Below are 91,547 nucleotides of genomic sequence, written 5' to 3'. Positions count from 1 at the left end.
GACCGTGCCCTGGTCCGCGTTCTCCCAGGTACGCCCGTTGTCGTACGACGAACGGATCATCATGGTCTTACGCAGGTCGGTGTTGGCCGGCGAGGAGAACAGCATCCGACCCTGGTTCGCCGCACCCGAAAGCCGCAGCACGGTGCCCTGCACCAGGGGCGTCACCAGGTCGGGAATCGCGGTGAACGGGGTGCTGAACGAGCGCCCGCCGTCCCGGCTGATGGCGTAGTCGCGGTTGCCGACGTCGGTACCGCTCTGCTCGCGACCCGCCGCGTAGATGACGCCACCGGGCAGTTCGACGAGGCTGAGCTCGGACGGCTTCTGGGTGAACGTGCCGTCCGCCGCGATCGGGAAGGCGTCAACGGCGCCGGTGTGCCAGCTGTTGCCGCCGTCGTCGCTGTAGGCCAGCGCACCGTAGTTGTGGTCCTCCGTGGTGCCGACGCCGCTCTCCGCGTTGATGCCGACGACGATCCGGCCCCTGTGCGGCCCCTCGGTCAACTGCAGCGCGTGCCCCGGACCGGTCACGAACCACTCGTTCCAGTCCGGCCGCTTGACCTGGCTGGTGATGTCGCGCGGCGCCGACCAGGTGGCGCCGTCGTCGTCGCTGGACTGGATGAAGGCGGTGCGGTCACACGGGATCGGGCAGGCGGAGGTGCTGGTACCGCCCGGGTTTACGTTGGTAATCAACAGGACCCGGCCGGTCCGGGTGTCCACCACCGGGGTCGGCTGGTCGTGCGTGTCGCCGTTGCCGGCGTTGATGAGCTGCAGCGGCCCCCACGTCTTGCCACCATCGGTGGAGCGCTTGAGCACCACGTCGATGTCCCCGGAGTCACCGCAGCTGGTGACCCGGCCCTCGGCGAACGCCAGCAGCGTGCCGTCGTTGGCCTTCACGATGGCAGGGATGCGGAAGCAGGCGTACCCGGCGTCCTGCCCCGCCTTGAAGATCACCTGTGAGGTGAGGCTCGGTGCGGATGGGGCGGGGTGCGGTGCGACCGCGGCGCTGGCCGGCGCGGCGGTACCGGTCAGCACCGCGACGACCGCCACGGCCAGCGCCGGCAGCAGCCCGCGACGGCGCCACGGCCGGATGCCATGGTGGGACAGCAGAGGCATATCCGTCCTTCCTGTTCCGGAAGCGGAGGACGTCCCACGTGGGATGTCTCTCCCCCGGGAACCGTAGCGATCGGCTCGCCCCGCTGACAAGAGGGCCGTCGATGAGCCGCCCGAGCGGCTGGTCAGGACCCTGGTGGGTGGGCGGCCAACGACCAGCGACAAGCCCGGCCGGGTCACCGTCCGCCGTCGTGCCAGGAGCGCCAGAGCCGGGCGTACGTGCCGCCCAAGGCGATCAGGTCCTCATGCCGGCCCAACTCCGTGATCAGGCCCGCGTCCATCACCACCACGCGATCCGCGTCGTGCGCAGTCTGCAGGCGGTGGGCGATCGCGATGACGGTCCGACCATCCAGCACCGCGGCGAGGGCGCGCTCGGTGCCCCGCGCGGTCGTCGCGTCGAGCAGGGCCGTGGCCTCATCGAGGATGACCGTATGCGGATCGGCCAGGATCACCCGGGCCAGCGCGACCTGCTGCGCCTCGGCGCCACCCAGCTGGTGCGCCCCGCCGATCACGGTGTCCAGCCCGTCGGGTAACTCGTCGGCCCAGCGGGCGCCGACCGTGGCGAGCGCCGCGCGAAGCTGGGCATCGGTGGCGCCCGGGTGGGCGAGTCGCAGATTGTCGCGCAGGCTGTCGTGGAACACGTGATGCTCCTGCGTCACCAGCACCACCTGGCGGCGCAGCCGGTCCGGCGCCAGGTGTCCGATGGGCACTCGACCGACCGTCACGGTTCCGGTGTGGGGCCCGTCGACGCCGGCCAGCAGCCGACCGAGGGTCGACTTGCCCGCGCCCGAGGGACCCACGATCGCCAGTCGCTCGCCGGCCCGCACGGAGAGGTCGATACCGCGCAGCACGTCGCCATGGCCGTACGAATAGTGCGCCCCGGTGACCTCGATCCGGTCACCGGTCGGTTCGGCGGTGCTGTGCGGCTGTTCGGTGGGGACCGTGGCGAGCCCCTCCACCCGGGCGTACGAGGCTCCCGCGATCTGTAGCTGCTCGATCCAGATCATGATGTTGTCGATCGGAGAGGCCAGCTGGCGCAGGTACAGCGCCGCCGCGATGACGGTACCCAGTGTCGTCAGGCCGTGGGCGTAGAGCACGGCACCGAGGATCAGCACGCCGACGAGCGGCAGGGTGTAGGAGATGTCCAGCGTCGGGTAGAGGACCGTGCGCAGCGACAGCGCGTGCAGCTGGGCGCCCCGGCTGGCGGCGATCGCCCGTTCGGTCGCCTCCGCGCGCAGCCGTTGCAGGCCGAGCGCCTCAATGGTGCGGGCACCCCCCGCGGTCGTCGAGAGCACCTCGGCCACAACCGAACTCGCCGCGCCGAGCGCGAGATAGGCCGGCCGCGCGCGGCGCAGGTACCAGCGCAGTACGGCCGTGATGACGGCGAGGCAGCCCAGGCCGCAGACGCCGAGCAGCGGATCGATGATCAGGACCGCGGCGATGAGCAGCAGCGCCTGGACGCCGTTGATCAGGACGGTCGGCGCGGCGCTGCTCAGCGTCCCGGCGACGCTGTTGATGTCGGTGGTGCCCCGGGCCAGCAGATCGCCCAGGTCGGACCGTTCGGCGACCCGGGCGGGCAGCGCGAGCGAGCGTTCCAGGAACCGTTCGCGCACTCGGGCCGCGGTGCGCTCGCCGAATCGCGCGCCCACGTAGAGGGCGTAGCGGGACAGGACGAGGTGAGCGATCGTGACCGCGACGATGGTGGCGCCCAGCCGGTCGACGGTACCGAGAACGGCGTGGGGCGAGGCCTTGACCGTGTCCACGATGACGCCCAGGAGCCACGGGCCCGCCAGGCCGACCCCGGCGGCCAGCACGTTGAGGAGCATCATCACCACGAAGGTGCCGCGTTCCCGCGCGATGTCGCGGCGGGCCGCGCGCCGGACCTCGGCGGGCGGCGCCACCGGCAGCGGCGCGGTCATCGGGCCTCCACCTCGACCTCCACCTCCCGCGACACCAGCGCGCGGTAGCCGGGCTCGGCGCGCATCAGGTAGCGGTGGCGGCCGGTGGCGACCTGCCGGCCATCGACCAGGTAGATCACGGCGTCCGCCTGATCGAGGATGAGGGGCGACGTGGTGGTCACCACCGTCGTGCGCCCCGCGCGGGCGGTCCTGAGCCGGGCGACCAGCAATGCCTCCGTGTGCGCGTCGACGGCCGAGGTCGGTTCGACGGCCAGCAGGATCTCGGGAGCGGCGCAGATCGCCCGCGCCAGCCGGAGGCGTTGGCGTTGCCCGCCGGAGAGGTTGCCGCCATGCGAAAGGACCACGGAGTCGAGTCCGGCCGGCAGCGCCTCGACGATGTCGTCGGCCACGGCGGCGTGGACCGCCGCCCAGACGGCCGCGTCCCGCGCGTCGACTCGACCGGCGACGGTCTCGCGGACGGTACCCGCGAACAGTTCCGCGTCGTTGTCCGCGACCAGCACCCGCTCGCGCAGCTGGCCGAGGACGATGCCGGACAGCGGGACGCCGCCCCAGGTGGCCCCGGAGTCGCAGAAACCACCGAGCCGGTCGATGAGCGCGACGCTGTCCGCGAGCCGCGATCCGGCGATCGCGGTCAGCACGCCCGGCCGGACCTCGATGCCCGACGCGGGGTCGAACAGCGCGCAGCCGGGCGGCGGTGCGTCCACGCTTCCCGGCCCGTCGGCCTGATCCGGCGTCATTCTTAGGAAGCGCGTCACCCGCCGCGCCGAGACCACCGCTCGGGCCAGGTCCGAGCCGCTCTCGATGAAGGAGGCGACCGGCACGACGAGCATGGCGACGTACCCGTACACGGCGACCAGCTCGCCGATGCTGATGGAGCCCTCGGCGGCCAATCGCGCGGCGACCCACGTCACGACGGCGAGGAACAGTGCCGGCAGGCCGGTTCCGAGCGAGTCGAGCCAGCTCGTCATGGCGCCCACCCGATAGCCGGTGGCGCGCAACGCCTGCGACTGCGTCCGGTACCGCGCGAGGTAGGTGTCCTTGCCGCCCAGCCCGCCCAGGACCCGCAGTCCGGTCACGATGTCGACCAGTCGCGCGGTCAGCGCGCCCTGCTGCTCCCGGTAGCTACCGCCGATGCGCTGGATCCGGCTCAGCAACGGGCCGATGGCGATGGCGAGCAGCGGCACCCCGACGAGGATGATGGTGGCCAGCAGCGGCGAGATGGACAGCAGCAGCATCGCCACGACGGCGTAGGCAACGACCGCGCCGACTCCCGGCCCCGTGGCGGTCAGCGACCGCGCCATCGTTTGTACGTCGGCCATTCCAATGGTCACGACCTCGCCGGCCGTCACCCGGCGGGGCAGCGTCGCGCCCAGGATCGTCGAGTGGCGTACCACCGCCCGGGTGGTGCGGAACGCGGCGTCGAGCCGAACCTTCGTCATCGTGCGGTGCCGGGAGATCGCCAGTCCGGCGTTCACCACTCCCACCGCGAACAGGGCCGCGACCCAACCGAGCAACGCGACAGTGTCGTGGGCCCGCAACCCCTCGTCGATCGCGCGGGACAGCAGGCACGGCGGAATTGTCAGGCCGACCATCCAGGAACTGCCCAGCACCGCGCCCGTGATGGTTCGACGCTTCTGGCTGACGGTGAGCCACCAGAGATAACGCAACGGGCTCTTCGTCGCCGCCGGTCCGGGTGGTTCGAACGCGTCGACCATTGCCGGACTATACCGATCGGGTCCTTCGGGTCCCCGGCCAACTCCTCGCGCACAGCCGTCCGCCGTCGCGACAATGCGGCGCGAGCACCGGGAAGTGCTTCAGCGGGCGGGGCCCGTGTGGCTTCGAGGTGGGGTTCGATCGGCCGTGCGGGCGGTGCCGGGAGCGGACTGCTCCGGCAGCGAGCCCAGCAGGGTGAGGGCGTCGGCGCTGGGCGAACCCGGAGCGGCGTGGTAGACGACGAGCAGTTGCCCGTCGGCGCCCATGACGGCGAACTTCTCGTAGCGCAGTTCGAGGTCCCCGACGATCGGGTGTCGCAGGCGGTGCGTGCCGCCGCCCGGGTGCGGCTTGGCGTCGTGGCGGGACCAGAGCCGGCGGAACAGGTCGCTCTTCACCGACAGCTCACCGACCAGGTCGGTCAGGCGCGGGTCGTCGACGTCCGGGCCGACCATCACCCGTAGGGCGGCGACCAGACTGCCGACCCGGTTCTGCCAGCCGGGCAGCAGCTCCTGCGCGGCGGGGTCGAGCAGCACCGAGCGAAGCATGTTGCTGCCGGGGCGAAGATCGGCGACAGCGCCACGGCGAGCCGGTTGGCCGCCAGGACGTCCTGGAACGGACCCTGCACGTACGCCGGAGTGTGGTGCCAGGCGTCGAGCAGGGGCTGCACGCCCGGCCGGACCCGCTCGGGGCGCCGCCGCCGGGGCGCGGCCGGGGCGCCAAGCGCGTGCAGGTGCGCGGTGGCGTCCTCGTCCAGGTCGAGCGCGCGGGCGATCGCGGCGAGCACCTGGGGCGAGGGACGCCGGTCGCGGCCCTGTTCGAGCCGCGTGTAGTACTCGGTGCTGATCCCGGCCAGCATGGCCAGTTCGTCCCGTCGCAGCCCCGGTACCCGCCGATGACCGTTGTCGCGCAGTCCGACGTCCTCGGGCCGCATCAGCTCGCGCCGGGCCCGCAGGTACTCGCCGATCAGGTTCACACTTCCGACCATATGCCGGGGCGGCTCCCCGCTGGGTAGCCCTGGCGGCACCCCTCTGGACGGGGAATGGTTGCCGGCCGGCCTCGGACGCACGCTAGTGGCATGACTTCACGAACCTGGCTGGTCACCGGCGCCAACAGCGGTTTCGGCCGGCATCTCAGCGAGCAACTCCTGTCCCGCGGCGACCGCGTCGTCGGCACCTTCCGGGCGGCCGGCAGCGTTGAAAACCTGTCCGCCCGCTGGCCGGACGCCTTCCGCGCGGCCCACCTCGACGTCACCGACCCGGCCGAGATCACCGCCGTGGTCGACGATGCCTGGGCCGCCCTGCGCCGGATCGACGTCGTGGTCAGCAACGCCGGGTACGGCCTGATGGGCGCGGCCGAGGAGCTGTCCGACGAGCAGGTGGCGCACCAGATAGCCACCAACCTGACCGGCTCGATCCGGTTGATCCGCGCCGCGCTGCCCCACCTGCGCCGGCAGGGCGGGGGCCGCATTCTCCAACTCTCCTCGGTCGGCGGCCAGGTGGCGTGGCCGGGCGGGTCCCTCTATCACGCCACAAAGTGGGGCGTGGAGGGCTTCGCTGACGCGCTCGCGGGCGAAATCGCCCCGTTCGGCATCGGCGTCACCATCGTCGAGCCGGGCGGTGCCCGCACCAACTTCCGTTACGGCGGTTCGGTGCTGGCCGACCGTATCGGGGCCTACGACGGCACGCCGGCCGCCGGAATCCGCCGCATCCTCACCGAACGCACGACCGAGGGCATCGGCGACGCGGCCCTCATGGCCGCCGCGATGATCGCAAGCGTCGACCGGGACCCGGCTCCCCGCCGCCTGGTCCTGGGCAGCGACGCCTACGGGGCCATCGAGGGCGCCCTGGCCGCGCGACTGGCCGACGTCCGCGGCCAGCGCGAATCGGCGGAGGCGACGGACGCCCCGTTGGAGGGCGCGATCACGGGCGGCCCGGCCGACCTGAACGCCTGACGGTCCACCCGCGTCGGCTCCGCCGTCCATTCCTCTACTGGCGCCGGGGTGCCAGCGGCGCGGACAGGCCGGTCCCGAACAGCCGGCTGTCCACCTCGTCCAGCGCCAGGCGCAGCGCGCCGAGGGCGACGCTCTCGTCGCCCAGGGTCGAGGCCCGGATCTCCGGCACCCGTAGGCACAGCCGCTCCAACTCCCTGCCCAGCGGGTCGAGCAGGATGTCGGCGGAGCGCGAGTAGCCGCCGCCGACCACCACGATCTGCGGGTCGAGGGTCAGCACCAGCGCGGCGGCGCCCACGGCCAGGTCGCGCACGTACCGACGCACCGCGGTCCGGGCGTGACGGTCACCCTCCCGGGCGGCGGCGAACACCCAGGCGGCGGCGTTGTCGGCGTCGACCGAATCCGGCACTCCGGGACAGTTCTGCAGGTGGGACGGCGCGTCCAGCCAGCGCACCGCGCGCAGGGCGCCGATCTCGCCGGCCGCCCCGCCGTACCCGCGGCGCAGCGTGCCGTCGATGATCAGCCCTGCGCCGGTGCGCATGCCGGCCAGCAGGTACACGATGTCGTCCGCGTCCTGGGCCACCCCCTGCCAGCGTTCGGCCGCCGCCGCGAGCTTGCAGTCGTTCTCCACCACGATCGGTGCGGCGAACCGGGCGCCGAGGTGCTTGGCCGGGTTGACGCTGGTCCAGCCCGGCAGCGGGGTGAACAGGGTGGTGCGTCCGGTGGTGTCGACCGGGCCGGTGACGCCCACGGTGACCGCCCAGATGTCGTCCGGGACCATGCCCGCGCCGCGCAGGCAGTTCGCGATCACCGCGTCCATGGCGGCCAGCCGGGTCGTCGGGTCGGCGTCCAGGGTGACCGCGCGGCGGGTGCTGTGGACCACCGTTCCGTCGAGGTCGGAGATGATAGCCAGGATCTTGTGCCCGCCGACGTCGACGCCGAGCACATGGCCGGCGTCGGCGCGGAACCGGTAGCGGCGGGCCGGCCGACCGACCGTGCTGTTGCCGCTCGGTTCGACGACGGTGGCCCAGCCGTCGGCGACCAGGCCCTGCGCCATGACGTCGGTCGACGGCCGGGACAGCCCGGTGCGGGCGGCAAGCTCGGTGACCGTCGACGGCGGGTTACCGCGCAGCGCGCGGACGACACTCAACGAGTTGAGTTCGCGCAACCGGTTGAGGTCGGTGCCGCTCGTCGTCATCTCGGTCAAATCCCGGGCCTTTCCAGCGAATGCCACCCCACGCAATAACGCTGGGCTCTTTACGAATTCTAGCCGACCCTACGAGATCGGATACAACTGCTCGGGGGCGTGCGGGTTGACCGCCGGCCCGAAGTCGACCACCCGGCCGTCGATGCCGTACCGGTACCGGTCCAGCCGGGTCACCCGCGGGCGTCGAGACAGATAGGTGATCATCGAGTCGAACTCGTCCGGGCTGAGCCATCCCGGTGGGTCGGACACCGCCCGGAACCCGCAGATGTCGGCCAGGTCCCGCAGCCAGTCCAGCTGCTGGTCGGTGAGCAGGTTGAGCCGGCGGCGGAAGTAGATGACGTCCGGATCCACCTCGGCCAGCGGCGCCTGCCACAGCCGGTGCACGGCGTTGACCACCGCGTTGCGGGCCATCGCGTCCGACGGGTCGTCGCTGGCGTAGTTCTGCCACATCGGGGCCACGTCGGGGCCGCTGCGCAGCCCGTCGAGCAGGCCGAGCGAGGGCAGCAGGATGGCGCCGCTGCCCAGCAGGTACACGTCGTCCCCGGCGACCTCGCGGACCAGGGCGAGCGCGTCGCGGTAGACCCGCTCCCGGTCGGGGTCGCCGTCCCGGGCGCCGGGCACCGCTCCGCCGTTGATGAAGTCGAGCTTCAGGTACTGGAAGCCCCACTCGTGCACCACCCGCTGGATCAGCGCGGCGACGTGCTCGCGGGCCTGCGGCTTGGCCAGGTCCAGCGCGAAGTACCCGGTGCCCCAGTTGTACCCGGCCACCACCGGCTCCCCGCGCTCGTCGCGCAGCAGCAGCTCGGGGCGCCGGCGGGCGAGATCCGAGCCGGGCAGCGCGATGAACGGGGCGAGCCACAGCCCGGGTACCAGGCCGGTGTCGGTGATGCGCCGGGCGAGCGCGGCCATGCCGGACGGGAACTTGGCGTTCGGCTCCCAGTCGCCGACGGCCAGCTCCCACCCGTCGTCGATCTGCACCACGTCGAAGGGCAGCCCGCGCAGCGCGGCGATGTCCTTGGCCAGCTGGGTCTCGGAGACTCCCTCGTAGTACGCGTACCAGCTGCACCACACGTTGCCGGCCCGCCGCTGCCGGGCGCCGAGGCGCTCGCCCAGTTGCCGGGTGTAGCTGGCGAACACCTCCTCCTCCGGCCCGTACCCGAGGAACCAGGGCGCGCCGCCGTGCTCGTACCAGCCGGCCAGCGTGTCGACGTCGGCGCCGCAGCGCGGGGTACCCAGGCCCAGCGCCCCGAGCAGCAGCACGTTGCCGTCCCCGTCGCTCAGCGCGGCCAGCGCCGAGGAGTGGTGCCGGTGCGGGTCGTCCCACCGGGTGTCGTCGGCGGTCACCCGCCGGCGCGGGTCGGCGATGCGCAGCGGTGGGTCGGACAGCCGCCGCCAACCGCACGGGCTCCACGAGTTCTGGCCGTGCCGGTAGAACAGGGCGTCGCCCATGCCGTGCAGCACGGCCGCGCGGCCGGGTGGCAGCAGGAGCCCGCCGTCGGTCGGCTCGGGCCTGCCGGGGCCGGACAGTTCCAGGGCGAGGGTGCGTCCGGCCAGCTCAACAAGCAGCGCCATGTCTCTCCTTCAGACGAATGGTGGGGATGCGGCGGCGGGGTGGGTGCGGCGGTGGGTGCGCCCCGCGGCGGAGCGCGTCGCCGCCGCGCCCCGCCGCCGGTAGGTGGTGCGAGTTCCTTACTGGAACATCGCGTTGACCGTGTTGTTGGCCTTCTTCAACCCGGACGCCGCGTCGGACTGGCCGAGCACGATGGACTGGATGGCGTCCTGCACGGTCTGGCTGATCTCGTTGCCGTGGTCGGTGACCGGCAGGAAGAACGTGCCGCCGGACGCCTTGGCCTCATCGGTGAACACCTGCACGTCCTGCCCCTTGGCCTGGTGCGCGGCCAGGGCCTTGTCGGTCGCCTCCGCGATGGCCGGGAACACCACGGCGTTCTTGGCCACCAGGTCCTGGCAGGCGGCGGAGCCGAGGAACTTCACCCAGTCCCAGGCCTGCTCCTTGTGCTTGGTACCGGCGTAGATCGCGTCGGACAGCCCGTTGATGGAGGTCTTGCGGCCGGTTGGCCCGGTGGGCAGCGGAGCGAAGGCGTACTTCTGCTTGGCGGTCGCCGACAGGTACGAGTTGATTTCCCAGGAGCCGGCGAAGGTGATGGCTCCCTGGCCGGCGTCCATCACCGCGGGGCGCCCGAGGGTGGACTGCTTGTCGAACTTGGGCGAGTAGCCCTTGGCGATCAGCTGCTTGTACCAGTTGATGGTGTCGGCGAGCTTCGGGTCGTCGTACTTGTAGTGGGTGCCCCACGGATTCTTGTCCAGGAAGGTGAAGCCGGCGCTCTCGGCGAGGTCGCCCCAGCCGTTCTGGCCCTGCGAGCCGTCGGCGAACTCGGGAAGGAAGCCGTAGACCTTGACGTGATTCTTGTCGAAGGCCGGGTCGAGTCCGTTGTGCCCGTTGGCGTCCACGGTCGCCTTGGCGATGACCTGCTGCAGGGTGCCGCCGTCGGTCGGGTTCCAGGTCAGGTCGGTCAGGTCGGCGGCGGTGACGCCCTGCGCGGACAGCAGCGTGGTGTTGTAGACCAGCGCCATGGTGTCCCAGTCCTTCGGCAGGCCGTAGCGCTTGCCGTCCTTGACGAACAGGTCGGCCAGCCCCGCCTGGAACTGGGACAGGTCGACCTTGTCCCGCTGCACGTACGGTTGGATGTCGAGGATCTGGTTGCTGGTCACGAACTGCGGATAGTACGAGACGTGGTCGGTCCACACGTCCGGTGCGTCGCCGGAGGCGATCTGGGTGGTCAGGTTCTGCCAGTACTGCGCCCACGCGGTCTGCGTGATCTTTACCGTGATGTTCGGGTTGGCGGTGTGGAACGCGTCCGCGCACTCCTGATAGGACGCGGTCTGGTTGTCGTCCCACAGCCAGTAGTTCAGCGTCACCTTGCCACCGGCGTCGCCGGAGTCGTTGCCGCACGCGGTCATGCTGCCGGCCAGCGCGACCGCGAGCAGTGCCCCGGCGGCCAGCCTCCCATGGTGTCTCATCACAGGTCCCTTTCGTGGCGAAGGTAGTGAGCCGAGCGGTTACTTGATTCCGGTGAAGTTGAGCGACTGGACCAGCCGCTTGCCCAGGAAGATCAGCAGGATCAGGACCGGCAGGACGGACAGCGTGGAACCCGCCATCAGGCCGGTCCAGTCGGGCTGGGTGTTCGGCGACTGTTGCAGGAAGATGCCCAGCGCGACGGTCAGCACCCGGGTGTTCTCGGCCCGGCCGACCAGCAGCGGCCAGAGGAAATCCTTCCACGCCCAGACCGTGGTGGTCAGCCCAATGGTGATCAGTGGGCCCCGGCTCATCGGGATGACGATGCGCCAGAACTGGCTCCACCGGTTGGCACCGTCCAGGATGGCCGCCTCCTCCACGTCGCGCGGAATCGACAGGAAGAACTGGCGCAGGAAGAACACCGCGAACGGTGTCATCAGCACGCTCGGCGCGACCAGCCCGGCGAACGTGTTGAGCAGGCTGAGATCCTTGACGAGCGCGAAGTTGGGCAGCAGCGTGAAGATCGGCGGCACCATGAGCGCGGCGACAAACACCCCGAACAGGGCGTCACGCCCGGGAAACCGCAGCCGGGCGAAGGCGTACCCGGCCATCGCGCAGAAGAACGTCTGCGCGATCGCGATCACTCCACTGTAGATAATCGAATTCAGGGTGTACCAGAGAAAGTTGATGTGCGCGCCTGACCCACCCGCCGCGCGGTCGCGCTGTGCGCTGGTCAGGCCGAGTACCCGGGCGAAGTTGATGAGCGTCGGGTGGTGCGGCCACAGTGATCCGGCGTCGGAGAACAGGTCGGCCGACGGGGTCAGCGAGGTGCGGACCATCCAGTAGAACGGGAATGCCGTCACCACCACCGCCACGACGAGCAGCACCCACGCCACGCCCCGACCGGCTTTCGCACCCGGTGTCTTGAGCATGCGCCCCTCCCTCTCAGGCCAGGTCCGAGCGCGACGCCCGCAGCAGGCGCAGCTGCACGAAGGTGAGCAGGCCCAGGACGACGACGAGCACCATGGCGATCGCGCTGGCGTAGCCCATGTGGAAGTAGCTGAACGCCTGCTGGTAGATGTAGTAGTAGATGACCCTCGTCGCCGGGATCGGCGAGTGCGGATAGATCACGGCCACCGTGTCGAAGATCTGGAACGACCCGATCAGCGAGACCACCAGCACCAGCGCCAGGATCGGCCGCAGCAGCGGCAGCGTGATGCGCCGGAACATCCGCACCTCACCGGCGCCGTCGACCGCCGCGCTCTCGTAGAGATGCTGCGGGATCTGCAGCATGCCGGCGTAGAACAGCAGCGCGGTGTAGCCGGTGTAGGCCCAGGTGTTGACCAGTGCCACCGATGGCATCGCCCAGGTCGGTGAGTAGAAGGACAGCCCGCCGAGGCCCAGCGAATGCAGCAGGTGGTTGACGAAACCGAGGTTGGCGTCCAGCAGCCAGGCCCACAGCAGGCCCACCGTCACGTTCGGCACGAGCCACGGCACCAGCAGAGTCGCGCGCAGCACCACCGAGCGGGTCAGCCGGTGCATCAGCGCGGCCAGCCCGAGCGCGATGACGGTCTGCGACACGATGTTGACGACCACGTAGTAGGCGGTCACCTTCAGCGAGTTCCAGAACTGCGGGTCGTGCGCCAGCTGCCGGTAGTTGCTGGCGCCGGTGTAGTCCGGCGCGCCGAGCAGGCTGTAGTCGGTCAGCGAGAACCACACGCCTCGCACCGTCGGGTACACGTAGAAAATCGCGAAGCCGATCAGGGCCGGCGCGATGAACAGCGGAGCCCACCGCCGGTCGTCCCGCATGCCCGCCCGCGCCTTCGCCGGTGGGTCGCCGCGACCCGTTTTCGCGGCGGAGCCCGGCGTTCGACCTATCACCGCGGTCACCGCGACCTCCCTTCAACCGATCGGAGTTCGTCTCTGAAGTGGCCCTTGCCACAACCGCCCAGCACGCTAATAATGATGTAGCTCTTCGGAATTTTGTCAACAGCTCTTCTTATTCAGAGAGGACCCACTCCCCTCCAGGCATCGCCTACGACGACGCGCGTCCGCGCCCGATCCCAGGCCCGGACCCGGAATCGCGCGTGCCCGCGCCGGCGGCATACGCGTTGGCCGCATGCGCGTTGCCCGCGTGCGCGTTGCCGCATGCGCATTGGCCGTGTGCACATTGGCCGCGTGCACATTGGCCGCGTGCACGTTGGCGACGACCGCCGAATCCCCGCCGACCTCCCCTGGAGTCTGATGACATGCGTGCGTTTCCACGACGACACGGCCCCGCGGTCGCCCTCGCCGCGCTGTGCGCCACCGCCCTGGCCGGCGTGCTGGCCCCGGCTCCCGCCAGTGCCGGTGCGGGCCACGCCCCCGACCATGGCTGGCACCGCCTGACCGCGGCCGCCGCGCCGGCCACCAACCCCCTCAAGGGATTCATCCCCTACGCGGGCAGCTACACCACGTTCCCCTACTCGATGGAGTGGTTCTATCTGCCGCTGTCCGCGGTGATGGTCGGGCCGGATCGGTTCGACTGGTCGGCGCTGGAGCATCAGCTCGACGCTATCGCCGGCCGCGGTCACCAGGCGGCGTTCCGCTTCTACCTCGACTATCCCGGCCAGCCCACCGGCATCCCCCAGTACCTGCTGGACGCCGGCCTGGTCACGCACCCCTACCTCGACTACGCCAACACCACGAGCGTCTCCCCCGACTACGACGATCCCCGGCTGGACACCGCGCTGGACCAGTTCATCGCGGCGCTCGGCGCGCGTTACGACGGCGATGCCCGCATCGGCTTCATCCAGCTCGGCCTGCTCGGCTTCTGGGGCGAGTGGCACACCTACCCGCACGACGGCACCACGCTGCCGGAGAACTGGTTCGCCTCACCCGCCGAGCAATCGCGGGTCGAGCGCGACTACGACGCCGCGTTCGACAGGACCAGGCTCCAGGTGCGCTACCCCGGCGCGGACAACGCCGGGTTGAACATCGGCTACCACGACGACTCGTTCGCGGTGGAGACGCTACCCGGCCCCGGCTGGCACTTCATGGACAAGATGATCCAGGCCGGCGCGACCGACAAGTGGCTGCGCCAACCCAACGGCGGCGAGCTGCGCCCCGAGATCCAGGGCTGCGTCTTCGACGCGACCCCGGACTGCCCGGTCATCGAGGACGGTGCGGACAACGACTTCCCGGGCAGCGTCGCCGCCACGCACGTGTCCTGGCTGCTGAACCAGTACGCGTTCGCCCCCGGGTACGGCGGCGCGAACCTCGGCCGGGCGCTGTCCGGATCGGCGTCGCTCGGGTACACGCTGCGGGTCACCGAGGTCAGCGTCGCCGGCGCGGGGCACGGCCGGTCGGTGCGCCTGGGCGTGCGGATGAGCGACACCGGCGTCGCGCCGTTCTCCTACGACTGGCCGGTGCAGGTCGCCGCGGTCGACCGGCACGGGCACGTGGCCCGGACGTGGACGACACCGTGGCGGCTGACCGGCGTGGTGCCGGGAGCCCCCCGGACCTTCGACGCCGCGCTGAACACCGCCGGGCTGCGCCCCGGCTCGTACACGCTGGTGCTGCGGGTGGCCAACCCGCTGGCGCACGGCGTGCCCCTGCGGTTCGCCAACGCCGCGCAGGACGCCACCCTGCCGGGCTGGCTGACCATCGGCCGCGCGCCGATCGCCTGACGCCCGACCGTTCGCACCAACCACCGTCCACCGCGCGCCGCCGGGCGCGTCACCGTCGCACGCCCGGCAGCGCCGGCAATCCGTCCGACTCATCGGGAGGTTGGTTCATGCACCTGCACTCACCGCGACGATGGCGCGCGGCGCTGGCCGTCCTCGGCGCCGCCGTCCTCGGCACCGCGCTGGCCACGGCGCCCGCCGGGCCGGCCGCCGCGACCGTGAAGCCCGCCGCGACCGTGAAGCCCGCCGCCTCGGCGGCGTTCTCGGCCGTGCCGCACGGCGTGCCGCCCCGGCCCGCACCACCGTCCACACCGGACCCTTCACTGACCGCCCACGCGCTGGCCGCCGCGCCAGGGCCGCTGGACAATCCGCTGAAGGGATTCGCCCGCTACTACTTCCCCGGCGACAGCGAGAACTCCGGCTACCCGCACTCACTGCAGTGGAGCTACTTCGGGCTGTCGGAGGTGATGACCGACCCCAACAACTGCGGCAGCTTCAACTGGAGCGTGCTGGACAACGCGCTCAACGAGATCGCGTCGTACGGCAACCAGGCCGCCATCCGGTTCTACCTCGAGTACCCGGGCGGCACCGGCACCCACCCCGGCAACGCGATCCCGCACTGCTTCGACGGCCACGTCACCTACCGCACCAACACCTACTGGGGCACCACCAGCCCCGACTACGACAGCCCGTACCTGCTTTCCGCGCTGGGCGGCTTCATCGCCGCGTTCGGCGCCCGCTACGACGGCGATCCGCGGATCGGCTTCATCAACCTGGGGCTGGTCGGCCTGTGGGGTGAATGGCACACCTGGCCCTTCGACACCGACACCTCCAGCGACAGCTACCCGAACTTCATGCCCACCGACGCCCACGCGGCGCAGATCATCCAGGACTACGACGCGGCATTCAGCAGAACCAAGCTGGAGGTGCGCTACCCGACCTCCGGCGGCGGGGCCGCCAACAACCTCGACGTCGGCTACCACGACGACTCGTTCTGCTACCGCGAGGGCAGCCCGCTGGCCGGGGTCACCCTGCCGGAGTCACTGGGCGGCGCGGACTACGCCCAACTGCAGCTCGACCTGAACGAGGGCACCGAGAACAAGTGGATCACCGACTCGATGGGCGGCGAGGTGCGCCCGGAGATCCAGTCGTCGGCGTTCTCGTTCTGGCCGGGCGGTTCGGGACAGGCGGACAACATGAGGGCCTGCGTCGAGCTGGAGCACACCACCTGGAAAATCAACCAGACCAGCCAGAGTTACTCCGCCACCGACCCGAACGTCGGGGCCGCGGTGCGACTGATGGGCTATGACCTCAGCGTTACCAACGCGTACTACCGGAACGCGGCCAGCGGCAGCACCACCGTTGGCGTGCAGATCGCCAACGACGGCGTGGCGCCGTTCTACTACCCCTGGACGGTCACCCTCGGGCTCAAGGACGGTGCCGGCAACGTCGTGGCGACCTGGGACACCTCCTGGGACCTGCGCACGGTGATGCCCCTGAAGATCCGGGCCTTTCCGGACTGGGGCGTCGGCTCCGACCCCACCTACCTCGACTACGGGTACCCGCAGTACTTCCAGGCGCCGATCGACCTGTCCTCCGTGGCGGGCGGGGACTACCAGCTCGTGATGCGGGTGAAGAACCCGCTGGAGGCACTGTCCGCCAACGCCAAGAAGCTCCGGTTCGCCAACGCCACCCAGAACGCCGACGGCTGGCTGGGCCTCGGGCCGATGACGGTCGGCTCCGGCGGCGGTACCGGCGGCGATCACACGGCCCCCAGCACCCCGGGCATCCTCGCCTCGACGGGCCACACCGCCAACTCCGTGGCGCTGTCGTGGGCGGCGTCGAGCGACAACGTCGGCGTCACCGGGTACCGGATCCTGCGCAACGGTGCCCAGGTCGGCACCTCGACCGGCACCGGGTACACCGACACCGGCCTGGCGGCCTCGACGGCGTACACCTACACCGTGCAGGCCTATGACGCCGCCGGCAACGTGTCCACGGCGTCGTCCCCGCTGACCGTGTCCACCTCGGCGGCACCGGCGTCGGGCAGCTACGAGGCGGAGGCCACCGGCAACACCCTGACCGGCGGCGCGGCCGTCGCCGCCTGTACCGGCTGCTCCGGCGGCGCCAAGGTCGGCTACCTCGGCAACGGCGCCACCCTCACCATCAGAGGCATCGACGGCGGCACGGGCGGCAGCAGGACCCTCACCATCGCCTACGCCAGCGCCGAAAACCGCACCGCCACCATCAGCGTCAACGGCGCACCGGCCACCACCGTGTCCTTTTCCTCGACCGGGGACTGGAACACCACGGGCACCGCCACGACCACCGTCACCCTGAACGCCGGCACCGACAACACCCTCACCATCGCCAACCCGTCCGGCTGGGCACCCGACATCGACCGGGTAGTCGTCGGCGGCACGACGACCACGCCACCGCCGGCGTCGGGCAGCTACGAGGCGGAGGCCACCGGCAACACCCTCACCGGCGGCGCGGCCATCGCCGCCTGTACCGGCTGCTCCGGCGGCGCCAAGGTCGGCTACCTCGGCAACGGCGCCACCCTCACCATCCACAACCTCGACGGCGGCACGGGCGGCAGCAGGACCCTCACCATCGCCTACGCCAGCGCCGAAACCCGCACCGCCACCATCAGCGTCAACGGCGCACCGGCCAGCACCGTGTCGTTCCCGTCCACCGGCGACTGGAACACCACCCGATCCGTACCCGTCACCGTCACCCTGGCCGCCGGCACCGGCAACACCCTCACCATCGCCAACCCCACCGGCTGGGCACCGGACCTCGACCGGATCGCCGTCGGCTGACCCGCGCGGGGCCGGGCGCGCGGGCCCGGCCCCGCGGACATCCCTCAACGAGAGGAGACCGGCATGCTCCACCGTCCCCGCGGCAAGCCGGCCAACCGATGGCGGTCGCGGTCGCTGGCCGCCGCCATCGCCGGGCTGCTCGCTGCCGCGCTAGTGGCCACCGGCGGGCCGGCCCACGCCGACCCCACCCGTACCGTGAGCTTCTCCGGCGACTTCACCACCGCCTTTCCGAACCCCGACCGGGGGTTCCACAACCGGTACGAGATCATCAACGACCCGGCCGTCAACGACTACGCGACCAACAACAGCCGCGCCGGGTTCTCCCCGGACATGCTCGACCGCACGTTCGCCCGCGCCAGGGCCGACGGCGACACGCTCATTCACAGCTACGTGCACCTGGACAAGTACCAGACCCAGCCGCTGCCGCAGGAGTTGCTGGACAACCTGGCCAGCGGGCTGGCCGCGGTGCGCGCGTCGGGCATGAAGATCGTGCTGCGGTTCGCCTACACCTGGGACAGCTACCCGAACGTGAGCGAGGCCCAGGTCGAGGCGCACATCGCGGCGCTGGCTCCGGTGCTGAACGCCAACGCCGACGTCATCGACCATTTCGAGGCGGGATTCCTCGGCATGTGGGGCGAGTGGCACGACAGCGCCTACACCGACGCGTTCAACCAGACCCAGGCCGAGGCCCGGTACCGCGTCATCGCCACCGAACTCGACGATTTCCCGGCCGGCGTACCGATCGCCATCCGGTACCCCATCTTCACCTACGAAATCCTGCAGCGCACCACGCCGCCGCCCGGCTGCACCCTGCCCAACAACTGCCTGCTGACCCAGGCGCAAAAGGACCGGCTCGGCTTCCACGACGACTGTTTCCTGTCCGACAGCGCCGACATGGGCACCTACGACCAGAACTCCTGGCTCGGCTGGTTCGACATCGACACGAAAAAGCAGTGGGTCTACGACATGGCCACCTCGACCGGCGGCAACCAGCTGGTCGGCGGGGAGACCTGCGACTCGGCCGGCGACGACGACGCGGCCGGCGTCAACGCCCAGTACGAGCTGTCCCACCAGCACTGGACGGAGATCAACGAGGACTACGCGCCGGTCAACATCAACCTCTGGAAGGCGGCGAACCTGCCCGCCAGCGGCAACGATCCGGCCGAGACCCTGTTCACCCGGGCCAAGCGCAAGCTCGGCTACCGGCTGCGCCTGGTCGACGCGACCTTCTCCGGCACCGCCACGCCCGGATCGGCCTTCAGCTTCTCCGCGCACCTGGCGAACGACGGCTATGCCTCCCCCATCCAGCAACGCCCCGTCTACCTGGTCTTCGACGACGGCACCCACCGCTACGACGTGTCACTGTCGCAAGTGGACATCCGCACCTGGCGGTCCGGCCCGGTCACCCTGCCGGCGCAGACCGTCACCCTGCCGGCGGGCATGGCGCCCGGCAGCTACACCCTCGCGCTGTGGCTGCCCGACCAGTCCGCCAGCCTGCACGGTAACCCCGCCTACGACATCCGGCTGGCGAACACTGGCACCTGGAACGCCACCACCGGGTACAACGTGCTGGCGACCGGGGTCACCGTGGGCCCCTGCCCCGGCGACTGCACGCCGCCGAGCGCACCCGTTCTGGTGAGCCCCGGCCACACCACCACCTCGGCGACCCTGTCCTGGACCGGGGCGACCGACAACGTCGGCGTCGTCGGGTACGCCGTGTACCGGGGCGGCACCCTGGTCGCCTCGCCGACCGGGACCACGTTCACCGACACCGGCCTGCCCCCCGGCGCCTACCGCTACACGGTGGTGGCCCGGGACGCGGCCGGCAACGCGTCGGCGCCGAGCAACGCGGTCACCGTCGGGGTCGGCTGCGTCGACTGCGCACCGCCATCGACCCCGGGCGGCCTGATCTCCCCCGGGCAGACCGGCTCCACCGTCGCGCTGTCGTGGTCGCCGTCCACCGACAACGTGGGCGTCACCGGCTATCGCGTGTACCGGGGCGGCACGCTGGTCGGCTCACCGACCGGCACCACGTTCACCGACACCGGCCTGACCGCGGCCACCTCGTACACCTACACGGTGGCCGCCGTCGACGCGGCCGGCAACGCCTCACCGCCCTCCGCGCCGCTGACCGTCTCGACCGCCGCACCGCCCCCGGTCGGCCTGGTGCTCGACGACTTCGACGGCACACCCGCCTACCCGTCCGCCGCGCAAAACGACCTCGGCAAGTGGACCGGCGGCAACTGCTTCACCAACGGCGGCGGCGCGGGCTCGGAGTCCGGTGGCGCGCTCGCCTTGCAGTACAACGCCTGCGGCTGGTTCGGTAGCGACGTGAACACCGACCTGTCCGGCTACACCTACCTGGTCATCCGGATCAAGGGTGCGGCCGGCGGGGAGCAGGCCCACTTCAATGTGAACCTGGGCGGCGTGACCAAGGTGTTCGCGGACTTCACCCTGGACGGGGGCGGACATCCGGCCATCGGCACGGCGTACCAGGACATCGAGGTCCCGATGGCGGCCAACGGCATCAACCGCGCGTCGCCCGGTCAGCTCGCCATGGGATTCTGGTACGGCGGCAGCGGCACCATCACCATCGACAGCATCAGTTTCCAATGACCGCCTCGCCGTGCCGGCGCCACCCAGGTGCCGGCACGGCGGTATCACCCAGGTGCCGGCACGGCGGTATCACCGGAAAGGGGCACCCACACGTGAACGACGCCTCTCGACCGGCCGATCTTCGGCTGGCCGTGATCGGGCTGGGCGCCCGTGGCCACCTCGCCGAGTTGGCCCACCGGCCCGGCCGCGGTGCCCGCGTGGTCGCCTGCGCCGATCCCCGGCCGGCCGCCCTCGCCGACGCCCGGCGGCGATTCGGCCCGGACGTCGCGGTCCACGACGACTACCGGGCGCTGGACCCGGCCGGGATCGACGCGGCGATGGTGCTCACCCCGGACCACCTGCACGAGCCGGTCGCCACGCACCTGCTGGCCGCCGGGGTCGCGACGTTCGTCGAGAAGCCGCTGGCCATCACCACCGCCGGCGCCGACCGGGTGCTCGCCGCCGCCCGTGCCGCGGGCGCGCGACTGTACGTCGGGCACAACCTGCGCCACGCGCCGTTCGTGACCGCGATGCGGGACCTGGTCGCCGAGGGCGCCATCGGCGAGGTCACGACCATCTGGTGCCGGCACTTCGTCGGGCATGGTGGCGACTACTACTTCAAGGACTGGCATGCCGACCGGCGGTACACCAACGGCCTGCTGCTCCAGAAGGGCGCGCACGACCTGGACGTCATCCACTGGCTCGCGGGCGCGCCGACGGCGGTGGCCAGCGCGTTCGGCAACCTGCGGGTGTACGGCGACCTGCCGCGCCGCGAGTTGGACACCGACCGGCTGATGCCGGACTGGTTCGACCCGACCACCTGGCCGCCCCAGGCCCAACGGGACCTGCACCCGACCGTGGACGTGGAGGACCTCAGCGTGGTCAACCTGCGGCTGGCCAACGGGGTGCTGGCCACCTACCAGCAGTGCCACTACACGCCGGACTATTGGCGCAACTACACGGTCATCGGCACCCGGGGCCGGCTGGAGAACTTCGGCGACCTCACCGGCGCCACCATCCGGGTATGGAACGCCCGCCGATCCGGGTACCGGGCCGACGCGGACCTCGAGCTACCGGTACCGGCGGCCGGGGCTGGCCGCGGCGGTAGCGGGGACCACGGCGGCGCCGACCGGGCGGTGGTGGACGAGTTCCTCGAACACGCCCGCACCGGCCGCGGCACCGTCACCTCACCGATCTCGGCGCGGGACGCGGTCGCGGCGGCCTGCGCCGCCACCGACTCGCTGCGCGCGGGCGGCGTGCCGGTGTCGACGGCCGCCCCCGCGCCCGAGGATGTCGCCTATTTCGGCCAGGGATGAGCCGCCCGTCGCCGCCACCGGCGCGTGGGTGGCGGCAACGGGCGGGCGCATCCGTCACACGTGGGTGTGGCGGGCCTGGTCGGTGAATACGTGGCCGTCCTCCGACAGCACGTAGTGCTGATCCTCGAGCAGCCGCACATCGTCGGCGACCTGCTGCTGGTAGTCGCGGTCGTTGTAGTAGAGCTGGCCGAGCTGGGCGGAGGTGAAGTCCTGGTGCGTACCGTAGAGCACGCAGAAGCTGCTCAACGGGTTGTCCAGGTTGGCGGGTGCGTTGATGCCGTCGTTGCGCCCGACCGGCACGGCAACGTCCGGCAGCCGGATGCCGCCCTGCGCGATGCCGTCGACGTCGCGCGCCAGGTTCGCCGGCGGCCCGGGATCGATGATGGCCAGCGGCGGTGCGGTCCGCGGCGCGACGCCCTGCCGTACCCACTGGTCGAGCGCGGCGTACGCGGCGTGGAACACCGTCCACGACGTCACCTGGCTCGGCCCGGGGTTGACGCAGTCAAACGGTGCGGCGTCGCCGAATTCGCGGGTCTGGATGCCGCCGAGGGTCGCCCGGAAATCCGCTGGGTCGGTGGTGACCGCGTAGGCCGGTACGTGCGAGGCTCCCGCGATCTCCCAGGTGCGCAGCGTCGAGGAGTCCGGCACGGTCTGGCTGGCCACGCCCTCGCCGCGGTAGATGTCGTTCTCCGTGAAGACCCGGATGGCCTTGGCGTTGACCCCGCTGCGCGGCGGCAGTGAGCTGTCCGACAGCGCGAACAGGAATCCGTCATAGACGTTGTACAGCGACTGGATGGTGTTGTAGTAGACGCCCAGGAAATGGCCGGACTGCGAGGCACCGCCGGCGTACACCTTCTTCAGGCGCAGGTCGGAGAGCGGGTCGTGGTGGTTCGTGCCCTTCGCGAGCTCGGCGATCTGGGTGTAGATGTCGAACGACTGCGAGTCGTCCAGCACGGTGCCGCCGTCGGTCACGTCCAGTGAGCCGTACCGCTGGGGGCTCCACTCCTTCAGCCCCTGCCCCGAGGTCGGGCCCGACGGCGCCCCGTTGACCCCGACCGCCTGCACGGAGGCGCCGATCCAGGTCCAGCCGTGCTTGACGAAGTAGTCGCCGCTGGTGCCCCACTCGGTGTCGATGTCGTGGCCCGCGGTGACGTTCTGCCAATCCACCACGGCGATGCCGGCGGACTTACGCGGGTCCACCGGCCGGCGCACGACGATCCGGGTCGTGTACGGCGTCGTGCCGATCGAGGTGGCGTTGCGCCGCTGCTGGTCGACCGTTGGGTTCGACGGGTACCGGGTCGCCGTGCCGGTGATGAAGAACTCCTGCTCCTCATAGCCGGCCTGCTTGAGGTTGTAGGGCGTGGCGTAGAAGACGTAGTTGTGGCTCGGGTCGCCGGGCTTTGCCTTCGACGGGATCGGGCCGGTGATGGACGAGGGTCCGGCACCGGGATCCGTTGTTCGCGGCGGCCCATCGGGTGTGGGCGAGGACGGCCCGGACGGCGAGCGGTGCGCCGGATCGGCGGACGCGGATCGGGCGGTGGGGACGGCGAGCGCCGCGACGAGGGCGACGACGGCTGGGACCAGCAGCGCAGCGCGGCGGCTGGTGGCTCGGATGAACACTGACTGTTCCTCCTTCGACTGCGAGCGGCCGCGGTGCTGGCCGCCGGGGAACGTTCCCTGGGTTGCGAAAGAGAGGCGGAGGACGACGGCGGCTGACTTAACGCACGCGTAAAGTCGACCTCTATGAATGGTTCAACTCCGTTCGCGGGCTGTCAAGCACAACTTCACCGCCGCCCGGCCCGAGGCGGCGCACCGGCGGCGGCGATGGCGACCACGGCGGCGGCGCACCGGTGTCGCGGGCCTGTACTGGAACGACCCTCCGGTCCCATAGGATCTGACCGTGGATCCGCCAGCTGAGCCCCGGGCACCGGCGGCCGCCGGACGCTACCGGCACGACGATGGCAAGATCCTTGACGCCGCCTGCTTCGTGTTCGCGCTCGAGGGTTTCAGCCGCGCCAACATGGACGCCATCGCGGCCCGCGCGGGGACTACCAAACCGACGCTCTACGCGCGATTCGGCCCGAAGGACAAGCTGTTCGCGGCGACCGTGCGGCGCGAGCACGAGCTGTTGAACGCCCGGGTGGTCGCCGCGTACTCCAGCGGCGCCGACGAGCCGTTCCACCACCGCCTGCACCGCTGGACGGCGGCCTACTTCGACTTCGTGAAGGAGCGCCCGGACGGCTTCAAGCTCACCTTCGAGGGTGAACGGCACGCCGCCGCGGCCGCGGTCATCGAACGGGCCACGAACGAGCGCGTCGACCACATCGCCGAGCTGGTGTCGGACGTGTCGGGTCGACCGGCCGGGCCGGGCCCCCGCGTGGTGGCCGCGATGATCGTCGGCATGCTGCGCTGGTGCGTCCGGGAAGCCGTGCAGCACCCGGGAGTCGACCTCGATGACGCGGCGGCGCTGTGCGAGTCCATGGTGTACAACGCGATGCGCGGGCTCGACCTCGAACTCATGGACGCCCTCGGTCCGGGTCCCGGGAACCCGCGCGGGGCTGGCCGCATGCCGAACGGCCGGACTCGACAGGCAACCTCTCCACCGCCTCGCCGGGAAGGCCGACGACCATGACCAGCTATGACGTCAAACGAGCACTCAAGCAGTGCTACGCGCCCAGAAACACCGACTGGGCGCTGGTCGACGCGCCGACGCAGCGGTTCATCGCCATCGACGGATGCGGCGACCCCAACACCAGCCCCGCCTACGTCCGTGCCGTCCAGGCGCTCTACACCGTCGCCTACACGATCAAGTTCAGCAGCAGAAGCATCCTCGGCCGGGACCTCGTCGTCGGGCCGCTGGAAGGGCTGTGGTGGTCCGACCACCCGGAAGTGTTCACCACCCGCGCCAAGGACGCCTGGCAGTGGCGCATGCTGATCAGTCAGCCCGACTGGATTGCCGACGACCTCGTCGAGGAGGCCAAACGCGCCGCGCTGGCGAAGAAGAAGCTCCCCACGATCTCCGAGATCCATTACGAGGTCCTGAGGGAAGGCACCAGCGCCCAGCTCCTGCACGTCGGACCCTACGACGACGAAGGGCCCGCGCTCGCCAGGCTCCATCACGAATATCTCGCCGCCAACGAGCTGCGAATGTCGGGGCACCACCACGAGGTCTACCTCAGCGACCCGCGCCGAACCGAGCCCGCGAAACTCAGGACCATCCTTCGACAACCCGTCGAGAGGGCGAGCTGACCCAACGTCCGCCGGCAGGGCACTCCCGTATCGCCGTTCGACCGGTGCCGGCACTCCGGCCACGACGGTCGGGCTTGGTACGGTGTTGCCATGGATCCGATCAGCGAGGCCGAGATCCGTGGCTCGTTCCTCAATTGCAGCAAGGGCGACGCGGCCCGCATCAAGCTGCCCACGGACTTTCTCGAGACGCCGTGGGAGCTGCTCGACTTCTTCGGCTGGACCGATCCGTCCGCGCCGCAGCGGGCGGCGATCGTCCTGCCGTCCGAGGATGGGGTGCAGGCGATCATGCTGCGCAAGGCCGACCGGGCCTTCGGCGGCAGGGTGCGGTCCGGCCTGTGCCAGGCGTGCCTGACCAGCCATCCGGGCGGCGGGGTCGCCCTGTTCACCGCGTCCTGTCCGGGGCCGTCCGGCCGCGTCGGCAACTCGGTCGGCGAGTACCTCTGCGCGGACCTCGCCTGCTCGCTGTATCTGCGCGGCACGATGCGCCCGAGGCCGGGTGCGGTGCGCGTCGAGGAGACGCTGGCGCTGGATGAGAAGGTCGAGCGGGCGATGCGGAAGCTGCGGGCCTTCGCCCGCCGGGTGGCCGACACCCCCGCCACCGTCCGCTGACCGCCACCGTCCGCTGACCGCCACCGTTCGCGGACCGCTGCGGCGGGCTTGAGCCCGGCCACACACCGAGCCCAGACGGGGCGACCTCGGATCGCGGGGCAGCATCGGATCGCGGGCATCGTCGGATCGCGGGCGTCGCTGGGGTTCAGGGGACCATTTTGGCGCCCGCGTGCTCCGCCCACTCAACGAGCATCAGCGTGGCGTCGTCCTGCGGCTGCCCGTGGCGGCGATCGAAGATGCCGTGCGCGAGCCGGCGCACCACCTCGGGAGCGAGCAACCCCTCGGCCGAGTGCCGCTCCGCCTCGGCGATCAGCCGGTCCAGGCCGAACTGCCGGCCGTCCGGGCTGCGCGCCTCGATGACGCCGTCCGTGTACAGCAGCAGCCGGTCGCCCTGCCGCAGCTGGTACTCGGACACGACCGGCCGGTCGTCCGGGACGCCCAACGGCATCCGGCGCCGCTCCTCCAGTTGGGCGACCGCCCGGCCGGCCCGGATGAGCACCGGGGCCGGATGGCCGGCGTTCACGTACTGGAGCAGGCCGGTGCGCAGGTCCAGATCGGCCAGCACGGCCGTCGTGTACCGCACGTCGCCGAACTGACCGGTCAGCGCCTCGTCCGCGGCCCTGGCCGCGCTGACCAGGTCGGCGCCGTTGCTGCGGGCCGACCGCACGGCCGCCAGCGTCAGCACCGTGGTCAGGCTGGCGGTCAGCCCGTGCCCCACCGCGTCGAAGAGGGCCAGGCGGGCGTGGTCGTTGTCGACGGCGTAGTCGAACGCGTCACCGCCGATCTCGTAGGTGGGCTCCACTATCGCCGCGATCGTGACGTCCTCGGTCGCGAACGTGAGCGGCGGCAGGTTGCGCCACAACAGCTCGCCCTCCACCGACATCGGACGTGAGCGACGCCACGCCCTCAGCGTGTCCCCGTACGCGGACTTCGCCATGATCATGTGTCCGATGAGGCCGGCCAGCGCGGACAGGCCGCGATGCAGGTCGGGATCGTCGACCGACACGGGGCCCGGGAAGACCAGCTCCGCCACGCCGAGCCGCTCGGTCCCGTCGACGATCGGTACCCACAACTGGTCCTCCCGATCGGGCGCGGCGGTCGTGCGGACGTTGATGAAGGCCTCCCCCCAGAGGCCGGCGTCGACCGGCAGCGGTTCCGGCGTCGGCCTTCCCGGCTCGGGAAGGGCCCGCAGCGTACGCTGTTCCAGGTCGACCAGGAAGATCGTGGTCCGCATCTCGAGCGGCCGGACCGACAGGTTGACCGCGGCGGCCAGGTCACTGGGCTGCACCAGGTGCATCGCCCGGAGAAGCTCGGCGACGGACCGGTAGAGTTCATATGCTGAGATCGGCACCGGATCCCCTTTCGCGCACGGCTGCCATCGGCGTCTACCAGCGTCGCGAAGCCGGCCGCCCGGCGCAGGCCGTTACGGGTTGTGGAGCCGATCGTCCTATTCCGGCGGCGGTTCGCCGTCGTCGCGGACGGACGGGCGGTCGCCGGACGGATCCCCCGCGGACATGCCGAGCAGCTCACCGACCGCCGTGATGCGCAGCACCTCGGCGACCAGGCCGCGGGCTCCGGACACGGTCAGCGAACCGCCGCTGGCCACCGCCGCCCGGTGCGCCCGCAGCAACGCCCGAATGCCGCTGGAGTCCAGGAAATCGACCCCGCTGAGATCCACCTGCACCGCGATACCGCCGGAGCCGCCCCGCACCGCCTCGACCGTGGCGAGGAACGCCTCCGCCGTGGTCACCTCCAGGGCGCCGGAGATCTTGACCACATGCCGTCCGCTGGCGTCTTCGTAGACGAAGGCCCGCATCCGGTACCACCCCGACCCAGGCTCGGCGCGCTCGCTCCGAGCCTTGACAAAACGACAACTCCGCCCAACGGCGCCCACCCTACCGCTTCCCGATCGGTGGCACCTGTGGACACGGTCGGGGTGCGAGCGCGAGGCGAGGGCGCGCACACGCCACGTCGCCACCTGCCGCGATTGAGGCCGCCACCGGCCCGGATTGAGCACCGGGATTGAGCGCGTGCGCCATCGGGTACCCCGCCCGGATGACGGATGACAGCGTGACCGCGCCGGACGTGATAGACGACGGGCAGGCCGACGTGTTGGCCGAGGACGAGGTCGTGCACGTGCCGGACGGTGTCAGAGAACTGGCCGACAGCATCGGCCATGGCGACAGCTTCCTGCCGGAGGTGGCGGACTGGGACGGGCCACCGGACGAGGCACCGGAGTTCTGACGTCGATCGACGACCGCGACGGCACGGATAGAACCGGCGGCCGGCACGGGCCGCGCCCCCACCAACGGCGGATGCGCGGCCCGCGCCGGCGGATGCCGGTCTGGTCACATGGTCAGGGTTTCAGGAGCGTGACGGTGACGTGTCCGGTCGCCGCCCCGGTCGGGTCGAGGGTCAGCCGCCAGGTGCCCGAGGCGGTCAGCGTGAAGTCGGCGTACGTGGGACTCTGCGCGAGATAGATGTACCCGCTGTACACCCCCGCCGGGCTGTACAGGTGGAAATAGGCGACACCAGGGGTCGTACCGCTCGACCACGTCGAGGACGTGATGTCGAAGGTGACGTGCTGCCCGGTGGTACCGGTGAAGTAGTAACCGGCGTTCTGGCCCGGGTGACTGATCGTTGTGTTGACCGGTACGTTCGGCGACAGCCCACGGTCTGGCACATCGGTGTACAGGCCGAAGGTGATATGCCCCGTCGCCGGGCCGGTCGGGTCGAGGACCAGCCGCCACGTGCCCGAAGCGGTCAACGTGAAGTCGGCGTACGTGGCACTCTGCGCGAGATAGATGTATCCGCTGTACACCCCCGCCGGGTTGTACAGGTGGAAATAGGCGTTACCAGGGGTCGAACCGTTTGACCATGCCGAGGACGTCACCTCGAAGATGACGTGCTGCCCGGTGGTGCCGGTGAGGTAGTAGCCGGCGTTCTGGCCCCGGTGGCTGATCGTCGTGTTGACCGGCACGCTCGGGGACAGCCCCCGATCGGCCACGTCGGTGTAGAGACCGAAGGTGACGTGTCCCGTCGCCGAGCCGGTCGGGTCGAGGACCAGCCGCCACGTGCCCGAGGTGGGCAACGTGAAGTCGCCGTAGTTGGGGCCCTGGCCGAGATAGACATACCCGCTGTAGCCCCCGGCGGGGTTGTAGAGGTGGAAGTAGGCCGTGCTCGGTGCCGTCCCGTCCGCCCAGGCCGATGCCGTGACGTCGAAGGTGACATGCCGACCCGCGACACCGGTGAACTTGTATTCGATGTGCTGGTCGGGAGCGGTGATCTGAGCCGTGACCGGTGTTCCCGGCGTCAGGGTGCCGCCGTCTGTGGTGGATGCGTGCGCCGGCGTAGCGAGGCCGGCGCTGATTCCCATCGCGAGGACCGTCGCGGCGAGAAACCGCGGAAGGACAAGGGCAAGCCGCATGTGCATCTCCTGACCGTGAGTGGGGCGGTTGCATCCGGAACAACTGCCCTGGTCAGAGGCCAGACGCGCCCGACGGCGGAACGATTCCCGACAACCGACCTAGCCGGGCGGAGGATGGCCACCACGCACTCGTTGGTGGGCGGGGCCCTTCGACCAGGTCCGGGCTCGGCCGCGCCGGGGCGTCACCCGACCGCGACGTTGGCCATCATCGCCATGTCCTCGTGCTCCAGGTTGTGGCAGTGGAACACGTACATGCCCGGGTAATCGCTGAACCTGGTCAGTATGTAGCCGTCCTCGCGCGGAGACAGGTCGAAGGTGTCCTTCCAGCCCCCGTCGGTGGGGCGCACGCCAGCCGTACGCGCGATGATTTTGAACTGGACCAGATGCAGGTGCACCGGATGGTGGGCGCTGGTGCTGATCTTCCAGATCTCGGTGGCGTCGAGCTTCGGGTCCGCGTCGACGCGGCCGAGGTCGAACGGCGCACCGTTGATTTCCCACGGGTTGCCACCGCTGAACCGCATCGCACGAGTGACGCTCGCCAGGTCCGGCGTCAGCGCATCGTATTCGCTCGGGTCCGACAGGGTGCTCGGCACCCAGCTCTGATCGATCTCCCGGCGCCCCACCCGGAACTGCATCACCACCGCCGTCGAGCCGGATCCCGCCCGGTTGACCAGCGTGACCCGGTCACCCACCTGGTAATTCCGGAAGTCGACGACCACATCGAAGCGCTCGCCCTGGGCGATCGAGATCAGGTCGTGCCCCACCGGGCGGCCCAGCAGCCCCCCATCGCTGCCGACCTGGATGAAGTGCGGGCCGTCGGCCGGCGGTGGATCCAGGGCGAGTTCCAACCGCCGGGCGTTCGCCGCGTTGAGGATCCGGAACCGGTAGCGGGTGTTCGCCACGTCGAGGAACGGCCACGGTACGCCGTTGACGAGGATCGTGTCCCCCAGCACCCCGTTGTGGTACCGGCTCGACACCCCCACCTCATGCAGGAGGCTGGGATCCGTCGCGGGGTACTTCAGCTGACCGTCGCCGTCGAACGCCCGGTCCACGATCATGAGCAGCAGATCCTTGTCGCCGCCCGGCAACGGCAGCCCGGCCTCCTCGTCGTCGGACACCAGGTGGAAGCCCGCCAGGCCGTAATAGACCTGCGGCGCGGTGAAACCCATCCGGTGGTCGTGGTACCACAACGTGGCGGCACGCTGGTTGAGCGGGTACACATAGTCCCGGTAACCGTAGTTGACCCGGAAATCGCCGGGCGACATCGTCATGCCCGCGTACTGGCGGATGTCCGGAAGGGTGCCGCCGGTTCGCACGATCGCGTCGGTCGGGTACCCGTCGCTGTCCGCCGGCGTGTGACCGCCGTGCAGGTGCGCCGCGGTCGGCACCGGCAGCTCGTTGAAGTGACGCACCACCGTCCGCCGCCCGCTGCGGGACACGATGGTCGGGCCGGGGAAAATCCCGTCGTAGCCCCAGATCGTGGTGTTCACCCCGGGCAGTATCCGCGCCGAGCCGGCGCGCGCCGTCAGTTCGTAGTAGTCGGTGGTGTCGTCGGTGGACACCGGCCGCAGCACCGGCGGCTGCGGCAGCGGCACGGCGAAGTACGGCGGGAGGGGGCCGTCGCTCGACAGCAGGGTGCCGGTAACGGAACTGGTGTCGCAGTTGCCGGCCGACGTCGCGGTTCCCGACAGCAGCAGCCCGGCACCCACCGCGCTCGCGCGTCGCATCAGTTCACGCCGGCTGTACCCCATGGTGTTCCCGCTTTCCCGCCGAACCCCGCCTGTTACACCCGGCTTCCCCCACGCCGCCGCGCCAATCCCGATTTTTGGCTCCGCTTAACGAGTTTCTGGTCGCGGGCGCCGCGACGCGCCGGCTCCGCTTACTGGTTGGCCGGCTTCTCCACCGTCCACGTCGACCGCTCATCGCGGTGGATCGCGTACCGGCTGGCGAGGAACTCCCACAGCCGGTCGCACATCGCCTCGGCAGTGGCCGCGGGGAACGCCCCCTCCAGACGGAGCAGCCCGGTCGCCTGGAACTCGTCATGCTGCTCCGCGGTCAACATGTCGGCCCTTCCCACCTGGAGCCGGGCCACCGGGTCCGGTCTCGGGTGCTGCCACGTCGATGCCCACCGGGACAGGCGACGTTGTCACGGCCACGCTAGCGCCGCGGATGGCGGCTCGCCACTCCCGCCGGTTTCTGGCGCGGCAGGCCGGCGCCGCCTCGCGATCAGCCGGTGTAGTCCGTGCTGGCGGCCAACTCCTCCCAGACCTCCAACTCCGCGCGCTGCGCGTCGAGGGCCTTGGCGGCGGCGGCCACCGCGTCGGTGCCCAGCAGCAGCAGACCGGGCGGTTCGGGTGACCGCAGGGCGGTGATGATCGCCTCCGCGGCTTTGGTCGGGTCGCCCTGCTGGGTGCCGTTCGTCGTGTCGTGTTCCTTGCGCCGCCTGCCTGCGGTGTCGGCGTAGTCGGCGATCGCCTCGTCGGACTGGGCGAGCGAGCGGCCGGCGAAATCGGTGCGGAAGGCGCCGGGCTCGACCGCCATCACCGTGATGCCCAGCGGCCGTAACTCCTCGCGCAGCGAGCCGGACACGCCCTCCAGCGCGGCCTTCGTCGCCGCATAGTAGCCCGAACCGGGCGGAGTGATCCGGGCGGCGATGGATGAGACGTTGACGATGGCGCCGCGCCGGCGGGCGCGCATGCCCGGCAGGACGGCCTTGATCAGGGCGACGGGGCCGAAGAAGTTCGTCGCGAACAGCCGCGCCACGTCGGCCTCGTCGCCCTCCTCGACCGCGGCCCGGTAGCCGTACCCGGCGTTGTTGACCAGCACGTCGACCCGGCCGAACCGCTCCTCCCCCAGGCGCACCGCCGCGGCGACCTGATCGGCGTCGGTCACGTCCAGCGCGAGCGCCAGGGCGGTGTCGGGGTACCGCTGCGCCAGCGCCTGCACACCGGCGGCGGAGCGGGCGGTGACCACCGCGCACTCGCCACGCGCCAGAACCGCCGTGGCCAACGCGCGCCCGAGGCCAGTCGAACAGCCGGTGATCAACCAGGTGGCCATGCGCATCTCCTCCGTGACCGGGCCCGTACCTGACCATGAAACCTCGGTCCGCGGCCAGCGCGTAACGGGGATGGCCGTGATCCCCGACACCGAAGAAGATCGTTTGTCGATCGCGGTGGGCTCATGGCACGATCGGACCCGCAGTTGATACCTGATCCCATGGCTGGAACAGATCCCATGACACCCGTGTCCGTTCAGGAGTACGTCGTGGCCGACGCCGCCAGCGGCCCGTACGCGATCACCACCGGCCCGGACGACGCGCTGTGGTTCACCATGGTGCACAGCGGGCGGATCGGCCGGCTGCTCCCCGGCGGCGAGCCCACCAGCTACCAACTCGATCCGGCGTGCGGGCCGACCATCATCGTCACCGGTGCGGACCGAGCTCTGTGGTTCACCGAGTACCAGGCACACCGCATAGGGCGGATCACCACCGACGGCGCGGTGAGCGAGTTCCCGTTGCCGGCACCGGGCCGCGGACCGTTCGGGATCGCCCCGGGCCCCGACGGCACCCTGTGGTTCACCGAGACCACCGCCGACCGGATCGGCCGGATCACCACCGACGGCCAGGTCACCGAGTTCCCGCTTCCGACCACCGGAGCATTCCCGTCGGCCATCACCGCCGGCGCGGACGCCGGGATGTGGTTCACCCTGAACCAGGCCAACGCCATCGGGAGAATCGGCATGGATGGCGCGATCACCGTCCACCCGATCCCGACCGAGGCCGCCGCACCGGTGGGCATCGCCTCGGGCCCGGACGGCGCCCTCTGGTTCGTCGAGATCGCCGCCGGCCAGCTCGGACGGATCACTCCGGACGGCACGATCACGGAGTATCCGCTGCCGGACCGTTCGGGCCGCCCCCACGCCATCACCACCGGCGCGGACGGCAACCTGTGGTTCACCGAGTGGGGAGGCAACCGCGTCGGCTCGATCACCCCGTCAGGCGTTGTCGAGCAGCACGACCTGCCGACCCGGCGCTCGGAGCCGCACGGCATCACCCTCGGGCCCGACGGCGCGCTGTGGACGGCATTGGAGATCGGCGCCCTCGCCCGGATCGGCGTCGCCCGGACCCGCTGACCCGAGACAGCGCGACGCCGGGACCGGTCACCCGGGGTTCGCGGCGTCGAACGGCTGACCCTCGTCGAGCGGCTGACCCTCGTCGAACGGCTGACCCTCGTCGAACGGCTGACCCGGCGCGGCCTCGACCTCCACCCGGATGTCGTGGAACGTCGGGCCGCCGCCCAGGTCGGTGTCGCGCACCGCGGTTACCGCGTTGACCGTGGCCCGGCCCGGGCTGCGCCGTGCCCAGTAGGCCTTGTAGGTGAAGGCCAGGCCCGGGCGGGTCGCGTCGTCGATGGCGACCGCCGCGATGAACGAGCCACGGTCGTTGAACACCCGGGCCACGTCTCCGTCGGCCAGTCCACGGGCGGCCGCGTCGCGCGGATGCAGATGTACCCGCGGCGGACCCATCTTGCCGGTGTGCCACGGCAGCGACGCGAAGGTGGAGTTGAGAAAGAAGCGCCCGGCCGGTGCCACGAGCATGAGCGGGAAGCGCTCGGCCAGGCGCGGATCGCTCACCTCCACCGGCGGCGTGTAGCCGATGAGCGGGTCAACCCCCTGGCGTTCGAGCCGCTGGTCGAACAGCCGAGCCCGCCCGTCCGGCGTGGGGAAGCAGCCCTTGGCGAACGGCGCCGAGCCGACCTCGACCCCGGTGGTGCGCGCGTAGGTCCGCTCGGCCAACTCCTCGAAGCCGATCGGGGCGTCACGCAACAGCTGCCGGGCCAGTTCCTCATCCGCGTCGCGCATCCGGGGGTGGTCCAGCCCCATGGCCGCCGCGATGCGCCGGAAGATCTCGGTGTTCGGCAGCGCCTGCCCGGGCGGCTCGACGGCCGGCAGGTTCAGCGTCGTGTAATGGTGGCCGTAGGACGAGTGCAGGTCCAGGTGCTCGGGTTGCATGGTGGCCGGCAGCACCACGTCGGCGTAGTCGCAGGTGTCCGTCCAGCGCTGCTCCAGCACCGTGGTGAACAGGTCCGCCCGCAGCAGGCCCTGACGCACCCGGTTCTGGTCGGGCGCGGTGGCGGCCGGGTTGGCGTTGAACACGACCAGTGAGGTGATGGCGGGGTCCGCCTCACCCGTGAGCACCGCCGCGAGCCGGCTCATGTTGATTGACCGTGCCCGTGGCGCGGGCATGCCGCTGGGCCGCGCCACGGCGTCCTCGTCGATGCGGTGGTGTCCGCTGGTCATGCAGAGCACCCCACCGCCCGGGTACCGGAAATCGCCGGTGACCAGCGGCAGCGCGCAGATCGCCCGGATGGCCTGTCCGGCACCGTGATGGCGCTGCAGGCCGAGCCCGACCCGGACCGCGGTCGGGCGGGTCGTCGCGATGCGATCGCCCAGCCGGCGCAGCACGCCGGCGTCCAGCCCGCACTCCGCCGCCGCCCGCTCGACGGGCCACTCGGCCAGGCGGTCCTCGAGCCGAGGCCAGCCCGTGGTGTGTGCGGCCAGCCACTGCCGGTCGAGGGCGCCGGCGTCGAGCACGTGCCGGATGAGCCCCAGCGCGAGAGCGGCGTCGGTGCCGGGCAGTGGCGCGAGGTGTTCGTCGCAGCGGGCGGCCGTTTCGGTACGCAGTGGATCGATGGCGACCACGTAGGCGCCGCGCGCCTGGGCCTCACGCACGAAGGGCCACTGGTGCAGGCTCGTGGACAGCAGGTTGGCGCCCCACAGCAGGATGAGCCGGGCCTCGGTGATGGTCTCCGGCTCGAAGCCGACCGCGGCGCCGAACACCGATTGCAGCGCCGCCGTGGCGGCCGCGGTGCAGATCGTGGTCCGCAGGCGTGACGCACCCAGGTGCGCGAACAGCCGGGGCCCCATGGTCCAGCCCTGCACGTGCCCCATCGTGCCGGCGAAGTAGTACGGCAGGATGGACTCGGCGCCGTCACGGTCGATCGTGGTCCGCAGCCCGGACGCCACCCGGTCGATCGCCTCCTCCCACGTGGCTGGCCGGAACGACACCGGCCCCACGCCCTTCGGCCCGACCCGCAGCAGCGGGGTGGTGAGCCGATCGGGGCCGTTCAGCGCGTCGAGGTAGCGGTTCACCTTGCCGCACAAGGCCCCACGGGTGAACGGGTGGCCCTGGTCGCCACGGATCGCCACCCCCCGGCCGTCCTCGACCGTCAGCTGCCAGGTGCACGTGTCCGGGCAGTCGAGCGGGCAGGCGCCGAGGTGGATGCTGGTGGCCATGGCACGGATGGTAGTTCGGTCGCGCCGTGCGGGGGCACGGGCCGCGAACCTTCCACCGAGCGCCTCGACCCGGTCGACCAGGCCGATGAGGCCCGAACCGCGAGCCAGCGCGGCCCCGCCGACGCCGTCGACCACCGTGACCGCGACACCCGCCGGGTCCGCGGCCACGATCGGGTGGCCGACTGCGCGGTACGGCTCGAACGCGCGACGTCCTGCCGAGCAGGCCCGGCGGTCCGCGATGGGCGCGGACCGCCGGGCCGTCGCTCGCATGAGACAGGCGTTGACCACCGATCCCCCGTACGGGTCGCCCGGTTCGGATGGATCGACGGTGCGCCGCTGGTTCAGCTGACGGCGTTCGCGGCCTCGATGATGAGGTGCTCGACGGCGGTCGGGTGCGAGATCATGATGTCGTGCGCCGAGTGGATCGACTCGAGGTGCGCTCCGGCGCGCCGCGCCATGAACAGCTGGGCGGAGGCCGGGATGGCGTGGTCGTCGAGACTGATGAGGTCCCAGCTCGGCACGTCGGCGTAGGCCGGGGCCCCGGAGAGCTGCGCGAACGCGGTGTTGGCCAGTGGCCGCTGGGTGGCGGCCTCCAGCGCGGATCTCTGGGCGGAGACGTCGCCGGCGAAGATGTCCCGGAAGTCCGCCGGCTTGATGTAGAGGTCGGCGTCCTGGCCGCCGTCGGCCGCGGCGTTGGCCACCGGAACCACGTCCAGCTTGGTGCCGTCGATGTGGCTGCCCGGATGCTCGGCGAGGATCATCTGCAGGCTCTCGTTCGCGGCCGGTACGAAGGCGGCGGCGTACACGAGCGCCTTGACGTTCGGTACGCCGCGTGCCGCGTTAGTGATCACGGCGCCGCCATAGGAGTGGCCGACCAGCACGATCGGGCCGCTGATCGTCTGTAGTCGGGCGCGCAGGTGGTCCGCGTCGCTGGTCAGCCCGCGCAGCGGGGTGGACTCGGTGAGCACCGGGTAGCCGAGGTGGGTGAGCCTGGTGATCTCGTCGTTCCAGCCGCTGGAGTCGGCCCACGCGCCGTGAACGAGCACGATCGTGGGTTTGGCGGTCCGGTCGGGCCGGGCGCCCTGGTGGCTCGGCGCGGCCGCGGCGGCGGTGATACCGGCCGCCGCCGCGCCGAGCGCCACCACGCCGGCCACCACTGCGGCCCGAGCGGTCAAAGCCGACCTGCGTGACATCCTGAACAATGGTCCTCCTGCGGTGAGGGCGCCGGTTGTCGCGACGCCGGGTGGGTCGCTGTCCCGCGTCGGCGGGCAACTCGTCCAGTACAGCAGGAGCATCGTGGGATATCGATTCCTCGAATCGGTGAGCCGTCGCCGACCTTCGGGGGCGGTCGGGCGTCGCACGCCTCACCGATTCGGGTGATGGGCTCCGCCGGGCCGGCCGGATGCGCTCGTTCAGGCCGCGATGCCGTCGAGTTCGGCCAGTGCCTGCGCCGGCAGGGTCATCTCGGCGGCCGAGAGGTTCTCGCGTAGATGCGCGACCGACGAGGTGCCGGGGATGACGAGGATGTTCGCCGCCTGGTGCAGCAGCCACGCGATGGCGACGACCTTGGGCGACGCGCCAACGCTTTCGGCGACCGCGTCGAGGACTTCGGACTGCACCGGCTTGAACCCGCCCAGCGGCCAGAACGGGGCGTAGGAGACACCCTGCTGCCCCAGGGAGGCGATGAGTGCCTCGTCGCCCCGGTGGGCCACGTTGTACCAGTTCTGCACGGTCACGATCGGGGCGATCGCCTGTGCCTCGGCCACCTGGTCGGCATCGACGACGCTGACGCCGAGGTGCTTGATCAGGCCCTCCTGGCGCATCTCGGCCAGCGCGCCGAACGGCTCGGCGAGCGACCCGGGCACCGGGGAATGCCCGTCGGGGCCACCGCCGACGCGCAGGTTGACCACGTCGAGCGCCGCCACCCCGAGCGTGCGCAGGTTCGACTCGACCTGCTCGCGCAGTTGCCTCGGCGAACGGGCGTGCGGCCAACCGCCCTGCTCGTCGCGGACCGCGCCGACCTTGGTCACGACGTGCACGCCGTCGTATGGGGCAAGGGCTTCGCGGATGATCTCGTTGGTCACGTGCGGCCCGTAGAAGTCGGCGGTGTCGATGTGGTTCACGCCCGCCTCGACGGCGGTGCGCAGCACCGCGACCGCCTCGTCGCGGTCGCTCGGGGGACCCCAGACCCCCGGTCCGGCCAACTGCATAGCGCCGTAGCCCATCCGGGCAACCGTGAGACCGTCCGCCATCGTGAACGTCCCGCCCAGGGTGTTCGCAGCCATTCCGGTGATCCTTCCGATCTATCGACATCTCGGGTCGTATGCGAGAGGTTCCTGGCGCCTTTCGGTCACACGTGCCGTCGCGGCGGCCCGGTCTCCCCGACGCCCAGGTGATGAACGATATCTTCGCGGCTCCGACGTGGCCGTGGTGGCCGATGGTGGCCGATGGTGGCCGACGGTGGCGGGCGCCCAACCGCGGGCAGGGAGTCGAGCCTCGACCCCAGATCCCGTGCCCGGCGGAGCCCGATCACCTACTCCGGAGAGATCCTCATGGCCGCGTAGGCCAATCGATCAACGCCCGCGTTTGGTCACGAGGAACCCCCCGATCGCCAGCGCGTCCAGGGGGGACGCCAGGGCGTAACGCAGCGCGTCTTTCGGGGTGAGCACCATGGGTTCCGCGGCGTCGTTGAGGGAGGTGTTGATGAGGACGGCGGGGGCGCCGCCGCCGGCGAGTCCGGAAAGGACCGCGTCGAGGAACACCTGACCACCGCTCCCGGAGGGTCCGACCGCGAGGGCTCGCGCCGTGCCATCGACATGAGTGACCGCCGGGTGCGCCGCCGCGAATTGGTCGGCGACGCTCATCGCCACGATCATGTAGCGCAGGTCCTCCGCCGAGTGCGCCCGCGGGGCCGCCAGGAACTGGGCCACGTCCGCCTCACGGACCACGGGTGCCAGCGGGCGCCAGAGGGCGCGCTGCTTCGCCGCGTTCACCCGCGCGGCCGTCGCGGTGCCATCGGCCAGCGCGAGCAGGCTGCGCTGGCCGAGCGCGCGCGGGCCGAATTCCGATCTCCCGTGGAACACCCCGACGAGCGCTCCCCGCCGGAGCAGGTCGGCCACCCGTTGGGGCAGTTCGTCCCCGGCGTCGATGAAGTCGACACCGGACTGGCGCAGCAACGGTTCGATGTGCGCGTCGGGGAAGGACAGCCCGAGGTCCAGGTGGGGATGGCGGTCGGGCCAGCGCCCGGCGAGCGAGGCCATCGCCCCGATCGCCGCACCGATCGAGGTGCCGGCGTCGCCCGCGAGCGGGCAGAAGAACATCCGGAGCCCAGGGAAGCGCCGGCGAAGAGCGCCGTTCATGGCGCAGTTCAGGAAGACGCCGCCGCCGAGCACCAGTGGGGTTTCGGGGTGGCGGGACGACACGGCGGCCAGCCACTCGCCAACGGCCGCCTCCAGGGTCCGTTGGGCCAGGCCGGCGACGGCCACCGCCCGCTGGAAGGTGGCGTCGTCGGCCAGCGTTGAGGCATCCGCGCCCAGGGTCGCCGACCAGTACGAGCGGGGCACGGGCGGGCCGAACCGGAACTCCAGATGGCGAAGCCACGCCCTGCGCGTCGGGCTGAAGATGGTGCCGGGCTCGGGTGCCAGGTTGACGCGCCAGCCCTCCGGGCCGATCGCCACGCAGTCGAAGGTGTCGGCGCCGTCGGCGTAGGCGGCCAGCGCCATCGTCCGCCCCTCGGCGTGAGTGCCGAGGCCCAGGTAGCGGGTGACGGCGGCGTACATCTCACCGAGCGAGTCGTCGACGGGTATCGAGTCGAGTCGCACCGGGACCTGTCCGCGCGCGAACGTCCAACTGGACCCGGACTCCCCGTCGCCGTACCCGTCGCAGACCAGCGCGACACCGGAGTCGTAGGGGCTCTGCCAGGCGGCCACGAGGGCGTGCGCGAGGTGGTGGCGCACCAGCACCGTTGGCTGGACCGGCGCGGGCTCGTTCAGCCGGGCGAGCATCTCATGGATGTCGTCCGGCGTGTCGGTGGCGACGATCTCGGTGCGCTCCGCCCCGGTCCGTTCGTCCGAGACCCGCATCGGCGTGCCCTGAAACCACGGGCGGGCGAACTGCAACTCGGGCGAGGCGAAGTCGACGTGATGTTCGGACGCGATGGCGGCCAGCGCGTGCATGGGTGCGCGGCCCACACTGTGCTTGTCGCGGGTGACGCGTTCCTCTTCGAGCGCGGTGACGCGGTGCTGGGCGTCATCGAACATCGCGACCGAACCGTCGTGGCTGGCCAGTGAATGGACTCCCAGGTAAAGCGTCACGGAGCCGTCCTCGCTGCGTACATTGACCTCTGGCTCTGTCGTCGAAGCGTAGCAGTCACCGGCGCGGCGAGACAGTGAAGGAATTCTTGCCGACTGACTCACCACGGCGAGTTCTCACCCTCCCCGCGCCGCTGGTCGGTCGCCGCGCGCAGGCGCGCGGTCAACTCGTCGCGCAGTCGGGCGCGGCGCGACCGGTCCAGGGCGAGGGGAACGACGATCCGGTAGATCCCGCCCCGCGATGCGGCCGCGCGTTGCCCAGGGGTCCGGTGCCGGGCGGAGCCGACCGGGACTGGTGGGCACCACGACCAGCCGAGGCGAGAGCGGTTCGCCCACGATGTCGGCCGAGGCGAGGTCGGCCCAGTCGATCGCGACCGGGACTCCGTCCACGCCGGGCACCTCGAGTCCCGCCGGCCCTACCCGTACCGGCCGCCCTCGCCTGACCCACCGGCCCCCGCCGCGCGTGACCAGGGCCACCAGCCAACCGGCGGCCACCATCGCCCACACGGCCCCCAGTCCACGGTGGCTCGGCGTCGCGAAGAAGACAACCGCGCCGCCGGTGTAGAACACCACCGACACGGCGGCGACGATCCAGGCGCCCCTGCTGACCTGGGACGTGGCGAACTCGATCACCTGGCGATCGACGTCGGCCACTTCACGGGAATGCCCGCCGACGGCATTGGGGAAACCCGCCGCCGGTACCGCCGACCGGAAACTTTCACGCCGGTGCCGCTCACCGTACCGGCGTCTCCAGGCGAAACGCCCCGGCACGGGTACGGCCGCCGGATGAGGTGTGTACGGGCCGCGCGGCCGGGGCATAGCGTCGCGCATGGGTTGGCATTCGGAGCGCATCCTCCCCGTCCCCCCGCGTTCGCGGTCACCGTCCCACCCAAGGAGTGCCATGTCACGTCGTTTCCGCGTCCTCGCGCTGGCCGGGTTGTTACTCCTCGGCTCCGGCGTCGTCGCCATCGCCACCGCGACAACCGCCCTGGCCGACACCCAGATCTGCGACCAGTACGGCACCACCACGGTCGGCGGCAGGTACGTCGTGCAGAACAACCGCTGGGGCAGCAGCGCCACCCAGTGCATCAACGTCACCAGTACCGGCTTTTCGATAGTGCGGCAGGACGGTACCGGAAATCTCAGCGGAGCACCGGTGTCGTACCCGTCGATCTACCTCGGCTGCCACTACAGCGACTGCAGTCCGGGCTCGCCGCTGCCCGCACAGATCAGCCGGATCAGCAGCGCGACCAGCAGCATCAGCGACAGCTACCCCGGCTCGGGCACGTACGACGCGTCCTACGACATCTGGCTCAACGCGACGGCGGATGTCAGCGGGGTACAGGACACCGAAATCATGATCTGGCTCAACCACACGGGTTCGATCCAACCGATCGGCTCACCGACCGGTAGCGCCAGCATCGCCGGGCGCAGTTGGACGGTGTGGACCGGCAACAACGGCCAGAACAACGTGGTCTCCTACGTGCAGGCCGGCATCTCCAGCCTGAGCTTCAGCGTGCTGGACTTCATCCGCGACACGCTCGGCCGGGGCTCCGCCTACGGCACCACCTCGTGGTATCTCACCAGCATCCAGGCCGGCTTCGAGCCTTGGATCGGTGGGGTGGGACTGTCCGTCAACAGCTTCTCGGCGACCGTCACCACCACCGGCGGTGGCGGCGGCGGTGGCGGTGGCGGTGGCGGTGGCGGCGGTGGCCCGAGCCCGACGCCTACCGCCACGCCGACCAGTACCCCCACCGGCGCTCCCGGCGGCTGCGCCGCCAGTTACTCCACCACCAGTTCGTGGTCCGGCGGGTTCCAGGGCAGCGTGACGGTCCGCAACAACGGCTCGTCGACGCTGAACGGGTGGACCGTGCGCGGCACGCTGCCCGGCGGCGCCTCGATCTCCAACCTTTGGAACGGCACGCTGACCACCAGCGGCTCCAGCATCACGGTGAAGAACGCGGCCTACAACGGCTCGCTGGCCGCGGGCGCGACGGCCGAGTTCGGCTTCACCGCGACCGGTACCACCCCCGGATCGCTGCCGCTGACCTGCACGAGCCCGTAACCAACCGGCCGCCCCGCGCGGGCGGCGGGCACGGGCGAGACCCCGGCGCGGGCGGCGGCCCCGGTCGGGGTCTCCGCCCGCGCCGGCGCGGCGGGCCGGCGCGGCAGGGCACCCGCCCCGTGGAACTTACACGGCCGGCGGATTTCTTCTGGGTAGCATCTGACCTGCGTCGAACGTCATTCGACGCACCGATGTATATCGATTAGCATCCGCGACCTTCCCTGGCACCCGGATTCGGCGATACCTTGCCGGGATGACAGCTGGGAGCGCTTCCATGACCGGTCCCGAGACGCGTCCGGTCACCGGCACCACGCTCGCCGAAGTCGCCCGGGAGGCCGGGGTGTCGATCGCGACCGCATCCCGGGTACTCAACAACTCGACCAAGGTGAGCGCCGAGGCCTACCGCAGCGTGTGCGACGCCGCCAGCCGGCTCGGGTACCGCAGACACCGCGCCGCCTGGGGAAAGGCGCATCGCAAGATGCCCGCGATCGCGGCGGTCATTCACGCCGGACACCACATGCTGTTCACCGAGCCGTTCTTCGCGCGCTTCATCGGCGCGGCCGAGTTGGAGTTGGCCCAGTTTTACATCCCGCTCCTGGTGACCAGCGTGACCGGGCCGCTCATCGAGACCGTCGGCCGGTACCTCCAGGGCGGCCGCATCGACGGCGTCATCATCGTCTCGGACCACGGACCGTTGCCGCTGTCCGGCTCGCTCGCCACGCTCGGGCTGCCCATCGTCGTGGTCGGCCGTCCGCTGCACACCAGTCCCGTGTCCTATGTGGACGCCGACAACCGCGGTGGGGCGCGTACCGCGGTCGAGCACCTCATCGCGACGGGTCGGCGGGCCATCGCGCACATCGCCGCACCACCCGACACCGGAGCCGGCGCCGACCGGCTCGCCGGGTACCGCGACGCCATGCGGGCCATCGGCGCCGCCGACACCCCGATCGCGTACGGCGACTGGACCCAGGCCTCGGGAGTGCACGCGATGCAGCGACTGCTCGACCAGCGTCCCGCGCTCGACGCCGTGTTCGTCGCCTCGGACGTGATGGCGGCGGGGGCGCTACGCTGCCTCAACCGGGCCGGTCGCCGGGTACCGGACAGCGTGGCGCTGGTCGGGTTCGACGACCACGCGCTGGCCGCGCAGGTGCGGCCGGCCCTGACCACCGTGCGCCAGCCGATCGAGGAGTTCGCCGCGGTGGCCGTGCGCCGGCTCCTCGCGATGACCCGGGGAGAGGCGGACGACCGGGGCGGTACCGTCCTGCCGACCCAACTGATCCTGCGCGCATCGGCCTGAGGTTCCGGCGCGCCCCTCAAGCTCGGCCGGACCCCGCTGACCCGGACCCCGCTGACCCGGACACCGTTGCACCGGATACCGCTACACCGGATACCGCTACACCGAACCGGACACCGAGGAATCAGCCACCCCGGCGCAGGCGCCACATCATGGAGACGCCGAGCGCGGCCAGCGCCAGCACCACGAGAGCGAGGAGCACCTTCGGCGCGGGCGAGTTCAGAAACGCACCGCCGCCCGCCTGCGCCAATCGCACCCCGCTGGCCCGTACCCTGCCCGCCGGCGCCGACCCCGCCGGGTGCGCGGACGCCGAGCTGCGCGAGGAAGCGATCTCGTCGGGCGTGACCAGGTGCCCCACGCTCGCCGTCGCCGGTAGCCCGAAGGCCCAGTTGAGCAGCATCTCGCCCTGCTTCTCCGCGCGCGCGGGAACGATCTCCGCGCCCATCACCGTGACGACCAGCCGCCGGCCGCCCCGCTGCGCCGCGCCGACGTACGTATGGCGAGCATCATCGGTGAACCCGGTCTTGCCGCCCAGCGCCCCCGGATAGTCGACCAGCAGCTTGTTCTCGTTCTGAATCTGAAAACCGTGCGGGTCACGGGGCGGCTGCGCGGGCCACTGCATGCGCAGCAGGGTGTCGTAGCGGACGAAGTCCGGCCGGGCGAAGTCAGCCCGGGCGATCAGCGCGAGGTCGTACGCGCTGGTGAGCTGGTCCGGCGCGTCCAGACCGGACGGGGTAACGGCATGGGTGTCATCGGCGCCCAGTCGCCGCGCCTCGGCATTCATCGCGGCGACCGTCGCCGGCACTCCCCCGCTCCCGCCGGCCACCCGGGCCAACGCGTTCGCGGTGTCGTTGCCAGACTCCAGCAACAGCCCGTACCACAGCGTGGACACCGGGTAATGGCCGCCGACGAGCAGACCGACCGCCGAACTGTCAGGTGGCAGCTTCAGGTCCGCGTCGGTCGCCTCGACCACCTGGTTCGGGTTCAGTTTCGGCAGCGCGGTCTCGGCGAGCAGCAGTTTCTGCACGCTTGCCGGGCGGCGCCGCAGGTGCGGATCGCACGCGCCGAGGACCGCACCGGTGTCCAGGTCGGCGACCACCCACGACATCGCCGACAGGGCCGGTGGCGCCGACGCACCGGACGGCGCGGCCAGTCCCGTCGTGCCCAGCTGCGCGCCGCCGATGACGGGCGCGGCCGGGTCGCGGGGCGGAGACGGTGGCGTGGGCGGGATGGTCGGCGGCGTGACGTGCGGGCAGGCAACCACGCTCGCCGTCAACGCCGAACTCACCGTGGACGCTGAACTCGTCGTGGACGCTGAACTCGTCGTGGACGCTGAACTCGTCGCCGGCGGCGGTACCGGCGCCGCGAGGAGCCCGGCACCGACGAACGCGACAGCGACACTCCACCCACTCACGCCCCGCACCCTATCGGGGAGGACACGGCCGAGGTCAACACTTCGCCGCTTCGAGTCGAGGCGTGCACGGCCGCGCGCGGCGCCGAGGGGCTCTGTGGCGCTGCTCGTTCGCCGCGGACATCCAACCGGTCAGGGCCGCCACATTCCGCGCGCTCCTGACCGGGCGCATGATGGCCTTCTGCGGAAGGGCGGTGGCGTACGGGCGCTACAGCCGGTCCGGCCTGACTAACTCCCAGTCGTCTATGCTCTCTCGCAAACACGAGGGAGGCGCTGCTGTGGCATCAATCGATCAGATCATCAGCCAACTCCAGTCCGCTGACCAGAAGGTCAACGAAGGGATGCAGCTCCTGAGCGCCGCCGAGAACGCGGCCGGACAGCTCCAGAGCCAGATGGCCAGCGTCGGCGTGCAAGACAAGGCGGCACAGTTCGCGCAGGTCAGAGAGTCGATCCAGCGGATACAGCAGCACCTCCAGGGCAGTGGCGAGCTCACCAACCAGTCCATCAACATGGCCAAATCGGCTGGCGGTTGAAGAGGCGCCAAGGGCGGACCCGGGTCGCTGGCCGAGAAGACGGTCGAACGCGCGCAGGGCGCGGCACCATTGCCCGAGGTGCCGCCGCGGCAGGGGAAGGATCGCCCGGCGAGAAAGGAACAAGAGAACCGCGATAGCCCTGATTACGAGCCCCGATGGCAACGGCGGGTGGACCAGGTAGCTTCCTACGTGCCGAAAGGCGTTGTCTTTAGCGGCGCGCTCGTAACTGTATGGCTCGATCACCCAAATAAGGTCGTAGCTACGGGCGTGCTAACTGCCGGTATGGCCGCCGAGTCCGGCAAGGTATGGTGGGACCGATTCAAGGAACGCGGAAAAAAACCGAGAGCGAAAGGGGCGGGACCAGATGCCGATCAATAGTCAGGTCGAAGAGCGATTGCGCAAGGCGTACAGCGGAGCGATTGCCAAGGATCCCGATGCCGTCGCCGGAGCACTCGATGGAATTTCAAAGGAGGACACGGCCAGCCTGATCACCATGGGCCTGTATGTCAGCGGATTCGTCGCCAACGACATCTACCGGGACGGACCGACCGATGAAGACTTTCGGGAACTTGCCTCCAAGATCTCCGAAAAGGAATCCGACTGGATCGACCTGGACCGAGCATCGGTGGCCGAATTTCTCAAGGTCGCGGTCACCGGCGACGTTACCCTCGGCGGGCTCGGCGGAGAAGACGTGACAGGATTGGCAGTCGTCTGTGGTGCGCACTTGCTGTCCTACTATCGCCTTGATGACCAGCGCTGGTACCAGTACCTAGACGAGATCTGGGACTCTTACGAGCAGATCACCAGCGACAAGGCCTGACGAGAAAAACACTATTTCGACCTCCGGCAGACTCATTTATGCGGCTCGATTACGATTGGGACACTGAATTCTTATTGGGACAGTGAGCCTTTGCCAACCTGACTCGAAGGCGATGCCACGCCCAGGTCAGCCGCACGGTGAAGGCAAGCCACCGACTACGTGCGGCACCGCGAATCGCGCGCTCAGACCGTCTGTCCGATGCCGACACGTTTGCACGCCAGCAGGTAGCCGTGCGGTGCGTTCGCGGAGCCCGGCTCGGGCTCATCCACCGCACGTTCCCGAACCTCAAATCCCGCCTCGCCTAGGAGCGAGCAAACCTCGTCAGGCTGCTGCCGATACCAGTCCAACGAGATCGCCACGCCGTCCACCCCGTCGAAGTGCCTGCGTTCATCACCGATCCCAAGGCTCAGCATCAGTTGCCCACCAGGTCTTAGCGCCCGGTGAAACTCGGCGAACACCTGCGGTCGGTACTTCCATGGAATGTGAATGATCGAGTTGCACGCGAGGACGCCGCCAAGCGAACCATCCGCGACGCCAAGCTCGAGCATCGACCCCACGGCGAACCGCAACGCCGGATATCTGCGACGAGCGAGCGCCACCATCCGCGGCGACAAGTCGATGCCGAACGCGTCCAGGCCGAGCCTTACCAACTCCTGGGTCAGCAGTCCCACTCCACAACCAACGTCAGCGACGGCGCCATCACCCCCAGCCTGGACGAGCTGCGAACACCTCGAGCAACGCCCGCTCCAGCGGCGGCTTGCCCATCAAGTCATCAGAAACGATCGACCAGCGCCCAACCGGTGTGCCCCGGTGCACTCTGTCGACGTAGTCGGCAACGACAGCGTCATACGACTCGCGAGTGGCATGCAAGAACTGGGCCTCGGTCACGGACCGAACCCTATCGGCTCGCATTGCGGCGGGACTCCCCAGCGTGGGCTGGGACCGGCCAGCCGCCAGGTACGGGTCCTCGATGGCTTGGAGGACTCGGATGGCGGCGATGATTGTTGAGGCGCGGCGTTTGCCGCAGCGGAGCTTGGCCAGGACGTTCCAGCTCTTCAACGTCGCCACCGCGCGTTCGCCTGGTGCCCGGTTACGCGCGTGGTTGCGGTTGGCCGCTCCCTGGTTACTGGACAGCCGGCGCGGCCGGCGGGGAAACGGCACCGCGATCGCTGGGCCGGCTCTGCGATAAGCGGCGTCGGCGTAGCAGGCCACGCCGTGCCGCGCAGGTGGGCCAGGGTCATCAGGGCCTGCTGGCCGGGGTTCAGGCGCCGCGCTGTGAAGCGCCGCTCCCCGTGACAGCAGTTCTCCGGCCAGCGCCTGCCGCAACGCGTCGGTAGGTTGCCAGGTCGGGAGCGGCAGCAATCGAGCCCCGATGCTTTCATGTCGTTCTATCCCGATAACGGGTACCACAACCCGACAGTCAATCGGATCGGACAGAACTCTACGTACCTACGTATCTATATAAAGAGGTATCCTCACCGCGTGACATCTCGCCCGAGAGGCTGGCGCGAGCTAGCCGAACAGATCACTGAACACATCCGCTTCGGGCGCCTGAGGCCGGGCGACCGATTGCCGACCGAAGAGGCCCTCCAAGACTGGACCGCCCTGAGCCGCACCACGATCCGAACCGCCATCGCCGAGCTTCGCCGCCTCGGCCTCGTCGAGACCCGCGGCAGGAAGGGAACCTTCGTGCTCGGGTTCGGCGGACCCTACCCGCTAAGGCCCGGGGAATCGGTGACCGCGTCGGCCGCGCTGATCATCAGCGGTACGAACGGAGCAACCCGCAGCCTGCCGGCGGGGACCCAGGTCGTGGTCGACTGGTACACGCGCTGAGCGGCACGGCCCGTTGCGACGTGGTCGCGTTGGGCAGCGGCGCGGTGAGTGCGCCGCTGCCGCCGGCCATGACCAGGTCGCGCCACGCCATGCCTCGGCGAGAAGGTCGTCCATGAAGCGCGATAGCTCGCGGGCATGCATCGGGTCCATTGCGGGCCAGACCAGGTCCGACGGTCCGCTATTCCGCGGCGGGACGATCACTCACAGCCTGCCAGATCTCGTTAAGGTACTCCCACCACGTCTGGTCGGGGAGCCCTCGAGTGTCCAGTAGGTAGCCGCCACAAACAAAGGTCAGCCATCCAACATCTTTGGCGCCCAGACCCCCGAGGGAAGTGTCACCTCGGGCAACAGCCGCGAGAAACGTTACGACATCGCTCTGGTCTACCAACTCTAGGAGTCTGGGGAGATCCTCCCGCATCTCGCTCGCTTCGGTGGACAGTTCGGCGATAGTCGGCTCGTCTCCGAATGCGTCCCTGAGTACGAACTCGACAACGGTCAGGCCAAGACCCAGGGCTTCCTGCGAACCCTGCTCATCGAGTCCCTCAAGAGCTGCGACTAAGTCGTCCCCGTCTTGTCCGATAGCGGCACCGAACGCCGCTCGTACGCGACTCTCTATGCGCTCGTCGATCTCCATAGTCGCAGCTAGCCCTTCCGTTTGTGCTTCCTGCGCTCTTCCTGGAATTCGTCCCACTTGTCTTTCCCTATGCCTACGCCCGTCGTGCCGACGAGGATGGCGATGGTTACCCATTTATTCGAATTGACAACGGCCTCATACGTGCCGGACGCCAACCCGACGCCGTACGGAGAGTACTTGATCGCTCGATCACGCCACTCGGTGTACCGGCGGTCTCCCGAGGGCTTCTTCTTCGTTCGACGTTCTCGCTTGCGCCCCTTGCCGGCGGCCTCGCCGGGACTCCACGAAGCTCCGCCGGATCCTCTTCAACCTCCGGCCTGCTTGGCGAGGTTGATCGCCTGGTTCGTCATCTCCTGATTGCCGAGCAAGTGTTGCCGCGCCCCCTGGATCACGTTCTCGACCTGGGCAAACTGCGCGGCCTTGTCTTGCACGCCGACAGCTGCCATCGCGGCTTGAAGCTGGCGAGCGGTATTCTCAGCGGCGTCGAGCGATTGTGCGGCTTCGTTGACCTTCTGGCTTGCGGCTTGGATCCGGCCTATGATCTCGTCGATCGACGCCAAGGTAGCCCTCCCGTCCGTCCGTTTTGGCGCCAGCCTAACGAATCTCGCGCTACGGGCGCAGTACCACATGCGACGGAACCTCGCATTGGTTGACACCGGTCTGGCGTTCACGTGCTTGCGTAGCACGCACAGTCTGCCCACCCACGGGAAGTACGCGACCGGGCTCGGTTCGCGTTCGTACGCCGGCACGGGAGCCGGTCGGCGGCGGTCGGCGGATATCGGCGCCACAAACAGGCCGGTGATTTCGCCGATGCGGTGAGCGGGTGCCGCGGTGGACGGTGGTGGTCCACGCGGTGGTCAGGCGGCCGTTCCCGCCGGCACACCGTCCACGCCGAGGCGGCCCGGTACTGAGCTTCCCTTCCCGGTCCGGCACCGCCGGCCGGGGAGCCGATCCGGCCGATCGGCCCGAGAGATTGGGAGAACGCCCGTGAACCCGTCCACCACCGTCCACCCGCGTCCGTCCGCCGACCGTCCCCGCCGGTACCTGGGACGGCTGTCGGCCCTGGCCGCCATCAGCGCCGCCGGCTGGTTCGCGTTGGCCGCGACCGCGGCGCCGGCCAGCGCCGTACCGGCGCCGGGCTCGGGCTGCGCCGCCGTGCAGATCATCACCGCCCGGGCCTCCACCGAGGCGCCGGGCGAGGGGATCAGCGGCAGCCTCGTCACCCAGATCGTGAACAGCAGCGGCCAGACCGTCGCCCGGGCCTCGGTCAGCTACCCGGCCACGCTGACCAACTACGCGGCAAGCTCCGCTCAGGGCGTCGCCGCGCTGAAGCAGCAGCTCACCTCGCAGGTGCAGCGCTGCCCGAACCAGAAGATCGTGCTGGTCGGGTACTCGCAGGGCGCGCACGTGGTTGGTGACGTGCTCGGTGGCGGTGGTGGCGGTACCCTCGGCGCCACCACCGCGCCCGTCAGCTCCACGGTCGCGAGCAAGGTGGTCGCGGTGGTGCAGTTCGGCGATCCCCGGCACGTCGTCAACCAGTCGTACGACCTGGGAACGTCGCGCCGCAACGGGCTGTTCCCCCGCACCTCGGCCCAGCTGCAGGTGCTCGCGCAGTACGCCAGCCGGATCCACTCCTACTGCGACAGCGGTGACACGTTCTGCGACAGCGGCCTGAACACCGTTGTCCACCTGACCTACCTCGACCGGTACCAGAGCGCCGCCACCCAGTTCGTGCTGGGCCGCATCGGCGGCTGACCCGCGAGTTCGCGCGTGCTCGACACCCGCACGCGTCCCGCGCCCACCGCGCCGGCCCCGGCCGCCGCGGTGGGCGTTTCGCGCGGATCGCCCGGCGGGCCGCTATACATCGATAGTCTTCACATCGATGACCGGCTGGGTAACACTCCTAAAATGGCGGTGACAGCCAGAACCCCGAAGATCGCGTTGCGCGGTCGCGGACGGGAGCAGCGGGTGCTGGCCGGCCTGCTCGCCGACGCGACCGCCGGCCACGGCGGTGCGCTGCTGCTGTCCGGTCCGGTCGGCATCGGCAAGACCGCCCTGCTGGACGAGGCCCCGGCCGCGGCCGACCGGTTCACCGTGTTGGCCGCCGACGGCGCCGGGGACGAATCCGGGCTGGCGTTCGCCGGCCTGCACCGCTTGCTGCGCCCGGCCATGAACTACGCGGCGGCACTACCTCCGGCCCAGGCCCGCCGGCTGGCCCGGGCGCTGGACGGCGACTATCCGGAGGACGACGGGCTCGCGCTTTCCGTGGCCGGGCTCGGCCTGCTGTGCGCCGCGGCTCGGGACCTGCCGGTGCTGTGCCGCATCGACGACGCGCACCGGCTGGACCGTGCCTCCCTGCGAGTACTGGCGTTCGCCGCGCGGCGGGTGGCCGCGGAGCGGGTGGCTCTGCTGTTCGCCGCCGCCAGCGACGAGGACGGTACCGGGCCGCTCGCCGACCTGCCCACGCTCCGGGTGGACGCACTGGACGCGGCGGCCAGCCGACAGGTCCTGGCCGACCGGGTGGCGCCGGACTCGCTCGCGGGAGACCTGGCCGGGCTGCTGGCCAGGACCGCCGGCGGGAACCCGCGTGCCCTCGTCGACCTTGCCGCGTCGCTGTCACCCGAACAGCGCCGCGGGGACGCACCCGTCCCGGTCACCCTGCCGCCGGAGAGCGCACTGCGCCGCGCCTACAAGGCCCGGCTGGCCCCACTGCCCCCCGGTACCCGTTGGCTGCTGCTGCTCGCCGCGGCCGACGAGGAGCTGGACGTACCCGAGCTGCGCGCGGCGGCCGCCGCGTCCGGCGTCGACATCGCCGCGCTGGAACCGGCCGAAGCCGCGGGGCTGCTCCGGGTCACCGGTACCGCGCTGGGGTTCGACCCGCCGCTGCTGCGCGGCGTCGTGTACCACGAGTCGAGCCTGGCCCGACGCCAGGACGCACATCTGTTGCTGGCCGGCGTACTCGATCCGCGCCGACACCCGGTGCGTCACGTCCTGCACCGGGCCGCCGCCGCGCCGGGGCTCGACGACGGGCTGGCCCGCGACCTGATCCGGGCCGCCCGGGGCGCCGCGCACGGACCGGCGTCGCACGCACTGGAACGCGCCGCACAGCTGAGCCCGGACGCCGGCACGGCCACCGCCGCGCTGCTCGGCGCCGCCCGGCACGCGTGGCTGTCCGGCGAGCCGCACCGGGCCCGGGTGCTGATCCGCCGGGTACGCCGGCCGGACGTGCCCGATTCGGTACGCGCCCGGGCCGTGCTGCTCACCGGCGAGCTGGAGTTGCGCGTCGGCGCGGTCACCGAGGCGCGGCACGCGCTGCTCGCCGCGGCCGGCGCGCTGACCGGCCGCAACCAGCAACTGGCGGCGGGCGCCCTGCTACTGGCCGGGGAGGCGCTGTGCCTGGGCGGTGGGCACTCCCAGTACGCCGACGTGGCGGCGCAGGCGCTGGCATTGCGGCATGCCGGCGAGCCGCAGGGTCCACGGCCACTGTTCGCCTACTTTTCTGGGATGGCCGCGATCCTGCGCGGCGACTACCGTTCGGCCTCCGGGCTGCTGGGCCCGGTACTGGCGCAGGCGCCGGCCCTCGACGACCCGGTGACACTGTCCCGGATGAGCATGGCCGGCGTGCTGCTCGGCGACGACAGCCTGGCGCTCACGCTGGCGACGCGCTCGGCCGAGTTGGGGCGAACCACCGGCAACGCGGTCGTCGTGCCCCAGGCGCTGGAGTCCGCCGCGTTCGCCCAGTTCGCTCTCGGTTGGCACGACGAGGCGTCGGCGTCGGCGCTGGAGGGATTGCGGCTGGCCCGGGCCACCGGTCAACGCAACCTGGTGGAGAATCACCTGGGGACGCTGGCCGTGCTCGCCGCGCTGAACGGCGACCGGGACAGCTGCCTGCTGTTGCTGCGTGAGGCGCGGGCCTACCAGGGCGTCGACGGGCTCAGCCAGCCGCAGGCGTTCGCGCAGTGGGCGCTGGCCCTGCTCGATCTGATGGAGGGGCAGTTCCAGTCCTCGGTCGACCGCCTGGACGGGTTACTGGCGATCGGTACCGGCCGGGGCAACCTGGTGGTGCAGGTGGCCGCGACCCCGCACCTGGTCGAGGCGGCGGCCCGCTGCGCGGACCGGACGGTACCCGCGGAGGCGGTGCGCATCTTCGACCTGTGGGCCGCCTACACCGGTAACCCGACCTGGCTGGCCCTGTCGGCGCGCTGCCACGCCCTGCTGGCCGGCGGCGCGACTGAGGCCGAGGAGTACTTCCGGGAGGCGCTGCGCCAGCACGCCCTCGGTCCGCCGGGCTTCGCCAGGGCACACACCGAGCTGCTGTACGGCCGGCAACTGCGCCGGCGCCGCCGGCCCGCCGCGGCGCGCGAACATCTGCGCAGCGCCCTGGAAACGTTCCGGGTGCTCGGCGCCGACCGGTGGACCGCACAGGCAACCACGGAACTGCGCGCCGCCGGCGATCACGTGGAGCCCCGGCGGGCAAGCGCCGACGGCCTGCTCACGGCGCAGCAGGAGCGGATCGCCAGGCTGGTCGCGGACGGCGCGACCAACCGCGAGGTGGCGGCGCGCCTGTTCCTGAGCCCCCGTACCATCGACCATCACCTGCGCAACATCTTCGCCCGGCTCGGCGTGCGCTCGCGTACCGAACTGGTGAAGCTGCTGACCTGATACCGGCGGCCGGCGGGATCATCCATGATGCACGGCCGGTTGGACGGGGCGCCAGCGAGGCAGGAGTTTGACCGGATTCGTGCCACGTGAGTCCGAGCACTCGCAGGGGCGGCGTGGGTCTCTGGCGTTGTGGCGTAGCGCTCAGGCGAGGTTGGTGACGCGCCGAACCTGGGGTACGCGCGGGGGCGGCGGCAGCGCCACCGCCCCCGCGGTATTCGTCGTCATGCCGTATTCGTCGTCATGCCGCATTCGTCGGCATGCCGTGGTAGTCGTCGGCATGTCGTGGAGGGTCCGCCGCGCTACTTCCAGTGCGGGCCCTGCAGGCGCGGACCCCAGTGCGGAAGCGGTTTGCCGGTCTCCAGGGCGCCGAGGTCCGGCGCCTTGCCGGTGTGGCCGTCGGTCACGTTGGGAATCACCACTCCGGCGTTGACCGCGGCTGAGCCGGGCCGCAGGCGGAAGTCGACGTCGGTGATGTCCACCCGCTTCGTCCGCTGGGCCGGGTCCTGCGCGTCCAGCTTTGGCACGTTGACGAAGACGTCGTAGTCGACCAGGACGCTGTGCTTGTCCTGGCCGGTTGCCGCGCTGTATTCGGCCAGGGTGGCGAAGTCCCGGGCGGTGAGGCTGGGCGTGTGGTCGGGTGCGGGCTGGTCCGACGCCACGCCGAACGGCGGGGAAGTCCAGCGGAACGATGCCGCTACGCCCGGATTGACGCGGAACCCGTTGTAATCCGATGAGGTGTAGTTCGTGTTCGTGGACACGTCGAAGATGCGGTCGGTGAAGCCCTCGCCGAGGATCAGGTTGTTTTTCCAGTGCATGTTGCTGCCGATCCCGGTCGGCGCCGTCTCCGACAGGATGGTGTTGTTGTAGAAGATGGCGCCGGTGGCCTCGCCTCGGGTCGAGCCCCGGGGCATGTGGTAGGCGACGTTGCGGATCCAGTAGATCGGGCCGCCGAGGGTCGGCTGGTTGCAGAATCCGTGCGAGGCGCAGTTGAGCATCAGGTTGCGCATGATGCGGTAGTTGTGCAGGGAGCCGTCGGCCTCGAACGGGTTGTCATGGAAGTTGTCCATGTAGTTGTTGTAGACGTCGATCGCGACCGGCCGCAGGTCCCAGTACTCCTTGGGCGGGTACTTCGGACCGTCGGTGGTGTCGGGCAGGTTCGGATCGGTCGCGAACGAGCCGTCCGGGTTGCCGTAGGTCTCGCAGTCGATGCCGTCGTGGAAGTTGCGTACCTCGTTGTAGCAGATGACGTGGCCCTGACCGTAGACCTTGATGGCCAGGTAGGAGCCGTAGCGCGGCGGTACGGTGTCCGTCGACGGCTGGCCCATCGAGGGCGGAAACGGCTGGCCGAGGTAGTCGGTGTCCGACGGATCGCTCCAGATGATCACGTGATCCGGGTCGTTGCGGCCGAGGAACACGTTGTCGGCGATGTAGAAGTTGCTCGAGCCCGAGTAGTTGGTCCAGATGCCGAACCCGACATCCTCGAAACGGCACTTCTTGACCGTCAGGCCCTTGGCGCCCGCCTCGTGCTGCGAGCCGACCCACATCGCGAGCTCGGTGTTGCGGAAGGTGATTCCCTCGAAGTAGTGGTAGTCGGCGACCTTGAGGTCGAACAGGTTGAAGCAGCCGTTGCCGTCGAAGATGACTTCACCGTCGCCGGCCGCCTTGATGGCGATGGGCTTGTCGGCCGTGCCCTTACCGCGCAGGTAGTAGGTGCCCTCGAAGTGGGTACGGTCGAGCGAGGCGGTGTTCGTGTAGAACTCGCGTGAGTACTTGTAGAGCCCGGCGTGCACCAGCAGGGTGTCGCCCGGCCGCACCCGGGGGCGGGTCGCCCACGCCATGTCAGTGCCGGAACCGGAGTTGTTGTACGCGTCGTTGAACCCCTCGAACGCGGGCTGGATTTTGACGTCGTCCGGAGTTCCGTGCGGGTACACGTGGAAGACCCGCCCGTGCGGGTACGGCACGGGCTCCGGCCTGGTGCGCACCGAGACGTTCTTGCGTCCGTTGCCGCGTACGCCATCGGGGTCGGCCATCGTCAGTTGCACCTCGTACTCGGTATCGGGTTCGAGGTCGAGGATGCTGCCGATGAACATGTTCGGGCTGATCACATCGAACCGCACGTTGGACAGCACGCGTTCACCGTTCATCCGGAACAGGTCCATTCCGCGGGTCCACGATCTGCTGCCCTTTTTGCGGTACTCCACCTTCACCGACGCGTTGCGGTTGTCGTCTCCTTCGATGCGCCACTCGAATCCCAGGCAGGTCAGCGTCGGCGGCTCAATGTAGAGGTCGCCCGGCTGCACCCGGTCGTCCGGCTGCGGCGGCTTGGGCCTGTCATCCGGCCGGTTCCCTTTGCGATCCGCGCTCGCGCCCGGGCTAGCGGCGGCGGCGGAGGTTCCGGTCAGGCCACCCACGATGGCGGCGCCACCGAGAGCGGCGCCGGTGGCCAGGAAGTCGCGTCGACGAATCTCCGTCATTCCAGGTGTCCCTTCGCGATCGGGTCAGAAATGGCTGACTGTCGTGCTGCGCGGGCGGCCGGTGCCGGCCTTAGCCGACCACCATCCAGCTGAGCACCGGGGTGCTCTGCAGGTAGACGATCACGCACATGAACAGCAGGAAGAGCAGGCTCCAGCCGATGACTCGGCGGAACAGGTCACCCTCGCGACCCTGCAGACCCACGGCCGAGGCGGCGATGGCCAGGTTCTGCGGCGAAATCATCTTGCCGAGCACACCACCGGAGGAGTTCGCCGCGGCGATGAGCCTCGGCGACAGGCCCGCCTGATTGGCCGCGGTGACCTGCAGGAGGCCGAACAGCGAGTTGGACGACGTGTCCGAGCCGGTGACGGCGACGCCGAGCCAACCGAGGATCGGTGAGAAGAACGCGAACGCCCCACCGGCGCCGGCCACCCACAGGCCTAGGGTGGTGGTCTCACCCGACTGGTTCATGATGAAGCCGAGCCCCAGCACCAGCATCACGGTCAGGATGGCGAACTTGAGCTGGTTCAGGGTTCGGCCGTAGGCGCGCACCGCGCGGCCGCCGCCGATGCGCAGGATCGGCAGGGTGAGCAGACCGGCGATGAGTAGAAGGGTGCCGGCGGCCGACAGGTAGTTGAGCTTGAAGGTCGTGGCGACGGCCTTGCCCGCGCTGTTGAAGATGTGCAGCCCCGGCCAGTTGATGATTTGGGTGACCGACTCCAGGCCGGTACCCGACTGGCCGACCTTGGTGGGGGCCGTGCCGGTGATGGCCGGTACCCGCGTGGCGAGCACGAACACAACGATGATCACCAGGTACGGCGCGTAGGCCTTGAACACCTCGATCGGAGTGTCCCGCACGCCGGTCGCCGCGCCCACCGGCGTCGCGGTACGCGCGCCGTCGCGGCCGCCCGCGGGTGCCGGGATCCGGGTACGCAGGGCGGTGCCGGGGCCGCCCGCGGGCACCGGCTCGCGCACGCCCACACCGCCGGCCGGGACGCCGGTGCCACCGCCGGCGAGATCCTCGTCGTCCTGAGGTTCGATGTACCCCTCGGCCGGCTGCCATACCCGGGTGGCCAGCAGCACGGCCAGCGCGGAGACCAGTGAGGCGATGATGTCGGCCAGCGGGACCGACCAGTAGTTGGACGCCAGGAACTGGAACACCCCGAAGACCACCCCGCATAGCAGGGCCAGCGGCCAGACCTGCCGCAGGCCGCGCCGGCCGTCCACGATCAGCACCAGGCCGAGCGGGACGATGACGGACAGGATCGGGGTCTGCCGGCCGACCATGGCGCCGAGGTCGTTGACGGGCAGCCCGGTGACCCCGCCGAGCGTCGTGATGGGTACGGCCAGCGCCCCGAACGCGACTGGCGCGGTGTTCGCCACCAGCGCGATGGACGCCGCCTTGATCGGCCGGAATCCCAGCGCTATCAGCATGACCGAGCAGATCGCCACCGGCGTACCGAAGCCGGCGAGCGCCTCGAGCAGCGCGCCGAAGCAGAAGGCGATGATGATGGCCTGCACGCGCTGGTCGTCACTGATGGAGGCGAACGAGCGGCGCAGAATGTCGAAGTGGCCGGTCTCCACGGTCAGGTTGTAGACCCAGATCGCGTTGATGACGATCCACATGATCGGGAAGAACCCGAAGGCGGCGCCCCACAGCCCGCTGTTGACCGCGTCGAACAACGGCATCGAGTAGACCGCGACGGCGAGGATCAGCGCGACGATCACGGAGATCAGCGAGGCGAGCCAGGCTCGCATCCGGACCACACCGAGCAGCACGAACAGCACCAGCAGCGGCAGGATCGCGACGAGTGAGGATAGACCGAGCGAGTGGGCGAGCGGACTGTAGTCCTGATGATGTTCAGCAATGACCTGCATGGCGAACCCCTTCTCTGTCTGCAGGCGGGGTCATGGGGTGGTGGCGGCGGCGGTGGCGGCGGTGGCGGTGGCGACGGTTCCGGGGCCGTCGAGCGCCAGGCGCCGTAGCTCGTCCGCGGGCACGCCGCGCAGCGAGGCATCCAGGATTTGGACCGTGTGGGCGACCGGCATGCGGTGACCGAGGCGGGCCAAGGTGGTGGCCACCTGCATCCAGCAGCCGGGATTGGCGGTGACCATGATTTCGGCACCGGTGGCGAGCACGGCGGCGGCCTTGCGCTCGCCCAGTTCGTGGGCGAAGTCCGCGTGCAGCAGGTTGTAGGTGCCGGCGCTGCCGCAGCAGATCTCGGCCTCGGCGATCTCCCGGACCTCGACGCCGGGGATGCCGCGCAGCAGCCGGCGGGGTGCGTCGCGCACGCCCTGGGCGTGGGCGAGGTGACAGGCGTCCTGGTAGGCGACGGTGACCGGCAGTGGGTGCCGGGGCGCCGCCGGGCCCAACTCGTCGAGCAGTTCGGCGATGTCCCTGGCCTTGGCGGACAGGGCCTCCGCGCGCGGCGACCAGCCGGGTTCGTCGCGCAGTTGGTGGGCGTAGTCCTTGAGGTTGGAGCCGCAGCCGGCCGCGTTGACCACCACCGTGTCCACCCCGGCCCGCTCGAAGGTCTCGATCACGTGCCTGGCGAATCGCAGTGCCTGCGGTTCGCGCCCGGCGTGCGAGGACAGCGCCCCGCAGCAGCCCTGCCGTCGCGGGACGATCACCTCGCAGCCCTCGGCGGCCAGTACCCGCACCGTGGCGGCGTTGACGTCGGGGAAGAAGGTGCCCTGCACGCACCCGGTCAACAGCCCGACCGTGCGCCGCCGGGTGCCCACCGCCGGTACCCGCTCGGGCAGCGGGTGCACGCGGCCGAGCCGGGGCGCCAACGACTCCATCGCCCGCAGCGGCGCCGGCAGCCGGCCGAGCACGCCGGCGCGAGCCAGCAGCCGGCCGAGCCGGGTCAACTGGTAGACGCGCAGCGGCCCGCGCAGCACCCGGAGCCGGCGCGGGTACGGGAACAGGCCGAAGATCACGGCGCGCAGCAGGCGCTGCGCGCGGGGCCGCACCACCCGGCGTTCCAGCTGGGCGCGGGTGGCCTCGATCAGCTTGTCGTACCGGACCCCGGACGGGCAGGCGCTCACGCAGGCCATGCAGCCCAGGCACTGGTCCAGGTGGCGCACGCTGCTGGCGTCGAACGCGTCCCCCACAAGCGCCCCCTTCATGATGTCGATGCGCCCGCGCGGGCTGTCCATTTCCTCGCCCCACAGCACGTACGTGGGGCAGGTGGGCAGGCAGAAACCGCAGTGCACGCAGTCGGCCAGCAGCGCGGCGTCCGGCGGGTGGTGCGTGTCGAACGCCGGTGCCGGCGGTGGACCGTAGCCGGGCATGCCCAGCCCCACGGTCGCGGCCGGCGCGCTGCGCGCCACCGGTATACCCGACTCGATGTCGAGCTGGTTGGCCATCTAGAGCCCTCCCAACAGCCGGCCGGGCGACAGCCGCCGCCGCGGGTCGAACTGGTCCTTCACCCGCTCCATCAACGCGAACGAGTCCGGCACCGGCCCCCAGTGGTCGATCCCCGGCACCGCGGTCAGGAGCACGGCCGACCCGTCGAACGGGGCGATGGTGGCCCGCAGCGCGGCCAGGTCGACGTCGCGGGGTACGGCCGCGTAGGCCACCCCGGTGGCCGCCGAGACGGTGGCGCCGGCCGTGGGCGGCAGCGCCGCCAGCACCCGGGGCAGCGCGAACGGCGCGAACGCCAGCCGCAGCACGATCTGACCCACCGGCCGCACGCCGAACCAGTCCGGCACGGCGTCCACAATGGACCCACCACCCAGCAGCGCGACCGTCGCCCGGCACTGCCCCACCACCGACGCCGGGATGCTCTCGAACAGCACCACCAACTCGCCGTCCGAGCCGCTCCAGCGCAGTTCGACCGCGGTCGGGGTGAGCGTGGACCGGCACACCAGCGCGGCGAGCCGGCCGGCCTCGGCGGCACCGGTGACCGGCACGACCACCGCGCCGGCCGCGGGCGGGCGCGGGTGCAGCCGCCACGTGGTGGAGACCACGACGCCGAGACCGCCGTGCGCGCCGGTGTACAGCTTGCCGAGGTCGTACCCGGCCACGTTCTTGACGACCTTGCCGCCGGACCTGGCGACGGTACCGTCGGCCAGCACGACGGTCACCCCGATCAGCAGGTCACGCACGGTGCCGTAGCGCAGCCGGCGCGGCCCCGACGCGTTCGCGCTGACGATCCCGCCCAGGGTCGCCTCCGGCTCCGGCGGGTCCAGCGCGAGCATCTGGCCGTGTCCGGCCAGCCGCTCCCGCAAATCCGCCAGCCGCACCCCGGCCTCGGCGACCACGACCAGGTCGCCGGGCGTGTGCTCGACGATCCGGTTCAGCCCGGTCGTACGCAGCACCAGGTCGCAGGAGGTGGGTGGCGCCGCCCATCCGGTCTTCGTACCGGCGCCCACCGGTACCACGGTGCCCGTGGTGGATCGCAGCACGTCGGCCACCTCGCCCGGGGTGGCCGGCGCGACCACCTCGACCGGTGCCACACCGGCCACCATCACGCCCTCGGGTGCGCTCGTCATCAGAACACCTCGCCGAGCGCGGGATCGGGCGCACCGACCCGGACCCCTGGCCGCTCCCCGCACAGCCGGGGCGTGGGCATCAGCTTGCCGGGGTTGGCGATCCCGGCCGGATCGAAGGCGCAGCGCAGTAACTGCATGGCGGCCAGGTCGTCGGCGCTGAACTGGTCGGCCATCTTCGCCTTCTTCTCGAGCCCCACCCCGTGCTCGCCGGTGATCGAGCCGCCGACGGCGAGGCAGGCGTCGAGGATCTCGAATCCCAGCCGCTCGGCCGTGTGGACCGCGCCGTCGACCGTGTCGTCGAACAGGATCAGTGGGTGCAGGTTGCCGTCGCCGGCGTGGAACACGTTCGCGACGCGCAACCCGGCCACCGCGGCCAGCCGGTCGATCTCCGCCAGGACCTCAGGTAACCGGGTACGCGGGATCACCCCGTCCTGCACGTAGTAGGCAGGGCTGATCCGGCCCACCGCGGCGAACGCCGACTTGCGGCCCCGCCACATCAGCGCCCGCTCGTCGCCGTCGCGGGCGATCCGGATCTCGAACGCGTTCCTGGCCCCGGCCAGCGCGTGGACCTGGCGGAAGTTCTCGTCCACCTCAATGCTCGGGCCGTCCAGCTCGATGACGAGCACCGCCACCGCGCCGTCCGGGTAGCCGCACGCCACGGCGGCCTCGGCCGCCTCGATCGCCAGGGCATCCATCATCTCGATGGCGGCGGGCAGGATTCCGGCCGCGATGATGTCGCTGACCGTGCCGGCCGCGTCCTCGACGCTGCGGAAGCCGACCAACATGGTCTGCACGGCCTCCGGCACCTGGATCAGCCGCACCGTCACCTGGGTGACGACGCCCAGCGTGCCCTCACTGCCGACGAACGCGCCCAACAGATCGAAGCCGGGGTGTTCCGGCGCGCTGCCGCCCAGGTGCACCACGGCCCCGTCGGCGAGGACCACCTCCGCGCCCATCACGTGGTTGACGGTGAATCCGTACTTCAGACAGTGCGCACCGCCGGAATTCTCCGCGACGTTGCCACCGATGCTGCACACCTGCTGCGAGGACGGGTCCGGAGCGTACGCCTGGCGGTGCGGCGCCGCCTGCTGGGTGACCCACAGATTGATCACGCCGGGCTCGGCCACGATACGGGCGTTGTCGGGATCCACCGACACTATGCGGCGCAGCCGGGACAGTACGATCAGCACTCCGTCGGCCACCGGCACCGCACCGCCGGACAGGCCCGTCCCCGAGCCCCGCGCGACGAACGGCACGTTCTGCTCGGCACACATCCGGACCGTGGCCACCACGTCGTCGCGGTGTTCGGCCAGAACGACCACGCCCGGGCGTACCCGGAAGGCGGTCAGCCCGTCGCACTCGTAGGTGCGCAACTGGCCTGGATCCGTTATCACCTTCGCCGCACCGATCAGCCGTCGCAGGCGGTCGGCGAGGCGCAGCAGTGCGGGCGAAGGCACATCCTGAGTCGGCGAACTCATCGGGCACCTCGGGGTAACTCGACCGGTCGAAACAGCGGGGCGGCGGCCGATGGGCGCCGCCGCCCCGATGCGAGGGGACGGCTAGTGGTGCTGCTGCGCCGCCATCTTTTCCAGCGGAAGCTGGTCGGCCAGGGCGCATTCGGCGGTGACGTCGAAGTAGCTCTTCACCGACGCCTTGCCGTTGACGAACGGGTTGGGGCCGAAGCCACGGCTGGCCATCATCCGCGATTTGACGTACGCGTTGTCGAACTCGCTGTGGTTGGACAGCAGTACGTCCGCACCGGAGGCCACGGCCTCGGCCTGCATCTTCCTGGCCGAGTCGATGTAGACCTGCAGGTTGTGGATGCCCGGGTTCGGCACGTCGTTCTGGAACCCGAGCGCGGTCCCACCGGAGTAGGCCACGACGTGCGGCACACCGTAGTCGTGCACCGTGAAGATGTAGGAGTTCGTGCCCGGGGTGTGGCCGGGGGTCGGCACGACGTGGATGGTCGTGTCACCGAGCCGGATGTCCATGTCCTTGGTGCCGACCCGGATGCCGGTGCTGAAGTCCGGAGTCTGGCCGAGGAACTGCTTGGGGTGCGCGGCCACCGCGTCCCAGTCGGCCGCGCCCATCACGACCCGGGCGTTGCCTCCGGTGGCCTGCTGCACCACCTGAACGCCACCGATGTGGTCGGCGTGGGCGTGCGAGATGAAGATGTACTTGATGTCGGTCGGCTTGAGACCGAACTTCTTCATGCCGTCGAGGATCAGCGTCTGCGCGCTGTACTGGTAGCCGCTGTCGAACAGGATCAGGCCGGCGCTGGTCTTGAGCAGCCAGGCACTGTGGATGCTTCCGCCCACCCAGTAGAGGTCGTCGAAGACCTGCGTCGAGTCGGCATACCAGGTCGACTTCGCGGGGGCTTTGGACGGGTCGAGAATGTAGCCGGGCGTGACGTCGCTGTCGCTCGGCGCACCGTTGACCGGGGGCAGGAAGCAGACCCGGTTGAGGGTGCCGAGGTGTTCGAGACCCGCGGCGGTCTTGGCGGCCTGTTGAGCCGCGAGGATTTCGCCGTCGTAATCACGCGATGGGGACGGCGACGGGTGCGGTGGTTTTGGATGGCCGTTGGCGCTCTGGGCGAACGCGGGTGTGGCGGCGGCACCGGCGCCGGCCAGGAGTAGGGCGGCCGTCAGCAGCATGATCCGGGTGCGTGCGCGACGTTGCATTCGGGTTCTCCTCCCGAGTCGGTCTAGCTGCGTGTTGGACTCCGTAACTCGATAGATTTCTATCGGACAACGGAAGAATGCAGCTAGGCGACTCCGGTGTCAAGACGCACATCGATCTTTTGAGGATCGCCGGCACGCCGTGAAACCGGAGCAAAGAGGAGGAATCTCAGCGGGTCAGCTCGCCTCGCAACTCCTCGCCGAGACGCACCGCGACGGCCTGCAACAGCGGGGCGATCTCCGCGACCCGGCTCAGCGTGATCCGCCCGGACGGCCCCGACACCGAGATGGCGGCCAGCATGGGCGCGCCCTTGACCGGCACCGCCACGCAACGCACCCCGATCTCCTGCTCGGCATCGTCGAGCGCCCAACCCTGCTCGCGGATCTCGCCGAGCTCGCCGAGCAGCACCTCCGGATCGGTGTGCGTGCGCGCGGTCTGAGCCGCCATCCCGGTGCGGCGCAGCAGCGCCCGCACCTGGTCGTCGCGCAGCTGGGACAGCAGCGCCTTGCCGACACCCGTACAGTGCGCGGACACCCGCCGGCCCACCTCGGTGAACATCCGCATCGAATGCGCGGAGGGCACCTGGGCCACATACACGACGGCATCTCCCTCGAGCACGGCCATGTTCGCCGTCTCCCCGATCTGGTCGACCAGTTCGGCGAGGTGCTGCCGGCCGGTCCAGGACCCGAGCGTGCGCCCCGCGGTCTCACCCAGCCGGATCAGCCGCGGTCCGAGCGCGTACCGGCGGGACGGCTCCTGGCGCACGTACCCGTTGTGCATCAAGGATCGGATCAGTCTGTGGATCGTGGGCAGCGGCAACCCGGTCGCCGTTTCGAGTTCGGCCAGCCGCATCGCGCCGCCGGCGTCGGCCAGCAACTCAAGCAGCTGGAACGCCCGGTCCAGAGACTGCACACCGCTGGGCTTGCTGTCCATGCCACCGCCTCCCACGACATTCGCGACCGGTATCCGTCGAGTCGACCAGTGCCCTCTTGTCGAACCGTGCCCTCTTGAGGACTCGACGCTCAGTCCCTAGACTTCGGATTGCGAATGAAAGATTTCGAATGATGGAAATCTCCCATTTCGCATCACGGAACTATAGCAGTGATCCCCAACTCGCCGACCACCCGAAAAGACCGATCGCCACGGCGGTTCGCCGGCAACCCACGGTGGTTCGTCGGCTGCCCATCATCCGACCCTCAGCTCATCCGACCGTCAGCCCATCCGACCCTCAGTACATCCGACCGTCGACTCATCCGACCGTCAGCGGCGACGCATTCGATCGTGTCCACAAAGGACAAGCGCGGCGGGTGAGTGGTCGCGCGACAAGCGCGGCGGGGTGAGCGGTCGCGCGACACGCCGTGGCCAAACGCGGTGTGCCTTACTCCTGCCCTGCCGCGGGTGGGGCCGCACCAGTGGAGCCGGCGCGGTTGCGCCACCAGCTTCGAACGGGTCATCCACCGACGCCAGGATCCGACGCACGAACCGGTGACCGCGCATCGTGGGCCGGCGCCGCCTGCTCCTCGCCGGGAGACCTCCGGGCGGGTACCACGATCGCACGCGCACGCCGTCGTCGCGGCGATCGCCTTGTCGCCGCTCGGCCCGCGCATCCCGGTCGCCGCTCGGCCCGCGCATCCCGGCGCTGGGCCTCGACGTCGTCATCGGGCCGGCGCTGGTGCACACCGTGATGTTCGGGCTCGTCGCAGCCAGATCCGGCCGACCGCCGGCACGCTACGGCAACCGTCGGCGGTGGTGCGCCCCCGCTCGGCCAGCGGTATCTTGACTCAGCCGGCCTTGACCCGCTCAGCCGGCCCTGACTCGCTTAGCCAGTCCTGTCCACTCAGCAGTCCTGCTCGCTCAGCCGGCCCTGTCCGCTCGCCGGCACCTTGGGCTCGCTCAGCCGGCCTTTGACTCGTACGCCTCGCTGGCGGCCTTCAGCCCGGCCGCCTCCATCCCGATGAACCGGCGGGTGCGGGCACCGGTCAGAGCGCCGACCAGCCCGGCGAGCGGCCCACGCTGCTCGACCGCGAGCCGGATCCCGGTCGTGCCGTCCGGGTTGCGGGACAGCCAGTGGTGGCCGGTGACGCGCACTCCGATCGATGTCGCCACCCAGCTGAACCCCTCGTTCTCCCGCAGATCGTCAACCTGCCAGATCATCGACGGCATGCCCGGCTGCTTGACGCGCGCCCGGCTACCCACCCGCAGGTCACCCTCGTCCAAGCGCTCGACCGAGGTCATGGACTTCGTCCAGCGCGGCCAGTCGCTCACATCGGTCAGCGCGGCCCAGGTGGCAGCGATGCTGGCGCTGCTCGTCGTCGTCGTTTCGATCGTCACGGGAACCTCCATACCGCAGATGTACCGTATGGTACATCCCACCTTGGATCCCGCCGCGACCCCGGGCGTACCTACGCCTCGGTGCGGTTGCGCGCCGGTAGCTTGCGATAGAGCACCCGGAGCAGACGGAACATCATCCGCTCCGAGTACCCGGCGGCGCGCGCCAATTCGGCCGCCGTGCCGCCGTCGGCCAACTGTCGTAATCGGCCTTTCCCCCGGCGACGCCGATCCTCGCCGCCCGCGAAGAGCCTGGACGTACTCGGGCGTGTCCGGCCAGTCGAGCGGAGCCAGCAGCGGAGTGGCCGGGCGCACCGGTGGGCAGTGGCGGCGGCCGTCTGAGACTCAGATCGACGCCGCGACGACCCGCGACCAGACGCTGGCGTGCTGCCAGCGGCGAGCCGGCGCTCGGCGGGCCCGCGTTCGCGGTGATGGATTGTTGCCGGTGGGTGTCATTGCCTGCGGTGGTAGATGTTGCGGCGGGGTTGTTGGTCGGGGTCGAGGTATCGGGGTGGGATGAACTCGGGTAGCCCGTCGGAGGCGACTCTGACCTGCCAGTCGCCTTGGTGGATTACCCGGTGGTGGTGTGCGCACAGCAGGACCCCGTTGTCGAGGCTGGTCGGCCCGTCATCCAGCCAACTGATGAGGTGGTGCCCGTCGCACCACCTGGGTGGGCGGTCGCAGCCGGGAAACGCGCAACCCCGGTCGCGTAGCACCAGGGCTCGGCGGATCGGGCCGGTGAACAGGCGCCGTTCCCGGCCGAGGTCCAGGACCTGACCCGTGCTGCCCAGCACGGCGGGCACGATCCCGGCATCACACGCCAGCCGACGCGCGGCGGCCGGGCTGAGCACGGTCCCATCGTCCAACGTGGCGGCGCCGATCTGCCGGCGCAGGGTGTCCAGGTCGACGGTGACGGTTACCTGCGGCCGGTCCCCACCGTTGTCGGGCAACTCCCCGCCGGCCAGGGCGAGTCGGCATACCTCCACCAGGGCGTCGGCGCGTCGCTGCTGCGGGCTACGCAACCCCGCCTCATCGGCCGGTCGGGGTGCGCACAACGGGTCGATCGCCGCCCGGACCACGGCGGCGGACTCCTGATCCAGCCACCCGGTCAACCGCACCCTCGCCTGGCCCGGCACGTCGGTCGGATACAGGCACCGGTCGGCGTGGGCACGGTCCTCGTCCCGGGCCAAACTGTTGCGCGGCCTGCCTCTCGGCGACCTGGGGGGCGACCACGTCCAGCAGTCGGCTGGTCAGCCGACCCAACTCCCTGGGCCCGAACACCGCACACTGCCCAACCAGAAACTCCTCCCCCTCGGCCCGAACATGCCCCGGCAAAGTCGGGACAGCGGCCGCGATCACCTGAGCCTGCTCAAGATTGACCGTGCCGGCGGCCAACGCCTCCACCGTCTTCGGCAACCCGCCGTGCAACGCCGCGGCGAGCCTCACCTGACGCGCCGCCGTACCCCCGGACAACCGATACCGGTCACGCAACCACGCGGTCGTCGTCGTAGCACCCTGCCGCCGGGCAAGGTCCCGCCCATCGACCTCCCGAATCAAACCCAGCCGCACCGCGTCCAACCGCGACGCCAACGCATACGCCCGATCCAAACAGTCAACCAACACCTGCGGGGACTGAGCCCAGACCGACGCGCGCGCGAGCGACCGCACCGCCTGCTCCAGCCCGATCAACGGATCCCCGTCCACGAACCAACACTATTGATGAGGTCTGACACTCTCGGGCCTAGCGATCCGGGTCACTGGCCAAATGCGTGAATGATGAACGAACCCGGCTGGGGCCTTGCCGGATGGAACGCGTGGCCGGCCACCCTTCTGGGCCGAGCCGCAGACTCGCCCCACCACCAACGTCCACGCACAGCAACCCGGCCCGTTATTTCTACAGCCAATGAGGCGCGTGACTAGGGGAAGATTCCAGCCGGGATCCGTACGCGGGCCAGGATGCCCCGGTCGGCGTCATCGCCAAAAAGGCCGACCCGCACCGACCTGCTCCGTCGCTCCGGCCGGCGCGACCAGGCCCACGACGCCTACCGGCGCACACTCGACCTCGCGCGGACCGAGCCCGGACAGCGTGTCCTGCATGACCGGCTGGCCGAGAGCGTACCCGCGGGTCCGGCCGAGGCCGGCCGAGCCAACGGCGCGCGCCGGCGCGCCTGAGGAGCTTGGCCCCGCTCCTGGCCGATTGACAACTGTGAAATCCGGGTTAGCCTGCCGTTTGTGTCTATGACCCGAAGGGTAGAACAACCCGGACTGTCTGAGCGTCGGACGGTCTGGTCGATAGCGCGTTGGCCACGCCGACGGCCTCGGGCTCGAGATCTCCCCAGTTCACGGTCGCTGCTGCCGAAAGGAACGTCATGTTCGCTCGCGTCAACTCCGCGCAAACGGCAGCCGACAAGCTTGCCGATCTCGTCAAGCTTTCCGAGGAGCAGCTTTCCGCCACCCGTGAGGCCCCCGGCTTCAGGGGCTTCTACCTACTCGCTGACCGTAGCAGCGGCAAGGTCGTGAGCATCACACTGTGGGACAGCGATGACGACCGGCGGCAGTTCGAGGTCCGAGGCGCCCAGCAGCGTGATGGGACGACTTCGGAGCTGGGCATTACGCCTACTCCTGTTGACGTCTATGAGGTAGTGCTACAGGCATGACCTGCCACCGTGGGTGAGCAAGGATCAATCCAATGAGCACACCGAGCAATCCGCCTCCCGGTCTCCGGGAGCGCAAGAAGATCAAGCTGCGCCGCGCCATCCAAGCCGCGGCGCTGCGCCTGTTCGAGGCCCAGGGCTACGAGCACACCACCGTCGAGCAGATCGCCGAGGCCGCCGAGACCTCGACCACCACCTTCTACCGGTACTTCCCCACGAAGGAAGATGTCGTGCTCGACAACGACGCCTCTCCCCTCTTCGAAGCCACCGTCGCCACGCGACCCGCCGACGAGCCCCTGACCGCGACCATCCGCGCTGCCATGGGCGCGGTCGTGGCCGCGGCCGAAGCCGACCGTGACCTGACCTTCGCCCGGATGCGGCTCGTCGCGACCGTCCCGGCCCTCGAAGCTCGGCACGCCGGCCAGGAGCGCAGAACCATCGACCTCCTGACCCGCCTGCTCGCCAACCGCACCGGCCGCCCCGCCGAGGACTACCAACTCGAACTCATCGCCTTCGTGCTCGCGGGCGTCCTGTTCTCCGCCTCCCGCCGATGGGTAGCCGAACAAGGCACCACGCCGTTCGCCACCCTGGTCGGCCAGGCCGTCACCACCATCGAGCCCCTCCTGGCCGCGCTCGAACGCCCCAGTTGACGCTCGCCGGGGCGGGTCAGCCGCGCAGGACGCCGACGCCGCCGTACAGGTTGGCCTCGCGGGCTTCCCGCTCGCTGACCGGCCGATCCGGGTGCCATTGTGGTAGCAGCGTGACACCGGGATCGACCAGTTCGTAGCCGGAGAAGAAGCGGGCGATCCGCGGCGGCGGGCCACCTCGTGCACATTGCCCGCCGTCGGAATGCCCGAGCCGAGGTCGAGGAACTGGTCGATGCCCCGCCACACCAGGTAGCTGACGACCCGGCCGAGGAACGCCCGGTTGACCCCGACCGCGACGCGGAAGTGCGGGAACACCGCCGTCGCCTGCCGCGCCGCCTCGCGGTCCACCTCGAAGTTGGACGCGCCGCCGAGCAGGTAGTCGTACATGCGCACGGAGTTGGGCCGTTCGTCGCCGAGGGTCGGCAGCTTATCGGTCCCGGGATCGCTGTCGTCCACCACCGACCCATCTTGGCACCGACCGGCACCCCGCGGTGCCCGCGTCCTCACGCCCCGGGCGTCGCCACTGTCCGCAGGCGAAGCACCTCGGACTTGTCGTACATCCGCGTGGGATGTGCCGGCAGGTGCGTCCAGGCGATCCGCAGCCGCCCGGCGTCGAGCCACGCCATGCCCTGGAAGTCGACCGACTCGCCGTCGTCGCTGCTGCCAGCGACCTGATCCAGCACCTGGCTGTACTGCTGTCCCGTGGCCACGTTGATGAGCAGCACGCCGATCGCGCCGACGGACCCGCCGGGCGTGGCCTGGGCGACCGCCAGCCACTGCCCATCGGGCGACAACCGCATCCCGAACCCCGGGTCGCAGTCGCCAACCGGAAGGGTGCGGCTGGAGGTCTGCGCCCCGGTACGGTCGTCGAGCACCCGCAGGGTGCAGTGCGTCGGAGTGTCCGGGGGCTGCGCGTCGCCCTGCTGTGCGTCGCCCTGCAACTCGACGAAGTGCCCGCCGGCCAGCGCCGCGCCGGGGCTCAGCGCCGGCCAGGACAGTGCCTGCTGGCGCCCGGTGGCGAGGTCCATGGTGAGCAGGTGTGACTGCCGGTCGTACATGAAGACCCGTTGGTCGTTCGTCCCGATCAGGCCGAGCGCCGCGGTGTCCCGCAGCGAGCGCACTCTCCCGTCCGGGCCCACCACCGCGAGGTTGAACCGCTCGTCGGCACCGGCCGGGGTCGGGCTCGCCGCGGCGCCCGGTGGTGGCGTGGTCTCGGTCGGGCTCTTGGTGCCCAGCGCGACGAACCCGCCGTCTGGCAGCGACATCGCCGTCACGACAGCGGCGAGCCCGGGCACGTGGCTGGTCAGCAGCCGCCCATCGGGCAGCACCTCATCCAGGTCGTCGTTGTTGCGTACCCCCACCTGCGCGCCGTTGTCCCCTTCCGAGGACTGGCCGTACGGCACGAAGAAAAGCCGCTGCAACCCCGCGGTACCGGGCGCCGGGGGGCTGGCCGCGACCGTGGGCGAGGCCGGCGGGGTGGACACCACGGTCAGCGGCGCCGGGCCGCCAACCGGGCCGAAGAGCGCCACCCCGCCGAACAGGACGGTGGCGACCAGGGCGGCGGACAGGCCGACGTACAGGGTCTGCCGGCGCCGCCGGGCTGCCCTGCGACGCCGGATCGAGGCCACGTCGCCCGGGTACCCGGGAAGGTCTGCGGCCGCGCCGCGCACCAGCGCCACGAGTTCGTCATCGAGGTCAAGATCTTCGTCCCGGGTACCCATCACGCCTCACCCTCAACGGTCAGAACGGTCCGCAGCGCGGCGAGCGCCCGGGCGAGCCGGCTCTTGACCGTGCCCTGCGCGAGCCCGAGCAGGTCCGCTGTCTCCACGGTGGACAGGTCCAGCAGCACCCGGCAGACGACCACGGCGCGCTGGTTCAGCGGCAGCCTGCGCAGCGCGGCCAGGGCCACCGGGGTCTGCGGATCGGTCACCGCCGCCTCGTCGCGGTCGGGCCACAGTGGCTGCTCCCGGCGCCGCTTGCGCCACCACGAGGTGGCCCAGTTGAGCCCGACCCGGTATGCCCACCCGCCGGGGTTTTCCATGCTCCGTACGGCGTGCCACCGGGCGCAGGCACGCGTCATCGCCTCGTCGGTCGCTTCCCGGGCCAGATGCGCGTCGCCGAGCGTCATCGCCAGCGCCCGATACACGCTGTCGGACTTGGCGCGGTAGAACGCGTCGAACGAGTGGTCATCCGGCTCGCGCGCCACGGGCACCCGTGCCGCTGCCGGCAGCTCCCGCGTCGGTGGGGCATCCATGCCAGATAAACGCGCCCGCACCCCGAACGGTTCCATCGATGTCCAGATCGGACCGGCAACCCCGCCGCACCGAACGACGCTCGCGGATTTAGCCAATTATGTTAGCCATGATCCAATCTGGGGCATTAATTCCAATCTGACCGTTCGCGCCGGGGTGACCGGCGTCTCATCGCGGGGGCGTGGCCGAGATGCTGAACCCCGCTAGTATTTGTTGTACCCCGCTAGTAAAAGCGGGTGTGTGACTCATGTTTCGGAAGGTGTTCTGATGTACAGCCCTACTACTTCCCTGCCCGACGAGTTCGCTGGGCGGCGGGCCCTGGTGACCGGCGGCTCCCGCGGTATCGGCGCGGCCGTCGCGCGGCGCCTGATCGAGGCCGGCGCGGCGGTGGTCACCAGCGCCCGCACCGCCACCGAGGACACCCCGAAGGAGTCGACCTTCATCGCGGCCGATCTGCGCTCGGAGGCCGGCGCCCGGCAGCTGGCCGAGCGGGCCGTGGAGACGCTCGGCGGCCTGGACATCCTGGTCAACGCGGCTGGGGCCGCTCGCGTGCACCTGGCCGGTCCAGCCTCGATCCCGGACGCCGAATGGCAGGACTCGCTGGACATCAACTTCCTGTCGGCCGTGCGGCTCACCAACGCCGCACTGCCCGCCTTGCAGGAGTCCGGCAACGGCGCGGCCATCGTCAACATCAGCACGGGGGTGGCGAAGAACCCGCAGGCGCCGGTGCTGCACTACGCGGCGGCCAAGGCCGCACTCGCCACCTACAGCAAGGGTCTGGCCAACGCCCTGGCCCCGGCCGGCATCCGGGTCAACGTGGTAACCCTCGGCCCGGTCGAGACCCCCGGCGGCACGGAGATCATGCAGACCATCGCCGACGCGATGGGGGCGCCGCTCGCGGCGATGGCGAGCGGCATCCCGCTCGGCCGCTTCGGCGACCCGCGCGAGGTCGCCGAGGCGGTCGCGTTCCTCGCCTCGACCCGCGCGCAGTGGATCACCGCCGCCGACCTCGACATCAACGGCGGTCAGTGACCTTGCCGGTGGATGCCCGGCGCTGCCCCCGCGGCGCTGGGCATGCCGAGGGTGATCGTCCGCTGGTGACGTACGATCGGGATCATGCCGCGTCCCACTACCCAGTCCAGACTTGATGATCTGGCCGCCGCGTTCACGGAGTTGGGGCCGGCGTGGGGTAAATGGATCACCGCGTGCACCCCGGCCGCCTCGGTCAGCTACCCCCGGATGCGGCTGCTTCGAGTCCTCGACCAGGACGGCGACCGGACCATGACGCAGCTGGCCTACTCGCTGAACGTCACGCAACGCCGGATCACGTCCCTGGTCGACGCGCTCACCGAGGACGGCTTCATCGATCGCCGGCCCAACCCGGCCGACGGTCGCAGCACGGTGATCAGCCTGACCGAGCTCGGGCGCGACCACCTGCACCTGATCTGGCAGCAGTTCCAGGCCGACATCGCCGCGGTTTTCGGCGACCTGACGGTCGAGCAGCAGAAGCAACTGCTGGACATCACCCCGTCACTGACGCAGGCCCTGCGACGGCGGACCGCTGCCCGGGTAGGCGGCGAGTAACCGCGCGGGGTCAGCCGCTGATGATGGCTCACTGGGCGAGGGCACGCGGGCCCCGCGCGAACTGGGTACCGACAGCCACGACGGCCAGGAGACCAGCGATGGCCAGTGTCGCGGTTTTCGGGCCGAACGCCTCGGCCAGAAATCCGGCGCCGAACGGGCCGAGCCACTGGATCGAGGCCGCCCCGAAGCTGATGGCGCTCGACACCCGGCCCATCAACGCGTCCGGGATGATCCGCGCCTCGTAGGTGCCGAAGACGACGTTGATCGGCCCCGTGAGGAACATCATGAGCGCGAGCAGGGCGGCGATCATCCACGCGGACGGCACGAGGGCGATGCCGACGAAGACCAGCGCGGCGATCCAGGACAGGGCGATGATGATCAGACGTCCCGGCACCCGCTCGGCGATCCTGCTCGACAGGAGCGACCCGGTCAGCCCGCCGATGGCCCCGATGGAACTCACGGCTCCAACCAGCGTGGCACTGCCGTGGTGGCTGTGGATGAGCACGACGACCAGGATCAACAATCCCGCGTTGCGGGCGTTCGCGATCGCGACCCACACCATGAGGAACCGCAGATAGGCATTGCGGCGGATGAACCGTAGCCCGGCGCCGATGCTCGCGAAGACCGATTGGCGGACCCCACGCTCGTCGGGGTCCGGGCCGAGCGGACGCCGGATAAGCACCGCCCCGAGCGCGCCAGCCAAAAACGACAGGGCGTCGCCGAGGAACGGAGCCCAGGTCGCGAGGCTGAACAGGAAGCCGCTGGCGGACGGCCCGGCCAGCCTGACGGCCATGGTCCGCCCCTGATACTGCGCGAAGGCGGTGGGCAGCTGCTCCTCCGGCACGACTCGGCGCAGCGTGGCGAGTTCCGCGCCCCCGGCCAGCCCGCTGACGAGGCCCTGGACGAAGCCAACCGCCGAGAGGTACGTGATGTTGACGTGGCCGGTCGCCACGGAGACGACGACCGTACTGACCGCGAGCGCCTGGATGAGCGGCCCGGCCGTCAAGATGGTGCGACGCGACAACCGGTCCGCGAGCACTCCGCCGAGCAGCATGGTGACCAGGCCCCCGATGCTCACGGCGGCGCCGACCGTGCCGGCGCGCGCGGCCGATCCGGTCAACACGAGGATGAGCATCGGGTAGGCGATGACCGACAGCGCACTACCAAAGTCCGAGACCGTGCCGCCGATCCACCAACTGGTGTAATCGCGGTTGCGCAGCAGCAGCCGGGGCCGCGGCGTCGGCCCGGTGGAGGTCTCGCCGACCGTATCTCTGGCGGCGGTTGTCAACGGCTGCTCAGCTCATCCCACGGGCGGCCGGCGGCAGGATGGAGCCTAGGCATGCCAGCCCGCCACGTTCTGCGAAGCACCCTGAGCGCCGTTGACGACACCGCTGGTCAGAGCCGGATTGTGGCGGACCACGCATCCGGCGTTCCTTCCACCGAAGACGGCGAAACCCAGCACGGGTGCCACCTCGACGCGTCGCGCCGTGCCGGTTCCGCGGTTGTAGAAGGCCATGCTGACGCGGTCCGGCTCCGCGTACTCCTGCACGATGAACGCGTCGGACAGCGCGGATTCCACCGCGCCGCGCCATTCGCCGTGCGGCGTGAACCTTCCCACGGTGACCCCGTGGCCGCCGTACCCGTAGACGGGCTTGAGAACGAAATCCTCCCGGTTGCGTCGCAGGAGCTCAGGCAGATGCCAGGTCCTGCCCCGGTAGTCCACCTCCACGGGCTCGACGATGCGGGTCCAGGGCAGGTGAGCCGCGACGAATTCACGGTCGTGACCGTTCATCGTGTCGGCCGCCGAGGAGAGCCAGGCGAGGACCTTCTTGTTCTGGATGAGGCGCGACGACTCGGGGGCCAGCATGAGCGTGCCGTTGTCCGCGGCGCGCCGCACGAGGTCGAGGTCGATGCCCAGCTCCTTCCATTCGGCGGGGATGAAATGGCGGAGGGCGGCGCTGAATCTGCCCGGCGAGTGGGCGAGGTCCTCGGGCTCTTGAAACACGGCGTCGATGTCGTGCTTCGCCATGAACTCCGTCTCGACCGACCAGTACCTGGGATGCGCGTAGAAAGTCTCCCGCTTGGTCGCCAACAGCGCCACCGAGCGCGGGCCGTCCACCCACCTGCAGGCGTCCTCGTAGAGCAGCCGGCGCGCGTCGAAGGGATCATCGAAGTGCACCCGCCCGCTGACGTCGGCCACCTCCTCCCGATGTTGCCCGACGAGGAGGTGCATGAGGTTCGGACCGCCTATCGAGCCGCCGACGTTGTTCTCCAGAACCTTGAGAACTCCTCCGCTGACGACGGCGTCGATGCGGAACATGCAGGACGCCCAGGTCTTCTCCATCGTGGTGTCCGCGCTGAGCAGATCGTGGTTGTCATCGCCTCCGGTCAGGGCGGCCCTCAGCCCGGCCGGATCGCCCCCGACGCTCCAGGCCACCTCCTGGAGTAGCGCGTCGATGCGCTTGACCACGGCCAGGTGGCTGTCGTATTCGGCGCTGCTGAACAGCAACGGCTCGATGGGCACCTCGTCCGAGGGAACGAAGGGGATTCCCTCGGCCGCGGTCAGGAGACGCTGCGCCTTCCGCGCCGCGGCCCGGTGATCGCCCGCCGCCAGATCCCCGCCGAGGTCGCGATAGTCGAGCATGTCGTCACTCCTTCAGGAGGCCCTCGGCCAGGGTTCGGCCGTCTGCGCGGATCTCGTCACCGAGTCCCGGAGGACTCGCTGGTAGCCCCGGTCGGGACCGGGTCTCGGAACAGGGCGCGGTGCAGCCACGAGGCGCGGACCGGACCGTTCGCGTAGGGGCACTCGGCGCGCACCGGCGTGACCGTCCCATCGCGGTGCCGCACCGTTGCCGCGAAGGACCACTCGGGGTGCACCTCGTCGTACAGGCGCCTGGTGGCGGTGACCGCCAGTGTGTCACCGACCTCGACGCGGACCGCACGGTCGGTGTCGAAGGGAACGAGCACCGGTGTCCAGTTGGTGTCCGTATCCATACTGTCCAGATAGGGCTGGGAGGCAGCGCACTGGAGTTGGAGCCAGAGCACGAAACTGTCGATCTCGCCGGGCCGCGTCACCTTCAGGTGGATTTCCCGGGGGTTGTCGTAGGCGCCGCTGGTGAGATTCAGGTCCTCCAACATCGCGGTGTCGGTCAGCAGGTCGGCATAGCTGACCCCACTGAGGCACATCCGCACGTCGAAGATCGACTCCACGCTGTCGAACACCTGCGCGGTGTATGACGCGGCCTCCGGATGCAGCGCGGGCGCGTCGCCCAGCAGTGCGCGAGCTCCCAGCGCCGCGATCGGAGTTCTGACCCGGTGCGGCACTACGGGGGCGCCCGGTCGCAGGTGCCGCCGCCGCGCGTCGTCCACGGCGGCGGCGATGCCCTCGGCTCCCCCGATGGCGCCGACCAGTTCGGCGATGCACAGCTCCGCATCTTGCGGGAGTACGACCTGCGTGGCGTCGCCGTACAGGACCGTCACGTGTGGGCCGATCCGCCGGGCGCGCTCCCGGGCGACCCTCGCGCTCTCCTCCAGCACCTCGACAGCGAAGACCTTGGCCGCACCGCTCTCGGCCGCCAGTGAGGTCCACAGGAGGTCGGGCCCGACGCCGAGTTCGAGGACCACCCGGCCCTCGGCCTGGAGCGTGATGGCCTCCCGGAAGAGCTTGTTGCGCTCCTCGTCCTGGAGCATCACGCCGTAGAAGAACTCGTCGTAGACGGGGTACTCGCCGACCGACGGCCAGAGCCGGCGGCCGCCCTGGGGCGGCCGCCTGCTGGTCCGAACCTCGATGGCGTTGCCCCCTACCTCGATGAGCTGCCACTGCGGGTCGGCGGTGTTATCCATCAGACCCCATTCCAGGTGGGCTCGGCGAGCGAGGTGGGCGTGGCTCCGGACGCGGCGAGTTCGTCCAGCGTGGACACCTTGAAGTCCGGGGTTGCCGGCATCAGCTCGATGATCCGGCAGAACTGCTCGACGGCCGCCTTCGCGACCTCGTGATCGACCTCGCCGACGGTGTAGATGAGCCGGCCGCGCAGCCCTTCGCCGCCGGTGTAGAGGTTGAGGGTCAACGCATAGGCGATCTGGTACTCGTCGACCGCGACCGGCTCGGCCGTGAGCCCGGGCAGCCGCAGGTCCCCCGCCGTACCTTCCTCGATCACCTGCATCGTCACCTGAACGAGTGGATGCCGCGCGGGCGACGGCTGCTCCCCCAGTTCGGCCAGCAGCACCTCGAACGGGAGGTCCTGATACGCCATCCCGCCCAGCATCGTCTTGCGGACCCGCCGGACCAGCTCAGTACCGGTCGGGTCGCCACGCAGGTCGGCCCGGAGCGCGAGGAGGTTGACGAAATAGCCGACCGACTCCTCGTACTGGATCATGGTGCGGCCGGCCACCGGCACCCCGACGAGAAAGTCCGCTGTCCGAGCCGCGCGACCGATCACCACCTGGAACGCGGCCAGCAGCGTCATGTACAGGGTCGCGCCGCATGAGCCGGCGAACTGCTGCAACCGATCCGCGACCGTGGCCGGGATCCAGAACTCGAGTTCCCCGGCCTGGGAGGCCTCCTCGTCCGGGACGTCCGCCGCACCGGTGCCGCCGAAATCGAGGGTCCTGGGCGCGTCGCCGAGGTGGGTGATCCAGTAGTCGACGAGTTCGCCGAACTCCTCACTCGCCGCGGGGGTCTGCTGCCAGCGCGCGAACTCGGTGAATGACGGCGCCGGCACGGCCGTGGTGGCCTGCTCATCGGCGGGCACGCCGGCATAGAGAGCGGACAGCTCGGCGAACAGCAGTTCCAGAGACCAGCAGTCCGCGATCATCCGATGCTTGACGAAGGCGAGGACATGGCTGTCGTCGTCGAGTGCGAGCACCCCGACCCGGAACAGCGGCCCGTGTTCGAGGTCGAACGGAAGCTCCGCCTGCTGCGCGACGTACAGCTCGATCGCGGCGATCGAATCGAGTCCCGCCGCGGCGCTCGTGACGCTCAACGAACCACGCCAGCGCGGGTCGACGACCTGCCGGAGTTCGCCGTCGATCCGCACGAACCTGGTCCTCAGCGCCGGGTGCCGTTCGACCAGGGCCTCGACCGCCGTGCTGAACGCCCGCAGATCGAGCGCTCCGCTCAGCCGGAAAACCGCGAAGTCCTGATAGACGGCAGTCAGCCCGCGGACCTCATGGACATACCACTGACTTTCCTGACCGTACGAAACGGGATACGTCTCCGTCGTCATGTCGCCACCGCCTGCGATCGAGCATTGGTCGTTGGTCGCAACGGGCGCCGGCTGCCGGCGTGCAGCCACAGCCGGGCCGGCGCGCCCGCGGCCGAGGCCGCGGCCTGACAGGCCGCGAAGGCGGCGGCGGGCTCGGCGTCGCTAGTGCCGGCGGCGCCATAGATCTGCACGAGGGCCTGGGCACAGGCAAAGGCGGCCTCGGCGGCCGCCGCGGCCCCCGCGGCGGCCCGATAGCCCGCCCCGATCCCGGCGTCCTCGTCCCGACAAAGTGCGCGCAGATACGCCCGGGCCTGGGTGATGAGCGCTGCCACCCGCGCCAGCCGGTGGCCCGCCGCCTGCAGCTCGATCAGGGGACGGCCGCTGATCATTCGCTTGCCCGCCCGTCGCCGCGCCAGAACCATGGCGCGCTGGGCTGTGCCGACCGCGACCGACGCCAGGGCGAGCAGTTCGCGATCCGCGATGCTCTCGGCCTGCTTGCTGGTGAGCGTGACCGAGCCCTCGAACTCCCGGCCGGGGCCGAGGGACAGAAACCAGGTACTCGTTCCGTCGCTGCCTTCGCTCTCCTCTGCCGAGGCGTGCAGCAGCCACCGCGCGTCGCTCCACTGCCCTGGCTTGCCGACCGGCAGGGCCGGCAGGGCATCCGGGCCGAAGATGTCGAGCAGCCTCCGGGCGGACAGCAGGCACTTGACGGGTTCGCCGGCCGCCGCCCGGCTGCTCAGCGCCTCTGCCCAGTCGGTGAACGAAACGGCCACGGGCGGCGCGACAATCAAACTACTCACGGCATTCACACCTCACCAAGACTTGGGTCGAGGGATATGGTGTCCAGCAACAGGTCCACCGCGTTGCCGGAGATGGACAGCTCCGGACCTTCCGCAACGGCCGCGCGCAGCCGCCGGACGAGGTCGCCTCTGGTCTGGACGACCGGCTCGGGAAGCAACTCCTCGGCGACCCATCGGGCGACCGCCTGTGCCGCTTCCCCACAGGTGTACTTGGAGTAGGCCGAGCTCACGTAGTCGAATTCGAAGTCGTCGGCGCCGGCGATGGTGGCGTCGGCGAGTTCGTGTGCTGCCTGCAGCCCGTATTCGAGCCGGACGAGACCGGCCCGCCGGCGCTCGTCGCACAGCTGCGGGAAGGCCACCAGCGTCTCCTCGGCGGCCCGCAGCCACACCCTGCCCCGGCTCAGGTAATCCAGGCCGGCTCGTTCGTAGCCGGCCGCGGAGGTCAGTACGCGGAAACCCCCGCCCAGCGGACCGACCATGGCGTCGTCGGGGACGGCGACCTCGTCGAAGCTCACGGTGAAGTAGGGCTCGCCGAGCAGCCGTGGACGCTCCGCGACGGTGATGCCCGGACTCGTCAGGTCGACGACGAACAGGGTGATCCCGGAGTACCGGTTGGGGCCCTTGGAGGTGCGGGCAGAGCACAGCCCGATGCTCGACCAGTCGGCATGCAGACTCCAGCACTTGCGCCCGTTGAGGATCCAACCGGCCGCACCCTCACGGGCGCTCGTGGTGATCGCCGCGGCATCGGATCCCGCGTCGACCTCGGACAGCAGAAGGCTGGCGAGCGTACGGCCGGAGGCGATGCCCGGCAGCCACCTGCGCCGCTGCTGTTCCGTACCGAAGTACAGCACCGCGCACCCGACGCCTTGGACGGTCACCAGATGCACCTCGTCGGCGAATCCCCGGTCGCCCAGCGCGTCGGCCACCGCCGCGTAGTCGGCCAGCGTGCCGCCGCGACCGCCGTACTCCTCGGGATAGTGCGGGGCGAACAGGCGGGCTTCGCCCAGTGCGGCGAACGCCTGCCGCGCCCCCGCTCCCGGTGGCAGGCCGTCCAGGATGCGGGCGACCTCGTCCTCCACGGTGCTGCGGATCATCGCGCGGGCGATTCTGCGCCGGTGGCCGCTGCCTGCCGCCGTTGCACGGCCGCCACACCGTCGGCGAAGTCTGCCAGCACGGAGTTGGCGAACAGCAGCGTCGTGCGGATCGGCAGGTCGAGCCGGCGTCCGACCCTTCCCACGAAGTGCATACCCGTCACGCTGTCGCCGCCAACGTTGAAAAAGTCGTCGGACAGGCTGATGCCGTCGCCGAGCAGATCCCTTGCCTGCTCCAGCACAATGGCCTCGATCTCGTTCATTGCCGTCACTCCTCCCGGGCGTCTCTCGTTCACGGATCCCTGCCTGAACCGGCACGCGGGCTCAGTCGTCCTCCAGGCCGCTGTGCGGCTGGTAGTCGGTCAGTGCCGACGCCAACTCCTTGGCCGCGGCCTCGAACTCGCCAAGGGGCCGCATCAGGGCGATCCTGATGAAGCGGGATCCCCGCTCGGGCTCGGCCCAGAAGAACGGCGCGCCCGGCAGGACCGCGATGCCGCGCGTCTGCAGCCAGACGCACAGCTCGAGGCAGTCCCACCCCTCGGGCAGGTGCAGCCAGGCAACGCTCATCGTCGCGCCACCCTCGACCGGCGACACGGGCCCGTCGGCCAGCGCCTCGGCGAGAATGGCCCGGTTGGTGGCACTGGTGGACCGGGCGCGCTCCACGATGCCGGACTTACCCGACTCGGCGATCAACGCGAAGATGAAGGCGGAGACGTTCAACAGCAGGTCGTCGGTGATGGCTTCCAGGGCATCCCAGCGCCGTGGGCCGGCGATCAGGCTGCCCAGCTTCAGGTCCAGCGTCGGCCAGACCTTGCCCACATCCTCGATCCCGATGTGGTCGACACCGTTGTCCTCGAAGAAGGCATAGAGGTCGCGGGTCGCCAGGTGGTCGCTGAAGAGGCGGAAGCTGAAGTCGACGACCAGCACCTTGCCGCGGTCGCGACACTCCAGCGCGATCCGCTCGACATCCTCGACGCGGGGGTCCAGGCCGGTCGGGTTGTTGGGCACCACCAGGAACAGCGCGTCGATCTCGTCCCAGCAGTCGAGGGAGCCCGGGTCGGTGAAGACGTCTTCGGAGACCGGGATCAGTGGCACGCCGTGCCGCTTGAGAATGTCGGGGATGTTGTCGAAGGTGGGGTGCAGCAGCCCCACGGTGATCCCTTCCAGGCGGAAGTGGTTCGCCACGACCTCGATCGACAGCGATGAGGAGTAGTGGTACAGCGGCTTCTGCGCTCGTTCGAGAACGCTCGGCTGGCCGGCGGCCTTGAAGAAGACGCGCTCGAAGTCCTGTTGCACCTCCAACTGCAGGCTCGCCTCCGCCTTGCGGAAGATCTCGGGAAGCCGGTCGAGCACAGCCTGGTTCAGGTCACCCTGCCGAGCGTGCCCGTCGGCGAGGTTGTGCATGGTCATCAATGCGGACCATTCGATGCGGGTGAGCGTCGAAATTGCCCTGGTCTGCAGGGCGTCGCCGACGTGGTTGGCGGCGATCGTGTCCGGGATCATGCGGGCTCCTTGTGAGGCTCGATGGGAACTGTTTGCGGGGATGACCTTCCGATCAGGCTGCGGCGACTTGCTGTGGCTGAGCCGGCCGAATATCGGCGAGGACCGCCGCCGCGGCGCGGTCCCTCTTCCCGTTCTTGGTCAGCGGCATCTGCTCGATCTCCCGCCACTCCGACGGGATCATGTACGAGGGGAGGTGGTCGGCCAGGCCACGCCGCAGCTTCGGCCGGTCCAGCGTCGTGCGTGCTGACGGGACGACGACCGCGACCAGGCGCGTGGTGCCGGCGAAGTGCTCGGGCACGACGACGGCGTCCACGACGTCGGGCTGTGCCCGCAACCATCCTTCGACCTCGCCGAGTTCGACACGGAAGCCCCGTACCTTGACCATTTGACCGAGCCGTCCACAGTGGACGAGTCTGCCGGTCTCGTCGACTCGGCCCAGGTCCCCGGTCAGGTAGACCCGCTGTCCCGGCTTGACCGGGTGCGGCAGGAAGCGCGTGGCGGTCAGGTCGGGCTGCCCGAGGTAGCCGTCGGCCAGCTGGAGCCCGGAGATGACGATCTCGCCGACCTCACCGCGACCGACGGGCCGCAGGTTGCCATCCCACAGCATCACCTCGACCCCGTCGATGGGCAGGCCGATCGGGGCCAGCGGCCCACCGTCCTCCGCGGTGCACCGATGCACGGTGGACCAGACGGTGCCCTCGGTGGGCCCGTACTCGTTGAACAGCGGTACGTGTGGCAACTCCTGCAGGTGCCGCCGGGCCAGTCCCCGGGCCAGTGCCTCGCCGGCCACCACGACACAGGCCAGGTCCCTCAGCGCGGGCGCCTCGTATTCGAGGATCGCCGCGTACTGGGACGGGACCGCGTCGAGATGGGTGGCCCGGGAGCGGGTGACCAGGTCGCCGATCAGTCCGGGATCCCGGACGTCCGCGTCCGTGGGGAGGATCAGGGTGCCCCCCGCGGCAAGCGTGAAGAACAGTCCCGCCACCGCCGCGTCGAAGGTGAGCGGGGCGAGCATCAGATACCTCATGGGGCATCCGGGGAACACGGCGAAGCGGGCGTTGGTCGAGTTGACGACCGCGAGGTGCGAGACCACGACGCCCTTCGGCGCACCGGTCGAGCCCGAAGTGAAGATCGCATAGATCGGATCGCTGGGCGACCCCGGCGCGATGGCCGGGCAGGTGCGGGCCTCGGTGGCCCGCGCGATCGGGACGCGTTCAAGCCCCAGTTGCTCGGCCAGCTCGGCGTCCACCGCACCGGTCACCAGGCGCAGCGAGGCCTGCCGCACGATCTGCCGCAGGCGCGGCAGGGGGGCATCGGGGTCCAGGGGAATGTACGGGGCGCCCGACAGCACGGCACCGACGACGGCCGCGACCGCGTCGGCGGACCGGTCTACCACCACGCCGACGAACTCCCCCGGCCTGGCCCCGCGGGCGTTCAGCGCGTCGGCCGTCTGCCGCGCCCGGGAGAACAACTCGCGGTAGGTGACGTTGACGCCCTCGCACTGGACGGCCGTCTGATCGGCGTGCTCACGGGCGGCGGCGGACAGCAGGACGTCGAGCCTGTTGTCGCAGTTCGCGTTGCGCACGGTCGTCTCGGTGCTGCCGTCCGGCTCCCGCTGGTCGCCCGCCGGGGTCGCGGCGGGCACGCGGGCCATCCCGCGAATGCGGGCGCCGCATTCGGAGGGTGTCCCTCGAAATCCCTCGCCGTGCCAGCCGGGCGGGATCGGCCGGTCCGCCGGCCAGATCGAGCGGTGCCCCTGGAGGTTGGCAACCAAAGTCCACAGGTCCGGAGCCTTCGTCAACGGGTCCTCCTCGCCGATGTCGTCAACCTGCTTTGAAGGGGGTGGGGGCACGCCGTGATTGCCGCCGTCGACCGAGCGCTCGGACCGGGCGCTCGGCCCGAACCGGGTCCGGGAGAGCCGATCGTGCGTCATCGCCGGCGCCGGGTCACGAAGGAGTCACCGATCACGTAGCCGTCGAGGCCGTGTTCCTCGCCGTACTGGAGCAGGTCGCTGGTGCGGTTGATGAATCCGCGGCCCGAGAAGTTGAGGGAGGTGTTGCACAGGACGCTGAAGCCGGTCAGGTCGCGGAACGCCGCCAGAAGGTCGGCCATCGCGCTGTTCTGCTCCCGCGTCACGGTCTGCACTCGGGCCGAGCCGTCCACATGGGTCACGGCCGTGAGTTCGTCGGTCGTCACCTGGCTGAAATACAGCATGTAGGGGTCGGGAATCGAGCCGCTGAACCAGCGGGGAGCGTCCTGCGCCAGGCAGATCGGCGCGATCGGCCGGTACGTCTCGCGTTGCTTGAGAGTGTTGAGCCGCTTGAGCATCTCCTCGCCGAACGGCGCCGCCAGGATCGACCGGTTGCCCAGCGCCCGCGGACCTATCTCCCAGCGTCCCCGCGCCCAGCCGACGATGTTGCCGTCCCTCAGGAACCGGGCCACCTCCACGAGATCCAGCGGCCGGGAGTCGAACTGCGCGGGATCGATCGGGACATCCTCCTGGAACGTGTCGCCTGCGTAGACGTCCCACTCCACCGCGGCTACTCCCGTGTAGTGGTGCTGGGCGTCGATCGCCGTTCCCAGCGCCGAGCCGCTGTCATTGGGGCAGGGCGGCACGAAGACCTCCGGGAACAGCCCACACTCGCGCCACCGGCGGTTCCATTCGCAGTTCAGCCCGCACCCGCCCGAGATCAGCAGGGGCAGACCCTCGGTCAGCTCGGCCTCGGCGTAGTCGTAGAAGCGGCCGAAGATCGCGTCGGACAGCCGCGCGGCGGCGTCCTTGAACAGCTGGGACTCGACACCGGCGTTGTAGAACGGGGACGAGGCCAGGTCGTCCTTGCCGAGGGTGACGATGATCTGTTCCTGACTGAGGATGGTGTCGATCAGCTCCCGTTCGAGCGCGTTCGCCGGGCGCTTGGTGGCGAAGGCGGTCAGCGCCATCTGCTTGCCGGCATCCTGCAGGCGCAGCACGCCCTTGTTGGCGGTGAACTTCGGGTCGGCCAGAGCGAACAGCCAGGCGTACTTGTTCCCCGGATCGGTGAGCACGTGACGCAGGTGTTCGACCTGGCCGCGCTCGTCGATGCGGTAGAACGAGCCGATGTTGCCCTCCCAGACCAGGCTGTAGTAGGGCTGGCCGGGCGGCAACGGTGACATCCCGAGCGCGGTGAAGATGTGCGATCGTTCGTGGGTGGAGGAGAAGACATTCACCCTGTGGCCGAAGATCCGGCCTTCGGTGGAGCTGACCGATCCCGGGCCCACCCCGAAGTACCCCGTTCGCGACGGCGCCTCGTTCGAAAAGGTTCCCTTGACCCATCCCCCGACCGCGACGGCATCCGGTAGACGGTCGAGCCGCTCGGCCGCGGCCAGCAGCACGTCGGCGGTCAGGGAACTGAAGCGGGGGAACGAATCCTTCTCGGCCTCCAAGGAAAAAAGGAGACGACCGTCCTCGATGGCGGCGATCCCGCCGTCGTGACCCTCTTTGAATGACAGAATCAGCATGTACGCGCACCTCTTCTATGCTGAGGACCGCACCCTGCGCGGCCGGTCCGCCGTTGCCGACAGATCCGCGTCAGCTCCAGGTAGCCACTGTGTGATCATCGATGAAACCCATCATGCCGAGGATGGTCGTCCTGGTCTGCAGACCGTCGGTGTTGGGCTCTACCGCGTGAACGTGAGCGCCGTTGAATACGTAGACATCGCCTGAATCGATCTCGATGTACTCGACATCGGAGCCTTCGAGAGCCTCGACCGGGTACGGCGAGCCGGTGAATTCGACGCCGAGCCGGCGCTTGCTTTCGTCATCGGGCCGGACGTTCCACAGCACCAGCCGGCCGCCCTCGTGGTTCTCCACGCACATGTTCAGCGCCGCGACGGGGCGCCCGACGACTCCGGTGCGCTCGAAGTCGGCCATCAGCGGATCGGTGCACTGGGAGTCATCGTCATGAGGAGCGAGCGCGAAGTCCCCCGCGCCGTGCCAGGACCTCAGTAGCGCGATGCTCGACCTACGGCCCCTGTGCTCGGCGGTGCGGACCAGGCAGCCCTCCGCCGCCAGTGCCCGGGAAAGCCCATCGTAGAACTCCTTGACGGGATTCCCCGGGATGTCCAGCAGATCCTCCAGAATCGGGTTCACGATCTCCGACTCGTCCAGGTACTCCGCCGTCGACTTGCCCCACGTATAGGCGCCCAGGTAATAGCCCGGGGCCTCGGCTCCCCGCACCCTGCGATGCGGGCTGCCCCAGAAGCGACGCGCGACCTCCGAGTAGACATCGTGGGAGACCATGCCACGGAAGATCACGCAGGCCGCCCTGCCGTGCAGCACATCAAGCACGGCCTCGGGGACAAACGTGTAGTACTCGCGCGGGGTGAAGTAGTTGGCATCCCCGCGCCACCCGGTCACTGTTCTGACCGCTTCCTTCTGTCCGATCATCGTGTCTCCGATCTCGCGGTTCGTCGAGAGTCGTGTCCGACGACTCGCCCGAACAAGTCCTCACCCGGTTACGGGCGGCTTTCTGCTCAGCGTCGCGAAGCGCCTGGCGAAGCGATCGGAGAGCGGGGCCTGCGCCGCAACGGGCGGAAGCCCGGCGCCGAACCCGTCGCTGCCAGCGCTGCGCACGAGCTGCTCGAACCGGCGGCGCACGCGGTCCACGGTGCTGGGCCGGTAGCGGTCCCGGGGATAGAGGAACTCCACGCCCAGGTCCCCGGCACCCTGTTGCAGGATCGCGGCGAACGGGAACTTCGCGTCCGGAGGAACCACCGACGGGATGGGTTCCCACCGCGGCTCCCGGACCTCGTCGGGCAGCTGGTCCATGTTCACGACTACCCAGAACAGCGGGCTCCACGGGTCCCGGCCGACCGGGTCAACGGCCGTGACGACGTCCTGATACGGCACATCCGCGTGCTCAAAGGCCCCGGCCAGACGCTCCCACACGTGCTCTACCGCGTGGTCGAACCGCCCCTCGGGCGAGGGCCGAAGCCAGAGCACGACCGGATCCACAAACATTCCGACGACGTCTTCGAAGTCCGACCGCGGCCGGTTGGCCAGGTTGACGCCGACCGCCACGCCGGTGCCTTCCGCCCATTCCTGGAGGGCGACGGCGAGGCAGGTGAGCAGGCCGGCGAACATCGTCACCCCGGCCGCCATCGACGCCGATTCCAGGGCGCTGACGGTCCGCGCGGAGAGCCGGAACCGCACCGACGCGGCGCCCGGCTCGCCGTCCTCGAACGGGTCCGGTGCGGGCGGGCTGACCTCGATGTCCTTCAGGGCATCGACCCAGTAGGACAGGTCCGAGCCGAAGTACGGCCCGGAGCGCAGGGTCTGCTCCCACGCGACGAAGTCCTGGTAGTCGGCTGCGAGCGCGGGAAGCTCGGCGGACGGATCTCGCAGGAGGCCCCGGAGGTCGCGCTCGATGACCTCCAGGCACCACCCGTCGACGGCGATGTGGTGGCAGGACACCACCAGCCAGACGGCATCCGCGCCGTCCTCGGCGATGACCGCTCGCACACTGCCGTGTTGCAGGTCGAAGGGCCTGCGGAAGTGTTCGGAGGCGAGGTCGCCGATCGCCCGTTCGGGCTGCCCGGGGAGGGGTGCCAAGCGCACCAGTTCGACGGGCACGTGCGCGGCCGGGTCGACGAACCGCTGAGGCTGGCCCGACGGGGTGAGCCGGTAGCTGCTGCGAAGGATCGGGTGACGGTCGCACAGCCGTAGCCAGGCCTTCCGTACGTCGGCGGCGCTGGCCCCCGGGATGCGCCAGCCGAGCTGCGTCGTGTAGTGGGCGCCGTCCGGCTCGAGCTGCCAGAGGAACCACAGGCGTGCCTGGGCCGAACTCAGCGGCAGGCCATCCTCGTCGGCCCGCGCGGCGGCCCCGCGCACGATGGCGTCGATGAGCGGGGCGAGCGACGGCGCGTGCTCGGTCGAGAGCAGGGAATGGTGCGTCCCGGGCGCGCCGAGTACCTCGACATCCTGACCCAACGCCTGGGACCAACCGAGGTCGGCGGGCGTGTCCGCCCAGCCGTCCTCGTCCGTGGCGCGGATCAGGGTGACCCGCGCGGCGCAGGCCGGCGCGCTCCATGGCCTGCTCAAGGCGTTGAGGTGCCATCGGTGAGTGCGCAGGTACGGCAGCAGGTCGCTCGCCGACAGCCCACCGAGGCCCTCCCCGCTCAGCCGGTCCAGCACGGCAGCCACGAGCGACGCGTCGTCGAGTGCCGCCGTGCCCACCGGAAGGCCGTCCGTGATACCGAACAGCGAGGCGATCTCGCCGGCCGGTGAGCGCTCGCCGCGACACCGGCTGAGCATGTCGGGGGTGCCTGCGTCGAGCAGGACCACGTGTGCCGCACCGCGGCCCTCGGCCTCGGCGAGCCGGGCCATCTCCACCGCGAGCACGCCGCCGAAGGACCACCCCACCAGGACCAGCGCGGCGGACGGCTCCTCGCGGAGCACCGGCTCGAGATCGCGCCAGTAGTCGGCCGCGATCGCCGGGACGGAGCACCGGTCGTCCGCCCCGGGCTCGACCGCCTGGAACGCCACGTATCGCGCGGGCGCCCGCAGGTGTTTGACGAGCCGGCGGAAGCCGCTCGCCGAGCCGGAGGAGGAGTGCAGGAACGCTACGACGCGCGGCGCGGCGCCGTCCGCTTCACGTCTGAGCTCGATGAGGTGGTCTCGGCCGGCGGTGTTCATCGGTCCTCGGTGTCCTTCGCCCGGATCAGGTCCGCGATCGACTCGACCGTGGGGCGCCGGATCACGTGGCGCACCGACAGCTGGGTATATCCCTGGGACCGCAACCTGTTGACGAGCTGCGCCAGGAGCAGGGAGTGGCCGCCCGCGTCGAAGAACTCGTCGGTGACCCGGGGCCAGCCGCCGCCCAGCAGGTCCCGCCAGACCGTCGCGACCACGCGCTGCTCGACGTCGTAGACCCGCGGGTCCTCCTGCGTCGACCGGTTCAGTCCGGCCAGCAGCGCCGCACGGTCCGCCTTGCCGCTAGACAGGACGGGGATTTCGCGCACGACGTGGATGGAGCTCGGCAGCATCGCCGCCGGCAGCAGCGCCGCGAGGCGTGAGCGAACCTGTTCGGGATCCGCGGCGCCGACGACGAACAGCCGCAACACCGCGGCGTCGTCGACCACGGCGAGCCCGCGGCTGACGCCCTCCAGTTGCTCGGCGACGCTTTCGATCTCGCCGAGCTCGATCCGCCAGCCGTTGACCTTGACCTGGGCGTCCCGCCGTCCCACCAGACGCAGCGCTCCGTCGCCCGCGATCCAGCCGTAGTCCCCGGTCCGGTAGGCGCGGTTGTGGGTCTCCGGCGCCGGGAGCGTGATGAACGGGGACTCCCCCTCCTGCCCATCCAGGTAGCCGAGCGCGACGCCCGGCCCGGCGACGGCGATCTCGCCGACGATCCCCTCCGGGAGCGGAGCGCCGTACCGGTCGAGCACCGCCACCACCGCACCGGCGATGGGACGACCCGCATGTATGGTCTCGCCGTCTTCCAGCAGTCCCATGGTCGCCGTCGCCGTCGCCTCGGTCGGACCGTACAGGTTCCAGACCTGCGCGGCGGGCAGGGCTTCCCGGGTCCGCCGCAGCAGCGCGCGGGTCACCGGCTCGCCCCCAAGCAGCACCCGTTCGATGCGCGGGACGGGCCCGTCGGCAATCGCCTCCATCAGCACGGACCAGTAACTGGGCACGCAGTTCACCGCGACGGCCTCGTCGCTCGCGGACAGCTCGGCGAGCAGTGCGACCGGGTCGCGCGGGTCCGAGCCCGGTAGCCACACGGTTCGGCCGCTGTAGAGCATGCCCAACGTCTGCTTGAAGCCCGCGTCGAAGACCGACGGACTCAGAGCCGGCAGCGCGTGCGTCGTGAGGGTCGAGGGGACGAGAGTCTCGGCCACCCAGCGAAGGTAGTTCGCGAGGCTGGCACGGCTGACGCCCACCAGTTTCGGCCGACCGGTGGAGCCCGACGTGCGAAGGACGTAGGCGGCGGAGGTCGCCGCGACGTCGGCCGGACTCGTCAGCGGCGCGGCCGTACCCGCCACACCGGTCGGGTCGATCGGCAGGGTCGGTACGCCCGCCGGCACGGTGAGGCCGGGGGCCTCGGACAGTATCGCGACGGCCTTGGACCTGGCGAGCGCGTCAGCCACCCGGGCCGCCGGCTCGTCCGGATCCACCGGCAGGAAGGCGGCTCCGCGCCACAGCACGCTCAGCACGCCCAGGATGGTCTGGGGCTGATTCGACTTGCCCGCCACCGCGACGACGTCGCCATCGCTCACCTCAGGCAGCCGACCGGCCGTGGCTTGAACGTAGCCGAGCAGCTCGGCGTAGCTCCACCGGCCGCCGGGCCAGCGCACCGCCGTGCCATCCGGGTCCTGCGCCGCACGCCGGGCGAGCACCCGGCAGATGTCCTCGGCGGCCGGGCGGCCGGCCGCCTGACGCAGTTCGGTGGACAGCTGCGCCGTCAGCGCGGCGTCGGCGGGGGTGACCTCGCCCACGATCGAGTCCGGCGAATCCGCCAGTCCGCGCAGCACCGTGTGCCAGAGCCGCACCAGCAGTCGCGGGTCGATGTCGCGGTCGTCGGCGATGCGGACGAGGAGCTCCGGTGCCGCTCCGCTGTCGACACAGGCGAACACCAGATGCCCGTCGGGCGCGGAGGTGCACTCCTCAAGCCGCCAGGCCGACGGCAGGTCGACCCTCAGCCCGTTCGCGCTGAACACGATCTCCGGCAACTCCCCCTCGGGACGCGGTGAGGGGCAACCGATCAGATCGTCTTCCTCGCACCGCTGCTTGACCACGGCGCGCAGGCCCATGGCGACCGTGTCGGTGGGGTCCACGCTGGGATGACCGGGCACGGTGTGTGAGAAGACGCCGATCGCACCGGTGAGGCCCATGAGTGGCCGCGCGTCGACCGTCCTCGCGATCCGGTCGGCATCGACGCCCAGGCGATCCAGGAGTACGGCGAGGGCGTAGTGCGCGACGTCGCAGAGGTCTGCTCCCACCGCGGTCGCGAGCGCGCTCACGGCCTCAAGCAGCGGCCCGTCGAGCGGGATGCTCGCCTGGTTGACGCTGTCGCGCGCCGGCACGACCGCGACCTCGGCGAGGCGGTCCCCGGTGCGGGCGATCGCCTCCTCACCGCGGGCTCGCCAGTAGCGCTCCTCCTCGCGCAACTCGCCGGCGCGCATCATCTCCAGATGGCCGACCTCCACCGCGAAGTCGTCCATGGCGGCGGTGATCCGCGCACCATTCAGCGCCTGGCCGACCAGGTGGAAGAAGCCCGCAAGCGACGGGAGGTCGACGAAGACGGGCGGGGTCGAGACGGTCAGGCGAGCCCCACCTGCCCGCTGCGCGATGCGCACCGTCGTGGCGCCCGAGGTGATCTCCCAGCGGCCCTCCTCCGGGAACGACTGTCCGTGCACCTCCGCGCGCCGTTGCCATGGCACCCGCAGCGAAGCAACCTCGACGAGTTCGGCACTCAGTGCCGGGTGGACGCGCAGGACCGTCAACGCGGCCTCGTACACGGCGGTACCGGAGACGTCGGGGATGCCGACGGTCACGGTGCGGTGCGCGGCGTGGGTCTGCAGGGCGGCCCGCTGGAACGGACCGAGTTGAACCGCGTCGGGGTACGGGGAGCCTCCGTTATCGGTCATTGCCGACCGCCTTGGCGTACGACTCGGCCATCTTGAGCAGGATGCGACGCGGCCCCTGGTACGGCTGCCGGCCGTGTCCGCACAGCATGTTGTCCACCACGAGGACGTCGCCGTGCTGCCAGTCGAACTGCACGGTGTGCTCGACGACCAGATCGTTGACCGTGTTGATGACCTCGGCATCGATCTCCGCGCCGTCGCCCCACAGCACATTGTTCGGCCACAGCTGACTGTCGGTGTCCTGTTCAGAGGTGGACAGCGCGTCGCGGATCTCGTCATCCATCCGCGAGATGTGGAAGCCGATCGCGTAGTTGAACCACACCCGCTCCCCGGTCACCGGATGAGACGTGACGGCCAACCGGCGCTCGTACGTGCGCAACTGGTCGTCGCCGAGCCACTCGACGCGCCTGCCCTCGCGTGCGCAGATCTCCTCGACCTCCGCCCGGCTGTCGGTCTCATACGAGCGCTGCCAGGTCCGGTTGTATCCGTAGCCGCGTACGTAGAGCAGGTCGCGCTCGGCGAACTGCTGGCGGATCTGGCTCGGCATTTCCCGCAGGAGAGTTCGGTTGTCCACCAACGGCGTCTGGCCGCCGACCCTCGACGGGACGTCGCAGTAGAAGAACAGCAGCATCGGCCAGTCGTTGGAGTAGCAGAACTCGCTGTGCTGCCTGATGACCAACTGCTCCGGGTACTCGCTGGCGGTGTAGGTGTCCGAGGAGACGCGGCTGCGGATCGCCGTACCGCCTCGGTAGTCGACCTGGTCCGCGGAGAAGGCTCGCACGGTCTCTTGGAAGTCGGGGGGTGTCGCCGACCGGAACAGCAGGGCGCCGTACCGGTGCAGATCGGCCCTCAACTCGGAGCGGTGCCGGCTGATCCAGGAGGGGACGTTGACATCCGCGTCGAACTCCAGGACCAAGGGCAGACTCTGCTCGTTGAGGAAACCACGTCGTACCAGGGACGTCTCTACCTGGGCAGGGGTGGGAGCGGTCGTGGCGAGCGCACCGAATTTCTGCTTCATCAGGCGTGACCACCTTCCTGAATGTCGAGGGTTTGCGCGGCGATGTGCGCTGCGACGTCGGATACCGTGCGCGCGCTCAGCAGGACGGACATCGGCAGCCTCACGCCGAGCCTGTCGCGGATCCGGTTGGCAGCCCGCATCGCGGCCAGCGAGTCGCCGCCATGGCCGAGGAAGCTTCCCGCCTCATCGATATCCGGCGTTCTGAGGACCTCGGACCAGATGCCCGTGAGCACCGCCAGGGACGCCAGGAAGCCGTCGGCCCGGTGCGCGAGCGCCGCGCGGTCGGGCTCGCCCTGAGGGTCCAGCGGAACCGTCGCGATGGAGATGACCGGCACCGACTCGCCGCCCCGCGCGGACAGCACTGGCGACAGCGCGCCGCGCACCCGGTCGTGGAAGGCGCTGTCCTGTTCGGCACGCTCCTCAGCCGAGTCGGCGGCCCGCGGGTCATCCGCCTCACCGGCGCCCAGCGAGCGCTGGACGAACCCGACGAGATGCCGAACCCCACCGCGGTGCCCGTATACCACCGCCGCGCGGACGACCTCGGCGTCGGCCTCCAGGACGGCCTCGATCCGGTGCGCGACTCCGGACGTGTCCGGCTCGAGGGTGACTTCCGCCGTGGCCACCTCGGGGTGGGCGGCGATGACGTGGCGGACTGGTTCGAGCCAGTCCGGGGTGCCAGGCTCGCTCGTGACAGATGCGGCCGTGGCGGGCTGGGTGAGTGAGGTCG

The 91,547-nt window shown here is 70.4% G+C and carries 73 protein-coding genes and 2 pseudogenes; 20 read left to right on the top strand and 55 right to left on the bottom strand.

The features are described 5' to 3' along the window. The 4 genes and pseudogenes from ABEA87_RS36030 to ABEA87_RS36015 form a co-directional block, all read right to left on the bottom strand. A partial coding sequence (locus ABEA87_RS36030) for a sialidase family protein (RefSeq protein ID WP_345637473.1) occupies positions 1 to 1,110 on the bottom strand: 1,110 nt, incomplete at its 3' end. A gap of 173 nt (positions 1,111 to 1,283) precedes the next feature. Next, positions 1,284 to 3,026 (bottom strand): ABC transporter ATP-binding protein, encoded by a 1,743-nt coding sequence (locus tag ABEA87_RS36025; protein ID WP_345637471.1) that lies wholly within the window; start codon positions 3,024 to 3,026, stop codon positions 1,284 to 1,286. Continuing rightward, positions 3,023 to 4,618 carry an ABC transporter ATP-binding protein gene (locus ABEA87_RS36020; RefSeq protein ID WP_345637477.1) on the bottom strand — a complete coding sequence of 532 codons (1,596 nt, stop codon included), beginning with the start codon at positions 4,616 to 4,618 and terminating at the stop codon, positions 3,023 to 3,025. Before ABEA87_RS36020 ends, ABEA87_RS36025 begins: the two co-directional genes overlap by 4 nt. Positions 4,619 to 4,840: 222 nt before the next feature. Next, positions 4,841 to 5,670, bottom strand: a pseudogene (locus ABEA87_RS36015) (helix-turn-helix domain-containing protein). Positions 5,671 to 5,814: 144 nt separating this feature from the next. On the opposite strand from ABEA87_RS36015, the gene ABEA87_RS36010 reads away from it, so the two are divergent. Then, on the top strand, positions 5,815 to 6,690 hold the full coding sequence (locus tag ABEA87_RS36010; protein ID WP_345637469.1) for an SDR family oxidoreductase: 876 nt from the start codon (positions 5,815 to 5,817) through the stop codon (positions 6,688 to 6,690). 34 nt (positions 6,691 to 6,724) lie between these two features. Here the strand turns inward: ABEA87_RS36010 and ABEA87_RS36005 are convergent, their stop codons facing one another. The 5 genes from ABEA87_RS36005 to ABEA87_RS35985 all read right to left on the bottom strand — a co-directional run bounded on the left by ABEA87_RS36005 (position 6,725) and on the right by ABEA87_RS35985 (position 12,737). Beyond that, positions 6,725 to 7,885 (bottom strand): ROK family transcriptional regulator, encoded by a 1,161-nt coding sequence (locus ABEA87_RS36005; RefSeq protein ID WP_345637467.1) that lies wholly within the window; start codon positions 7,883 to 7,885, stop codon positions 6,725 to 6,727. 78 nt (positions 7,886 to 7,963) lie between these two features. Continuing rightward, positions 7,964 to 9,466, bottom strand: a complete 1,503-nt coding sequence (locus tag ABEA87_RS36000; protein WP_345637465.1) for a glycoside hydrolase family 36 protein — start codon at positions 9,464 to 9,466, stop codon at positions 7,964 to 7,966. Positions 9,467 to 9,583: 117 nt separating this feature from the next. Continuing rightward, positions 9,584 to 10,933, bottom strand: coding sequence for an ABC transporter substrate-binding protein (locus ABEA87_RS35995; protein ID WP_345637463.1), 1,350 nt, complete (start codon positions 10,931 to 10,933; stop codon positions 9,584 to 9,586). A gap of 39 nt (positions 10,934 to 10,972) precedes the next feature. Next, a complete protein-coding gene (locus ABEA87_RS35990; RefSeq protein ID WP_345637461.1) occupies positions 10,973 to 11,860 on the bottom strand; it encodes a carbohydrate ABC transporter permease in 888 nt (295 codons plus the stop codon). Between the two features lie 13 nt (positions 11,861 to 11,873). After that, positions 11,874 to 12,737: a carbohydrate ABC transporter permease gene (locus tag ABEA87_RS35985; protein WP_345637460.1), complete on the bottom strand. Its 864-nt coding sequence runs from the start codon at positions 12,735 to 12,737 to the stop codon at positions 11,874 to 11,876. Positions 12,738 to 13,177: 440 nt separating this feature from the next. Here ABEA87_RS35985 and ABEA87_RS35980 point away from each other — a divergent pair, with 440 nt between their 5' ends. The 4 genes from ABEA87_RS35980 (at position 13,178) to ABEA87_RS35965 (ending at position 21,326) form a co-directional block, all read left to right on the top strand. Then, a complete protein-coding gene (locus tag ABEA87_RS35980; RefSeq protein WP_345637459.1) occupies positions 13,178 to 14,596 on the top strand; it encodes a TMEM53 family protein in 1,419 nt (472 codons plus the stop codon). Positions 14,597 to 14,703: 107 nt separating this feature from the next. Continuing rightward, a complete protein-coding gene (locus ABEA87_RS35975; RefSeq protein WP_345637457.1) occupies positions 14,704 to 17,415 on the top strand; it encodes a carbohydrate-binding protein in 2,712 nt (903 codons plus the stop codon). 63 nt (positions 17,416 to 17,478) lie between these two features. Continuing rightward, positions 17,479 to 20,031 (top strand): DUF4832 domain-containing protein, encoded by a 2,553-nt coding sequence (locus ABEA87_RS35970; RefSeq protein WP_345637456.1) that lies wholly within the window; start codon positions 17,479 to 17,481, stop codon positions 20,029 to 20,031. Between the two features lie 92 nt (positions 20,032 to 20,123). Next, complete coding sequence (locus ABEA87_RS35965; protein WP_345637454.1) at positions 20,124 to 21,326, top strand: Gfo/Idh/MocA family protein; 1,203 nt, start codon at positions 20,124 to 20,126, stop codon at positions 21,324 to 21,326. A 54-nt stretch (positions 21,327 to 21,380) separates the two neighbouring features. Here the strand turns inward: ABEA87_RS35965 and ABEA87_RS35960 are convergent, their stop codons facing one another. After that, entirely contained in the window at positions 21,381 to 22,946 is a 1,566-nt protein-coding gene (locus ABEA87_RS35960; RefSeq protein WP_345637452.1) for an alpha/beta hydrolase domain-containing protein, read from the bottom strand. Between the two features lie 280 nt (positions 22,947 to 23,226). Here ABEA87_RS35960 and ABEA87_RS35955 point away from each other — a divergent pair, with 280 nt between their 5' ends. The 3 genes from ABEA87_RS35955 to ABEA87_RS35945 all read left to right on the top strand — a co-directional run bounded on the left by ABEA87_RS35955 (position 23,227) and on the right by ABEA87_RS35945 (position 25,184). Further along, complete coding sequence (locus ABEA87_RS35955) at positions 23,227 to 23,958, top strand: TetR/AcrR family transcriptional regulator (RefSeq protein ID WP_345637450.1); 732 nt, start codon at positions 23,227 to 23,229, stop codon at positions 23,956 to 23,958. Then, positions 23,955 to 24,575 (top strand): GyrI-like domain-containing protein, encoded by a 621-nt coding sequence (locus tag ABEA87_RS35950; RefSeq protein WP_345637448.1) that lies wholly within the window; start codon positions 23,955 to 23,957, stop codon positions 24,573 to 24,575. The genes ABEA87_RS35955 and ABEA87_RS35950 overlap by 4 nt, the downstream gene beginning before the upstream one ends. A 90-nt stretch (positions 24,576 to 24,665) precedes the next feature. Continuing rightward, on the top strand, positions 24,666 to 25,184 hold the full coding sequence (locus tag ABEA87_RS35945) for an FBP domain-containing protein (protein WP_345637446.1): 519 nt from the start codon (positions 24,666 to 24,668) through the stop codon (positions 25,182 to 25,184). A 145-nt stretch (positions 25,185 to 25,329) separates the two neighbouring features. On the opposite strand, the gene ABEA87_RS35940 is transcribed toward ABEA87_RS35945, so the two are convergent. Continuing rightward, the gene (locus tag ABEA87_RS35940; protein ID WP_345637445.1) at positions 25,330 to 26,535 is read right to left on the bottom strand and encodes a PP2C family protein-serine/threonine phosphatase; all 1,206 of its coding nucleotides are present in this window, start codon (positions 26,533 to 26,535) and stop codon (positions 25,330 to 25,332) included. Between the two features lie 96 nt (positions 26,536 to 26,631). Then, positions 26,632 to 27,000, bottom strand: coding sequence for an STAS domain-containing protein (locus ABEA87_RS35935; RefSeq protein ID WP_345637444.1), 369 nt, complete (start codon positions 26,998 to 27,000; stop codon positions 26,632 to 26,634). Positions 27,001 to 27,239: 239 nt separating this feature from the next. On the opposite strand from ABEA87_RS35935, the gene ABEA87_RS35930 reads away from it, so the two are divergent. Next, positions 27,240 to 27,428, top strand: coding sequence for a hypothetical protein (locus ABEA87_RS35930; RefSeq protein WP_345637443.1), 189 nt, complete (start codon positions 27,240 to 27,242; stop codon positions 27,426 to 27,428). Between the two features lie 112 nt (positions 27,429 to 27,540). On the opposite strand, the gene ABEA87_RS35925 is transcribed toward ABEA87_RS35930, so the two are convergent. From ABEA87_RS35925 to ABEA87_RS35910, 4 genes are all read right to left on the bottom strand, one after another. Continuing rightward, positions 27,541 to 28,611, bottom strand: a complete 1,071-nt coding sequence (locus ABEA87_RS35925) for a hypothetical protein (protein ID WP_345637442.1) — start codon at positions 28,609 to 28,611, stop codon at positions 27,541 to 27,543. Positions 28,612 to 28,793: 182 nt separating this feature from the next. Continuing rightward, positions 28,794 to 30,338, bottom strand: coding sequence for a multicopper oxidase family protein (locus ABEA87_RS35920; protein ID WP_345637441.1), 1,545 nt, complete (start codon positions 30,336 to 30,338; stop codon positions 28,794 to 28,796). 152 nt (positions 30,339 to 30,490) lie between these two features. Beyond that, on the bottom strand, positions 30,491 to 30,673 hold the full coding sequence (locus ABEA87_RS35915; RefSeq protein WP_345637440.1) for a hypothetical protein: 183 nt from the start codon (positions 30,671 to 30,673) through the stop codon (positions 30,491 to 30,493). Positions 30,674 to 30,837: 164 nt separating this feature from the next. Beyond that, a complete protein-coding gene (locus ABEA87_RS35910) occupies positions 30,838 to 31,668 on the bottom strand; it encodes an oxidoreductase (protein ID WP_345637438.1) in 831 nt (276 codons plus the stop codon). A gap of 177 nt (positions 31,669 to 31,845) precedes the next feature. On the opposite strand from ABEA87_RS35910, the gene ABEA87_RS35905 reads away from it, so the two are divergent. Further along, a complete protein-coding gene (locus ABEA87_RS35905; protein ID WP_345637437.1) occupies positions 31,846 to 32,742 on the top strand; it encodes a Vgb family protein in 897 nt (298 codons plus the stop codon). 27 nt (positions 32,743 to 32,769) lie between these two features. Here ABEA87_RS35905 and ABEA87_RS35900 read toward each other — a convergent pair whose 3' ends face one another. The 4 genes from ABEA87_RS35900 to ABEA87_RS35885 all read right to left on the bottom strand — a co-directional run bounded on the left by ABEA87_RS35900 (position 32,770) and on the right by ABEA87_RS35885 (position 39,218). Continuing rightward, complete coding sequence (locus ABEA87_RS35900; protein ID WP_345637436.1) at positions 32,770 to 34,905, bottom strand: molybdopterin-containing oxidoreductase family protein; 2,136 nt, start codon at positions 34,903 to 34,905, stop codon at positions 32,770 to 32,772. A 341-nt stretch (positions 34,906 to 35,246) separates the two neighbouring features. Next, the gene (locus ABEA87_RS35895; protein WP_345637434.1) at positions 35,247 to 36,098 is read right to left on the bottom strand and encodes an alpha/beta hydrolase; all 852 of its coding nucleotides are present in this window, start codon (positions 36,096 to 36,098) and stop codon (positions 35,247 to 35,249) included. Positions 36,099 to 36,317: 219 nt separating this feature from the next. Continuing rightward, positions 36,318 to 37,190, bottom strand: coding sequence for an oxidoreductase (locus tag ABEA87_RS35890; protein WP_345637433.1), 873 nt, complete (start codon positions 37,188 to 37,190; stop codon positions 36,318 to 36,320). Between the two features lie 288 nt (positions 37,191 to 37,478). Next, entirely contained in the window at positions 37,479 to 39,218 is a 1,740-nt protein-coding gene (locus tag ABEA87_RS35885; RefSeq protein ID WP_345637431.1) for a carbamoyltransferase C-terminal domain-containing protein, read from the bottom strand. Positions 39,219 to 40,116: 898 nt separating this feature from the next. On the opposite strand from ABEA87_RS35885, the gene ABEA87_RS35880 reads away from it, so the two are divergent. Then, positions 40,117 to 41,280: a GH12 family glycosyl hydrolase domain-containing protein gene (locus ABEA87_RS35880; protein WP_345637429.1), complete on the top strand. Its 1,164-nt coding sequence runs from the start codon at positions 40,117 to 40,119 to the stop codon at positions 41,278 to 41,280. Between the two features lie 274 nt (positions 41,281 to 41,554). Then, complete coding sequence (locus ABEA87_RS35875) at positions 41,555 to 42,577, top strand: LacI family DNA-binding transcriptional regulator (protein WP_345637426.1); 1,023 nt, start codon at positions 41,555 to 41,557, stop codon at positions 42,575 to 42,577. A 121-nt stretch (positions 42,578 to 42,698) separates the two neighbouring features. On the opposite strand, the gene ABEA87_RS35870 is transcribed toward ABEA87_RS35875, so the two are convergent. Together ABEA87_RS35870 and ABEA87_RS35865 are read right to left on the bottom strand one after the other, a co-directional pair. Then, positions 42,699 to 43,862, bottom strand: coding sequence for a D-alanyl-D-alanine carboxypeptidase family protein (locus ABEA87_RS35870; protein WP_345637424.1), 1,164 nt, complete (start codon positions 43,860 to 43,862; stop codon positions 42,699 to 42,701). 407 nt (positions 43,863 to 44,269) lie between these two features. After that, complete coding sequence (locus ABEA87_RS35865) at positions 44,270 to 44,761, bottom strand: hypothetical protein (protein ID WP_345637422.1); 492 nt, start codon at positions 44,759 to 44,761, stop codon at positions 44,270 to 44,272. 121 nt (positions 44,762 to 44,882) lie between these two features. Here ABEA87_RS35865 and ABEA87_RS35860 point away from each other — a divergent pair, with 121 nt between their 5' ends. Continuing rightward, positions 44,883 to 45,338 carry a hypothetical protein gene (locus ABEA87_RS35860; protein WP_345637420.1) on the top strand — a complete coding sequence of 152 codons (456 nt, stop codon included), beginning with the start codon at positions 44,883 to 44,885 and terminating at the stop codon, positions 45,336 to 45,338. A 182-nt stretch (positions 45,339 to 45,520) separates the two neighbouring features. Here the strand turns inward: ABEA87_RS35860 and ABEA87_RS35855 are convergent, their stop codons facing one another. Beyond that, positions 45,521 to 46,009 carry a class I SAM-dependent methyltransferase gene (locus ABEA87_RS35855; RefSeq protein WP_425571018.1) on the bottom strand — a complete coding sequence of 163 codons (489 nt, stop codon included), beginning with the start codon at positions 46,007 to 46,009 and terminating at the stop codon, positions 45,521 to 45,523. Between the two features lie 28 nt (positions 46,010 to 46,037). Continuing rightward, complete coding sequence (locus ABEA87_RS35850) at positions 46,038 to 46,226, bottom strand: hypothetical protein (protein ID WP_345637479.1); 189 nt, start codon at positions 46,224 to 46,226, stop codon at positions 46,038 to 46,040. Between the two features lie 594 nt (positions 46,227 to 46,820). Between ABEA87_RS35850 and ABEA87_RS35840 the strand changes: the two genes are divergently transcribed. Next, positions 46,821 to 47,171 carry a winged helix-turn-helix domain-containing protein gene (locus ABEA87_RS35840; protein ID WP_345637418.1) on the top strand — a complete coding sequence of 117 codons (351 nt, stop codon included), beginning with the start codon at positions 46,821 to 46,823 and terminating at the stop codon, positions 47,169 to 47,171. A gap of 178 nt (positions 47,172 to 47,349) precedes the next feature. Here ABEA87_RS35840 and ABEA87_RS35835 read toward each other — a convergent pair whose 3' ends face one another. Beyond that, a complete protein-coding gene (locus ABEA87_RS35835; protein ID WP_345637416.1) occupies positions 47,350 to 47,805 on the bottom strand; it encodes a hypothetical protein in 456 nt (151 codons plus the stop codon). A 305-nt stretch (positions 47,806 to 48,110) separates the two neighbouring features. Beyond that, on the bottom strand, positions 48,111 to 48,365 hold the full coding sequence (locus ABEA87_RS35830; RefSeq protein WP_345637414.1) for a hypothetical protein: 255 nt from the start codon (positions 48,363 to 48,365) through the stop codon (positions 48,111 to 48,113). A 427-nt stretch (positions 48,366 to 48,792) separates the two neighbouring features. Between ABEA87_RS35830 and ABEA87_RS35825 the strand changes: the two genes are divergently transcribed. Further along, positions 48,793 to 49,560 carry a cutinase family protein gene (locus ABEA87_RS35825; protein WP_345637413.1) on the top strand — a complete coding sequence of 256 codons (768 nt, stop codon included), beginning with the start codon at positions 48,793 to 48,795 and terminating at the stop codon, positions 49,558 to 49,560. A gap of 159 nt (positions 49,561 to 49,719) precedes the next feature. After that, complete coding sequence (locus ABEA87_RS35820) at positions 49,720 to 52,467, top strand: helix-turn-helix transcriptional regulator (RefSeq protein WP_345637412.1); 2,748 nt, start codon at positions 49,720 to 49,722, stop codon at positions 52,465 to 52,467. 299 nt (positions 52,468 to 52,766) lie between these two features. Here the strand turns inward: ABEA87_RS35820 and ABEA87_RS35815 are convergent, their stop codons facing one another. From ABEA87_RS35815 to ABEA87_RS35770, 10 genes are all read right to left on the bottom strand, one after another. Beyond that, positions 52,767 to 54,941 carry a right-handed parallel beta-helix repeat-containing protein gene (locus tag ABEA87_RS35815; RefSeq protein ID WP_345637411.1) on the bottom strand — a complete coding sequence of 725 codons (2,175 nt, stop codon included), beginning with the start codon at positions 54,939 to 54,941 and terminating at the stop codon, positions 52,767 to 52,769. Positions 54,942 to 55,011: 70 nt separating this feature from the next. Further along, on the bottom strand, positions 55,012 to 56,817 hold the full coding sequence (locus ABEA87_RS35810) for an L-lactate permease (RefSeq protein WP_345637410.1): 1,806 nt from the start codon (positions 56,815 to 56,817) through the stop codon (positions 55,012 to 55,014). A 30-nt stretch (positions 56,818 to 56,847) separates the two neighbouring features. Beyond that, positions 56,848 to 58,308, bottom strand: coding sequence for a (Fe-S)-binding protein (locus tag ABEA87_RS35805; protein ID WP_345637408.1), 1,461 nt, complete (start codon positions 58,306 to 58,308; stop codon positions 56,848 to 56,850). After that, positions 58,309 to 59,436: an FAD-binding oxidoreductase gene (locus tag ABEA87_RS35800; protein WP_345637406.1), complete on the bottom strand. Its 1,128-nt coding sequence runs from the start codon at positions 59,434 to 59,436 to the stop codon at positions 58,309 to 58,311. It abuts the gene before it with no gap. Continuing rightward, positions 59,436 to 60,914, bottom strand: a complete 1,479-nt coding sequence (locus ABEA87_RS35795) for an FAD-linked oxidase C-terminal domain-containing protein (RefSeq protein ID WP_345637404.1) — start codon at positions 60,912 to 60,914, stop codon at positions 59,436 to 59,438. The genes ABEA87_RS35800 and ABEA87_RS35795 overlap by 1 nt, the downstream gene beginning before the upstream one ends. 81 nt (positions 60,915 to 60,995) lie before the next feature. Continuing rightward, a complete protein-coding gene (locus ABEA87_RS35790) occupies positions 60,996 to 62,117 on the bottom strand; it encodes an MBL fold metallo-hydrolase (protein WP_345637402.1) in 1,122 nt (373 codons plus the stop codon). A 166-nt stretch (positions 62,118 to 62,283) separates the two neighbouring features. Further along, positions 62,284 to 63,048, bottom strand: a complete 765-nt coding sequence (locus ABEA87_RS35785) for an IclR family transcriptional regulator (protein WP_345637400.1) — start codon at positions 63,046 to 63,048, stop codon at positions 62,284 to 62,286. Positions 63,049 to 64,008: 960 nt separating this feature from the next. Then, positions 64,009 to 64,446: an SRPBCC family protein gene (locus ABEA87_RS35780; protein WP_345637398.1), complete on the bottom strand. Its 438-nt coding sequence runs from the start codon at positions 64,444 to 64,446 to the stop codon at positions 64,009 to 64,011. A 449-nt stretch (positions 64,447 to 64,895) separates the two neighbouring features. After that, complete coding sequence (locus ABEA87_RS35775) at positions 64,896 to 65,579, bottom strand: HNH endonuclease signature motif containing protein (RefSeq protein WP_345637396.1); 684 nt, start codon at positions 65,577 to 65,579, stop codon at positions 64,896 to 64,898. Beyond that, on the bottom strand, positions 65,473 to 66,012 hold the full coding sequence (locus ABEA87_RS35770; RefSeq protein WP_345637475.1) for a DUF222 domain-containing protein: 540 nt from the start codon (positions 66,010 to 66,012) through the stop codon (positions 65,473 to 65,475). Before ABEA87_RS35770 ends, ABEA87_RS35775 begins: the two co-directional genes overlap by 107 nt. 800 nt (positions 66,013 to 66,812) lie before the next feature. On the opposite strand from ABEA87_RS35770, the gene ABEA87_RS35765 reads away from it, so the two are divergent. After that, positions 66,813 to 67,100, top strand: coding sequence for an antibiotic biosynthesis monooxygenase family protein (locus ABEA87_RS35765; RefSeq protein ID WP_345637394.1), 288 nt, complete (start codon positions 66,813 to 66,815; stop codon positions 67,098 to 67,100). Between the two features lie 32 nt (positions 67,101 to 67,132). Further along, positions 67,133 to 67,747: a TetR/AcrR family transcriptional regulator gene (locus ABEA87_RS35760; protein ID WP_345637392.1), complete on the top strand. Its 615-nt coding sequence runs from the start codon at positions 67,133 to 67,135 to the stop codon at positions 67,745 to 67,747. Positions 67,748 to 67,763: 16 nt separating this feature from the next. Here ABEA87_RS35760 and ABEA87_RS35755 read toward each other — a convergent pair whose 3' ends face one another. The 4 genes and pseudogenes from ABEA87_RS35755 to ABEA87_RS35740 all read right to left on the bottom strand — a co-directional run bounded on the left by ABEA87_RS35755 (position 67,764) and on the right by ABEA87_RS35740 (position 69,998). Further along, entirely contained in the window at positions 67,764 to 67,988 is a 225-nt protein-coding gene (locus ABEA87_RS35755; protein WP_345637390.1) for an SAM-dependent methyltransferase, read from the bottom strand. Continuing rightward, positions 67,968 to 68,131: pseudogene (locus ABEA87_RS35750) on the bottom strand (SAM-dependent methyltransferase); the annotation flags it as partial. The pseudogene ABEA87_RS35750 and the gene ABEA87_RS35755, both read right to left, overlap by 21 nt. 116 nt (positions 68,132 to 68,247) lie before the next feature. Next, complete coding sequence (locus ABEA87_RS35745; protein WP_345637388.1) at positions 68,248 to 69,465, bottom strand: hypothetical protein; 1,218 nt, start codon at positions 69,463 to 69,465, stop codon at positions 68,248 to 68,250. Continuing rightward, positions 69,465 to 69,998, bottom strand: coding sequence for a sigma-70 family RNA polymerase sigma factor (locus ABEA87_RS35740; RefSeq protein ID WP_345637387.1), 534 nt, complete (start codon positions 69,996 to 69,998; stop codon positions 69,465 to 69,467). Before ABEA87_RS35740 ends, ABEA87_RS35745 begins: the two co-directional genes overlap by 1 nt. 265 nt (positions 69,999 to 70,263) lie before the next feature. On the opposite strand from ABEA87_RS35740, the gene ABEA87_RS35735 reads away from it, so the two are divergent. Both ABEA87_RS35735 and ABEA87_RS35730 read left to right on the top strand, forming a co-directional pair. Beyond that, entirely contained in the window at positions 70,264 to 71,028 is a 765-nt protein-coding gene (locus ABEA87_RS35735) for an oxidoreductase (protein WP_345637385.1), read from the top strand. An 84-nt stretch (positions 71,029 to 71,112) separates the two neighbouring features. Continuing rightward, positions 71,113 to 71,580: a MarR family winged helix-turn-helix transcriptional regulator gene (locus tag ABEA87_RS35730; RefSeq protein ID WP_345637383.1), complete on the top strand. Its 468-nt coding sequence runs from the start codon at positions 71,113 to 71,115 to the stop codon at positions 71,578 to 71,580. A 28-nt stretch (positions 71,581 to 71,608) separates the two neighbouring features. On the opposite strand, the gene ABEA87_RS35725 is transcribed toward ABEA87_RS35730, so the two are convergent. The 15 genes from ABEA87_RS35725 to ABEA87_RS35655 all read right to left on the bottom strand — a co-directional run. Next, on the bottom strand, positions 71,609 to 72,868 hold the full coding sequence (locus ABEA87_RS35725; protein ID WP_345637381.1) for an MFS transporter: 1,260 nt from the start codon (positions 72,866 to 72,868) through the stop codon (positions 71,609 to 71,611). A gap of 45 nt (positions 72,869 to 72,913) precedes the next feature. After that, positions 72,914 to 74,224: an ATP-grasp domain-containing protein gene (locus tag ABEA87_RS35720; protein WP_345637379.1), complete on the bottom strand. Its 1,311-nt coding sequence runs from the start codon at positions 74,222 to 74,224 to the stop codon at positions 72,914 to 72,916. A gap of 56 nt (positions 74,225 to 74,280) precedes the next feature. Then, complete coding sequence (locus tag ABEA87_RS35715) at positions 74,281 to 75,423, bottom strand: class I SAM-dependent methyltransferase (RefSeq protein WP_345637377.1); 1,143 nt, start codon at positions 75,421 to 75,423, stop codon at positions 74,281 to 74,283. After that, positions 75,423 to 76,805, bottom strand: a complete 1,383-nt coding sequence (locus tag ABEA87_RS35710) for a condensation domain-containing protein (protein WP_345637375.1) — start codon at positions 76,803 to 76,805, stop codon at positions 75,423 to 75,425. Before ABEA87_RS35710 ends, ABEA87_RS35715 begins: the two co-directional genes overlap by 1 nt. Then, positions 76,802 to 77,584 (bottom strand): acyl-CoA dehydrogenase family protein, encoded by a 783-nt coding sequence (locus ABEA87_RS35705; RefSeq protein WP_345637373.1) that lies wholly within the window; start codon positions 77,582 to 77,584, stop codon positions 76,802 to 76,804. Before ABEA87_RS35705 ends, ABEA87_RS35710 begins: the two co-directional genes overlap by 4 nt. Positions 77,585 to 77,589: 5 nt before the next feature. Beyond that, on the bottom strand, positions 77,590 to 78,678 hold the full coding sequence (locus tag ABEA87_RS35700; RefSeq protein ID WP_345637371.1) for an acyl-CoA dehydrogenase family protein: 1,089 nt from the start codon (positions 78,676 to 78,678) through the stop codon (positions 77,590 to 77,592). After that, positions 78,675 to 78,938, bottom strand: coding sequence for a phosphopantetheine-binding protein (locus tag ABEA87_RS35695; RefSeq protein ID WP_345637368.1), 264 nt, complete (start codon positions 78,936 to 78,938; stop codon positions 78,675 to 78,677). The genes ABEA87_RS35700 and ABEA87_RS35695 overlap by 4 nt, the downstream gene beginning before the upstream one ends. A 61-nt stretch (positions 78,939 to 78,999) precedes the next feature. Further along, positions 79,000 to 80,178 carry a pyridoxal phosphate-dependent aminotransferase gene (locus ABEA87_RS35690; protein WP_345637366.1) on the bottom strand — a complete coding sequence of 393 codons (1,179 nt, stop codon included), beginning with the start codon at positions 80,176 to 80,178 and terminating at the stop codon, positions 79,000 to 79,002. A 52-nt stretch (positions 80,179 to 80,230) separates the two neighbouring features. Next, positions 80,231 to 82,111 (bottom strand): amino acid adenylation domain-containing protein, encoded by a 1,881-nt coding sequence (locus ABEA87_RS35685; RefSeq protein ID WP_345637363.1) that lies wholly within the window; start codon positions 82,109 to 82,111, stop codon positions 80,231 to 80,233. Further along, the gene (locus ABEA87_RS35680; RefSeq protein WP_345637360.1) at positions 82,108 to 83,676 is read right to left on the bottom strand and encodes a carbamoyltransferase C-terminal domain-containing protein; all 1,569 of its coding nucleotides are present in this window, start codon (positions 83,674 to 83,676) and stop codon (positions 82,108 to 82,110) included. The genes ABEA87_RS35685 and ABEA87_RS35680 overlap by 4 nt, the downstream gene beginning before the upstream one ends. 70 nt (positions 83,677 to 83,746) lie before the next feature. Next, positions 83,747 to 84,604 carry a 2OG-Fe(II)-dependent halogenase WelO5 family protein gene (locus ABEA87_RS35675; protein WP_345637358.1) on the bottom strand — a complete coding sequence of 286 codons (858 nt, stop codon included), beginning with the start codon at positions 84,602 to 84,604 and terminating at the stop codon, positions 83,747 to 83,749. 60 nt (positions 84,605 to 84,664) lie between these two features. Further along, the gene (locus ABEA87_RS35670; RefSeq protein WP_345637356.1) at positions 84,665 to 86,851 is read right to left on the bottom strand and encodes a condensation domain-containing protein; all 2,187 of its coding nucleotides are present in this window, start codon (positions 86,849 to 86,851) and stop codon (positions 84,665 to 84,667) included. Then, the gene (locus ABEA87_RS35665) at positions 86,848 to 89,805 is read right to left on the bottom strand and encodes an AMP-binding protein (RefSeq protein ID WP_345637354.1); all 2,958 of its coding nucleotides are present in this window, start codon (positions 89,803 to 89,805) and stop codon (positions 86,848 to 86,850) included. Before ABEA87_RS35665 ends, ABEA87_RS35670 begins: the two co-directional genes overlap by 4 nt. Then, positions 89,795 to 90,820, bottom strand: coding sequence for a TauD/TfdA family dioxygenase (locus tag ABEA87_RS35660; protein ID WP_345637352.1), 1,026 nt, complete (start codon positions 90,818 to 90,820; stop codon positions 89,795 to 89,797). Before ABEA87_RS35660 ends, ABEA87_RS35665 begins: the two co-directional genes overlap by 11 nt. After that, on the bottom strand, positions 90,820 to 91,547 hold a 728-nt coding region (locus ABEA87_RS35655; RefSeq protein ID WP_345637350.1), incomplete at its 5' end, for an acyl carrier protein. The genes ABEA87_RS35655 and ABEA87_RS35660, both read right to left, overlap by 1 nt.

It is taken from the genome of Rugosimonospora acidiphila (genome assembly GCF_039543385.1).
Lineage (GTDB): Bacteria > Actinomycetota > Actinomycetes > Mycobacteriales > Micromonosporaceae > Rugosimonospora > Rugosimonospora acidiphila.
Note: the sequence above shows the minus strand (reverse complement) of the source record. Positions and strands in the feature narration are given on the sequence as shown.

Excerpts from the sequence above, each read along its gene's own strand:
- ABEA87_RS36000 (WP_345637465.1), bottom strand. The coding sequence starts at position 9,466 with ATGGCGCTGCTTGTTGAGCTGGCCGGACGCACCCTCGCCCTGGAACTG.
- ABEA87_RS35935 (WP_345637444.1), bottom strand. The coding sequence starts at position 27,000 with ATGCGGGCCTTCGTCTACGAAGACGCCAGCGGACGGCATGTGGTCAAG.
- ABEA87_RS35925 (WP_345637442.1), bottom strand. The coding sequence starts at position 28,611 with ATGCGGCTTGCCCTTGTCCTTCCGCGGTTTCTCGCCGCGACGGTCCTC.
- ABEA87_RS35665 (WP_345637354.1), bottom strand. The coding sequence starts at position 89,805 with ATGACCGATAACGGAGGCTCCCCGTACCCCGACGCGGTTCAACTCGGT.
- ABEA87_RS35685 (WP_345637363.1), bottom strand. The coding sequence starts at position 82,111 with ATGACGCACGATCGGCTCTCCCGGACCCGGTTCGGGCCGAGCGCCCGG.
- ABEA87_RS35690 (WP_345637366.1), bottom strand. The coding sequence starts at position 80,178 with ATGATCCCGGACACGATCGCCGCCAACCACGTCGGCGACGCCCTGCAG.
- ABEA87_RS35740 (WP_345637387.1), bottom strand. The coding sequence starts at position 69,998 with ATGGATGCCCCACCGACGCGGGAGCTGCCGGCAGCGGCACGGGTGCCC.
- ABEA87_RS35880 (WP_345637429.1), top strand. The coding sequence starts at position 40,117 with ATGTCACGTCGTTTCCGCGTCCTCGCGCTGGCCGGGTTGTTACTCCTC.
- ABEA87_RS35800 (WP_345637406.1), bottom strand. The coding sequence starts at position 59,436 with ATGACGAGCGCACCCGAGGGCGTGATGGTGGCCGGTGTGGCACCGGTC.
- ABEA87_RS35805 (WP_345637408.1), bottom strand. The coding sequence starts at position 58,308 with ATGGCCAACCAGCTCGACATCGAGTCGGGTATACCGGTGGCGCGCAGC.
- ABEA87_RS35790 (WP_345637402.1), bottom strand. The coding sequence starts at position 62,117 with ATGCAACGTCGCGCACGCACCCGGATCATGCTGCTGACGGCCGCCCTA.
- ABEA87_RS35745 (WP_345637388.1), bottom strand. The coding sequence starts at position 69,465 with ATGGGTACCCGGGACGAAGATCTTGACCTCGATGACGAACTCGTGGCG.
- ABEA87_RS35930 (WP_345637443.1), top strand. The coding sequence starts at position 27,240 with ATGACGGATGACAGCGTGACCGCGCCGGACGTGATAGACGACGGGCAG.
- ABEA87_RS35915 (WP_345637440.1), bottom strand. The coding sequence starts at position 30,673 with ATGTTGACCGCGGAGCAGCATGACGAGTTCCAGGCGACCGGGCTGCTC.
- ABEA87_RS35710 (WP_345637375.1), bottom strand. The coding sequence starts at position 76,805 with ATGACGACGGAGACGTATCCCGTTTCGTACGGTCAGGAAAGTCAGTGG.
- ABEA87_RS36020 (WP_345637477.1), bottom strand. The coding sequence starts at position 4,618 with ATGGTCGGCCTGACAATTCCGCCGTGCCTGCTGTCCCGCGCGATCGAC.
- ABEA87_RS35695 (WP_345637368.1), bottom strand. The coding sequence starts at position 78,938 with ATGAACGAGATCGAGGCCATTGTGCTGGAGCAGGCAAGGGATCTGCTC.
- ABEA87_RS35920 (WP_345637441.1), bottom strand. The coding sequence starts at position 30,338 with ATGCGACGCGCGAGCGCGGTGGGTGCCGGGCTGCTGCTGTCGGGAACC.
- ABEA87_RS35950 (WP_345637448.1), top strand. The coding sequence starts at position 23,955 with ATGACCAGCTATGACGTCAAACGAGCACTCAAGCAGTGCTACGCGCCC.
- ABEA87_RS35675 (WP_345637358.1), bottom strand. The coding sequence starts at position 84,604 with ATGATCGGACAGAAGGAAGCGGTCAGAACAGTGACCGGGTGGCGCGGG.
- ABEA87_RS35890 (WP_345637433.1), bottom strand. The coding sequence starts at position 37,190 with ATGGCTGCGAACACCCTGGGCGGGACGTTCACGATGGCGGACGGTCTC.
- ABEA87_RS36025 (WP_345637471.1), bottom strand. The coding sequence starts at position 3,026 with ATGACCGCGCCGCTGCCGGTGGCGCCGCCCGCCGAGGTCCGGCGCGCG.
- ABEA87_RS35785 (WP_345637400.1), bottom strand. The coding sequence starts at position 63,048 with ATGGACAGCAAGCCCAGCGGTGTGCAGTCTCTGGACCGGGCGTTCCAG.
- ABEA87_RS35975 (WP_345637457.1), top strand. The coding sequence starts at position 14,704 with ATGCACCTGCACTCACCGCGACGATGGCGCGCGGCGCTGGCCGTCCTC.
- ABEA87_RS35680 (WP_345637360.1), bottom strand. The coding sequence starts at position 83,676 with ATGCTGATTCTGTCATTCAAAGAGGGTCACGACGGCGGGATCGCCGCC.
- ABEA87_RS35905 (WP_345637437.1), top strand. The coding sequence starts at position 31,846 with ATGACACCCGTGTCCGTTCAGGAGTACGTCGTGGCCGACGCCGCCAGC.
- ABEA87_RS35660 (WP_345637352.1), bottom strand. The coding sequence starts at position 90,820 with ATGAAGCAGAAATTCGGTGCGCTCGCCACGACCGCTCCCACCCCTGCC.
- ABEA87_RS35715 (WP_345637377.1), bottom strand. The coding sequence starts at position 75,423 with ATGGATAACACCGCCGACCCGCAGTGGCAGCTCATCGAGGTAGGGGGC.
- ABEA87_RS36010 (WP_345637469.1), top strand. The coding sequence starts at position 5,815 with ATGACTTCACGAACCTGGCTGGTCACCGGCGCCAACAGCGGTTTCGGC.
- ABEA87_RS35700 (WP_345637371.1), bottom strand. The coding sequence starts at position 78,678 with ATGATCCGCAGCACCGTGGAGGACGAGGTCGCCCGCATCCTGGACGGC.
- ABEA87_RS35670 (WP_345637356.1), bottom strand. The coding sequence starts at position 86,851 with ATGAACACCGCCGGCCGAGACCACCTCATCGAGCTCAGACGTGAAGCG.
- ABEA87_RS35735 (WP_345637385.1), top strand. The coding sequence starts at position 70,264 with ATGTACAGCCCTACTACTTCCCTGCCCGACGAGTTCGCTGGGCGGCGG.
- ABEA87_RS35985 (WP_345637460.1), bottom strand. The coding sequence starts at position 12,737 with ATGCGGGACGACCGGCGGTGGGCTCCGCTGTTCATCGCGCCGGCCCTG.
- ABEA87_RS35835 (WP_345637416.1), bottom strand. The coding sequence starts at position 47,805 with ATGGAGATCGACGAGCGCATAGAGAGTCGCGTACGAGCGGCGTTCGGT.
- ABEA87_RS35995 (WP_345637463.1), bottom strand. The coding sequence starts at position 10,933 with ATGAGACACCATGGGAGGCTGGCCGCCGGGGCACTGCTCGCGGTCGCG.
- ABEA87_RS35760 (WP_345637392.1), top strand. The coding sequence starts at position 67,133 with ATGAGCACACCGAGCAATCCGCCTCCCGGTCTCCGGGAGCGCAAGAAG.
- ABEA87_RS35765 (WP_345637394.1), top strand. The coding sequence starts at position 66,813 with ATGTTCGCTCGCGTCAACTCCGCGCAAACGGCAGCCGACAAGCTTGCC.
- ABEA87_RS35900 (WP_345637436.1), bottom strand. The coding sequence starts at position 34,905 with ATGGCCACCAGCATCCACCTCGGCGCCTGCCCGCTCGACTGCCCGGAC.
- ABEA87_RS35730 (WP_345637383.1), top strand. The coding sequence starts at position 71,113 with ATGCCGCGTCCCACTACCCAGTCCAGACTTGATGATCTGGCCGCCGCG.
- ABEA87_RS35970 (WP_345637456.1), top strand. The coding sequence starts at position 17,479 with ATGCTCCACCGTCCCCGCGGCAAGCCGGCCAACCGATGGCGGTCGCGG.
- ABEA87_RS35980 (WP_345637459.1), top strand. The coding sequence starts at position 13,178 with ATGCGTGCGTTTCCACGACGACACGGCCCCGCGGTCGCCCTCGCCGCG.
- ABEA87_RS35860 (WP_345637420.1), top strand. The coding sequence starts at position 44,883 with ATGCCGATCAATAGTCAGGTCGAAGAGCGATTGCGCAAGGCGTACAGC.
- ABEA87_RS35810 (WP_345637410.1), bottom strand. The coding sequence starts at position 56,817 with ATGCAGGTCATTGCTGAACATCATCAGGACTACAGTCCGCTCGCCCAC.
- ABEA87_RS35815 (WP_345637411.1), bottom strand. The coding sequence starts at position 54,941 with ATGACGGAGATTCGTCGACGCGACTTCCTGGCCACCGGCGCCGCTCTC.
- ABEA87_RS35895 (WP_345637434.1), bottom strand. The coding sequence starts at position 36,098 with ATGTCACGCAGGTCGGCTTTGACCGCTCGGGCCGCAGTGGTGGCCGGC.
- ABEA87_RS36005 (WP_345637467.1), bottom strand. The coding sequence starts at position 7,885 with ATGACGACGAGCGGCACCGACCTCAACCGGTTGCGCGAACTCAACTCG.
- ABEA87_RS35990 (WP_345637461.1), bottom strand. The coding sequence starts at position 11,860 with ATGCTCAAGACACCGGGTGCGAAAGCCGGTCGGGGCGTGGCGTGGGTG.
- ABEA87_RS35720 (WP_345637379.1), bottom strand. The coding sequence starts at position 74,224 with ATGCTCGACTATCGCGACCTCGGCGGGGATCTGGCGGCGGGCGATCAC.
- ABEA87_RS35910 (WP_345637438.1), bottom strand. The coding sequence starts at position 31,668 with ATGGCCACCTGGTTGATCACCGGCTGTTCGACTGGCCTCGGGCGCGCG.
- ABEA87_RS35875 (WP_345637426.1), top strand. The coding sequence starts at position 41,555 with ATGACCGGTCCCGAGACGCGTCCGGTCACCGGCACCACGCTCGCCGAA.
- ABEA87_RS35795 (WP_345637404.1), bottom strand. The coding sequence starts at position 60,914 with ATGAGTTCGCCGACTCAGGATGTGCCTTCGCCCGCACTGCTGCGCCTC.
- ABEA87_RS35945 (WP_345637446.1), top strand. The coding sequence starts at position 24,666 with ATGGATCCGATCAGCGAGGCCGAGATCCGTGGCTCGTTCCTCAATTGC.